Origin of the sequence: Pseudomonas sp. THAF187a (genome assembly GCF_009363395.1) — a bacterium.
In the GTDB taxonomy this organism is placed as follows: Bacteria; Pseudomonadota; Gammaproteobacteria; order Pseudomonadales; family Pseudomonadaceae; genus Aquipseudomonas; species Aquipseudomonas khazarica.
Genome location: NZ_CP045349.1, coordinates 4,255,526 through 4,364,898, shown reverse-complemented (window position 1 = coordinate 4,364,898; position 109,373 = coordinate 4,255,526). Strand labels below are relative to the sequence as shown.

Below are 109,373 nucleotides of genomic sequence, written 5' to 3'. Positions count from 1 at the left end.
GATCAGCTCGCGGCGCAGCTCGTTGCGCAGTTGCAGGGCTTCCTGGTCCGAGCCGGTCAGGTTGTTGTCATCCTGCATGTAGTAGTTCTGCACTTCGACCTGGCTGTTGCTCAGCAGCAGGTTGCGCGTACCACGGATTTCATAGTCCAGCGTCAGGGTCAGCTCGTACTCGGCACTGCGGGCGCCGCCGCTGAAGCTGGCCGTGCGACGATTCTCGGACTCTCTGACGAGAACCAGCTTGTAAGGTGCGCCCGGATGGACGTTGACGTCGTTGTTCTCCAGGACTTCGCGCAGCTCCTGCACGGTCTCGCCGTAGGCGTTGCGTGCGCTGACGTCGAGCTCCTTGAGAGCGAACTGGGCATCGCCAGTGCCGCGCAGCTGGAAGCCACATGCGCTGAGCAGGCCGGCCAGGCCGATGATCAGCAGATTCCGTTTCATCATTCTCATATCCCCTTGGCGGATCAGGGCGCCAGCCGAAGTCTGGCGCCGAGCTTAATCAGTTGGCGACGATGTTGACCAGCTTGCCCGGTACCACGATGACCTTGCGGATGCTCAGGCCTTCGGTGAAGCGCAGCACGTTCTCGTTGGCACGTGCGGCAGCCTCGACCTCCTCGCGGCTGGCGCTGGCCGGTACCTCGATCTGTCCGCGCAGCTTGCCGTTGACCTGCACCACCAGGGTCAGGCTGTCCTGCACCAGGGCAGCCTCGTCGACCTGCGGCCACTGGGCATCGATCACCGCATCGCCGTGACCGAGACGCTGCCACAGCTCGTGGCTGATATGCGGGGTGATCGGCGCCAGCAGCAGGGTGACGACCTGCAGGCCTTCCTGCACCAGGGCACGATCCTGCTCGGTCGCGGTGGCGGCCTTTTCCAGCACGTTCATCAAGGTCATCACCTGGGCGACGGCGGTGTTGAACTTGTGGTGCTGGCCGATATCGTTGCTAGCCTGCTTGACCGCCAGGTGAATGGCGCGGCGCACGGCCTTCTGCTCGTCGCTCAGGGCGCTGATATCCAGCGGGCCCGGCAAGCCGGCACTGACGTGGGCCTGGGCCAGGCGCCAGACGCGGCGCAGGAAGCGGTTGGCACCCTCGACACCGGCGTCCGACCACTCGCAGCTCTGGTCGGGCGGCGAGGCGAACATCATGAACAGGCGGCAGGTGTCGGCGCCGTACTGGTCGATCATGTCCTGCGGGTCGACACCGTTGTTCTTCGACTTGGACATCTTCTCGGTGCCGCCGATTTCCACCGGCAGGCCGTCGCTCTTCAGCTTGGCGCCGATGACCTTGGCCTTGGCGTCACGCTCGACCTCGACATCGGCCGGGTTGAACCAGTCCTTGCCGCCGTTCTCCAGGGTGCGGTAGTAGGTCTCGGCGACCACCATGCCCTGGGTCAGCAGGTTCTTGAACGGCTCGTTGGAGCTGACCAGGCCTTCGTCGCGCATCAGCTTGTGGAAGAAGCGCGCGTACAGCAGGTGGAGAATGGCGTGTTCGATACCGCCGATGTACTGATCCACCGGCAGCCAGTGATTGGCCGCGGCCGGGTCGACCATGCCGCCCTCGTAGTTCGGGCTGGCGTAGCGGGCGAAGTACCAGGAGCTTTCCACGAAGGTGTCCATGGTGTCGGTTTCGCGCTTGGCCGGCGCACCGCATTTCGGGCAGGTGCAGCTGTAGAACTCGGGCATCTTCGCCAAAGGCGAACCAGCGCCGTCCGGCACCACGTCTTCGGGCAGCACGACCGGCAGCTGGTCTTCCGGCACCGGTACGTCACCGCAGGCGTCGCAGTGGATGATCGGGATCGGGCAGCCCCAGTAGCGCTGGCGGCTGATGCCCCAGTCGCGCAGGCGGAACTGGGTCTTGCGTGCACCGTGCGCGCTGGCTTCCAGGTCGCCGACGATGGCGTCGAAGGCGGCGCTGAAATCCTTGCCGTCGTACTTGCCGGAGTTGATGGTGGTCAGGCCGGCCTTGTCGCCGTACCAGTCCTGCCAGGTGCTGGCGTCGTAGTCCTTGCCTTCGCCGGCGTACACCTGACGGATCGGCAGGTCGTACTTGTTGGCGAATTCGAAGTCGCGCTCGTCATGTGCCGGCACGGCCATGACCGCGCCTTCGCCATAGCCCCACAGCACGTAGTTGGCGACGAACACCGGCAGCTTGTCGCCGGTCAGCGGGTGGATGACGAACTGGCCGGTGGCCAGGCCCTTCTTCTCCATGGTGGCCATGTCGGCCTCGGCCACGGAGCCGGCCTTGCACTCGGCGATGAAGGCCTGCAGTTCGGCACTGTTCTCGGCGGCGCGCTGCGCCAGCGGGTGCTCGGCGGCCACGGCCACGTAGGTGGCGCCCATCAGGGTGTCGGGGCGGGTCGAGTAGACTTTCAACTGACCAGCGCTGCCGATGCTGTCGACGTCGTAGTCGAAGGCGATGTCGGCACCGAAGCTCTTGCCGATCCAGTTGCGCTGCATGGTCTTGACCTGTTCGGGCCAGCCATCGAGCTCATCCAGGCTGCTCAGCAGCTCTTCGGCGTAAGCGGTGATCTTGAAGTAGTACATCGGGATTTCGCGCTTCTCGATCAGCGCGCCCGAACGCCAGCCACGGCCGTCGATGACCTGCTCGTTGGCCAGCACGGTCTGGTCGACCGGGTCCCAGTTGACGGTGCCGTTCTTGCGGTAGATCACGCCCTTCTCGAACAGGCGGGTGAACAGCCACTGCTCCCAGCGGTAGTAGTCCGGCTTGCAGGTGGTGACTTCGCGCGTCCAGTCGATGGCCAGGCCCAGCGACTTGAGCTGGGACTTCATGTAGGCGATGTTCTCGTAGGTCCATCTGGCCGGTGCCACCTGGTTCTTCATCGCGGCGTTTTCCGCCGGCATGCCGAAGGCGTCCCAGCCCATCGGCTGCAGCACGTTCTTGCCCTGCATGCGCTGGTAGCGGGCGATCACGTCACCGATGGTGTAGTTGCGCACGTGGCCCATGTGTAGCTTGCCGCTGGGGTAAGGGAACATCGACAGGCAGTAGAAGGTGTCCTTGCCGGGTTGTTCGCTGACGACGAAGGAATTCTGCGCGTCCCAGTGGGACTGCGCGGCGGCTTCTATTTCACGGGGCGAGTACTGTTCGTGCATGGCTCTGGCGCTGAAGGAAAGGGACTTTCGGAAAACGTCGTAGCATACATGAGCGCCGTCTATCGAGGGAAACCCAGATTGTCCCGTGCTCGCCGTTTGTCGCGGCACCGCGCCGCTTGCATGGCCTTCGCTAAGCTTTGTTAAAGGCCCGCAATCGGTGGGGCTCGCGAGGTGTTCGATGGCTGATCCACGGCAAACGGAGCGGGGCGCCGGTCTCTATGAACGGTTGCTGCAGCGTCTTGCCCTGGCGCTGGAGGAGGCCGACACGGCCAGTCGTCTGCATGCCGAGCCGATGCGCGAGCTGGAACTCGATGGCCTCAGTCCGGCCGAACTGGAATTGATCCGTGCCTACCTCAACCGCGACCTGCACTGGCTGCGTGGCTGGCATGCGGCGGCCGAGGAACTGGCCCTGATCCAGCGGCAACCCATGCGCAGCGCCAAGTCCGCAGGCGGCAGGCCGCTGGGCAGGCTCAAGCCCATGGCGAAACGCCGTCAGGCACTGTGCTGCGCGCTCTGCGGTGCGCCGGTGAGCTGGCACCGGGGGCAGGATGCGCAGGCATGTCAGGCCTGTGGTTCGAAGCTGTTTCGTAGCGGCAACCCCCGCTAGCAGATGCCTGAGCGCGACCGCGCAAGCGCTGTGCGTCTCACTCGGCATCTCAGTGACCTGCTAGGCTTGGGCGCCCCGGAGGTGCCTGATGCCGATTCGCTACATCCTCAAACAATTGCTGATGCCGCCAGGCGTGCTGCTGCTGGCGATCCTGCTCGCCTGGTGGCTGCGCCGCAGGTTTCCGCGCCTGGCGACGCTGTGTTTCCTGTTCGGCTTTGGCGGGCTCTGGCTGATGAGCCTGCCCGCCGTCATGCAGTGGGGCGCCAGCCTGCTCGAACGTGAGCCTGTGCTGGCCGAGGCGCAGTGGCCAGGCTTGGCGCAGCGCGCCGATGCCATCGTCATCCTGGGCGCCGGGCGCGAGCAGAACGATCCCGGCTGGGGCGGTACCGACCAGCCGGGATTGATGGCGCTGGAGCGCCTGCGTTATGCCGCGCGCCTTGCCCGGGCCTCCGGCTTGCCACTGGCTGCGAGCGGTGGCCTGCACTATGGCCAGCCGCCCAGCGAGGCGGCGTTGATGGCCGATTCGATGGCGCGCGATTACGGCCTGACCATCCGCTGGCTGGAGGAGGGCAGTCGTACCACCTGGGAGAATGCGCTGTTCAGTGCGCAGCTGCTGCAGCCGCAGGGCATCCGCCGGGTCGTGCTGGTGACCCAGGCCTGGCACATGCCACGGGCGCGCTGGTGTTTCGAGCAGGCCGGCTTCGAGGTGATCACTGCGCCCATGGGCTATCTCAGCGCGGGTTACGCCCGGCCAATGGGCGGCTGGTTACCCGAGTCACGCGTGATCTCGCAGAGCAGTCAGCTGCTCAACGAGGCCATCGGCCTGTTCGCCTATCCGCTGGCTCATGGTCGTGACTGAGTGTGCCGGCGCCGGCTTGCCAGCGATCTGGCGAGCACCTCGGCCGCACTGATCGCCGCAAGCGGGCTCCTGCGAGGTGTCTCTACAGCGTTTTGGCCATGCGGCTGGCCAGCAGCGCCCAGCCGAGCAGCAGGGCGCAGAGAATGGCTAGCGGCCAGATGCGCCATTGCAGGTACGGGGTCAGCCCGCGCATCGGCAGGACCTCGCCGTACAGCACGCCGCGCTCGAACTGCGGCAGGCTGAACTGGATGCGGCCCTGCGGGTCGATCACCACGGTCATGCCGTTGTTGGTGGCGCGGATCATCCAGCGCCCGGCCTCCAGCGCCCGCATCTGTGCCATCTGCAGGTGCTGCAGCGGGCCGATGGAGGTGCCGAACCAGGCGTCGTTGCTCACCGTCAGCAGGATGTCGCTGTCCGCCGCCAGTGCCGCCGCGAATTCCGGGTAGACCACCTCGTAGCAGATGAACGGCGCGATGCTGTACCCCTTGGCCAGCAGCGGCGGCTGCTCGGCCGGCCCGCGGGCGAAGTCGGACATGGGCAGGTCGAAGAATGCGATCAGCCCGCGCAGCAGATCCTGCAGCGGCACGTATTCGCCGAACGGCACCAGTTTCTGTTTCAGGTAGGTGCCCTGGGCGTCGCCCAGGCTGGTGATCGCGTTGTAGTAGCGCTGTTCGCCGCGTTCGTTGGACTGGCGCACCGGCACGCCGGTGATCAGCGCGCTCTGGCGATCACGGGCGAAGCGATCCATCACGCCGATGTAGCCCTGGGCCAGGTCCTTGAGGACCGGGATGGCGGTTTCCGGCCAGACCAGCAGGTCCACCTGCTCCGCGCTGAAGCTGAGGTCGCGATACAGCGCCAGCTGTGCATTGAGCTGGGCAGGGTCCCACTTCATGTTCTGCTCGACGTTGCCCTGCACGGCCGCCACGCTGAGGCTGTTGCCGGAGGGGTAGGTCCAGCTGTGCCCCTGCAGTGACAGGCCGGCCACCCAGGGCGCGATGAGCAGCGCCAGGGCGGCGATGTAGCGTGGCTTGTGCGGGCGCAGTCGCTCGAGGTTGACGATCAGGGCGGCGGAGAGCGCGATTAGGAAGGACGCCAGCCACACGCCGCCGACCGGGACCAGGCCGTTCAGCGGGCCGTCGAGCTGGCTGTAGCCTGCGTAGAGCCAGGGGAAACCGGTGAGGAACCAGCCGCGAAACACTTCCTGGAGGACCCACAGTGCGGCGAATGCCAGGGCATCGGCCAGTGGCGCCTCGCTGCGCCGTAGCCAGCGCGCCCAGAGTGCGGCGGTCAGGGCGAAGAACAGGCCCAGGCCGGCGACGAAACCCAGGGTGAGGATGCCGGCCAGGGCAGGCGAGGCGGCGCCGTAGTCATGGATGCTGACGTACACCCAGCTGGTGCCGGAGGCGAACAGGCCGAAGCCGTAGCTCCAGCCGCGCAGCGCCGCCTGCTTCGGGCTCAGCTGGCGCAGCCCCAGGTAGAACAGGGCGATGGACAGCACGGCCAGTGGCCAGAGATCGAAGGGCGCCAGAGCCAGGGTGGTCAGGGCGCCGGCGCCACAGGCGAGCAGGTGGCCGGGCCAGCCCGGACGGGTGATCCATTGCAACATGAGCAGATCCTTGGATGCGGGGTGGCGCAAGGGTAGAGCGGAATCGAGGCGGGGGAAAGCGTTCGCCCTCTCCCGGCGGAGAGGGCGAGGGGTCAGCGACTGACCGGGGTCAGGCGCAGCAGGTGGATGCGCCGGCTGTCGGCGTTGAGCACGCGGAAGCGGAACTCGCCGATCTCGGTCACTTCGTTGCGCTTGGGCAGGTGGCCGAAGGCGTTCATCACCAGGCCGCCGACGGTGTCGTACTCGTCGTCGGAGAACTCGCTGTCGAAGGTTTCGTTGAAACTGTCGATGGGCGTCAGGGCCTTGATCAGGTAATCGCCGGACGGCAGCGGCTTGATGTAGCCGTCCTCTTCGACGTCATGCTCGTCCTCGATGTCGCCGACGATCTGTTCCAGTACGTCCTCGATGGTCACCAGGCCGGCGACGCCGCCGTATTCGTCGATCACCACGGCCATGTGGTTGTGGTTGGCGCGGAACTCGCGCAGCAGCACGTTGAGGCGCTTGGACTCGGGCACGAAGGTGGCCGGGCGCAGCAGGTCCTTGATGTTGAAACTGGGCTGCTCGCCCTGCAGGATCAGCGGCAGCAGGTCCTTGGCCAGCAGGATGCCGATGACGTCGTCGAGGCTTTCGCCGATCACCGGGTAGCGCGAGTGCGCGGCGTCGATGATGGCGGGGAGGAATTCGCGGGGAGTCTGGCTGGCCTTGATGCTGATCATCTGCGAGCGCGGCACCATGATGTCGCGTACCTGCAGGTCGGCGACCTGAATGGCGCCTTCGACGATGGTCAGCGCCTCGCTGTCGAGCAATTTGTTCTGGTGGGCATCGCGCAGGACTTCCAGCAGTTCCTGGCGGTTTCTCGGCTCATGAGCAAAAGCCTGGGTCAGCTTGTTGAACCAGGACTTCTGCTCGTTGCTCGATCGGTCTTCGCTCATGGCGTTTTACTCGGGATCCTTATCAATAGGAGATTCGTCGTCCGCATACGGGTCGGCATGACCCAGTTCGGCGAGCAATTGTCGTTCCAGATCTTCCATCTCGAGGGCTTCATCTTCCTCGATGTGGTCATAGCCCAGCAGGTGCAGGCAGCCGTGGATCACCAGGTGGGCCCAGTGTGCCTCCGGCGTCTTGCCCTGTTCGGCCGCTTCGCGCTCGACCACCGGTACGCAGATCACCAGGTCGCCCAGCAGCGGGATGTCGAGAATGCCTTCCGGCACGTCGGCGGGGAAGGACAATACGTTGGTGGCGTAGTCCTTGTGTCGCCAGGTGTGGTTGAGTTCGCGGCCCTCGGCCTCGTCGACCAGGCGGATGGTCAGCTCGGAGTCGGCCGTGCGCTGGCGCAGCGCCAGTTCGCACCAGCGTCGCAGCAGGGCCGCGTCAGGATGCTGGCCGTCTGTGGCCGGCTGCAGATCCAGCTCAAGCATCCTTGCCCTCGGTCTTGCTCTGCTGGCGGGCATCGTGGCGCTCGTAGGCCTCGACGATGCGCTGCACCAGCGGGTGACGGACCACGTCCTTGGGCAGGAAGTGGGTGAAGCTGATGCCGGGGACGTCGCGCAGCACCTCGATCACGTGCGCCAGGCCGCTCCTGGTGCCGCGCGGCAGGTCGACCTGGGTGATGTCGCCGGTGATCACGGCAGTGGAGCCGAAACCGATACGGGTGAGGAACATCTTCATCTGCTCGACGGTGGTGTTCTGACTTTCGTCGAGAATGATGAAGCTATTGTTGAGCGTGCGCCCGCGCATGTAGGCCAGCGGGGCGATCTCGATCACCTGCTTTTCGATCAGCTTGGCCACGTGGTCGAAGCCGAGCATCTCGTACAGGGCGTCGTACAGCGGGCGCAGGTAGGGGTCGATCTTCTGCGCCAGATCGCCGGGCAGGAAGCCGAGCTTCTCACCGGCCTCCACCGCTGGGCGTACCAGCAGGATGCGCCGCACCTGCTCGCGCTCCAGCGCGTCCACCGCGCAGGCCACGGCCAGGTAAGTCTTGCCGGTACCGGCGGGGCCGATGCCGAAGTTGATGTCGTTGTCGAGGATCGCCTTGACGTAGCGCTGCTGGTTGGCGCCGCGCGGCTTGATCACGCCCTTGCGCGTGCGCAGGGTCACCTGCGGGGTGTTGCTCGGGTTGACCAGCTCCTCGACCCCGGACTCCTGCAGGTACAGGTGCACCAGGTCCGGCGACAGCTCGGTGGCCTTGGTTTCGCGGTACAGCTTGCGCAGCAGGGTTTCGGCGGCCAGGGTCTTGTCGGCGCTGCCGAGCATTTCGAACTGGTTGCCACGGTTGCGGATTTCCAGGCCGAGGCGTTCCTCGATCAGGCGCAGGTGCTCGTCGAACTGGCCGCAGAGATTGGCGAAACGGCGGGCCTCGAAGGGCTCGAGGGTGAAACGATGGGGTTCTAGAGAGGCGTTCAAGGTGATGTCGTGATCGTCACTTGGCTGGGTAGTTGAAGGCAGCATAACGCTGGCTGCCCACAACGCAAAGTGTGGGCGAGCGCGACGTTAGTGGAGGGTCTCGGCGTCCAGCAGGGTGCCACGCAGCGAGTGCGGCAGGGCATCGTCGATGTGTACGTCGACGAACTGGCCGATCAGGCGCGGGTTGCTGGCGCGGAAGTTGACGATGCGATTCTGCTCGGTACGGCCCTGGAGCATGCCCGGGTCCTTCTTCGAGTAGTCGCTGACCAGGATGCGCTGCACGGTACCGACCATGCGCCGGCTGTTCTCGAAGCCGTTCTGGCTGATGCGGTGCTGGAGCAGGGCCAGGCGCTGTTTCTTCACCTCGTCCGGGGTGTCGTCGAGCAGGTCGGCGGCCGGCGTGCCGGGGCGCGAGCTGTAGATGAAGGAGAAGGAGAAGTCGAAGCCGACGTCATCGATCAGCTTCATGGTCTGCTCGAAATCCTTTTCGGTCTCGCCGGGGAAGCCGACGATGAAGTCCGAGCTGATCAGGATGTCCGGCACCGCTGCGCGCAGCTTGCGGATGCGCGACTTGTACTCCAGCGCGGTGTGGTTGCGCTTCATCGCCGCGAGGATGCGGTCGGAGCCGGACTGCACCGGCAGGTGCAGGTATTTGACCAGCTGCGGAATCTCGGCGTGGGCCTGGATGATCGCGTCGGAGAACTCCAGCGGGTGGCTGGTGGTGTAGCGGATGCGCTCGATGCCGTCGAGGGCGGCCACGGCGTGCAGCAGTTCGGCGAAGTCGGCGATGCGACCATCCGGCGTCTCGCCACGGTAGCCGTTGACGTTCTGCCCGAGCAGGGTGACTTCCTTGACGCCCTTGTCGGTGAGCTGGGTGATCTCCAGCAGCACGTCGGCCAGTGGCCGGCTGACTTCCTCGCCACGGGTGTAGGGCACCACGCAGAAGGTGCAGTACTTGCTGCAGCCTTCCATCACCGAGACGAACGCGCTGGGGCCGTCGACGCGCGGCTCGGGCAGGCGGTCGAACTTCTCGATCTCGGGGAAGCTGATGTCCACCTGGGCGGTCTTGGTCACGCGCGCGGCGTCGATCATTTCCGGCAGGCGGTGCAGGGTCTGCGGGCCGAACACCACGTCGACATAGGGCGCGCGGTCGCGAATGGCGGCGCCTTCCTGGCTGGCGACGCAGCCGCCGACACCGATCACCAGGTCCGGGTTGGCCTGCTTCAGTTCGCGCCAGCGGCCGAGCTGGGAGAACACCTTGTCCTGGGCCTTCTCACGGATCGAGCAGGTATTGAGCAGGATCACGTCGGCTTCTTCGGGCTTTTCCGTAACCTCCAGGGCCTGATGCTCGCCCAGCAGGTCGACCATGCGCGAGCTGTCGTACTCGTTCATCTGGCAACCGTGGGTTTCGATATAGAGCTTCTTGGTCATGGCACTGTCTGAGGTGGTTAAAAAATGACCGCGCATTATAGGCGTGTGCCAAGGTCGACGCTACCGCTCAGCGTGTCCTCGAGAAATCCTGGGTTGGCATCAGCTCATTGCCTTGCTGCAGATACAGGCTGTCGATCAGGTCATAGGCTGTGCCGCCGAAGCAGTCTCGACCTTCGCCGAGCAGACGCAAACGGTATTGGTCATTCTCTGTGGCAACACGCAATGTCTGAATGCTGCAGCAGCGTGACGTATCGGCCAGCGGGCTGTCGGTATCTTCCGTCGATGGGCTGAGCTGGCGCAGCAGTTTGCCATGTTGCCACTCCTCCAGCCTGGGGCAGCTGCCTGCTTCTGTTGCGGGTCGAAGTACAAGGCAGCGGTCGACTGCGCTGGCAACGCTGGCCAGAGCGCCGTCTATGGTTTGAGGGCAGGGCTTCGCCTCGTAAGCGCTCAGGTGCTTTTCGTGAGCCGCCTCGCATCGCCGTTGGTTGGTTTCCAAGGCGTGTTGGAGTGTCTCCTCATTTTCCAGGTTCTGCTGAATATCCAGGGTACTGGCGGGATTGTTGATCAGGCGTCCGAGGAGGGTGAGACAGTCTTGTGCACGGCCGGCCTTGAGGTAGGCAAGCGATAGATCGCTGCGCAGCCAGTACCAATTGGCGTCAAGGGTTTCAGGGTGGCAGGCATCCTGCCGTTGTCTGGTCTTTTCCAGGCGAGCGATGGCGCCGTCGTAGTCGCCTCGGGAGAAGAGGTCGTTGACCAGCGGACGACTCAGGGCCTGTGCAGAGCAGTCGGCTGCTGTCGCGCTGACGGGAAGCGCCAGGGCTATGGCGAGCAGTAACAGATGGGCGGTCAGATGGCGTGTCATGTGACTCTTCCTTGATCAGCGTGCCAAGTTATTCCAATGGGTGAACGCGGTGTTGTGCAGCCGCGCTGTGCTATTCTGCGCCCCGTTTTTACTGACTTCGAGTCTCCATGAGCAAGCGTGACCCCATCTACAAGGTGATTTTCCTCAACCAGGGCCAGGTGTACGAGATGTATGCCAAGCAGATCTTTCAGAGCGATCTGTGGGGCTTTCTGGAGGTGGAGGAGTTCGTCTTCGGCGAGCGTAGCCAACTGGTGGTCGACCCCAGCGAGGAGAAGCTCAAGGCGCAGTTCGAGGGCGTGGTGCGCAGCTTCGTGCCGATGCACGCGATCATCCGCATCGACGAGGTGGAGCGCCTGGGCACGGCGAAGATCAGCGAAGCCAAGGGTGGCGGCAACGTGATGCCGTTCCCCATGCCGATGCCGGACAAATAACGGCAAGAAGGCAGCAAGCGGGTTCGGTATAGGCGCGGCTGTTACCTGGGACTTGCCGCCTGCGGCTGCGTTTCTAGGGCAGCGGCGAGAAGGGCGAGCGACCTTCGGCGGTCTGCAGTTCCAGCAGGTAGCTACGGAAGATCTGCCCCAGCACCTGGCTGGCGATTTCCAGCTCGTCGCGACGCATCTGCGCCGATACCAGGTCGGCGCTGTCCATGGCTTCGTCCGAGCCATTGACCGACGCCATCTTCAGGACGATATAGGCCTGCACGTTGTTGGCCGGTACGCCTTCACCACGGAAGAACATGGTGCCCAGGCGCAGTTGCGCTTCGGCGTGGCCCTGCAGCGACGCCCGCTCGAACCAGGTCAGCGCCTGCTTGAGGTCACGCGGGGTGCGCTTGCCATCGTAGTAGTACTCGCCGAGCTCGAAGGCCGCCTGCATATCGCCGCCACGCGCCATCTCCTGGCAGCTCGCCAGGGCATCGGGCATATCGTCGGGGGTGGCGTTCAGGGCGCAACTGCCGGTTGCGGGGATCAGCAGGGAGTTGCCGCCTGCGGATGCAAACAGCGGGAGGAAAAGCAACAGGCAGCCCAGTGACAGGGTGCGGCCGGTGCGGTTCATCTGGATAACGGGACCTCGGCAGTTCAGGGCGGGAGACATGCCCGGTCGACGCGATGCGTGTCGACCGGCGCATTATGGAATAAACCGCCCGCTTGTTACAAAGCCTGTTTCGTCGCACTTCCCGGCAGGCTCAGCAGCAACCAGGCCAGCAGCGGATAGGCCAGTGCGAGCAACACGTGGAACAGGTCCACGCGCAACAGCGGGCCGATCTTGCCCGTGCTGCCCACTCCGATGCCGGCGAGCAGGAACAGGCCCACGACACCGACGGCGGCGAACAGTGCGCGGCGCTGCGGCCATTGCATGGCGCCCGCATAGAGAATCAGCACCAGGGTGAGCAGATTCAGCGCCAGGCGGTAGTCCTCGAGGTAGCCGAGCTGGCGGAACAGCTCGAAGAAGGCGCACAGTCCGAGCAGGATGCGCCCCCAGTTCGCTCGGCTCCAGGCCCAGCCACGGCCCAGCGCCAGTGCCGCAGCGCCCAGCAGTGGCAGGCCGAGGAAGGCGCTGGCCTGGCTCAGCCACAGGTGTGCGCCTTGCCAGCTCGGGTCGAAGCCGTAGCGCACCACGCCGACGCTGGCGGCTGCCGCCGGCAACAGGAAGCCCAGCAGTGCACAGAACAGTGCCGGCTGATCGCCTTCGCCATGACGCCCGCGGGCCCGGCCGATGAGCCAGGCGCACGTGGCGCAGGCGATGGCCAGCAGGGCATCGCTGCAGGTGGTGCTGTACTGCATCAGGCTTTTTTCAGTTCGGCGAAGGCGCGTTCGGCCGCAGCGAAGGTGATCTCCAGTTCCTTGTCGCCATGGGCGATCGAGGTGAAGCCGGCTTCGAAGGCGCTTGGCGCCAGGTACACGCCACCCTCGAGCATGAGGTGGAAGAAGCGGTTGAAGCGCGCGCTGTCGCTGGCCATCACGTCGGCGAAGGTGACGATGTCGTCGGCGCCGCTGAAGTACAGGCCGAACATGGCGCCTGCCTGCGTGGTGACGAACGGAATGCCGGCGGCATCGGCGCGCTCCTGCAGGCCGGTGAGCATGCGCGAGGTGTAGTCGCTCAGCTCGGCGTGGAAGCCCGGGCGGCTGATCAGCTTGAGGGTGGTCAGGCCGGCGGCCATGGCCAGCGGGTTACCCGACAGTGTGCCAGCCTGGTAGACCGGGCCGAGCGGGGCGATGCACTCCATGATCGCGCGCTTGCCGCCGAAGCAGCCGACCGGCATGCCGCCGCCGATGATCTTGCCGAAGGTGGTCAGGTCGGGGTCGACGCCGTAGTGCGCCTGGGCGCCGCCGAGGGCGACGCGGAAGCCGGTCATCACTTCGTCGAAGATCAGCACCACGCCGTGCTTGTCGCACTGCTCGCGCAGGCCCTGGAGGAAGCCCGGCGCCGGCGGTACGCAGTTCATGTTGCCGGCCACCGGCTCGACGATGATGCACGCTACCTCATTGCCGACCTGGGCCAGGCACTCGGCCACGGCGTCGATGTCGTTGAAGGGCAGGGTCAGGGTGTGCTTGGCGAAGGCCGCCGGTACGCCGGCGGAGTTCGGCACGCCCTGGGTCAGGGCGCCGGAGCCGGCCTTGACCAGCAGGCTGTCGGAGTGACCGTGGTAGCAGCCCTCGAACTTGATGATGCTGTCGCGGCCGGTGTAGCCACGGGCCAGGCGGATGGCGCTCATGGTCGCCTCGGTGCCGGAACTGACCATGCGCACCATCTCCATCGACGGCACCAGGCCGCAGACCAGCTCGGCCATCTCGGTCTCGAGCGCGGTCGGTGCGCCGTAGGAGAGGCCGTGGTCGAGCTGGCGACGGACCGAGTCGAGCACCTCAGGGTGGCTGTGGCCGAGGATCATCGGGCCCCAGGAGCCGACGTAGTCGACGTAGCGCTTGTCGTCTTCATCGACCACGTACGCGCCTTCGGCATGCTTGAAGAACAGCGGGGTGCCGCCGACGCTGCGGAAGGCGCGTACCGGCGAATTGACGCCGCCGGGGATGTGCTTCTGGGCGTTGGCGAAGAGGATCTCGGAGCGGGACATGACGGGTTCTCTCTGCAAAAGGGTCAATCGAACAGCGCCGTGAAGGCGCGGGCGCGGTCTTCCACCTCGGAGGCGGAGTCCGCAGCGAACAGGGCGTGGATCACGGCGACCATGCTGGCGCCATGGGCGATCAGGCCGGGGGCGGTGTCCAGGCTCACGCCGCCAATGGCGACGATGGGCCGGTCGAAGCGCGCACGGGCCTGATCCAGCAGCTCCACGGTGGCGGCAGGGGCGCCGGGTTTGGTGTTGGAGTTGAAGAAGCGTCCGAAGGCGATGTAGCTGGCGCCCTCGGCTACGGCGCGCTCGGCCAGCTCCAGTTGGGCATGGCAGGTGCCGCCGAGCACGCAGTCGCCGCCCAGGCGGGCACGGGCCGCGGCCAGCGAACCGTCGCCCTGTCCCAGGTGCAGGCCCACGCCCAGGCGTGCGGCCAGCTCCAGGTCGTCGTTGATGATCAGCGTGGCGCCGTGGCGCTGGCACAGCTCGGCCAGCGCCTGGGCCTCATCGAAACGGCGGGCGTCGTCGCCGGACTTGTCGCGGTACTGCAGCAGGCGCGCGCCACCGCGCAAGGCCGCCTCGGCGTAGGGCAGCAGCTGGCCGCCGGCCAGCAGCGGGGTGTCGGTGATGGCGTAAAGGCCGCGCAAGGTCATGCGCCGAAGTCCAGGGGCAGGCGGCGCGGCACGTACTGGCCGTGACCCGGTTGTTCGGCGTCGCGCAGGGTGCGCCAGGTGTAGTCGAGGGCGCTGCGCACGGCGCTGACCAGTTCCTCGCCCAGGGCCAGGCGGCCTGCGAGCGTGCTGGCCAGGGTGCAGCCGGAACCGTGGTAGCTGCCGGGCAGGCGGGCGCAGGTGAAGGTGTGGCGGCTGCCATCGCGGCTGTACAGGCGGTTGTGCACCTCGGCTTCGTCGCCGTGGCCGCCGGTGATCAGCAGGTGTTCGATGAAGGGCAGCAGCTTGTCGGCGCACGCGTCGGCGCTGCCGTCTGGCAGTTCGGCGAGGATACGGGCTTCCGGCAGGTTCGGTGTGGCGATGGTGGACACGGCGAACAGCCGCTCGCGCATGGCGTAGCCGACGTCGTCCCTGCCCAGCGAACCGCCGCCGCCGGCACGCAGCACCGGGTCGCAGACCAGCGGTACGCCGGGCAGCTGGCTCATCACCTCGAGCACGGTATCGACCATCTCCACCGAACCGAGCATGCCCAGCTTGACCGCCGCGACCGGCAGGTCGGCGATCACGGTGCGGGCCTGGGCCAGCACCCAGTCGCGGTCGAGCACGCGGAAGTCGCTGACATTGACCGTGTCCTGCACGGTCAGCGCGGTTACCGTCGGGGCGGCGTGGCAACCCTGGGCGAGCAGGGCTTCGATGTCGGCCTGCAGGCCGGCACCACCGCTGGGGTCGTGGCCGGACATGCAGAGCACTACGGGGCGGGAGTTTGGCGTTTTCATGGTGCGCGAGCTTATCACTAACCAGGCTCAGGCGGCTGCACGGCATGCCTGGTGTTAGCCTTTCTGATTCTCGTCTGTATTGGCGTTCGCCTGCCTGGAAGTGGCATCATGCGCGGTCCTGCCGCCTTGCCCGATTGCTGCCGATGCCTCTGCGTACCTGCCTGATCATGATGACCGCCCTGGCGGTGATCACCGATAACCTGATCATCCCGTTCTACCCACAGTATTTCGCCGAGCGCTTCGGCAATCCGCCGGAACAGTACGTCGGCCTCTACCTGGCCGTGGTCAGCCTGGTGGTGATGGCGGTGTTTCCGCTCTGGGCGCGCCTGGCCAAGCGCGTGCATCCGGTGCGGATCCTGATCAGCGCGCAGTTCATGGCCGGCAGCCTCACCGCTGCCTGCTACTTCATCGATTCGCTGCCGCTGTTCTGGGTGGTGTCGCTGGTGATGGTGCTGTTCAAGGGCAGCTACCTGCTGATGTACCCCTACGTGATGAGCCTGCAGCAGCAGGACAACCACACGCAGACCATCGGCACGCTGTCGGTGGTGGTGCACTTCGGTGCCATTCTCGGTGCCGCGCTGGGTGGCCTGGTCCTGCAGGTCATGAACATCGGCGACGTGTTCCTGGTGATGGCGGCCGGCGATTTCATCCAGATGGCCATCTGCATGCACCTGGTGCGCGGCTACCTGCCCGCGCCCGGTGAGCAGCCTGCGAGCGACGAAGCGCCGGTGCGCAACACGGCGCGCAGCCTGCCGGCCATCTACCGGCTGTGCGTGGTGATGCTGCTGTTCTACTGCGTGGGTTACATCACCCGACCGTTCTTCGCCGTCTACTGGCAGCAGGTGGCGCACTGGAACAGCGAGATGGCCGCCGGCTTCGTCTATTCGCTGCCGGGAGCGGTGGCCGTGCTGGCACTGTGGTGGGGGCGTCGCGCGACCCGGCAGGGCAACACCCGTGACGGCATCCTCGCCGGCCTGCTGCTGGGCGCTGTCGCCACCTTCATCCAGGGCTTCGCCGACCAGTGGCTGATCCTGCTCGGGCGGGTGCTGTTCGGCTGGGCGCTGTATCAGGTCACGGTGCGCCTCGATGCGCTGCTGTTCGAGCTGAGCTCGCCGGAGCACTACGCGGTGGACTTCAGCAAGATCAACATCTTCCAGTGCCTGGGCAACATGGGCTCGGCCTACGGTGCCGGCCTGCTGGTCAGTCATTACGGCCAGGTCGTGCCGTTCTGGGTGGGGGCGGCCGGCCTGGTGCTGACGGCTGCGCTGTTCCCCTTGCTGGTGCGCAAGCCCGGCACGGCGTGAGACTTCAGTGGCGAATGATAATTTGATGCATATGCGTATCGATGATTAAATTCGCCCCTCTTTATCTCATGTCGCCCGGATTCGTCGCGATGCACGACCTTCACCCCCTGTTCGATGTGACCGTGCGCAGCCTGGCGGGGACCTCGTCGTGCTGAAGCTGCGTGATATCGAAGTCCGCCGTGGCGAGCGGGTGACCCTGGCCTTGGACGAGCTGCATCTCGAGGGTGATCGCTTTACCGTGATCCTCGGCCACAACGGCTCGGGCAAATCCACCCTGATGAACCTGCTGGCGCGTCAGCTGGAGCCGACGCGTGGCAGCCTGCAGCTCGATGATCAGCCCCTGTCGCGTTTCTCCGCCCGTGACTTCGCCCGGCGGGTGGCGTTCCTGCCGCAACACCTGCCGGACGTCGCCGGGCTGACCGTACGCGAGCTGGTGCGCCTGGGACGCTTCCCCTGGCGCGGCCTGCTCGGCCGCTGGCGCGCCGAGGACCATGCGGCGGTCGATCAGGCACTGGCGCAGACCGATGTCGCCCACTACGCCGAGCAGCTGGCCGACGGCCTGTCCGGTGGCGAGCGGCAGCGGGCCTGGATCGCCATGCTGCTGGCCCAGCATTCGCCGCTGCTGCTGCTCGACGAGCCGACCTCGGCGCTGGACCTGGCCCACCAGTACGAGCTGATGGGCCTGCTGCGCCAGCTCAACCGCGACAGCGGTCGTGGCATCGTCGCTATCCTGCATGACATCAACCTCACCGCACGGCATGCCGACCGGGTGATCGCGCTGAAGCAGGGACGCATCTTCTTCGATGGCAGCCCGGACGAGCTGCTCGACGGGCCGCTGCTCAGCCAGCTCTACGACATCGACATCGAACTGATCGAGCAGCCCGGCGGCGCCCGCAAGATTGCCGTGGTGGCCTGAACGTGGCGGCAGTCTCGGCGCCGGCACGCCACGTTCTGACACTGCTCGCGCTGCTGCCGCTGATGCTGGTGCACCTGTGGCTGGCGGCCGAGGTCGCGCCGCTGGAGCTGTGGGCGCTGCTGGGCGCGCCGGCGCAGAGCTTCGCGTTCCTCCAGCTGCAGCTGTCGGCGTTGCCCAGGCTGAGCATGGCGTTGCTGACGGGCGCCGCGCTGGGCCTGTCCGGCAGCCTGTTGCAGCAGATCACGCAGAATCGCCTGGTGTCGCCGATGACCATTGGCGCTTCGTCCGGCGCCTGGCTGGGGCTGGTCCTGGCCACGCTGCTGCTGCCCGCCTTCGCCGCCGAGCAGGGGCAGTGGGCGGCCCTCGGCGGTGCCCTGGTGGCCGTCGGCCTGGTGCTGCTGATCGCCGGTCGCAGCGGTATCGGCGGCCTGCCGCTGGTGCTCGGTGGCATGGCGATGAACCTGCTGCTGGGGGCGCTGGCGGCGGGGCTGGTGCTGATCAACAACCAGTACACCCAGGGCCTGTTCGTCTGGGGCGCGGGTGACCTGGCGCAGATCGACTGGCACTGGGTGCAATGGCTGTGGCCCAAGTTGTTGCTGGCGCTGCCCGTGCTGGTCCTGGCGCCGCGTCCGCTGAGCCTGCTGCAGCTGGGTGGCGACGCCGCCCAGGCGCGCGGTCTGGCGCTGTGGCCGGTGATGCTGGCGCTGTTCCTGGCGGCACTGTGGCTGTGCTCGGTGTCGATCACGGCGGTCGGTCTGATCGGCTTCATCGGCCTGCTCACGCCCAACCTGGCGCGCCTGCTCGGCGCCCGCAGTGCGCGCGACGAACTGCTCTACAGCACCTTGCTCGGCGCCTTGTTGCTGCTCGCCACCGACGTACTGGCGCTGCTGGCCAATCATATCGGCGGCCAACTGGTGCCCAGCGGCGCGGCGGCTGCGCTGATCGGGGCGCCGGTGCTGCTGTGGATGGCCCGTCGGCACCTGGCGGCCGAAGACCCGCATGGCCTGCAGTTGCCGGCCGGGGCCGAGCGCTTCGGCTGGCGCAGCGCGCTGTGGGTGGCGGCGTTCGCCCTGCTGGCGCTGACGCTGGCATTGGGGCTGGCCCGTGGTCTGGACGGCTGGCGTCTGCAGTGGCCGTCGGCGCTGGTCTGGTCGCTGCGCTGGCCGCGTGTGCTGACCGCCGCGTCGGCGGGGGCGGGCCTGGCGATATCCGGCCTGCTGCTGCAGCGCCTGCTGCGCAACCCGCTGGCCAGCCCGGACATCCTCGGTCTGTCGGCCGGCGCCACCCTGGCAGTGATGGTGGCGCTGATGCTGTTCGGCGGCGGTGTGCTCGGCGCCGTGGCCCCGCTGGCGGCCTTCCTCGGCAGCCTGGCGGTGTTGATCGTGCTGATGCTGCTTGGCCGACGGCATCGCTACTCCCCGGCGTTGATGGCGCTGCTGGGCATCTCCCTCGGTGCACTGCTCAATGCCGCGCTGCAGTTCGTGCTGGCCAAGGGCTCGGGGGACTCCTTCGCGCTGCTGGGCTGGCTGGCCGGCTCCACCTACCGCTCCACGCCCGCGCAGGCGCTGTGGCTGAGCGCCGGTGTGCTGTTGCTGGGCGGCCTGGCCGCAGTGTTCCAGCGTGCCTTGACGCTGATCGGGATCGGTGACGGCGTGGCGGCCAGCCGTGGCCTGGACGTGCCGCGCCTGCGCCTGGCGCTGCTGGTCCTGGTGGCGCTGCTCTGCGCGCTGGTCACCAGCCTGCTCGGGCCGGTGGCCTTTCTCGGCCTGTTGGCGCCGCACATCGCCGTACTGCTCGGGGCGCGGCGGGTGCTGCCGCAACTGCTGCTGGCGGCGGCGCTGGGCGCGGTGCTGATGCTGCTGGCGGACTGGGCCGGGCGCACGCTGATCTTCCCGTTGCAGATTCCGGTGGGCATCGTCGCCTCGGTACTGTGCGGCGCTTACTTCGTGTACCTGCTGATTCGCGGGAGGCTGGCATGAGAGCCGGATTGTTCGGTCTGCTGCTGCTCTGGCTGACGCCCCTGTGGGCCCAGGATGCGCCGCGGGTCGCGGCGCTGAGCTGGGAGGCGGCGGAGCACCTGCTGATGCTCGACGTCACGCCGCTGACCGTCGCCGATGCCGGCGACTATCGCACCTGGGTGGTACGGCCGACCCTGCCGGATGGCGTGCCGTCGGCCGGCTCGCGTCTGGAACCGAATCTCGAGTTGCTGGCCGAGCTGCAGCCACAGCTGATCGTCATCGCGCCCCAGCTCGAAGACATCCGTCCGTTGCTCGAACGCATCGCGCCAGTGCAGCTGTACCCGGGCTTCGGCCAGCAGCACGACAACCTGCAGGCGCAGCGCGAAGCATTCCTCGATCTGGCGCGTGCTCTTGGGCGTGAGGCGCTGGCCAAGCGTCGCCTGCAGACGATGGATGCCGAGCTGGTGCAGCTGCGTGAGCGGCTGCAGACACATTTCGCGGGGCAACTGCCGGCAGTGACGGTGATTCGCTTCTCCTCGCCGACAGCCGCCTTCATCAACGGTCCCAATTCCATGCCGCAGCATGCGCTGACGCTGCTCGGCCTGCAGCCGGCGCTGCCGCTGGAGCCCAGCCCCTGGGGCATCACCCAGGTGCCCATCACCACGCTGGGGCATATCGAGCGCGGCGTGGTCCTGCACATCGAGCCCTTCGCCCAGGAGGCGCAACTGTTCGCGTCGCCGCTGTGGCAGGCGATGCCTTTCGTGCGCGGCGGACGCTTCGCCGCGATGCCCTCGACCTGGACCTACGGTGGGGTGTTTTCCCTGCAGTATCTGGCCGAATCCATCAGTGGGGCATTGCTTAAACTGCCTGCCGAATCTGGCAAATAGCCTCGACAGTCCCTAGAGTAGGGCGATTCGAATATAAGTCTGCCCTGCGTGGCGATATCGATCATGGGCTGATGGGAGTCCGATATCGTTCGACAGGTGATAGTGGAGTCGTATGTCCCGGCTGCTCGCGCTCGTCATGAGCCTCGTTTTTTCCTCGCTCGTGGGCGCTGTCACCTTCGACGAACAAGTGCGTGCCCTACCGCTGGGGCAGAGCATGTACGTCTTCGAAGATGTGCGCGGTGATGCCAGCATCGACGACGTTTCCTCGCAGGCGGTGCAGGGCAGCTTTCGCCTGCATGACAAGCCGGTGCTCAATGCCGGTTATTCGCGCTCGGTGTTCTGGTTGCGCTTGGACCTGCAGTACCTGCCCCGGCAGGAGCAGGGCGCACGCAGCTGGCTGCTGGAGCTGGCCTACCCGCCGCTCGATCATCTGGAACTCTACCTGCCCGACGACAGCGGCAGTTTCACCCTGGCCCAGCGCACCGGCGACGCCCTGCCGTTCGACAGCCGGCAGATTCGTCAGAACAACTACCTGTTCGAACTGAGCCTCGAACCGGGGCAGACCAAGCGCATCTACCTGCGCCTGGAGAGCCAGGGCTCGATCCAGGCGCCGCTGACCCTGTGGTCGCCCAACGCCTATCTGGAAGAGCAGCCAGGGCGCATCTACGTGCTCGGCATCATCTACGGCGTGCTGCTGGTGATGCTGGTGTACAACCTGTTCATCTTCCTCAGCGTGCGCGACACCAGCTATCTCTACTACATCCTCTACATCGCCTCGTTCGGCCTGTACCAGATCTCGGTCAACGGTGCCGGCATCGAGTACTTCTGGCCCGACAGCCCCTGGTGGGCGAATGCCGCGACGCCATTTCTGATCGGCTCCGCCGCGCTGTTCGGCTGTCAGTTCGCCCGCAGTTTCCTGCACACCGCCGAGCACAGCCCGTGGGTCGACCGCCTGCTGCTGGTGCTCATGGCCTGTGGTGCCGCAGTCATGATCCTGGCGCTGTGCATCAGCTACGCCACGGCCCTGCGCCTGGCCACCTACCTGGCCCTGCTGTTCACCGTGGTGATCTTCGCTGCCGGCATCCTGGCCTGGCTGCGCGGCATGCGTGTGGCGCGCTACTTCATCTTCGCCTGGACCGCCTTCCTCGTCGGCGGCATCGTCAACACCCTGATGGTGCTGGGCCATGTGCCCAACGTATTTCTCACCATGTACGCCAGCCAGATCGGCTCTGCGCTGGAAGTCGGCCTGTTGTCGCTGGCGCTGGCCGACCGCATCAACGCGATGAAGGAAGAGCGCACGCGCATCCTGCAGGAGGCCGGGCGCAAGCTGGAGGCGCTGAACCAGGAGCTGGCGGACAGCAACCGCTTCAAGGACGAATTCCTCGCCACCGTCACTCATGAGCTGCGTACCCCGATGAATGGCGTGATCGGCTCGCTGGAGCTGATGCAGACGGTGAAGATGGACGTCGAACTGGAGCAGTACCAGAAGACGGCTGCCGCCTCGGCGCGCGACATGATGCGCATGGTCAACGACATCCTCGCCCTCACCGAACTGCAGGCCGGCAAGCTCTACCCCCGGCGCGACGCCTTCAGCCTGCGCGGGCTGCTCGACGGGCTGTGCGCCCAGTACGCCCCCCGCGCCGAGGACAAGGGGCTGAGTTTCACCCTGGAGCTGGATGACAGCCTGCCGGACACCCTCGAAGGGGACGCCGCCAAGCTGGCGCAGGCGCTGGGCTACCTGCTGGACAACGCCATCAAGTTCACCAGCGAGGGCGGTGTGACCCTGGAAGTCGGCCGGGCCGGCAGCATTGGCAGCAACCTGCCGCTCAGCGTGGTGGTCAGCGACAGCGGGATCGGCTTCGCCCATGTCGAGGGGGACCTCTACCAGCGTTTCCACCAACTCGACGGCTCCATGACCCGCAAATATGGCGGACTCGGCATTGGCCTGGCGATCTGCCGGCACCTGGTCGACCTGCTCGGCGGCAGCCTCAGCCACGAGTCGCAACCGGGCGTTGGCAGCCGCTTTCGCCTCAACGTGCCGCTGACCTTGCCCGAGCAGCCTGTCACGCCGGTCGCCCGTTTGCCGCGCCAGTCGAGTGGTACGGTGCAGCGCCAGGCGCAGCAATGCACGGTGCTGATCGTCGAGGACAACGCGATCAACCAGCTGGTGACACGCGGCATGCTGCTCAAGCTCGGCTACCGCGTGCGCACGGCCGACAACGGCGCGGAGGCTTTGACGCTGCTGCGCGAAGAGTCCGTGGATGCCGTGCTGCTGGATTGCCAGATGCCGGTCATGGACGGCTTCGCCACGTGCCGGGCGATCCGTGCCCTGCCTGGCTGCGCCGAGGTACCGGTGCTGGCGATCACCGCGCACAGCCACAGCGGCGATCGCGAACGCTGCCTGGCCGCCGGCATGAGCGACTACCTGGCCAAGCCGGTCAAGTTCGAGGAACTGCGCGTGCTGCTGCACGACTGGGTGTTGTGCCGCCCGGCGGCAGTTTCCGGCGGCTCCGCGCCGCTCTGAGGGACACTCGGGTGCCGTCCTGACCCGCGCCGCCTGGTGAGGCGGGTGCTCCCGCTCCGTTCCTCTCCTCGCGGCAGGCCCTGCTGTCTGCCGGGCTGACGAGCCGCCACTTGCTTCCCGGTTCGTCCGCAGATTTGGCCGGATCACCCCTTTAGACATGGTCTGAATCCTGATTCACTGGGAAAAAGTGAATCAGGATTCAGACCATGGCCTATCGCACCACCGAAGCCCGACTGGACCGCGACCAGGCGCAGCGCCAGCTCATCCTCGCCTGTGCCCAGCAGCGGGTCAGCGCCGGTGGTTTTGCCGCGCTGACCATGCAGGCGCTGGCCGAGGATGTCGGTATCGCCACCGGCAGCCTGTACCGCCATTTCCGCAGCAAGGGCGAGCTGGCCGCGGAAGTCTTCGCCAGCGCCAGCCAGCGTGAGGTCGATGCCCTGGCCGGTGCCCTGCGCGGCACGGGCAGCGCGGCGCAGCGCCTGCGTGGCGGCCTCGAGCAGTTCGCTGCCCGCGCCTGGCACAGCCGGCGCCTGGCCTTTGCCCTGATCGCCGAACCGGTCGACCCGGAAGTCGACGAGCAGCGCCTGCTCTACCGCGAGGCCTATGCCGAGCTGTTCATCGAGCTGCTCGAGGAGGGCGTTCGCGTCGGCGAGTTTCGCGTCGAACGGATCGGCCTGGTGGCAGCCTGCCTGGTTGGCGCCATCGCCGAAGCCCTGGTCGGACCGCTGTCCCCGCCAGCCCGCGCCGCCCGCGAAGCCGGACAACCCACACTGGAGCTGGCGCAGGTCAGCGCCGGCCTTGCCACCTTCTGTCTGCGCGCCGTCGGCGCCGAGGAACCCACGCGATGAAACCCAGCCTGCACGCGGAAACCCACGAGGTGTTCAACCAGGTACCGAGCCTGGACGGCGCCAACCTCTACCGCCTCGACCTGCCGCTGCAGGAGTGGATTCGGCGCTACGACGGCGGCTGGGCGGACGAGCGCCTGAGCGCCTACGGCGCCCTGGCCGGTGGCGCGCTGATGCAGGCAGGCTTCCTCGCCAACGAGAACAAGCCGGTGTTCAAGAGCCATGACCGCTATGGCAACCGCATCGACCTGATCGAGTTCCACCCGGCCTATCACGAGCTGATGCGCACGGCCATCGAGCATGGCCTGCCGTCGCTGCCCTGGACCGATCCCCGGGCTGGCGCCCATGTCGCCCGTGCCGGTCTCACCTATCTGCATAGCCAGGCCGAGGCCGCCAGCGGTTGCCCGCTGACCATGACCTTCGCCGCCGTGCCGGCCATCAGCCTGCAGGCCAACGTCGCCGAGCAGTGGCTGCCGAAGATCCTCGCGACCGAGTACGACCCGCGCAACCTGCCGATGGAGCAGAAGAGCGGCGTCACCATCGGCATGGCCATGACCGAGAAACAGGGCGGCACCGACGTGCGTGCCAACACCACGCGTGCCTATCCCATCGGCCTCGGCGGGCCAGGGCAGGGCTATGAGCTGGTCGGTCACAAGTGGTTCTGCTCGGCGCCGATGTGCGACGCCTTCCTGACCCTGGCCTACACCGACCGTGGCCTGTCCTGCTTCCTCCTGCCGCGCCATCGCCCGGATGGCTCGCGCAACGAGTTCTACGTCCAGCGCCTGAAGAACAAGCTGGGCAACTGGGCCAACGCCTCCAGCGAGGTGGAATACCGTGGCGCCTTCGCCTGGATGCTGGGTGAGGAGGGGCGCGGCGTGCCGACCATCATCGAGATGGTGGCCATGACCCGCTTCGACTGCATGGTCGGCTCCAGCAGCCTGATGCGCCAGGCCCTGACCCATGCGGCGCACCACTGCGCGCATCGCCAGGTCGGCGGCAAGCTGCTCGCCGAGCAGCCGCTGATGCAGAACGTGCTGGCCGACCTGGCGCTGGAAAGCGAGGCGGCGCTGGCGCTGTGCATGCGCATGGGCCGGTCGCTCGACCATCAGCATGACGAGCAGGAGGACAAGTTCGCTCGCCTGGTCACCGCCGTGGGCAAGTACTGGATCTGCAAGCGCTCCCCGGAAATGATCTACGAGGCCAGCGAATGCATGGGCGGTGCCGGCTACGTCGAGGAAACCATCATGCCGCGCCTGTACCGCGAAGCACCGGTCAACTCGATCTGGGAAGGTTCGGGCAACGTGCAATGCCTGGACGTGCTGCGCGCGCTGTCCAAGGAGCCCGGCGTGCTCGACGCGCTGTTCACCGAGCTGGGTGACGGCCATGGTGATGCCCGCCTCAAGGCGCATATCCAGCGCCTGCAGGCGGACTTCCGTGACACCGCCGACATCCAGTACCGCGCACGCCAGCTCACCGAGGACATGGCCGTGGCACTGCAGGCCAAGTTGCTGCTCGAGGCGGGCAACAGCCTGGTGAGCGATGCCTTCATCGCCAGCCGTCTGGAAGGGCGAGGGCGGGTCTACGGGACCTTGCCGCGCGGCGTCGATGTCGAGGCACTGCTGGCGCGCAGCACGCCACACCTGGCCTGAGGTTCAGGCATTGATCGCCTGATGCGCTGTTTTTTGGCGCAACAGGCGAGTAATCTGGCGGCCGATGGTTCTGCGTGCGCACGCGTCACGCGGATGAAAAGGGAACAGGGTGCGGCGACTCTCGCCAAGGCCCTGGCTGCCCCCGCAACTGTAAGCGGCGAACGACACCCCTTGTGCCACTGACGATGGTCGGGAAGGCGGGTGAAGTGGCAAGCCGTGAGCCAGGAGACCTGCCATCGCTCACGGGCGTATTGCCCTTTCTCCCATCCGAATCGTCGCGCGGTGGGCGCGGCCAAGGAACCCCAATGCATATCGAACCCGGTGTCGTCGAAGGCGCCAAGATCCTGCTCAGCTACGCAACCGCCGTCAGCGCTCTCGGCCTCACCGCCAAGCTCGCCCTGGACAGCATCCGCAACAACGGCGGCGTCGCCGCACTGGCACTGCGCAGCCTGCTGACCACTGCGCTGGTGTTCTGCTTCTTCGAGGTCTTCCCGCACCACGCCGTGGGCGTGTCCGAGGTGCACCTGATCCTCGGCTCGACCCTGTTGCTGCTGTTCGGCGCCGGCGCCGCCGCCATCGGCCTGGCCGCCGGCCTGCTGCTGCAAGGGCTGTTTTTCGCGCCCTTCGACCTGCCGCAGTACGGGATGAACGTCACCACGCTGCTGGTACCGCTGTGGGGCATCAGCCTGCTGGCCAAGCGCATCGTCGCGCCGGGCACAGCCTACGTGGACCTTTCCTACAAGCAGGCGCTGGCGCTGTCGACTGCCTACCAGGGTGGCATCGTCGCCTGGGTGGCATTCTGGGCCGTCTATGGCCATGGTTTCTCCGCCGAAAACCTGGCGGCGGTGGGCAGCTTCGGCCTGGCCTACATGAGCGTGATCCTGGTCGAGCCGCTGATCGACCTGGGCGTGCTGGCAGCTGCCAAGACGCTGTCGCGTTTCAGCCAGGGGCCACTGTTCAACGTGCGCCTGCACCAGGCGGCCTGATTCCGCTGATCAGCGGCGGCGCTGCCAGATCATCTGGCCGCTATTGCTCTCGGTGACCAGGTACTGGTCACTGAAGCGGTAGTAGGCCGCCGGGCGATAGTCGGGCGCGCCGCTCAGACGCACCATCAGCAGGCCGTCCTGGCTGCGCCAGTGACCGCTGTACTGCACTTCACCCGGGCTGTCGTAGCTCCACTCGGCGCCACCTGCGGCGGAGCGGCTCCACTGCGTGACGCTGCCGTCCGGGTTCAGCTGCAGCGTCATCACGCTGTTGAACGAGGCGAAGCTGGCGCCACCGCTGTTGACGATCTTTTCATGCACCCAGGTGCCGATCAGCGCCGGGTCGTGAATGACGGCGACGGCAGGCGCCTGCTCGGCCTGCGCCGCTTCGCGCTGGAACAGGGCCTGGCGCTCCAGCACCTGCCCGTTGCGCGGGTCGCGTGCGGCGATCGAGGCGTTGAGCATCGCGTTGGCGTAGGTGGCATTCATGTTCGCCAGCAGCAGGCCGGAGCGTGGATCGCTGATCTCGGCGCGCAGCAACTGGCCGTCGTAGTGGCCCCTGAGGCTCAGGCTCAGGCTGCGGTTCTCCACATATTGCCCCTCCACCTGATCACCCTGCTGGTGCAGGATCAGCTCGGCCGGCTGACCGTCGAGCGTCGTCCGGTAGTGGCCATCGAGTTCGCCGGCACGGGCGCCGAGACACACGGCGACGGCCAGCAGCAGGCAGAGTGCTCGAAGCATGGGGGTGACCTCTGGGCAATTGCTTCAAGCCTAGCTGCTGGCATCGTGCCGCGAGCGTCGTCGCGCTATGTTTTCGTCGGCGTATGCAGGCAAGATAGGGATGTCCGTTCAGTCAGGAAGATGCATCGTGAAAGCCTGCTCAGATGATTTCATCGTTGTTCACACCCCCGAGGAGGCGGTGGACCGTCTCGCCGCCCTGCACCAGGAGGCCACTGGTGCGTTGAGCCAGGCGCTCAAGCGTTATCTCAAGGAGCGCATCCGTCCGGACGCCAGCGAGCACTGCCTGTTCCGCTACCCCGAGCTGCGCCTGACCTACCTGTGCCAGGGCGAGGTGCCGACCACCGTGCGCGCCTACGCCAAGGTGCAGGTGCCGGGAACCTACGCCATCACCGTGACCCAGCCGGCAGCGTTCCGCAAATACCTGCTGGAGCAGCTGCGCCCGCTGATGAACGATTTCACCCTGCGCGTGGAAGTCGGCCGCAGCCAGCAGAACATCCCCTATCCCTACGTGGTCGAGGGCGGCGATGAGCTGGCCGGCAGTGGCGTGACCGCCGCCGAACTGGCGCGGGTGTTCCCCAGCACCGATCTGTCCGCCGCCACCGATGGCACGGCCGACGGCCTGTACGACTGGGAGAACATCGACCCGCTGCCGTTGGCGCTGTTCGATGCGGCGCGCACCGACTTTTCCCTCAAGCGCATCCAGCACTACACCGGCAGTGACTGGCGCCATGTGCAGCCGTGGATCCTGCTGACCAACTATCACCGCTACGTCGATCAGTTCATCCGCCATGGCCTGGACATGCTGGTGGGCAACTCGCGCTTCAGCCGCATGGTGCTGCCGGGCAACGTGGTGATCAGTCGCGGCATGACCGAAGGCGAGATGCAGGCGATCATCGAGAACGTGGTCTGGCACCGCTACCAGATGCCGGCCTATCACCTGCAGGCCGAGGATGGCCACGGCGTGACCCTGGTCAACATCGGCGTCGGCCCGTCCAATGCCAAGAACATCACCGATCACCTCGCCGTGCTGCGTCCGCACTGCTGGCTGATGATCGGCCACTGTGGCGGCCTGCGTCAGTCGCAGACCATCGGCGACTACGTGCTGGCGCACGCCTACATGCGCCGCGACGGCATTCTCGATCGCGTGCTGCCGCCGCATATCCCGCTGCCGGCGCTGGCCGAGGTGCAGCAGGCGCTGCAGGAGGCGGCCAAGCTGGTGACCGGCGAGCAGGGTGACGAGCTGAAGAAGCGCCTGCGCACCGGCACCGTGCTGACCTATGACGACCGCAACTGGGAGCTGCGCTGGGCTCAGGAACGACCGCTGATCAACCTGTCGCGCGCGGTGGCGGTGGACATGGAAAGCGGCACCATCGCCGCGCAAGGCTACCGTCTGCGGGTGCCTTACGGCACGCTGCTGTGCGTATCGGACAAGCCCCTGCACAGCGAGATCAAGCTGCCCGGCGCGGCTGGCGCCTTCTACGAGCGCGCCGTGACCCAGCACCTGCACATCGGCATCGCCGCGCTGGAGCTGATGCGCAGCCAGCTCGACTCGCTGCATTCGCGCAAGCTGCGCAGCTTCGACGAGCCGCCGTTCCGCTGACGAGTACCTGCGTGGCCTGGCGCACAGTCCGGCCACGCAGCGGCGGCGCCGCATCGCGCTTTGCCTTAGACTGACGCGCATCATGGATGAACGAGGCAATACGCATGGAACAGGCGCGTCTGCTGCTCACCGCGTTGTGGGAGCCCTTCAGTTTTCTCAGTCTTTTCCTCTACACCGGCCTGGCCTTGTTGTTCGGCGCGGGCGCCGGCCTGCTGTTGGCATTCAAGCTGCAGCGCCTGGGCTGGCTGGCACGCAACAAGCGCTGGCACCACTGGCTGCTCAAGCTCTATTTCCTGCTGTTGCCGCTGGCCGGTGGCTTCCTCGGTTTTCAGGGCGGGATGCTGTACGGCAGCCAGCAGCAGATCTACCGCCATCTCGACAGTTATGCACCACTGGTGCAGACCTTGGCCGACGAGGTCTGGAGCGACTTCCAGGCTTATGTCGAAACCCAGGACGAGCAGGGCCAGCTGGCGGTACGTGATGTCAGCGTGCAGGCGCTGCTCGATCAACTGGCGATGGACTACCTGCGCAGCGAGCGCCAGGCGGAGGCGGCGCTGCGTGCCGACGCGTCGACCGCCGAGCGGATTGCCCTGGACCTGCTCGACCGTCTGCGCGCCAGCCTGCTGGGCAAGGCCATTGGCGAGCTGGCCGTGGAGAAGACGGCCCGCTACAGCGGGCTCGACGAGAAAGTGCTGACGCAGGTGCTGGATGCGCGTATCGGGCAACTGTTCCAGGCCGACTTCCTGCTCGGCCTTCTCAAGCGGCAGATCGGCCATGTCTTCAAGCCGTTCTACATCGCCCTGCTGATCCAGCTTGGCCTGTTGCTGGTGCTGGTCGCAGCGGAGTGGGGCGTCTCCCGCTGGCTGCGTCAGTTGCCTGCGCGCCAGCCGGTCGAGCCGCTGGCGCAGCTCTGATCTCAGGCTGCGGCGGCCTCGTCGCAGAGCAGCTCCGCGAGCACCGCCCGGTCGATGTTGGCGCCGCTGAGCACCACGGCCACGCGCTGCCCGGCGTTGCGCTCGCGCTCCTGCATCAGCGCGGCCAGGGCGGCGGCACCAGCGCCTTCGGCGAGGTTGTGGGTGTCTTCGTGGTAGCTGCGGATGGCGTCGCGGATCTCGTCGTCGTCGACCCGCACGATGCGCGCTGCGCCGGCACGAATCATGTCCAGCGCCAGTTGCTGCGGCTGGCGACAGGCCATGCCGTCGGCCAGGGTTTCGGCGCGTTCGGTCTGCACCAGACAGCCCTGTTCGAAGCTCTGCGCGTAGGCATCGGCGCCAGTGGCGACCACGCCGACGATCTCGGTGTCGAGGCCGAGCAGGTCGCGGGTGCGGATCATCCCGCAGATGCCCGAGCCGAGGCCGATGGGTACGTAGACCCGACGCAGGTCCGGCACCGCCTCCAGCAATTCCAGGGCGTAGGTGGCGACGCCGCGCACCAGGTCCTCGTGCAGTGACGGCACCCAGTGCAGGCCGTCGCGCTCGGCCAGGCGTGCCGCCTCGGCGCGTGCCTCATCGAAGTCGCGGCCATGCTCGATCACCTCTGCGCCGAGGGCGCGCATCGCGGCGTTCTTCTCGCGGGCATTGCCGTGCGGCACCAGGATGCGGATCGCCAGTCCCGCCGCGCGTGCAGCCAGCGCCAGGCTCTGGCCATGGTTGCCGCGGGTGGCGGTGACCAGGCCACGGACCTGTGGCTCGCGGCGCAGCAGTGCGTCGATGTAGACCAGGCCGCCGCGCACCTTGAAGGCTGCGGTCGGCGCATGGTTCTCGTGCTTGACCCACACCTCGCAACCGCTGCGCTCGCACAGCAGCGGCCAGCTCAGCTGCGGCGTGGGCGTCATGTGACGGTGGACCAGTTGGGCGCTCTGGCGCAGTTGGGTGAGGTCGAACATGGCAGGGGCTCCGGGTGACGTTGACTCGGATGCTAGTGCGGCGCATTGTATGGGTAAATATTTATATTGCATGGCAAGCAATGTGGCTCCCTGATCTGCAAGACAGCGCCTTACCCACCTACCTGGCATTGGTCGAGGCCATCGCCACGGCGATCGGTCGTGGCGAACTCAAGCCTGGCGAACGTCTGCCGCCGCAGCGCCGCCTGGCCTGGACGCTGGGCATCAACCCGAGCACGGTGATGCTCGCTTACCGCGAGGCGGCCCGGCGCCACCTGGTTTCCGGCGAGGTCGGCCGTGGCACCTACGTACTCACTGGTAGCCGCGAGGCCAGCCTGTTCCGTCTCAAGCAGCCGACCGCAGCCGGGGACCTGATCGACCTGTCGACCAACGTCCCGGTGCACGACCCGGACAACCGCGACCTTTCCACCAGCCTCGCGGCGCTGGCGGCCCGTGGCGAGCTGGATATGTTGCAGTCCTATCCCTCGGCGGCACTGGTCGAACGCGCGCACCTGGCGGGCGCCAGCTGGCTGCGACGACGCGGTCTGGAGCTGGCACCCGGTGGCCTGCTGCTGTGTGCCGGTGCCCAGCAGGGGGTGTCGGCCGCTCTGCTGGCACTCTGCGAGGCGGGTGAGCCGATTCTGGTGGAGCGCTACACCGCGCCGGGGATCAAGGCTGCCGCCCGCCAGCTGCGCCTGCCGCTGCACGGTGTGGCGATGGACCGGCATGGCGTCCTGCCCGATGACCTCGATCGCCAGGCGCGTGCCACGGGTGCCCGCGTGGTGGTGCTCACCCCTTGCCTGCAGAATCCCACCGGTGCCAGCCTGGATGGCGAGCGCCGCGCCGCCATCGCTGAGGTGGCCAGGCAGCGTGGGCTGTGGCTCGTCGAGGATGATGTCTACGGCGTGCTGGGCAGTGAGGCGCCCCTGGCGGTGCAACTGCCCGAACGCTGCCTGCTGATCAGCAGCCTGTCCAAGAGCGTGGCGCCGGGCCTGCGTCTGGGCTTCATCGCCGGAGCGCCGCAGTTGCTCGAGCGTATCGATCGCGAAGCCCAGGCCACGCGCTGGGCGGTGGCGCCGCTGAGCCTGGCACTGGCCTGTGAATGGATCGAGAGCGGCCTCGCCGAACAGCGTCTGGCCTGGCAGATCGACGAGATGCAGCAGCGCTGGCGCCTGGCCGCACGTGTGCTGGGGGCGCGCATGCCGCAGGGCAGGGCGGTGGCACCGCACCTGTGGCTGGACGTCGAGCCGCCCGTTGCGCTGGCCGAGGCCTGTCGGCAGAAGGGCGTGGAGGTGGTGCCCGCCGAGGTGTTCGCGGTCGAGGCCAATCCGGGGCACGCCGTACGCGTGAGCCTTGCCGCTGCGCTCAGCCGGGCGCAGCTCAAGCAGGCGCTGGAGGGGATCTCGGCCGCCTGGCCTATCGGCTGAGGGCCATGTGCAGGATCGGGAACGGCCTGCCGCCGCCATCCAGGCGCGAGCGATCCGTGATCACGAATCCCAGGTGCTGATAGAAGCCCACGGCCTGCGGATTCTGCTCGTTGACGTCGACCCGGGTCGCACCCAGCTCGTCGATGGCATGCTGCATCAGGCGTCTGCCCACGCCCTGGCCGTGGCTATGCGGATCGACGAAGAGCATCTCCACCCTGTCATCGGCATGACCGAGGAAGCCGAGTATCCGCCCGGCCTCATCGCGGGCGCAGGTCAGCTCTACGGCGGGGAAATACTGCTCGCGCAGCAGCGGCTTGATCACCTGCAGATCGCTTTCCGGGAGAAAGTGATGGGTGGCACGTACCGCCGCCTCCCAGATCTCCACCAGGGTGGGCAGGTCATCGGGCGTGGGGGTGTCGAGAGTCAGGGGCATGGCGATCGCCGCTCACGGGAAAAACAGGGCGCAGAGCATGCCGGCTCTGCGCCCGTGCTGTCACCGGCTGGCGTCCAGTACCACGCGGTAGCGCGCCTTGCCGCTGCGCAGGTGATCGATGGCGGCGTTCACCTGGCTCATGGGGAAGTGCTCGACCTGCGGCAGGATCTGATGGCGGGCGCAGAACTCGAGCATGCTCGCCATGCTCGATGGCGAGCCCACCGGCGAGCCGGACAGGCTCTTCTGTTGCGGGATCAGGTTGAACACATGCACCGGGATCGCACTCGGCACGATGCCGACGAAGTGCAGGCGGCCCTTGCCGCGCAGGGTGCCGAGCAGGGCGATCCAGTCGAGGTCGGCACTGGCCGTGACCAGGAGAAAGTCCAGGCTGCCGGCAATCGCCTTCATCGCCGCGCTGTCGGTCGAGGCCACGACCTTGTGCGCGCCCAGGCGCTTGGCCTCGTCCTGCTTGTTCAGCGACGAGGTGAAGGCCGTCACTTCGCAGCCCCAGGCATTGAGGAAACGCAGCGCCAGGTGACCGAGGCCACCGATGCCAACGACACCGACGCGATCGGTGGGCTTGATGTCGAACTCCAGCAGCGGGCTGAACACCGTGGAGCCGGCGCAGAACAGCGGCCCGACCAGCGCCGGGTCGAGTCCGGCGGGCAGCGGCACCGCCCAGGCCCAGTGCGCCCGCAGGCGGTCGGCGAAGCCGCCGTGGCTGCCGACGATGGTCGGCTTCACCGAGCGGCAGAGCTGGTGCGAACCCTCCATGCAGGAGCCGCAGTGCATGCAGCTGCCCTTGTACCAGCCGATGCCGACGCGCTGACCCAGCTCGAGGCCGCGAACCTGCTCGCCGAGGCGCACGATGCGGCCGACCACTTCATGGCCGGGGATGAAGGGGTAGCGGGCATTGCCCCATTCGTTGTCGATCATCGACTGGTCGGAATGGCAGATGCCGCAGTACTCCACTGCGACCTCGACTTCTTCGGCGCCGAGTGGCCCGGGGTCGTAGCTCAGGCGCTCCAGCGGCGCCTTTGGGGCGGTGGCGGCCCAGCCGGTGAAGGTGGCGAGTTCGGCGCTGCTGCTCATGGACGGCTCCTGAGTGCTGAAGGTGAATCAGCAGCTTAGTCGCTGTGTCGAGCTGTGGAAGCACCATCAGCGCCGCTTATCGTGGGTTACACTGCACGACCCTGTTCCGCTGAAGCCCGTTGCATGTCGCGCCCTCGTCCCCCTGCCAAGTCTCGTCCTGCTGCGCCACGCCGTGTGGCCAAGGCGCCGCCCGCGCAACCGCGCCTGCTGCTGCTGAACAAGCCGTTCGACGTGCTTACCCAGTTCAACGACGACCAGGGTCGCGCCACGCTGAAGGATTTCGTCGACCTGCCCGGCGTGTATCCGGCCGGACGCCTGGATCGAGACAGCGAGGGCCTGCTGCTGCTGACCAATGACGGTCGCCTGCAGGCGCGCATCGCCGATCCCAGGCACAAGCTGCCGAAGACCTACTGGGTTCAGGTGGAGGGTGAGCCGAGTGACGAGCAGCTGCAGCAGCTGCGTAGCGGCGTGACGCTCAACGATGGCCCGACGCTGCCGGCCGAGGCCCGCCGTCTGGCCGAGCCCGAGCTGTGGCCGCGCAACCCGCCGGTACGCTTTCGCAAGAGCGTGCCGACCACCTGGCTGGAGTTGGTGATTCGCGAGGGGCGCAATCGCCAGGTGCGACGCATGACTGCCGCTGTCGGCCTGCCCACGCTGCGGCTGGTGCGCGTGGCCATCGGCCCCTGGCGTCTGGAAGGGCTGCAGCCTGGCCAGTGGCGCGAGGTCGCGGCCAGGCTGGAGTGACACTCAGGCGTTTTGTCGCAGCGCCCGGGTGCTGGCGAACATGATCTGAGTCAATAACCGGCCTTGATCACGGCGATACCTTTGTTCAGCACTTCACGCCAGGCCTGACGCACATCGGCGTCGCATTCCTTGTCGTGTTCGCTGATGGTCAACAGCAATGCGTCGAGCCACAGGTCGTAGAGTTCGGGGCGGATGTCCAGATGCTGGCGCGAGTGCGACTCGCCGAGGGCGCGCAACTTGGTGTCGGGCATGCCACGGGCGTGCATCACCAGGTTGAGGATGCCCTGGCGCAACAGCTGTTTCTGCGCGGTCATGTCGGTGTCGACGAACTTCTCGCGGATCAGTGGTGAACTCGCAAGGAAATGGCGGTAGAAGCTGTCGAAGAAATCTGGGCTGGCGCAGCAGCGTCCATAGCTTTGCATCACCAGATTGGCGGCGCTCATGTGAACTCCTTGTTAACAACGGGCCGTTTCTGCTGACGGCTTGGGGTCGGTGAGAAATTGTGTGGGGCGGGCGCCGGCGTCAGCCGTGGATGCCGCGCGCGGTCTCGATGATGTAGGTGATGATCGGCTTGGCCAGGAAGGCGAACAGGCACAGTCCCAGGCCGAGGAACAGGATGGCGGTACCCAGGCGGCCGGCCTTGGACTTCTTGGCCAGGTCCCAGATGATGAAGAACATGAACAGGATCAGTCCGCCCACCAGGACGTACATCATCAGCGCTTCGAATTGTTCGGTTTCCATGGAGCCTCGTGATTCGGATGGAAAACGCGGGGCTGGCATTATACGCGCCCTGATCCAGAGCGCGTCGTGATCCTTTACTCCCTGCGACCTTCAGTCGCGCAGGTGTTGCAGCGGCAGCTGAGTGCTGGAAAGAATCTGCTGCAGCACGAAGCTCGAGCGCACGCTGGACACCCCGTCGATGCGGGTCAGCGTGCCTAGCAGCAGCTTCTGATAGTGATCCATGTCCGGCACCACCACCTTGAGCTGGTAGTCGGCATCCATCCCGGTGACCAGGCAGCACTCCAGCACCTCGGGGCACTTGCGGATCTCCTCCTGGAAATGCTCGAAGCGCTCCGGCGTATGCCGGTCCATGCCGATCAGCACGTAGGCGGTCAGGCTCAGGCCGAGTTTCTTGCGATCCAGCAGGGCGACCTGGCCGGTGATGTAGCCATCGTCTTCCAGCTGCTTGACCCGGCGCGAGCAGGGGGAGGGCGACAGGCCGATGCGTTCGGCTAGTTCCTGGTTGGACAGGGCAGCGTTGCGCTGCAATTCGGCGAGAATGTTCAGGTCGTAACGGTCGAGTTTGTCCATTTTTCTACTGGCTCATTATTGGATTGCGATAAATAGTGCTCCTTTAGCTGTAAATTGCGCAATCGATAAGTTTGTAAGCAATCTTAGCAATCTTATTTCGGCGCGATGGGCGTAAGCTTTCTCTCAGTTTCACGGCCCGGACGAAAAGTCCTACCGGCATCGCCCAACCAGGTGAGTCGGCGCCGACGGTCCTACCGGATCGCACCGGCACCCGGGTCCGCACTGCCCAATCAGGCGGGCGACGAAAGCGGCGACAACACCGCCAGCACCGGACAGATTTCCCGAGGGGGCCGCGAGGCCCCTTTTTTATTGCCCGCTGTCTGGCAGGGGCTGGTGGGGGATCAGTGCTTGACCACTTCCTGCGGGTCGGCATGCACCAGCACTTCGGCACGTGGGTAGCGCTCGTGGATGGCCTTCTCCACGGCTTCGCAATGCTCATGCGCCTGCGACAGGCTCATCTCGCCGGGAAGCTCCAGGTGCAGCTGGACGAACCAGCGCGTGCCGGAAACGCGGGTGCGCAGGTCATGCGCGCCGAGTACGCCGGGGACGGCGCATGCCAGTTCGTGCATCTGCGTGCTGACGTCGGCGGGCAGCTCCTCGTCCATCAGCACGGCCACCGCGCCGCGAACGATGCTGATGGCGCTCCAGAAGATGTAGAGGGCGATGCCGATGGCGAAGAGGGCGTCCATCTGCAGCCAGCCGAAGCGGGTCAGGAGCAGGGCGACGAGGATGCTGCCGTTGAGCAGGATGTCGGAGCGGTAGTGCAGGGAGTCGGCGTGGATCGCCGTGGAGCCGGTTTCGCGCACCACCTTGCGCTGGAAGGCCAGCAGGCCGATGGTCAGCGCCAGGGCCAGCAGCATCACGGCGATGCCGGCTCCTTCGGCTTCCAGTGGTTGCGGCGTCTGCAGGCGCTCGAGGCCCTGCATGCCGATGAGGATGGCGCTGACGCCGATGAACAGCGCCTGGCCGAGCCCGGCCAGTGCCTCGGCCTTGCCGTGACCGTAGCGATGGTCCTCGTCGGCAGGACGCAGGGCGAAATGCACGGCGACCAGGTTGATCAGCGAGGCGGCGCTGTCGAGCAGCGAGTCGGTGAGGCCGGCCAGCAGGCTGACCGAGCCACTCAGCCACCAGGCGACGGCCTTGGCCAGCACCAGGGTCAGTGCCACCGCGAGCGCGGCCCGGGTGGCCAGGCGCATCAGCCTGGCATGCTGCGGATCGTGCATGGCCTCAGGCCGCCGGGCGCAGGCCGTAGGCGGCCAGCTGTTCGCTGCTGCCGCTGTGCTGGATCAGGCGCGGGTCGTCCAGCGGCAGCTGGTGGCCGGTGCTGGTTTCGATCAGCGCCTTGAGCGCCAGCGGGTCGACCTGGCCGTCAGCACCGACCAGTTGCTTGAGCTGTTGCGGGTCGACCTGAGCGGTCTGCCCTTCCGGCAGGTAGATGGCGCCGGTGGCGAAGTCCACGGCGAAGGCGATCAGCCCGGGGATGACGTAGAACAGGATGCCGATGGCGTTGGCGCCGGCGATCAGCGGGTCGATCTTGCCCTCGATCTGGCCGCGACGATCCGGGTAGAAGATCGAGCCGCAGGCCGTCAGTTGAGCCAGCAGGGTCGCGGCGACGACGCCAGCGATGACACGGGATTTCGTGCGCATGAGCACCTCCAGAAAAAGTGGCGCAACTATAGCAGTTCGCCATTGCAAAACCGCGACGTGCACGCGGTTGCCAATGAGACCGGTCAGGGCGCCGGCGGTTCGCCATGCCGAGCTGCTCTATAATCGCCGGCTCGCTGTGGAGATATGATGAACACCCTGCCTATCGACGTCCTGTTACCTGCCTTGCGCGCGGCCCTGAGCGAACGCCACGAAGTGGTGCTGGAGGCCCCGCCCGGCGCTGGCAAGACCACCCGCGTACCCCTGGTCCTGCTCGATGCACCCTGGTTGGCCGGGCAGACCATCGTCATGCTCGAACCGCGTCGCCTGGCCGCGCGGGCGGCTGCCGAGCGTCTGGCCAGCGAGCTGGGCGAGCGCGTTGGGGAGACGGTGGGTTATCGCATCCGCCTGGACAGCAAGGTGGGGCCGAACACCCGTATCGAGGTGGTCACCGAAGGTATTCTCGCCCGGCGTCTGCAGGACGATCCGGCGCTGGAAGGCGTCGGCCTGGTGATCTTCGACGAGTTCCACGAACGCAGCCTGGATGCCGATCTGGCTCTGGCGCTGACGCTCAACGGACGCGCTATGTTCCGTGCGCAAGACACCGGCGAGGCGCCGCTCAAGGTGCTGCTGATGTCCGCCACGCTGGAGGGCGAGCGCCTGGCCAGCCTGCTGGGCGATGCCCCGGTGCTGCGCAGCGAGGGCCGCATGTTCCCGGTGGATATCCGCTGGGGGGCGCCGTTCCAGGCTGGCGAGTGGATCGAACCCCGGGTGCTGCAGACCGTCCAGCAGGCGCTGGCCGACGAGCCCGGCAGCCTGCTGGTGTTCCTGCCCGGGCAGGCGGAGATTCGCCGGGTGGCCGAGCAACTGGGCGAGGTCCTGGCGGGGCGCGACGACATCCTGCTCTGCCCGCTGCATGGCGAGCTGGACCTCGACGCCCAGCGCGCGGCCATCGACCCGGCGCCTGCCGGCAAGCGCAAGGTGGTGCTGGCCACCAACATCGCCGAAACCAGCCTGACCATCGACGGTGTGCGCGTGGTGGTGGACGCCGGTCTGGCGCGCGTCCCGCGCTTCGACCCCGCCAGCGGCATGACCCGCCTCGACACACAGCGCATTTCCCGCGCCTCCGCCACCCAGCGAGCGGGGCGCGCAGGGCGCTTGCAGCCCGGCGTGTGCTACCGGCTGTGGTCGCAGAGCCAGCACGAACAGCTCAGCGCCTATTCCACGGCGGAAATCCTCCAGGCCGATCTCGCCGGCCTGGCCCTGCAACTGCTGCGCTGGGGCGTGACGCCACAGGAGCTGAGCTGGCTCGACATGCCGCCACAGGCCACCTATGCCCAGGCGCTCGATCTGCTGGGACGGCTCGGCGCCCTGGATGCGCGCGGCGCCTTGAATGCCCACGGGCAGGCCATGGCCGAGTTGCCCAGCCACCCGCGAATCGCCCATCTGCTGCTGCGTGGCCAGGCCTTGGGGCTGGGCGCATTGGCCTGTGACCTGGCGGCGCTGCTGGCGGAACGCGACATCCTGCGTGGTGGCGGCGCCGACCTGCACAGCCGCCTGGCCCTGCTCGGCGGGGAAGGCCGCGTCGCACGTAACGCACAGGGCGCCGTGCAGCGCGCCCGGCAACTGGCCCGGCAGTTCCGCGGGCAGCTCAAGGGGAAGCCGGTGACGCAGGCGGTGAGCGACCCCGATCAGCCGCGCTGGCTTGGCTGCCTGCTGGCGTTCGCCTACCCCGATCGCATCGCCCAGCAGCGGCGTGCCGGTGGCGCCGACTACCGTCTGGCCAATGGCCGCGCTGCGCAGTTCGGCGAGGCCGATGCCCTGATGAAGCACGAATGGCTGGCGGTGGCCGACCTCGGCAGCCGCCAGGGGCAGCGCGAGGAACGCATCTACCTGGCGGCCGATCTCGACCCGGCGCTGTTCGCCGGCGAGCTGGCCGAGCAGGTCGAGGAACAGGAGGTGCTCGACTGGGACGAGCGCGAAGGTGCGCTGCGTGCCGAGCGCCAGCGCAAGGTCGGCGAGCTGGTGCTGGAGCGCCAGGCCCTGGCCTCGCTCGATGAGTCGGCGCGCTGCCGGGCGCTGGTCGGCCTGGTGCGGCGCAAGGGCCTGGAGCTGCTGCCCTGGACGCCCGAGCTGCGCCAATGGCAGGCGCGCGTGGCGCTGCTGCGCGAGCTGGACCTGCAGGCGCAGGGGCAGAGCGAATGGCCGGACCTGGCCGATGCGGCTCTGCTGGCCAGTCTCGATCAGTGGCTGACGCCGTTCCTGGGCAAGGTCAACCGACTCAGCCACTTCGCCAGCCTCGACCTGCCGGCGATCCTGCAGACGCTGCTGCCCTGGCCGCTGCCGCAGCGCCTCGACGAGCTGGCCCCGCGCGCGCTGAGCGTGCCGTCCGGTTCGCGCATCGCCATCGATTACACGGAAAACCCGCCGGTACTCGCGGTGCGCCTGCAGGAGCTGTTCGGCCTGGCGGCCACGCCGCGCATCGCAGGCGGTCGCCTGGGCCTCAAGTTGCACCTGCTGTCGCCGGCGCGCCGGCCGGTACAGGTGACCCAGGACCTGGCCAGCTTCTGGGCCAATACCTACCTGGACGTGAAGAAGGACCTGAAGGGGCGCTATCCGAAACACTACTGGCCGGACGACCCGCTGATCGCCGAGCCCACGGCGCGCGCCAAGCCACGCAAGTAGGGGCGCGTCGCTCAGCCGCCTTCGTTGCGCAGCCGGGCCGCGAGGCACACCTCCAGGCCATCGGCGTGGGCGATGAACTGCAGGCTGCAGCCGCAGCGTTCGGCGATGGCCTTGACGATGGACAGGCCCAGGCCGCTGCCGTCGCTGTCGGCGCTGCGCCAGAAGCGCTCGGTGACGCGTTGCAGGCGCTCGGGGGTGATGCCCGGGCCCTGGTCGCGGATGCTGAAGCGCACGCGACCCTGGCCGTCGCGTGCGATGTGCAGGTCTACCTGGGTGCCTGGCCTCGTGTGCCGGCGGGCGTTCTCCAGCAGGTTGCGCAAGGCAGCGATGGCCAGGGCCGGGGGCATGGCCAGGCACTGCTCGGACAGGTCGTCGGCAACACTCAGTTCTATGGCCGCGCCCGGCTTGTGCGTCGCATCGGCGATGGCCTGCTGCGCGATTTCCAGCGGGCGGCATGGCAGGCCTTCATCGAAGGGCAGGTTGCCTTCGACCCGTGCGAGCATCAGTAGCTGTTCGAGTATGCGCTGCAGATGGTCGGCGCCTTGTTCGGCCATGGCGATGGCGATCCGTGCCGGCTCACCCTCGGTCATGGCCGCGACCTGCAGGTGGGTTTTCACCGCGGTCAGCGGGCTGCGCAGTTCGTGGGCGGCATCGTCGGTCAGGCGCCGCTCGCGCTCCAGGGTGGCGCCGATGCGCTGGAACAGCTGGTTCTGTGCCTCCACCAGCGGCGCCAGTTCGGCGGGCAGGTCGGTCAATGGCAGCGGTTCGCTGGCGTTGGCGCTGCGTCCGGCGAGCGCCGCCCGGATTCGCTCCAGCGGCGCCAGGCCCCGCCCCAGGCCGACCCAGAGCAGGGCGAGGCTGCCGAGCAGGGCGACCGCCACTGGCACCGCAGCGGCCAGCAGGATCGAGCGTTGCAGCGTGGCCCGTTCATCCAGGCGGTCGGCGGTGGTGATGCGCAGGTCATCCTGGATCAGGGTGAAGCTGCGCCACAGCTGGTCACCGATGACCTGATCGTGGAAGCCCTGCTGGCTGGCATCGAGCATGTTCTCCGGCGTCGAGTGGCTGCGTGCCAGCACCTCGCCGCGCAGCGAGCTGATCTGGCAGGCCAGGCCATTGGGAATGCCCAGCTGCTCCGCACTCAGGCGGGTGCTGCCGTCCTGGCTGGTGCGCGCCTGCGGTAACTGCACCAGCAGGCCGGCGACCATGCGGGCCGAGGCGGCCAGGCGTTCGTCGAGCGACTGCAGCAACTGGCTGCGCAGGTCGTAGAGCATCCAGGTGGCGGCCAGTGACCAGAGCAGCACAAAGGCGGCACCGAGGCCGAGGGTCAGACGCAGGCGCAGGCTCATCGGGGCTGCTCCTCGTGGCCGGCGGTGCCGAGCCGGTAGCCCAGGCCGCGCACGGTCTCGACGATGCCGTTGCCGAGCTTGCGGCGCAGGTGATGGATGTGCACGTTGAGGGCATTGCTCTCGACGTCATCGTCCAGGCCGTACACCGAGTCCTTGAGGTGCTCGCTGCTGAGAATCCGCCCCGGGTTCTGCAGCAGCGCCTGCAACAGCGCCTGCTCGCGCCGCGACAGGTCGACGGGGACGCCGGCGAGGCTGACGGTGCAGCGGGTCGGGTCGTACTGCAGCGGGCCATGCTCGATCAGGTGCGTGGTCCTGCCGGCTGCGCGGCGCAGCAGGGCATGCAGGCGTGCGGCCAGCTCGCGCAGGTCGAAGGGCTTGGTCAGGTAGTCGTCGGCACCCGCCTGCAGGCCGGCGACACGCTCGGCCACGGCGTCGCGCGCGGTGAGGACCAGCACCGGCAGGGCCAGGCCGTCACGGCGCAGGCGGCGCAGCAGGTTCAGGCCGTCTTCGTCGGGCAGGCCGAGATCGAGGATCAGCAGGTCGAAGTGACTGTGCTGCAACAGGCTTTGCGTCGCCGCCGCGCTGGCCGTGTGGGCGACGGTGAAGCCCTGTGCCTGCAGGCCTGCGATCAGGCCACTGGCGATCAGCGAGTTGTCTTCGGTGAGGAGCACGTGCATGTTCGAAAGGGTGCGAGAAGGGCGAGTCGACAGTATCGCTCATCCCGATTAAGACAGGATTATCGGCGCTGCCCCGGGCACTGTTAATCGCCTGTTAATTGCCCTCTGGCATGCTCGACGCATCCTGGATTTCAAGGTGCCCGCATGCGTGTCGTCATCCTCCTGCTGAGCCTGTTCTGCGCCTCCGTGTTCGCCGCACTGCCGTTCGACGGCCCGCGCGCGGACGAGGAATTCCTGCCTGTCGATCAGGCGTTCGTGTTCGATGTGCAGCAGCAGGACGGGGACGCGACGACACTGAGCTGGGACATCGCGCCAGGCTATTACCTGTATCGGCAGCGCCTGAAGTTCATCGGTCTGGCGGACGCGCATGCCCCTGAACTGCCCGTGGGGCTGGCGCATGAGGACGAGTACTTCGGCGCCTCGCAGATCTACCGTGACCGTCTGCAACTGAGCCTGCCGGCCGAGGCCCGTGGGCGTATCGAGGTGCAGTGGCAGGGCTGTGCCGATGCCGGCCTGTGCTACCCGCCGCAGAGCCGCACCCTCGACCTTGGCGGTGGCGGCGCCATCAACGTCGCCCAGGCCGACGACCTGGCCCTGCTCGACGGCCTGCAGCAGCAGGCGCTGTGGCTGAGCATGGCGGTGTTCTTCGGCCTCGGCCTGTTGCTGGCGTTCACCCCCTGTTCATTGCCGATGCTGCCGATTCTGGCCGGCATCGTGGTGGGCAGCCGGGCTTCGCCGGCGCGTGGTTTCGCCCTGGCAGGCAGCTATGCGCTGAGCATGGCGCTGGTCTACGCCCTGCTTGGCGTCGTCGCCGCGCTGCTCGGGGCGAACCTGCAGAGCCTGTTGCAACAGCCCTGGCTGATCGCCTCGTTCGCGGCGCTGTTCGTGGTGCTGGCGTTGCCGATGTTCGGCTTCTTCGAGCTGCAGCTGCCTGCCGCGCTGCGTGACCGCCTGGAGCGGGCCGGGCGTGGACGCGAGGGCGGCAGCCTGCTTGGCGCCGGGTTGCTCGGGGTGCTTTCCGGGCTGCTGGTCGGGCCGTGCATGACCGCGCCACTGGCGGCTGCACTGCTGTTCATCGGGCAGAGCGGCGATCTGCTGCAGGGCGGCCTGGTGCTGTTCGCCCTCGGCCTGGGTATCGGTACGCCGCTGGTGTTGCTGGTGACGCTCGGCCAGCGTTTCCTGCCCCGTCCCGGGCCCTGGATGGAGCGGGTCAAGGCGGTGTTCGGGTTTCTTTTCCTGGGCACCGCGCTGTACCTGCTGCAACCGCTGCTGGGCGAATCCACCTGGCTGGCGCTGAGTGGTGCCTGGCTGGTGCTGGCGGCCAGCAGCCTGTTGCACCTGGCGGGGCAACTGCAGCGGCAGCGTGCGCTGGCCCACGCCGGCGCCGCGCTGCTGGGCCTGTGGGGCGTGGCGATGGTGCTCGGGGCAGCGGGTGGTGGGCATGACCCGATGCGACCGCTTGGGGTGTTCAGCGCCGTGGCGGCGCCGCAGACCGAGGCGCGCAGCGCGGGTTTTGTCGATGTGCGCGAGCCCGAGCATCTGCAGCGCGAACTGGAGGCGGCGAAGGCCAGTGGGCAGTGGGTGCTGGTGGACTACTACGCCGACTGGTGCGTGTCGTGCAAGGTCATGGAGCGCGAGGTCTTCGGCAATGCCGAGGTTCAGGCGCGCCTGGCGCAGGCGCGTAAACTGCGACTGGACGTCACCGCGCCGGGCGCCGCGAGCAATCAGCTGCTCGGCCGCTATCGCGTGCTGGGGCCGCCGACGTTGCTGCTGATCGGCCCGGACGGCGCGGAGCGACGCCAGCAGCGCATCACCGGCGAGGTCGATGCCCGGCAGTTCATCCAGGTATGGGACAGTGCGATGGAGCGTGGCTGATGTTGACGATGGATGTAGGACCGCTGGCGCTCGGCGTCGGCCATGTGTTGCTGCTGGTCAGCCTGCTGCTGGCCACGCTGGTCGGCTGGTGGCTGGGGCGCAAGCGCCAGGTCAACCCGGAGGCGCTGATCTTCCGTTTGCTGCTGGCGGCCCTGCTGGGCGCACGCCTGGCGTTCGTCGCCCTGTATGCCGGGCACTACCGGGATGCGCCCTGGCGGGTGCTCGATATCCGCGACGGCGGCTTCATCGCCTGGGGCGGTCTGCTGGCCGCCGCCCTGCTCGGAGGGTGGTACCTGTGGCGCCGGCCCGAGCTGCGCACCGCGCTGGGCGCCGGCATGGCCACCGGGCTGCTGGTGTGGGGCATGGGCAGCCTGGTGCTGCATACCCTGGAGCGTGGCACCCGTCTGCCGGACCTGGCCCTGCGCGATGTCCAGGGCCGCTCGGTGATGCTGCGCGAGCATCTGGGGCAGCCAATGGTGATCAATCTCTGGGCCACCTGGTGCCCGCCCTGCCGCCGCGAGATGCCGGTGCTGGCCGAAGCGCAGCGCCTGTATCCGCGGGTGACCTTCGTGTTCGCCAACCAGGGCGAGGGTGCTGGCGAGGTCCGCACCTTTCTCGCCAGCCAGACGCTGCAACTGGACAACGTGCTGCTCGACAGCGGCGGGCGTCTGGGGCAACTGGTCGGTTCGCGAGCGTTGCCCACCACCCTGTTCTACGACGCCGAGGGCCGCCAGGTCGGCAGCCATCTCGGCGAACTGTCCAGCGCCAGCCTGGCGCGGGCACTGGAAACCCTGAAAACGGACGAATGATCATGCAACCAATCAAGTCTCTAGTTCTGCTCGCCACGCTGCTGGCGCCGTTGGCGCAGGCCGCCGAGCTGCCTGCCGCGATCAAGGCTGTCGAAGGCCGTGGGGCCAAGGTGGTCGGCACCTTCGAGGCCCCCGGCGGGCTGCAGGGTTATGCCGCCCGCTACAACGGCCAGGGGCTGGCGCTGTACCTGACGCCGGATGGCGAGCACGTGCTGATCGGCACGCTGCTCGATGCCAAGGGCGCCGACCTGACGGCGGAGCCGCTGGAACGCCTGGTCTACAAGCCGCTGGGCGAGGAAATGTGGCAGCGCTTGCAGAGCAGCACCTGGATCGCCGATGGCGACGACAAGGCCAGCCGGGTGGTCTACGTGTTCTCCGACCCCAACTGCCCGTACTGCAACCTGTTCTGGCGCCAGGCGCGGCCCTGGGTCGAGGCCGGGCGGGTGCAGTTGCGCCATGTCATGGTCGGCATGCTGCGTGCCGATAGTCCGGGCAAGGCTGCGGCGCTGCTCGCGGCGCAGGATCCGCGTCAGGCGCTCGGCGAGCATGAGGCGGCCGGGCGCGAGAGCAAGCTGCAGGCAGTGGCGAAGATTCCCGGCACGATCGCGGCCCAGCTCGACGCCAACCTGGCGCTGATGGGCGAGATGGGCGGCGAGGCGACGCCGGCCATCTACTACCTCGACGAGCGGGGCCGCCTGCAGCAGCACAAGGGGGCGCCACGCCCGGACAGCCTGGAAGCCATCATGGGCTCGGCGAAACCCTGAGGCGCGGGCGCAGTGGCCGCGGTCAGCGGCACAGCAGGCCACCCAGCTCGCTCGGCACGCGGCCGGTCCAGCGCTTGAACGAGCGGCGGAAGTTGGTGATGTCGTTGAAGCCCAGGCGCTGCGCCACCTCGTCGTTGCTGCAGCCCTTGACCTGGTAGAGGTACAGCGCCAGCTCGCAGCGGGCCCGGTCGAGCCGCTCCTGGAAATGACTGCCGTGCTTGCTCAGCTTGCGTTTGAGGGTCGCCGGGCTGGTGGCGAAGGCCTCGGCCACTCGCTCCAGGCTCAGCGGCTGGTGGATACGGGCGCTGAGGTGGGCGTGCAGCTCGTCGAGCAGGCTGCCCTGCCAGCCCCATTGCGCGAGCTGCTGGTCGCACTGCTGGCGGGCGATGTGCGCGCCGGTGGCACCGGCGTGCGGCCAGGGGCGCAGCAGGTATTCGCGAGGCAGGCTCATGACTGTCGATGGGCGATCAAAGCTCAGCTCGTCGCTGAGATGCACCCAGTACTGCTCGACATGGCGTGGTTCGGCGTAGGCGAACTGCAGGCGCCAGGGCAGGCGTTCGTGTTGCTGGCGGCGGGCCAGGGCGACCACCGCGGTCATGCTCGCCTCCAGCAGAAAGGGCAGCTGCTCGGCGGCGCCGCAGCTGTCGCGCCAGTACAGGTGCAGGTACTGCTCGTCGAGGTGCAGCACCGGCGTCAGCAGGGGCGAGAGCAGGGCACGGTAGCGGCCGAGGTCCTGCAGCGCCTGCAGCAGGTTGTCGGCCTGCTCCAGCAACTGGCTGGCGGCGCCATAGTGGCCGGGCCACAGGCGCTGGCCGAACAGGAAGCTGCTGTCCGGCGCGTCCAGCAGGCGCCTGGCGTTGGCGATCAGGCGCAGGAACTGCGCGGGGCTGACCCGTGCCCGGCCGGTGACGATGTCCTCGTAGAACAGCTCGCAGCCCCGCAGCAGGTGATGGGTGTCGATGCCCCGCGAACGTGCCAGGTCGATCAGCACGGCGGGCAGGTCATGAGCGGCGATGAAGCGACTGTCGCACTCGTAGCCCATGGCGCTCACGCACTGTGTGCCAGACGCGGCTTGGCCCGCGCCAGCGTCAGGTTGAGGCGCTTGAGCAGTTGCTCCTCGTCATCGTCGAGGGCCATGACCGCGGCCACGGTGGCCCGCAGTTGCAGGCGTTCGCCATGGCGCTGGCTGCGATGGGCGAGGCTGGCGATGCTCTGGCGCAACTCGGCGGCGATGCTCAGTGCCTGCTGTTCGCCGGTGTTCGGCAGCACGGCGACGAAACGGTCGCCGGCCAGGCGGCAGAGCATGTCCTGCTGGCGCAGGTTGAACAGCAGCAACTGGGCCACCACCTGCAGCACCTGGTCGCCTTCGGCCTGGCCGTAGCGCTGGTTGACCAGGCTGAAGTCGTCGAGGTCGATGGCCACCAGCGACAGCGGCTGATGCTCCGCGCGCGCCTGTTGCAGCGCCTGCTGCAGATGCTGGCGCAGGTACTGGGCGCCGGACAGCGGGGTGAGCTTGTCGAACAGGCGATGGTCGCGCTGCAGGTGTTCGCGCTTGCGCATCTGTGCGCTGATGGCGCGCTGTTCCTGCTGCAGGTGGTACATGCCGAGTGTCAGCAGCAGCATGCCGAGCGGCATCGGCGCGGTCTCCAGCCAGTTGTCCCAGACCGTCTCCTGCGGCAGGCGGATGAACTCGTCGAGGCTGTCCATCCACATCGAGAAGGCGATGCAGCACAGGCCCAGCGACAGCAGGCGGGTGACCCAGCCGGCCGGGCGGCCACTCAGCAGCATGATCAGCCAGCCGCAGAGGATCAGGCAGGTGCCGCCTTCGCCGGCCACGTCCATCCAGTTGATCTCGGCCCAGGACTTGATCTCGCCCGCACCGAGGTAGAGCAGCAGCCCGGCGTTGGCCGCCAGCAGCAGGCCGGCCAGGGTCAGGCCATGCAGTTTCAGCAATGCTTTCATGGTCGATTCTCCCGGCAATGTCCGTCCGTGGCCGAGCATGCCGGAGGCAGGTCTCATTTCGATGACAGTCATTTGTCCCTCGCGCTGCAGGGCAGGCCGTCCGGGCCTGCGTTCCGGGTGCAGTAGCGCTCGGCCGGGGGAGCCAGGTCGGGCTCGTGCAGGGTCTTGTGGCCGCTGGCGTCGCGCTGGATGTCGAAGGCGTCGTAGAGCCGGTCGTCGGCGCTGTAGGCCCTGACGCTGAGGCGGTTCTGCGCCACGCTGATGGTCTGGTACAGCTGGGTGTCCTCGGCGCTGCGGTCCGGCTGGCTGTGGGCGCGATCGTTGAGGCCGTACATCTTCGAGCCGGTCACCGAGACCATGTACACCGGGCCGATGGCCTGTTGGTTGCGCAGGGCCTGGCGCGTGGCGGCACGGCCGGCGACATGGGTCAGGCGGCTGTAGCAGTGGTCGTGGCCCTGCAGCACCAGATCGACGCCATGGCGTTCGAACAGGGGCTGCCAGGCGGCCTTGAGTGGTTCGCTGTCCTCGGGGCGGGCGCAGGTGTAGATCGGTTGGTGCATGACCACGATGTTCCAGCGCGCCTGGCTGCTCTGCAGTGCGTTCTCCAGCAAGCGGGTCTGGGCCTCCAGGGTGCCGAGGTCGAGTGCCGAGGTGCCGTCCAGCACCACGAAGCGTACGCCCTGGTAGTCGCTGACGTAGCTGGTCTCGGTCACGCCCTCGGCGCCGTTGCGTGGCAGGGCGAACTGGGCGGGGAAGTGCGCGCCGAGCGTGCGACTCTCGCTGCCGTCGGGCAGCAGGTCGTCGAGGTATTCGTGATTGCCGACGGCGACCAGTTGCGGGATGGCGGCGTAGGCCCAAGCGCCCGCCTGGTTCCACTCACCCCATTCGTCGTCATGGGCGAGGTCGTCGCGCGAGGCCACCAGGTCACCGGCATGCACCACCAGCGCCGGGCGCGCGACGCTGCGCAGGGCCTGGCGAATGCTGCGCGAGGCGACCTCGAGGATGCCGTTCTGGGTATCGCCCAGGTAGATGAAGCTGAAGGGAGCGAAGCTCCGGCTGGCGGTGCGGAACTGATGCCACTCGCTCCAGCCCGCGCTGCCTTGCACCCGGTAGGCATAGGCGGTATCCGGGCTCAGGCCGTCCAGGCGCACCTGATGGTAGAGGGACGGGCCGTTCTCGGCGTCCAGGCGGCGACTGCTGCCACTGAGCTGGCGGGCCTTGGCCACCACCTGCGGGCCGGCCAGGGCCGGACCGAACTCCAGCACGGCTCTGTCCTGGCGCAGGTCGGTACGAAAGCTCACGGCCATCTGCGTGGCGGCGTCGGCGCCGGGCGTCAGCACGATGCGGTCCGCCAGGTTGCCGGCGGCATAGGGTTGGCCTGGCGAGCGTGGCAGCGGCGGCTCGGCATGGGTCAGGGGGCTGCTCAGGGCAGTGGCCAGCAGCGTGGCCAGCAGCAGGGGGCGATGCATGTGCGGTTTCCTTGGCTGATCCGGAAGTGCGTTCGGCGCCAAGGAAACAAAGGCGCATGACGGTTCGGTTACCGCGCCGGGGGTCGATTCGGCTCAGGTGAAAGGTGCCGTGCAGGGCGATTTTTTCAGCCTGGATTAAGCCGGTGCGGGGTCGTGGGCGCAGTGGCGCCGCTGTCCACCCGGCGCTGGCCGCTCCGATTCCCGCGCAGAGCCTCGGGCAACGCGGCATGGCCGGGTCATTTCAGCTCAGAACCCCCGTGAAACCGCCACGAAACAGGCTGTCAGGGCCTGCTCCGGCAGGGGCTGTCACGCAAGTGCCACAAAGCATTCCTAGCTTTCGCTGCCATCGCCTGGTGTCGCCAGGGGCCATTGAAACGAGGGATTCAAGGTGGCAAAGCCATTTCGTCATATCCGCACTGCGGGATTCAACGTCAGCCTGCTGGCCATCGCCATCAGTGCCGCACCGGTCTGGGCCGAGGAGGCGGTCGAGCGCGTCGAGGTGATCGGCCAGGCGGTGAGCATCGACAAGGCGCTGCAGGAACAGAAGAGCGCCGACAGCATCAAGAGCGTGGTGCATGCTGACGGCGTCGGCCAGTTGCCCGACGACAACGCGGCCGAGGCCCTGCAACGTATTCCGGGGCTGTCGGTGGAGCGCGACCAGGGCGAGGGGCGTTTCGTCAGCGTGCGCGGCATCGCCCCGGACCTCAACAGCGTGACCATCAACGGCACCCTGGTGCCGGCCCCGGAGGGCGACCGCCGTGCGGTGGCGCTGGACGTGCTGCCGGCGGAGCTGGTGCAGTCGCTGTCGGTGGTCAAGAGCCTGACGCCGGACATGGACGCCAACTCCCTGGGCGGCACCATCGAGGTGGAGAGCCTCTCGGCCTTCGACCACGACGGCCTGTTCTACACCCTCTCCGGCGAGGCCAGCCACGATACCAACGTGGACAAGACCAGCCCCAAGTTCTCCGGCGCCATCAGCGATCGCTTCAGCCTAGGTGAGGGCACCGACAACTTTGGCGTGGCCGCGGCATTCAGCTGGCAGAAGCGCAAGTTCGGCTCGGAGAACGTGGAGACCGGCGGCGCCTGGGATTTCGACGATGGTGCGCGGCTGGAGGAGGTCGAGCAGCGTGACTACCAGATCACCCGCGAGCGCACCGGCTTCGGCCTGAACTTCGACTATCAGCCGGACGACTATTCCAACTATTACCTGCGCACCCTGTACAGCAAGTTCAAGGACACCGAGACGCGCAATGCCGCCGGCATCGAGTTCGACGATGCGCAGCTGTCCGGTGAGCGCGGCGATGGCGAAGGCTGGCGCGAGCTGAAGTCGCGTGAAGACACCCAGGAAATCCAGTCCTACGTGTTCGGTGGCGAGCGCATGATCGACCTGTGGACCATCAGCGGCCAGGCCGGCTACAGCCAGTCCACCGAGAAGGACCCGGGCGGCATCGCCGGCGCCAAGTTCGTCGGCGACTTCACCGGCATCGGTTTCGATGGCACGCGCAAGCCGCACCTCGTTGCCGGCGACGCGTTCTACGATCCGACCGCCTTCGAACTCGACGAGGTGGAGTGGGAGAAGGTCAGCGGCAAGGACAAGGAAAAGAACATCCGCCTCGACCTGGCCCGTGACTACGACCTGGCCGGCAACGCCGCGCAGGTGAAGTTCGGCGGCAAGCTCAGCCGGCGCGACAAGACCAGCGATACCGAGGTCTGGGTCTACGACGATTTCACCGGCGTCGGGCTCGACGGCTTGCAGAGCGGCAGCGTCGACTACTCGCTGGGTCGCTTCGGCAACGGCATCAGCGCCGGCGCCATCAAGAACCTGATCGGCGGGCTGGATCGCAGCCAGTTCTACGACGAGGAGAACTCGCGCATCAACGACTTCGACATGCGCGAGGACATCAACGCGGCCTACCTGATGAACACCCTGGATGTGGACGACTGGCGCTTCATCGCCGGCCTGCGCTACGAGGGCACCGAGTTCGAGGCCAAGGGCACCGGCCTGCGCGATGGCGTGTACGAGGACAGCCAGAGCCGCAACCGCTACGACCACTGGCTGCCGGGCCTGCATGCGCGCTACCAGCTGTCGCCGTCCACCGCGATCCGCGCCGCCTGGACCAACAGCGTGGTGCGCCCGACCTTCGGCCAGCTGGCGCCGGGCTTCGCCATCGACGGCGCGGACGCCTCCTTCGGCAACCCCGATCTCAAGCCGCTGGAGTCGATGAACCTCGACCTCGGCATCGAGCATTACATGGGCCGTGCCGGTGTGGTCTCGGGCTTCCTGTTCTACAAGGACATCGACAACTTCATCTACAACACCGACCTGGCCGGCAACGGCGAGTGGATCGGCTTCGACGAGGCGCTGACCTTCGACAACGGCAGCAGCGCCAAGCTGTATGGCGTCGAGCTGGCCTACTCGCAGAAGTTCGACTGGCTGCCGGCGCCGTGGAACGGCCTGCTGCTGGGCGCCAACCTGACCCTCAGCCAGTCCGACGCGAGCATCGAAGGCCAGGGCGCCAAGCGCTCCATCGACCTGCCCAACCAGTCCGACACCGTCGGCAACTTCATGCTCGGCTGGGAGGACGAGCGCTTCAACCTGCGCCTGGCCGCCAACTACAAGTCCAGCTACCTGTACGAGATCGGTGCGGTGGAGGACAAGCGCCACGACCTGTACGTCGACGACCAGGTGTTCGTCGACATCAAGGCCGGCTACTTCATCACTCCCGAACTGCAACTGACGCTCGAGGCGCAGAACATCACCGACGAGTCCTACTACGTCTACACCGGCAGCCGCCGCTACAACGCCCAGTACGAGGAGTACGGCCCGACCTACAAGATCGGCCTGACCCTGACCCATTTCTGAGCGCTGCGTGTTTCAGGGTGGACAACGCGTTCTCGTCCACCGAAAGGCGCTCGCCACATCGACATCTTCAATGGCCTGGCCCGTCGCCACTCGGCGGCAGCGGGCCGGGCCACCGTTACCAGGAACTCTTCATGCGTTTTTCCAACCTGTCCCTGCTGGGGCTCTGCATCACCCTGGCCGCTTGCCAGAGCCATGGCCCGCAAGAGGACGTCTCGGCCGTGCCGAACGTCGTGCTCAGCGATGCGCTGATCGCCAGCGAAAACACCCAGTGGCTGGCGCCGCTGCCCTTTCTGCCGGGGGCCGAGCGCCTGCAGGTCGGCGCCCGCAGCCTGCAGGTCGTCGACGCCGACGGCCAGGTGCTGAGCGAGCTGGCGGGGCGTTTCGCTACCCTCGACCAGCGTGCCGACGAGCGTGGCGTGCTGGTTGCCACGCTCGACAAGCGGCGTCAGCAGGCCCTGCTGGCGCGCCTCGACGACGCGCAGCAGTGGAGCGCGCCGCACTATCTGCCGAAGACCCGCTTCGCCATCGAAGGGCTGTGCCTGTATCGCGACGAAGCGCGCAACGACTTCCTCTTCCTGGTCGGCGAGGAGGGTATCGGCGAACAGTGGCTGGTGGCCGAGCACGGCCGGCCGCTGGCGCAGGCACAGCGGGTGCGGGCGCTGAGCCTGCCGCCGCAGAGCAGCTTCTGCCAGGTCGATGACAGCTCCGCCAGCCTCTACGTCAACGAGGAAGGCGTGGGCCTGTGGCGCTACGCCGCCGCTGCCGAGGCGCCGCTGCTGCGTGAGCCGGTGGAGCTGGTCGCGCCCTTCGGCGAGCTGCAGGACGCCGGCGGCATGGCGGTGCTGCCCGATGCCTTGCTGCTGCTGGATCCGGCCGCCGCCAACCTCCACCTGTTCCAGCGCCACGCCGCACAGTGGCAGCGTGCCGCTGTGCTGAACCTGGCCGGGCTGGACGAGCCGGAGCAGGTCAGTGCCCGGCGCACGGCGCAGGGGCTCGAGCTGCTGCTGGTGGCCGACGATGGCGCCCGTCGCGCCGCGCTGAACTGGCAGCCCGAGAGCGCTGAAGCGCCGCCGGTGGTGCCGGTGGTTACCCCCCTGGTGCAGAGCGAGGTCGCGCCGAGCCTGGGCGATGCGGCGGACGACCCGGCGATCTGGGTCAATCACGCACAGCCCGAGCGCAGCCGCGTGCTGGGCACCGACAAGCAGGGCGGTCTGCTGGTCTATGACCTGGCCGGCAGGCAACTGCAGGACCTGCGCGTCGGCCGGCTGAACAACGTCGACGTGCGCAACGGCTTCCAGCTGGGCGCGCGCCGGGTCGACCTGGCGGTGGCCAGCAACCGCGATCACAACAGCCTGCAGCTGTTCGCCATCGACCCCGCCAGCGGTGAACTCGGCGAGATTGGCCAGATCCCCACGCCACTGCGGGAGATTTATGGCCTGTGTCTGTTCAAGGATCGCCAGGAGACCATTCACGCCATCGTCAACGACAAGGACGGCAGCTTCCTGCAGTACCGCCTGAGCGGCGCCGGCGGCAAGGCCAGCGGTCAACTGGTGCGCCGCTTCCGCACCGCGACCCAGCCGGAAGGCTGCGTGGCGGACGACCGCAACGAGCGCCTGTACATCGGCGAGGAGGACGTGGCGGTGTGGACGCTCGATGCCCGTGCCGACGCCCCGGCCGAGCTGGAGCGGGTCATCGCCGTGGGCGGCCTGCTCGAAGACGACATCGAGGGCTTGGCCCTCTATCAGGGGCGGCAGCGTGACTACCTGCTGATCTCCAGCCAGGGCAACGACAGCTATGTGGTGGTCGAGGCGCAGGCGCCCTACAGGCTGCGTGGCAGCCTGCGCATCGGCCTGAACGCCGAACGCGGCATCGACGGGGCTTCGGAGACCGATGGCCTGGAGGTGACTTCAGCCAACCTCGGCGGCCCCTGGAGCGCTGGCCTGCTGGTGGTGCAGGACGGCCGCAAGCGCATGCCCGAGGGTAACCAGAACTACAAGTACGTGCCCTGGACGGCGATCGCCGCCGCGCTGGGCCTGGAATGAGACGGCTGGCGTCACGCCTGTCATCCCGGTGTAACGCCAGTGTCTTGAAATGTGAGCCATGGGGCTCGAGCCATTGAAGGAAAGCATGATGCAAAACCAAGCCCATCTCGAACACATGACCGTCTGGGGGCTGGTCAGCGAGGCCAGTCTCGTCGTGCAGGCGGTGATGCTCTGCCTGGTGCTGGCCTCGCTGATCAGCTGGTACCTGATCGTCCAGCGTGGCGGCGTGCTGCGCCGCACCGAGGCGCTGGCGAAAGACTTCCTCAAGCGCTTTCGCAGCGATGAAACAGGCGCCCTGTACCGCGCAGGCGTGCAGCAGGAGCTGCCCGCCGATGCCGCCCTGCAGCGTATCTTCCTGGCGGGTTATCAGAGCTTCAGCCAGCTGCAGGCGCATGCCGGCAACAGCACGGAGACCGTGCTCGACGGCGTCGAGCGCAGCCTGGCGGTGGCGATTGCCGAACAGGAAGAACGCCTGGAGAAGGGCCTGCCGTTCCTCGCCACGGTGGGGTCGGTGAGCCCCTACATCGGTCTGTTCGGCACCGTGTGGGGGATCATGAATTCCTTCCTCGGCCTGTCCCAGGTGCAGCAGGCCACGCTGTCGACGGTGGCGCCGGGCATTGCCGAAGCGCTGATCGCCACGGCCATCGGCCTGTTCGCGGCGATCCCGGCGGTGATGGCCTACAACCGCTTCTCGGCGCGCAGCCAGACCCTGATCGCGCGTTACTACGCCTTCGCCAACGAGCTGCAGGGCCGTCTGCACCGTCGCCTCAATGGCGTTGGTGCGGGCATGGCCGCTGCCGCTTGAGGAGGATGACGCGATGCTGGTTCGACCGACGCACAAGCATGGCCTGAAGGCCGAAATGAACGTGGTGCCCTATATCGACGTGATGCTGGTGCTGCTGGTGATCTTCATGGTGACCGCACCGATGCTGGTGCAGGGCGTGCAGATCGAACTGCCCAAGGTGGCGGCCGAAGCGCTGCCGGCACCGGGCGAGCAGCGCATCGTCACCCTGTCGGTGAAGGACGACGGCAGCTTCTACTGGAACCTGGGCAGCGAAGTGGATATCGAGTCGCAGACCGACAGTGCGCCGAGCAAGGAGGCGATGCGCGAGAAGATCGCCGCCATCGTCGCCGCCAACCCGCAGACTCAGGTCTACGTGCGCGCCGACCAGCATGCCGACTATGCGTCGGTGATCGCCGGCATCGCCGAGTTGCAGCGTGGCGGTGTCAGCCGCCTGGGCCTGATCACCGAGGCGCCCTGACATGAGCAGCATGACCCTGGAAATGCCCGCGCCGCGTCTGGCCTGGCCGGCCTGGCGCGAGCATGGCCTCGCCATTGGCGTCGCCATCGCCCTGCATGCCGGCCTGGCCTATGTGCTGCTGCACCTGGCTCACCAGGCGCCGCTGTCGACACCGCTTGCCACGGTACTCACCACCGAGCTGATCAGCCTGCCGGCCCCTGTGGTTCAACCGCCGGCGCCCGTCGTCGCCGAACCGGCAGTGGCGCCGCCGCCGGCGCAAGCGCCGGTCGAGGCGCCAGCACCCGAACAGGCGGACCTGGCCTTCAAGAGGGCCGAGCAGGCGCGTGAGGAACAGGCGCTGCGCTTGCAGCGTGAACGTCAGCAGCGGCGTGCCGAGGCGCAGCGCCAGGAGCGTCTGGCGCGCGAAGAGGCGGCGCGTCAGGCGCAGCTGGAAGCGCAGCAGTTGGCCGAGGCCCGCCGGCTCGAAGCCGAGCGCGTGGCGGCGGCGAATGCCGCAGCCGCTGCGGCGCGTGCCGAGGCGCAGGCGGCCAGCCGCCAGTACCTGCCCATCGCCAAGCAGGCGCCGGACTATCCGGCCAAGGCGCTGGAACGCAAGATCGAGGGCGAATGCACGGTGGCCTATACGGTGAACGCTGCCGGGCGCGTGGAAGACCCGCAGGTGATCGGCAATTGCCATCCGTTCTTCGTCAAACCGTCACTGGCCGCGGCCAGGACCTTTCGCTACCAACCGCGCGTGGTCAACGGCCAGGCGGTGGCGGTGGCCAACGTGAAGAACACCTTCAGCTACCGCATCGAATAGGGGCCGGGCGACTCAGGGCAGTTGCAGGTCTTCGCCCCTGGCCTGCAGGCGCTGGTAGGCATGGTCGAGCGCGTCGCGCAGCTGTACGGCATTCGCCGCGTGGCGGGAGACGATCAGCTTGAGCTGCAGGCGCTGCACCTCGACGAACGGCAGCTCGCCGATGCCGAGGCTGCGCCGGGCCTGCTCCACCGGCATCTGGTAGTCGAGCAGGAGGTCACCACGTCGGCGCAGCAGCATCTCCAGCGCCGCGGTGTGCCGCGAGGTGCGATGCAGGGTGATGTGCCGCGCCGGGTCTTGCAGCCACTGGTTGATGCCCTGCCAGTAGCTGTAGCCGGTGATCAGGATCACGCCACGGCCCTGCAGGTCGTCGGGCAACCTGGGCGGCGCGGTGCCCGGTCGGTAGTACAGGTTGAGGGCGATCTGCCCGAGCAGGTAACGGCTCTCCAGGGTGTGTTCGGCCAGTTCGGGCTTGCCCGGGGCGCCGAACCAGAGCGCGATGCTGCCGTCGATCAGGCCGTTGTACAGGCGTGCGCCGGGGTAGGAGCGGAACTCCGCCTGGTAGCCGGCCTCGTCGAGCAGGCGCGCGGTCAGTTCGAGGCCGACGCCACTGGGGTGGCCCTGGTCGTCGGTGTAGGAGTAGGGAGGGAATTCGTAGTAGCCGACATGAATGCGTCGCTCGCTGCCGGCCGCACAGGCGACCGGCAACCACAGCAGGGCGATGAGTATCAGGCAGAAGCGTCTTGGCATCGAGGTGTCGCGGCTGTTTGCCGTCTTGTCATTCTTGGGGCGGTGCCGGTCGAGCATGGACAACAGGCGGTGGCGTTGTCCAGCCCTGTCGTGCCTATTCCTGGCTGGGGATGAAGAAACGTCCGATCACCGGCAGGTGGTCGGAGATGGCCAGCGTGTCGTCCTGGCGCACCTGGCTGGCCAGCGGCGTCAGGCGCGGGCTGTAGAACAGGTAGTCGAGGGTGCGATCCGGGCCGCTGGCGGCAGGGTCGTTGGGATAATGGGTGTACCACTGCGCCTGGTCCGCGCCGCTGGCCTGCAGCAGGCTGGGGATCATCGGGTAGCGCCTGGCCAGGTCCTGCAGCTCGCTGTCGGCGGCATACCAGCTGCGCTGGTCGTCGGGCAGGTGCTCGAACTGACCAGGCGGCAGCAGGTTGAGGTCGCCGCCCAGGACCCACGGCTGGCCGGCCTGCTGCAGTTGGCGCAACAGGCCATCGGTCATCTCGACCTGGCGTTGCATGGTGTCCTCGCCCTGGGCGAAGGCATCGAAATGGGTGTTGATCGCCGCCAGCTCGCCGCCACCGCGGATCGGCAGGTAGCTGACCAGCAGGGCGCGCTTGAGCTGGAAGGGGCGGCTCAGCAGGTTGCTGGCGAGCATCGGCAGTTGCAGGCGCTCGGCGCGGGCGATCTGGAAGCGGCTGAGGGTGCCCAGCTTCATGCCGACGCTGCCGAGAATGCGCGGGTGCGGCACGAAGGCGGATTTCCAGTAGAACGCCTGGCTGCTGCACGGGTAGAGGTCTGCCAGGCGCGCCTGCAGCAGGGCCAGCTGGTCCTGGTAGTCGGTGGCCTTGGCGTTGTCGTGCAGCTCCTGCAGCAGCACGACGTCCGGTTGCTCATCGCGCAGGATGCGCACCACCTCGTCCAGCGTCCGCACCAGGTCGGCGCTGCTCGGGCGCTCGTCCGGGCCGTCGCCGCCGGGCAGGTCGTACCAGAACACGTGGCGCTTGCCGGCCAGGTACTGCACGTTCCAGGTCATGACCTTCAGCGCCTGCCCTGGCTGCAGCTGTGCCACCTGGCCCGTGCAGGACACGTCCGCCTCCTCGCGCGCCGCGGGGTTCCAGGCCAGGACATGGACCAGCGCCAGCAGAATGACGGGCAGCAGGGCGACGAGCAACAGCAGGCGAAGCGGGCGGGGCAGAGACATGGCGGCATGAGCGACTATGCTGGAAGGAGGCGAGGATACCCGAGTGCACCGGATCGGCCCAGGCATTGCTGGGCGATTGTCGAGTATCTGCCGAGTTCGCACGGTCGTTCGGCCCCAGGGACAGATGGCATGAGCTGCAGTAGCATGCGAAAGACTGTTGTGTGGGTCGCCCTGGCGAAGGGCGGCAGTTGATATCGGTGAGCGTGGATTCCGGGAGCCGCACATGTATCGCAAGGTGTTCGCCAACAAGGTTTTCGACCGCAAGGTGGTGCTGATCACCGGCGGTTGCGCCGGCATCGGCCGCGCCCTGGCCGTGCGCCTGGCGCAGGCTGGCGCGCGCCTGGTGATTCTCGACCTGCACCAGGCGGCGCTGGATGGCCTGGTGCAGCACCTGGCCGACCATCACAACGCCGAGGCGCTGGGCCTGGTGTGTGACGTCGCCGATGCCGATGCGGTGCAGCGTGCCGTGGCCCTGGCCTGCGAGCGCTTCGGTGGCATCGACGTGCTGGTCAACAATGCCGGCATCACCCACCGCAGCACGTTCGCCGAGACCAGCCTGGACGTGTTCCAGCGGGTCATGGCGGTGAACTACTTCGGCGCGTTGCACTGTACCCAGGCCGCGCTGCCCAGCCTGATCGCCCGGCGCGGGCAGATCATCGTGCTCAGCTCGCTGTCGGGCATCGCGCCGTTGCTCTATCGCAGTGCCTACAACGCCAGCAAGCATGCCCTGCACGGCCTGTTCGAGACCCTACGCTTCGAACTCAAGGGTTCGGGAGTCAACGTCATGCTGGTATGCCCGGGCTTCACCGCGACCGACCTGCGCAAGAACGCGCTGGTCGGTGACGGCTCGGTGGCAGCGCAGCCACCGCTGGCAATGGGCAAGGTCGCTTCGCCGCAGGATGTCGCCGAGGCCATTTATCACGGTGCGCTCAAGCGCCGGCGGCTGTTGGTACTGTCCAACGTCGACTGGCGGGCGCGGGTGCTGGCGCGTTTCTTCCCGCGGCTGTTCGAGCGTGTGCTGTTGCCACGGCTTTCCGGCTTGAAGCCGCGAAGCTAGGAGGTGTCCGATGCGTGCCTGGCTGCTGCTCATCCTGCTGCTGGCCTCTGTGGTGTGCCGGGCCGAAGAGCCCCGTCCGCTGCAGGTGATGACCGATCTCTGGCCGCCGTTTCGCATGCTCAAGGAGGATGGGCAGCTGCAGGGGCTGGATATCGATCTGCTCGACGAACTCTCACGTCGCACCGGACTGCGCTTCGAGGTGCATCGCGCGCCCTGGGCGAGGGGGCTGGCGGCGCTCGAACAGGGCACGGCGGACATGATGACCGGCCTGGCCAGAACGCCGGAGCGCGAACGCTACATCCAGTACCTGGATGCGCCTTACTACGCCTGCTCGCCGCGCTTCTACGCCAGCCCGGCGCTGGCCATGCGCCTCAGGGACTATGCGGCGCTGCACGAGCTGCGCATCGGCTACGTGCTGGAGTCGGTGTACTTTCAGCCATTCGACGATGACCAGGGGCTGAAGAAGGTCGGGGTCAGCAATGAAAGCCAGTTGCTGGGGATGCTGACCCGTGGCCGTATCGACGCGCTGGTCGGTACCGACTGCCAGGTCGACTATGCGCTGCTCGACCCCAGGTTGGCCGGCCGCATCGTCAAGGCGGCCTATCAGCCCGAGGCGCGTACCGAACTCTACATCGGCTTCTCGCGCAAGCGCCTGGAGCGCATGCCGCAGCTGGCGGCTGCGCTCGAGAGCCTGTTGCGCGAGGGGTGGGTCGCCAATGCCGCCCTGCGCTATCAGCCGGTGGTCGCGCACCAGTAGCGGGGCATGCCGTCAGCCATGCTCGTGCTGCGCGCCGCTCGCCAGCATCAGCGCCATGTCCCAGAAGGCCGCCTCGATCTTGTGGCCGTCGAGATCCCTGATGAAGCAACCGTAGTACGGCTCGCCATAGTCCGGGCGTGGCCCGGGCTGGCCTTCGTCGCGACCACCGGCCTCCAGCGCCGCCTGATGAAAGGCGTGCACCGAGGCCTTGTCCGGGGCGACGAAGCCGAAGTGGCTGCCGTTGCCGAGCGTGGCCGGCTGGCCGTTGATCGGTGTCTGCACCCAGAACTCCGGGTATTCGCGCCCGAAGGCCACTGCCCCCGGATGGCGCATGATCTCGCGGCAGCCCAGGGTCGCCAGCACCTTGGCGTAGAAGGCGCTGGCGGCGTCGAAGTCGTTGGTACCGATGGAAATGTGGGACAGGATGCTCGGGTTGCTGTCGCTCATGGCGTGCTCCTCTTGGGCAAAGCAGCAAGCCTAGTCGTTGTTCTGCGATGCTGCCGGTTGCCTGGGTTCGAGCAGCATGAACAGGCGGAACAGCACCACGATGGCGAACAGCTGGAGGAAGCCGTTGCCTGCCTGGTGCAGCACCCAGAGCAGGGTGTCGGCCTGGCTCGGCTGCGTCCACCAGTCGAGCAGCCACAGCGGGAGCAGGACGTTGGCCAGGCAGGCGAATACCGGCCAGAAGCGCCCCTCGGTCATGCTGAAGCTGCTCTGCAGGGCGCGCAGTGGCGGCTCCTGGCGCAGCACCAGGATCAGCTCGGAGAAGGCCAGGCGCATCATGATCCAGATGCCCGGCACGATGAACAGCGACAGGCCGAGCATGATCGCCAGCGTGCTCAGGCCGGTCATCAGGGCGAAGCTCGGCCAGAGCTGCAGGCCGGCGGCGAACAGCTGGGCGTTGCCCGGCGTCTGCCCGTTGCTGCGTGCATGCAGGAAGAGGATCAGCGGCGCGGCATACAGCGGATAGAAGAGGATGCCAAGCAGCACCCCGTAGGCCGGGTTGGCGTCTTCGCCGAGCTGCGCGGCCAGCACGGCCTGGGCGATGGCCTCGAGCACCAGCAGGGGCAGGGTCAGCCGGGCGATGGCCGCCAGGTTGTGGCTGGAGAAGAACCAGGCATCGCGGAGGACGGAAAGTGGATTCATCGGCAGGCTACCAGATGTAGGGGGCTGTTGAGGTTGCATCGCGAGCCGCGTTCGGCCACGTCACGCCGGCGCTTGGCCGCAGAGGATTCAAGGGTACTCCAGTTGCGCATTGGGCAACGCGGCGAGCAGACGCGGCAGCTCGCTGCCTGGCACCTCCAGGGTCAGCTCGGGCGGGCCGGGCGAGTACAGCAGAAAGTCGCAGGCGAGCACGGCGCGGTCGATCAGCAGGGTGATGCCAGCGTCGTGGCCGAACGGGCAGGCACACATCGGCACGCAGCCGGTGAGCGCGGTCAGTTCCTCGTCGCTGGCGATACGCGGGCGGCTGCCGAGCAGCGCCTTGAGCCGTGCCCAGTCGGCACGCGCCCCTTCGACGCTGACCAGCATGGCATGCCGCTGACTGGCAACGCGCAGGAACAGGCTCTTGCTCTCCACCCCGCGCAGCGCGAAACGCCGGCGCACGGCGTGGGCGGTGGGGTAGTCGAGAACGGCTTCGTGCTCGACCAGGCGATGAGCAATGTCCAGGCGTCGCAGCAGGTCGAGGTTGCGTTGGCAGAGGCTTTCTAGCGGTGTCATGCGTCAAGGATAGGGGCAGGAGCGGTGCTCCGGCCAGTCCCCGGCGCGTCGGACGGTCGGCTCTGGCATACTGGCGCCTTCGTTGCCCGTACGAGGACTCCCGGTGAAGAAGATCGCCGTATTCGCCGATGTGCAGAACCTCTATTACACGGTGCGCCAGGTGTACGGCTGCCATTTCGACTACAGCGTGCTGTGGGCCGAGGTCAGCCGCCGTGGCGTGATCGTCGAGGCCTATGCCTATGCCATCGACCGTGGCGATGCCAAGCAGCAGCAGTTTCAGCAGATCCTGCGCAAGCTCGGTTTCACCGTGAAGCTCAAGCCCTACATCCAGCGCAGCGATGGCTCGGCCAAGGGCGACTGGGACGTGGGCATCACCATCGATGTGCTCGACGCCGCCTCGCGGGTCGACGAAGTGGTCCTGGCCTCGGGGGACGGCGACTTCGACCTGCTGCTCGAACGCGTACGCAGCCAGGGCGTCGCTGCCATCGCCTTCGGCGTCCCGGGGCTGACCGCGCAATCGCTGATCCGAGCGGCCAGCCTGTACGTGCCCGTCGAGGGCGATCTGTTGTTGCGCAATCACTGAGGTCTCACGTTGGAATCCATTGCTGTCATCGACTTCGAAACCACCGGGGTTTCACCTGCCCAGGCGCGTGCCACCGAGATCGGCGTGGCGATCATCGAGGACGGGCGCATCGTCGACCGCTATCAGAGCCTGATGAACAGCGGCGCCTGGGTGCCGCCCTTCATCGAGCAGCTCACCGGCATCAGCAATGCCATGCTGCGCCAGGCGCCGCCTTCCGAGCAGGTGATGAACGAGGTGGCCGACTTCATCGGCGAGCGGCCGCTGCTGGCGCACAACGCGGCCTTCGACCAGAAGTTCTGGGATGCCGAACTGGCCCGCGTGAGCCGGCGACGCGCGCAGCCGTTCGCCTGTTCGCTGCTGCTCTCGCGGCGCCTGCTGCCGGAAGCGCCAAGCCACAAGCTGGGCAACCTCAACAGCTGGGCCGGCCTGCCGGATACCGGACGTGCCCACCGGGCCCTGGCCGATGCCGAGATGGCCGCCAACCTGACCCTGCACCTGTTCGACCTGCTGCGTGACCGGCATGGCCGGCACCAGGCCGATCATGCCTTCCTCTGCCAGCTGCAGAGCCTGTCGGCAGCCAAGGTGCGCACGCTGCTGGCGACTGCCAGCTGAGCTTGCCTCGTATCTGCAGGAGCGGCTTCAGCCGCGAGCGCTTGTCGCGGCTAAAGCCCCTCCCACGGAGGCCCAGGCTTCATTGCTGAGTGCTACGCCGAAGGCTGAAGCCGCCCTTGCGGGGTGGTAGCCCGGATGCAATCCGGGGCGACGGCGGCCATGCCGCGGATTTCATCCGGGCTACGTGAGGTCATGCGCTATGCCTCCATGCGTGCCGTCACGGCGAGCAGACGCCCTTGCCACTGCCTGCGGCGCGGCTGGGCGCTGCAGCGGCGAGCTTTTTCATGGCGGAGAGCGCTCCACGGGTGGGGGACAGGGTAAACTGCGCGCCTGTTCCCATTGCCTCGCTGGTTGCCCCATGACCTTCGCCTCCCTCGGTTTGATCGAGCCGCTGCTGCGTACCCTCACCGAACTCGACTACCAGACCCCGACGCCGGTGCAGAGCCAGGCCATTCCCGCCGTGCTCAAGGGGCGCGACCTGATGGCGGCGGCGCAGACCGGCACCGGCAAGACCGCCGGCTTCGCCCTGCCGTTGCTGCAGCGCCTGACCCTGGAGGGCCCGCAGGTGGCCAGCAACTCGGTACGCGCACTGGTGCTGACGCCGACCCGCGAGCTGGCCGAGCAGGTGCTGCAGAGCTTCCAGGCCTACGGCCAGCATCTGCCGCTGAGCAGCTATGCGGTGTACGGCGGGGTCAGCATCAACCCGCAGATGATGAAGCTGCGCAAGGGCGTCGATGTGCTGGTGGCCACGCCGGGGCGACTGCTCGACCTGTACCGGCAGAACGCGCTGAAATTCACCCAGTTGCAGACCCTGGTGCTGGATGAGGCCGACCGCATGCTCGACCTCGGCTTCGCCCGCGAGCTGGACGAGCTGTTCAGTGCGCTGCCGAAGAAGCGCCAGACCCTGCTGTTCTCCGCCACCTTCTCCGACGCCATCCGGCAGATGGCCGGCGAGTTGCTGCGCGACCCGCTGTCGGTGGAGGTCAGCCCGCGCAACGCCGCGGCCAAGAGCGTCAAGCAGTGGCTGATCCCGGTGGACAAGAAGCGCAAGAGCGAGCTGTTCCTGCACCTGCTCGAGCAGAAGCGCTGGGGCCAGGTGCTGGTGTTCGCCAAGACCCGCAAGGGGGTCGATCAGCTGGAGCAGGAGCTGCTGGCCATGGGCGTGGCGGCCGACTCGATCCATGGCGACAAGCCGCAACCGAGCCGCCTGCGCGCACTGGAGCGCTTCAAGGCCGGCGAGGTGCAGATTCTGGTGGCCACCGACGTGGCTGCACGGGGCCTGGATATCGATGACCTGCCGCTGGTGGTCAACCTCGACCTGCCGATCAATGCCGAGGATTACGTGCACCGCATCGGCCGTACCGGCCGCGCCGGCAGCAGCGGCGAAGCCATTTCCCTGGTCTGTGCCGACGAGGTGGAGCTGCTCGCCGCCATCGAACGGCTGATCCGCCAGGTGCTGCCGCGTCGCGAGGAGGCGGATTTCATCCCCGACCACCGGGTGCCGCAGACCACCATCGATGGCCAGGTGCTGAAAAAGCCGAAGAAGCCCAAGCAGAAGCTGATCCCGGGTGCGGGCGGCGCGGCCAAGAGCGGCGGCAAGGGCAATATCCACCTCGGCCGCTGGTTCGAGGAAGAAGACGCCAAGCCGAAGGCCAAGGCCGTGCGCAAGGTGCCGAGCTTCGGCAGCAAGCCCAAAGGCGGCAAGAAGTAGCGCTCGACGTAGCCCGGACGAAATCCGCGAGACGCGCTCGCGGCTGAAGCGCAATGGCGCTCAGATGTTCTGGCCGATGCGCCAGAGCACGCCGCTGGGGTCGAAGAGCATGAACTCGCGGATGCCCCAGGGCTGGTCCTGAGGCGCAATCAGCCGCGTGTCGAAACGGGTGTCCAGGCGCGCGGCCTGGATCTGCTGCCACCAGGCATCGACGTCCTCCACCAGCAGGTGCATGACGAAGTTCTCCGCCTGCTCCTTCACGTAGAAGTTCTGCAGCAGGAAGGCACAGTGGTCGCCATGGCTGAAGTAGGCCATCTGCTCGTCCGACCAGGCCAGCCGAAAGCCCAGGGCCTGGTAGAAGTCCAGGCTGAGGGCGAAGTCCCGTGCCGGGACGAAGGTCTTCAGTTCGACGCTGCGTAGCATGCCAGTCTCTTCGCGTGGGTGAGGGGCGGGCGAGGCGAAGCCTGTGCACCGCTGGCGGGCCAGGCCTGGCTGCATTCTACCCGGGCTGGGCAGGGCTGGCTTGCGCCTGGGCCGCCACGGCCGCTGCGGTCATGTCGTAGATCACCAGGCACACATGCTCCACCGGCTGTCCGGCCAACGGCAGCACGGTGACGTTCTGGTACATGAAGTCGGCCTGGCCGGTGATCGGCTGGTAGCTCTTGAAACGCATCAGGTAGGGGCGTTGCTGCCACAGGCTGAAGGCGCGGGTGCCGAGCTGCACCACGCTTTCCACCTTGCGTTCCAGCCAGGCGCGGTCGATGTCGGGGAACAGCTCGAACAGCGAGCGCCCCTGCACCTGGTCCGGCCCCAGCCCGGAGTGGTTCTCCATGAAGGCGTTCCACACCTCCACATGGTACTGGCGGTCGAGCACCACCACGCCGACGTCGATGCACTGCACGATGTCGAGCAGCCAGTGAACTTCCTTGATATCGATCTGCGCAGGCATCGCTTCACTCCATCAGGTAGCCGATCTTGCCGGTCAGGCGTTTGATCGAGTCTTCGGTGAACAACAGCAGCAGGTCGAAATGGATGGCATGGCCCTCCAGGCTGTAGCTGATTTCCACGGCCAGGGTCTTGCGCCAGCGCTGGCGGTTGATCTGGATGAGCTGGTCGAGGCTGGCGTGCTGGCCGAGCAGTTGCGGATGGCCCTGGGAGAAGCGCAGGTCGAGCTGTTCGGCGATGCCGGCGAGGCAGGCACCGGTCAGGATGCTGGCCAGGTCCAGCAGCATCTCCGAGGTCTGCGCCTCGTTCTCCGGCTGCCAGCCGAGCAGGCGCGCCATGTCGTCCACTTCCGAATCATGGAACAGCAGCAGCGCCTCGCCGGCGATCGCTTCGCCGATGAAGCCCTGGCAGATGGCGCTGAAGCGTTCGCCGCGCTGGGCGTCGAGCAGGGTCATGTGCAGTTCGCTGACCTCGAAGATGTTCACCTGCGGCACTGGCAGCTGCACGAACACCCCGAGCACCTTGGCCAGCAGGGCGGCGGCGCGGCCCATGGCGACGTTGCTCACCTCGCGCAGGGCGTCGCGGAAGCTGACTTTCAGCTCCGACAGGGCCGCCGCCTGGGCCTGCGCCGTCGCACTGCCCCGAGGGTCGAACAGGCCCAGCTCGATCAGCGTCTGGCGCAGGATCGCGGGGTCGGCGGGCTTCTTGATGAAGGCCAGGGCGCCCAGCTCGCGGACGCGGCGCAGCGCCTCTTCCTGCACGTCGCCGGACACCACGATGACCTGGCTGGTCAGGCCTTCGGCCCGCAGCGCCGCCAGCGTCTGGTAGCCATCGAGCACGGGCATGGTCAGGTCGAGCAGCATGACCTGCCCCTGGCCCTGACGGATCAGCGCCAGGGCTTCCTCGCCATTGGCGGCCTGGCTGAGGGTGACCGGCCATTCCGCCGGCAGGGCGCGGATCAGCTGCTTGCGCGCCATGTTGGAGTCGTCGCAGACCAGCAAAGGGATCACGGCGGGGGATTACCTGTGTGGGGAGCGCTGACACTCAGCATAGACGCATGCCGTTGCGCATGCCCCGGCATTGCCAGCTTGACGGGCGAATTCGTTCGCCGACGTGCGTAGAGCGGGTGCAACCCGCCGCCCGGACAGGGCAGGCGTGCTCCCGCCACTAGGGTTTCAGCCAGTTCAGCAGGCCGTGCGCGGCCACCCGGCCGCTGGCGAAGCAGGCAGTGAGCAGGTAGCCGCCGGTGGGGGCTTCCCAGTCGAGCATTTCACCGGCGCAGAACACGCCGGGCATGGCCTTGAGCATCAGGCCGGCGTCCAGTGCCTCGAACGGCACGCCACCGGCGCTGCTGATCGCCTCGTCCAGCGGTCGGGTGCGCAGCAGGGTGATCGGCAGCGCCTTGATCCACGGCGCCAGCGCAGCGGGCTCTGCGAAGGCTGCGGCGGGCGCCAGCTCACGCAGCAGCGCGGCCTTGACGCCGTCCAGCCCGGCCTGGCGGTGCAGGTGCTTGGCCATGGAATGCTTGCCGCGGGGCTTGCCCAGCGCCTGTTGCAGCCTGGCCAGGGGCATCTGCGGCAGCAGGTCGAGGTGGACCACGGCCTGGCCGTCGGTTTCGATGGCGCGGCGGATCGCGGCGGAGAAGGCATACACCAGGCTGCCCTCGATGCCACCGGCGGTGAGCACGAACTCACCGATGCGCGCGTCTTCGCCAGTCAGGCCGAGGGCTACGTTCTTCAGCGGCGCGCCGGCGAAGCGGGTCCGCAGGTGCTCGCTCCAGGCCGCGACCTCGAAACCGCAATTGCTCGGCTTGAGTGCCGCCACCTCGATGCCACGCGCCTGCAGCAGGCGGGTCCAGGCGCCGTCGGAACCCAGGCGTGCCCAGCTGCCGCCGCCGAGGGCGAGCAGGCAGGCAGCGGCGGCCAGCGCGCGCTCGCCATCCGCTCCGGCGATGCGCAGGCTGCCATCATCGTTCCAGCCCAGCCAGCGGCTGCGCGTATGGATGCTCACGCCCAGGTCGCGCAGGCGGCGCAGCCAGGCGCGCAGCAGCGGCGCCGCCTTCATGTCGCTGGGGAACACGCGGCCGGAGGTGCCGACGAAGGTGTCGATGCCCAGGCCGTGAATCCACTCGCGCAGGGCGTCGGCGTCGAAGTCGGCGAGCAGCGTCGCGACCTCGGCCTGGCGCTCGCCGTAACGGCCGATGAAGGCGTCCCTGGGCTCGGAATGGGTGATGTTCATGCCACCCACTCCAGCCAGGAGGAACTTGCGTCCCACCGAGGGCATGGCGTCGAACAGCTCCACGCGCACGCCGCCCTGGGCCAGCACTTCGGCGGCCATCAGCCCGGCAGGGCCGCCGCCGATGATGGCGACGTGGTGAGCGGTAGGGGCAATGGCGGTGGTCATGGCACAAGGACGATCGGCAGGTGGCTGCGCATTCTACCCGAGAGCTCCCCGGCCTTGTCATTTGCCCAGGCTTAGGGCAGGTTCTGCTCGAACCTTTTCGGCTGGAGTCCGTTATGTCCCATATCTGCCCCGACATCGATCCCGATGGCCTGATCGAATATTCGGTGGTCTACACCGACCGCTCGCTGAACCACATGTCGCAGTCGTTCCAGGGCGTGATGCGCGACATCTCCAGCACCCTGAAGCAGGTCTACAACGCACATGCGGTGGCGGTGGTGCCCGGCAGTGGCACCTTCGGCATGGAGGCCGTGGCACGGCAGCTGGCGACGGAGCAGAAGTGCCTGGTGCTGCGCAACGGTTGGTTCAGCTACCGCTGGACGCAGATCTTCGACATGGGCCGCATTCCCGCCGAGGCGCTGGTGCTCAAGGCGCGCCCGGTTGCCGACGGCCCGCAGGCCGCCTTCGCCCCGGCGCCGCTGGACGAGGTGCTGGCGACCATCGCCGCGGATAAACCGCAGGTGGTGTTCGCTCCGCACGTGGAAACCTCCTCGGGGATGATCCTGCCGGACGACTACCTGCGCGCGGTGAGTGATGCCGTGCACGCCGTCGGCGGCCTGTTCGTGCTCGACTGCATCGCCTCCGGCACCCTCTGGGTGGACATGCAGGCCTGTGGCATCGACGTGCTGATCAGCGCCCCGCAGAAGGGCTGGAGCGCGTCGCCGTGCTGCGCCCTGGTGATGCTCAGCGAGGCCGCCCAGGCGCGCGTCGAGGCCACCCAGAGCACGAGTTTCGCCTGTGACCTGAAGAAGTGGCTGCAGATCATGCAGGCCTACGAGCAGGGCGGTCACGCCTACCACGCCACCATGCCCAGCGACGCCCTGGCGCGCTTCCGTGATGCCATGCTGGAGGCCAAGGCCATCGGTTTCGCCAGCGTGCGCGAGCAGCAACAGGCACTCGGTGACCGCGTGCGCGCCATGCTCGCCGGGCGTGGTTTCAAGAGTGTCGCGGCCAAGGGCTTCGAGGCGCCCGGCGTGGTGGTCTGCTACACCGACGATGCGCAGATCAAGAACGGCGCCAAGTTCGCTGCCGTCGGCCTGCAGATCGCCGCGGGCGTGCCACTGCAATGCGATGAGCCGGCGGACTTCCAGACCTTCCGCCTGGGCCTGTTCGGGCTGGACAAGCTGGGCAACGTCGAGCGCAGCGTGGCAACCCTGGAACAGGCGCTGGACAAGGTGCTGGCGCCCTGAAGCACGCTCAGGAGCGTTTCACCGCCTGCAGCGTGTAGCTCATCGGCAGGCGCTCCGGCCGCGTCTGCAGGCGCCACTCACCGTCAGCGCCGCGCACCATCTGCCCTGGCAGCGCCTCCCAGGGCACACTGTCGTGCTCTTGCAGTGCGCTCAGCAGCATGCCGTGGCGCAGCAGGGCCGAGATGATCTCGCCCAGGCCGTGGTTCCACTCGTGGGTCACGGTCGCCGTCAGCGGCGCCGTGGTCTGCACATAGGTCTGCGCGTCGTCCCAGACCAGCGGCTCACGGTGTTCGAAGTACGGATGGACGATGCGCAACTCACCTTCGCAGGTCTCGTCGAGGCTCAGCAGAACGGGGTGCGCCTCGCGCAGGAAGAGTCGCCCACCCGGCTTGAGCAGCGCGGCCACGTTGGCGGCCCAGTCGTCGATGCGTGGCAGCCAGTTGAGCGCGCCGATGCCCGTGTAGACCAGGTCGTAGCGCTGCTCGCCGAGCACCTGCGCGGCGTCGTAGACCGGGGCCTCGACGAAGCGGATAGGCTGGTTGCAGGCGCTGGCCAGCTGCCGTGCCTGCGCCAGCGACGCATCGGAAAAATCCAGGCCGGTAAGCTCGGCGCCCAGGCGCGCCAGTGACAGGGTGTCGGTGCCGATGTGGCATTGCAGGTGAACCGCCTGCAGCCCGCTGATATCGCCGAGGCGAGGACGGTCGAAGCGCACCACGTCGGACAGGTGCTCGGCCGTGTCGATGAACTGCTGCGCCTGGTACTCGGGGGAGGCCGCATGCAGGGCGGCGCGGCCGTTCCAGTTGGCCTTGTTCAGCGCGAATGAATCATCCATGAGGTGTTCTCCTTGAGGGCAACGGCGGATTATGCCGATGCCATGGCCGAATCGATAGCGCTGTTCGCGTTTGTCGCTCAGCCCAGCCCGCGCGCGGCCCACACGTGCGCCGCGCTGTGGTGGAGGACGCCATGGCGGCGGGCGAGGGCGGGCAGGTCCTTCGAGTAGCCGCCGCCGATCACCCCCAGCACCGGGATGTCACGGCCCAGGCAATGATCCAGCACGGCTTCGTCACGGGCCGCCAGGCCGGCGTCGGTGAGGTGCAGGTAGCCCAGGGCGTCGTCCTTGTGCACGTCGACACCGGCGTCGTAGAGCACCAGGTCCGGCTGGTAGATCGGCAGCAGGTAGTTGAGCGTGTCGTCGACCACCTTGAGGTAGTCGGCGTCGCCCATGCCGCGTGGCAGGGGGATGTCCCAGTCGCTGCGTGCCTTGCGTGCCGGGAAGTTCTGCTCGCAGTGCAGGGACACGGTGATCGCCTCCGGCTCGTCTTCCAGCAGGCGCGCGGTGCCGTCGCCCTGATGCACGTCGCAGTCGAAGATCAGCACCCGCTGCACGCGTCCTGCCGCGAGCAGGTAGCGGGCGATCACCGCCAGGTCGTTGAAGATGCAGAAGCCCGAGGGGAAGTCGTAGTGCGCGTGGTGCGTGCCTCCGGCCAGGTGGCAGGCCAGGCCATGCCGCAGTGCCAGTTCGGCGGTCAGCAGCGAGCCGCCCACGGCGCGCACGGTACGCCGCGCCAGGGCGTCGCTCCAGGGCAGGCCGAGGCGGCGCTGATCCTCCGGCGCCAGCTCGCCGGCCATGTAGCGGGCGATGTAGTCCGGGCAGTGCACCAGGGCCAGGATCTCCGCCGGGCACAGCTCGGGGCGCAGCAGTTCGGCATCCGTGGTCAGGCCGCTGGCGACCAGGTGATCGCGCAGCAGGCGGAATTTCTCCATGGGGAAGCGGTGCCCGGCCGGGAAGGGCGGGCTGTAGTCCTCGTGGTAGACCAGCGGCAGCGGCATAGGCTCAGTGCTCATCGAATCGATGGCATATGGTCGCAGCCAATCGAGGCGATCGCCATGCCCCTGTTTGACAGCGGCTGCGGAGGACCGCTGCCAGGGCGTGGATGATTCGGCGGCGGCTTATTTCCCCGGCCACACGCGCATCACGCGATACGGCGGTTTGCCGCTATCGCTGCCCCCGCTGAAGGCCGGGGTTCTGTACAGCTGATTGACCGAGATGTACAGCCAGCCGTCGTGACCTACATGCACGCTGTCCGGCCAGTCCAGTCGCGCGTCGCGCACCAGTGGCTCGAGTGTGCCATCGCTATCGAGCCGGTCGATGCCATTGTCGTTGAGGTTGGTGAAGAAGTGCCGGCCCTTGGCGTCGGTAGCGGCGCCATCGGAAACGGGCTTGGCTCCGACTCGCTGGATGGCCGCCGCGATCTGCTCGTCGCTGGCGCCGTCACGCAGCAGCTCGCTGGGCAGCGAGTACCAGGTCTTGCCGTTCATGGCGCCGAAGTACAGGGTGGCGTGGTCGGCCGACAGGGTGATTGGGTTGACCGCCACGTTGGCGGGCTTGCCCTGGAACTGGATCGGCACGCCGCCGATGACCATCCTGGCGTCGGGCTCGGCCTGCAACGCAGCATGGCCGCTGAAGCGCCGCGCCTTGCCGCTGCTGATTTCGACGGCGATCAGGCCGGGGTTGGCGATGTCCGCCAGGTAGATCCAGCCAGCGTCGTCGTCGACGGCCAGGTCCTGGATGAAGCTGCCTTTGGGGGCGACATCGGCGGGCAGTTCGATGCGATACAGCTCGCTGCCCGTGGCGACATCGAAGCCCCACAGACGTGTCTTGCCCAGGTTCAGGCCCATGTCCGTTATCCACAGGCGGTTCTTGCCATCGATGGCGATGCCCAGCGGCGTATCGATCTGCGCATCGTTGGCAGCGGCGGTACCGCGTTGCAGCGTGCTGCTGGGCCAGGGCTTGTAGCTGTCGCGGCCGGTGATTTCGATCAGTTGAGCGGCAGCCGGCGCGCCCAGGGGATGGACCGTGGCAAACACCCGGTCGTCCGCGCTGGGGGCGACGTTGCCGGGGCGGATCGGCAGTTCGGCGACCACTTCCAGGTCGCCGACCTGGGCGGCAAGGGCCGAGTTGGCGAAGGCTATGGAAAGCGCCAGCAGGGAGGCGCTGGCGGCCCGGCGGATGGGGCGAGAAAGAGAGGTCATTACAGGTTTCCTGTTGTGCGCTGGGACAGGCGAATGCGCTACACGAGCGTTATCCGTCGTTGCGGCTGCCCCGCTGATCGATGGCGACGAATGTTCGCCCTGAAGCCGGCAGGCAGTGAGGATCAGTCTGGCTTTATCGGCAAAGGCGAAAAAGACGGGCTGCGTTGAACCTCTTTCAATCTGCGCGAGAAAGTCGTCACGCCACGCAGAACCGCATCACCACGACATGCAGCACGTGCGGCGGCCGCAGGGCGAGGGACTGCGCTGGAGACTGTCCGCGACGCCGCCACCCGGCGATCGTGCCGGCGGCATTTCTCCATGGGCAGACAATGCCTGGCGCGAAGGGTGTGATCCAGGCGGCATACAATGAGTGTCCAGCGAGTCGACGCTATCTGCTCGCCGCCAATCGAGAAACTGTCATGCCCCTGATCGAAACCGCTACCGAACGCCTGCTGCTGCGCGCCTGGCGCGACAGTGACCTGCCGGCGCTGGCCGCACTCAATGCCGATGCCGAGGTGATGCGCCATTTCCCTTCGCCGCTGGATGCCGAGCAGAGCGCCCAGATGCTGGCGCGCATGCGCGAGCACCTCGATGAGCATGGGTTCGGCTTCTGGGCGCTGCAGCGGCGTGACAGCGGGGAGCTGATCGGGGTTACCGGCCTGGCGCGGGTCAGCTTCGCCGCGCCGTTCGTGCCGGCCGTCGAGATCGGCTGGCGCCTGGCGCGGGCGCACTGGCGCCAGGGCTATGCCCGCGAGGCGGCCTGTGCCGCGCTGGCCGTGGCCTTCGAACAGCTGGGGCTGGACCAGGTGGTGAGCTTTACCGTGCCGGCCAATCTGCCGTCGCAGGCGGTGATGCGCTCGATCGGCATGCAGCGTGACGAGGCCGGGGACTTCCTCCATCCGAAGCTGCCGGATGGCCACCCGCTGCAGCCCCATGTGCTCTATCGCATCCGCCGTGCGCAGTGGGAGGCGCAGCGATGAACGATGTGCTCGCCTATCACCAGCTCAGCAAGCATGCCCCGGAGCGTTTCGCACCCGGTCCGGGACAGCTGGACTGGGCCACCCAGCCGGCGCCGTTTCGCCGCTATGACGGTGCCCGGCTGATCGCGCTGTACCACCGTCCGCTGGAGGAGAGCCCGGCGTACGACCTGGCATTCGCCGGCGTGCAGGCGCCGCCCGCGCCGCTGGATCGCGCCAGCGTCTCGCAGCTGCTGTACGACAGCCTGGCCATTTCCGCCTGGAAGGAGGCCGGCGGCAATCGCTGGGCGCTGCGGGTCAACCCGTCGTCCGGCAACCTGCACCCGACCGAGGCCTACTTGCTGCTGCCGGCCGGTGCCGTCGATGCGCACGCTGTGCTGGCGCACTACGCGCCCGACCAGCACGCGCTGGAGGTGCGCAGCGAGCTGCCAGCGGCGGTTGCCGAGCAACTGGCCAGCAGCCTGCCGGCCGGCGGCTTTCTCCTCGGCCTGAGCAGCATCGCCTGGCGCGAGGCCTGGAAGTATGGCGAGCGCGCCTATCGCTACTGCCAGCATGATCTCGGCCATGCCCTGGCGGCGCTGGCCATCGCCGCCAGCGTGCAGGGCTGGCAGGTGCGCCTGCTGCATGGCGTGGCCGAAGCGCGCCTGGATGCGCTGCTGGGGCTGGATGACGAAGGCTTTCACGAGGCCGAGCACGGCGATTGCCTGTTGTGGATCGGCCCGGCGCAGACGCGGGAGTTCGCCCTGCCCGAGGCCTTGCTGAGCGCGCTGGCGCACCTGCAGCGTTGTGGCACGCCCAACCGCCTGTCACGCGACTACCGCCACTGGCCCGAATTGCAGCGGGTGCAGGGACTCTGCCGGGCACCGGCGCGTCCGCGCGCCTCGTGGAGTTCGGCGCCGGCCAGTGTGCATGGCGAGAATCCGGGGTTGCCTCTGCGGCCGATCCTGCACCGTCGGCGCAGTGCGCAGAGCATGGATGGGCGTAGCGGCATCCAGGCCGGGTTGCTGCTGGCCTGGCTGCGCCGCCTGATGCCTGCGCAATCGCCGGTGCCGTTCGCCGTGACCGGCGAGCCGAGCGAGGTCGACCTGCTGCTGTTCGTCCATCGCGTGCAGGGGCTGGCCCCCGGTCTGTACTGGCTGGATCGCAGCGGCAGCGGGGTGCAGCCGCTGCGCCAGGACTACCTGTGGCAGCGGGTCGATGACGAACTGCCGCTGTACCGCCTGCTCGAAGGCGACGCCCGTGGCCTGGCGGGCTTTCTCAGTTGCGGCCAGGACATCGCCGCCGACGGCTGCGTGGCCTTGGCCATGCTGGCGCGGGTGGAGCGCGCCGTTGCCAATGGCAACTGGCGTTATCCCAGGCTCTACTGGGAATGTGGTCTGATCGGCCAGTTGCTCTATCTGGAGGCCGAGGCGGCGGGGCTTTCCGGGACGGGGATTGGCTGCTATTTCGACGACGCTCTTCGCGAATTGCTCGGAGATACCGACAACGGCTGGCAAAGCCTTTACCATTTCACCCTCGGCCGCGCCGTGTGGGATGAACGCCTGACGTCCCTGCCGGCCTATTCTCAACCGCGACTAGCAGACCATTGAAAAACCTGGGCAAGACAAGGCAGAAACGGCTGAAAAGCGCAGTTTGGTTGGACTGAACGAGCATTTTCTGGGTGTTTTCAACGCCGTATTGCCAACGCAGGTAGTTTTGCAATGGTCCGTAACCCCCCTGCATGAGGAGACACTCCATGACCCAGGTGCTCGACGATCTGGTCGCGCTGCTCAGCCTGGAGCAGATCGAGGAAAACCTGTTCCGTGGCCGCAGCCAGGATCTGGGATTCCGCCAGCTGTTCGGTGGCCAGGTGCTCGGCCAGTGCATTTCCGCTGCCAGCCAGACGGTCGAGGAAGCGCGCCACGTGCATTCCATGCACGGCTATTTCCTGCGCCCCGGGGATGCCAGCCTGCCGGTGGTCTACCAGGTCGAACGCACCCGTGACGGCGGCAGTTTCAGCACCCGGCGCGTGGTGGCGGTGCAGAAGGGCAAGCCGATCTTCTTCTGCAGTGCCTCCTTCCAGTACGACGAGGAAGGCTTTCACCACCAGAGCCAGATGCCCGATGTGCCGGGCCCGGAAGACCTGAAGTCGGAGACCGAACTGGCGCGCATGGTGGCCTCGATGATTCCCGAGCGCCTGCGTGAACGGGCGATCAGCGACAAGCCCATCGAGATTCGCCCGGTCACCCTGATCAACCCCTTTGCCCCGCAGCCCTGCGAACCGGTCAAGTACGTGTGGTTCCGCGCCGCTGGCGAATTGCCGGCCGACCCGCAGTTGCACAAGTACCTGCTGTCCTACGCCAGCGACTTCAACCTGCTCACCACGTCCATGCAGCCCCACGGCGTGTCGGTGTTCCAGAAGTTCATGCAGGTGGCCAGCCTCGACCACTCGCTGTGGTTCCATCGCGACCTGCGCATGGACGACTGGCTGCTGTACGCCATGGACAGCCCCTGGGCCGGCAATGCGCGCGGTTTCTCCCGCGCCAGCATCTACAACCGCCAGGGCGAGCTGGTGGCCTCGGCCGCGCAGGAAGGCCTGACCCGTGTGCGCGAGGACTGGAAATGAGCCGGGAGATCCGCTCGTGAAGGCGCTGCGCGAGGCCCGCTACTGGGTATTCGACATGGACGGCACCCTGACCCTGGCGGTGCATGATTTCCCGGCGATCAAGCGGGCGCTGGGCATTCCCGAGGAGGACGACATCCTCCATCACCTGGCGGCCCTGCCGGCGGACGAGGCGGCGGCCAAGCATGCCTGGCTGCTCGAGCACGAGCGTGAGCTGGCCGTGGCGTCACGACCGGCGCCGGGTGCCATCGAACTGGTGCGTGAGTTGAGCGAGCGGGGTTGCCAGCTGGGCATCCTCACCCGCAATGCCCATGAGCTGGCCTTGCTGACGCTGCAGGCCATCGGTCTCGATGACTGCTTTGCCAGGGCGGACATTCTCGGCCGTGACGAAGCCCCGCCCAAGCCGCACCCGGGTGGCCTGCTGCACCTGGCGCAGCGCTGGGCCGTGGCCGCGCAGGAACTGGTGATGGTGGGGGATTACCGCTTCGACCTGGAGTGCGCCCAGGCTGCAGGTGCTCGCGGTGTGCTGGTCAACCTGCCGGACAACCCCTGGCCGGAGCTGACCGAGCTGCATGCGCAGGATTGCGCGCAGCTGCTGGCGCAGTTGCGCTGAGCCCCAAGCGCTTCGGCAAAAAAACGCCCCCGCAAAGACTGCGGGGGCGGCGCGTTGGATAAGGTCGTCCTTGATGCGGGTGACGCGCGATCAATCTTGTGCGGCGGGGCTCCAGCCACCACCCAGGGCCTTGTACAGCTCCACTTCGCTGCTCAGCTGGGCCAGGCGGTCACCGATCAGCTGCTGGCGCACGGCGAACAGCTGGCGCTGGGCGTCGAGCAGGGTCAGGTAGCTGTCCACACCGGTGCGGTAGCGACGTTCGGCCAGCTCGTAGTAGGTCTCGGTGGTTTCCAGCAGGGCGCGCTGGGCGTCCAGTTGCTGGCGGTAGGTGGTCCGCGCCGCCAGGCGGTCGGCGACCTCCTGGAAGGCCACCTGGATGGCTTTCTCGTACTGCGCGACGCTGATGTCGCTCTGCAGCTCGGCGTAGTCGAGGTTGGCGCGCAGACGGCCGGCGTTGAAGATCGGCAGGCTGATCTGCGGCTGGAACAGCCAGGTGCCCGAACCACCGTCGAACAGGCCGGACAGCTGGCTGCTGGCCGTGCCGGCGTTGGCGGTCAGGCTGATGCTCGGGAAGAACGCCGCACGCGCTGCGCCGATGTTGGCATTGGCAGCCTTGAGCTGGTACTCGGCCTGCAGCAGGTCGGGTCGACGTTGCAGCAGGTCGGCAGGCAGGCCCGCAGGCACCTGCTCCAGCAGATCGGCGTCCAGCGCCAGCCCTTGTGGCAGCTCCTCAGGCAGACCGGTGCCGAGCAGCTGGGTCAGGGCGTTGCGGTCCTGGGCGACCAGGCGCTGGTATTGCGCCAGGCTGACACGGGCGCTGTCCACCGCGCTGCGTGCCTGGCTCAGGGCCAGGGCGTCGGCGACACCGACGTCGAAGCTGCGCTGCGTCAGGCGGTAGCTGTCTTCGTAGGTCTTCAGGGTGTCCTGGGTCAGTTGCAGCAGGGCCTGGTCGGCCTGCCACTGCAGGTAGGCGGTGGCGACGCTGGCGACCAGGCTGATCTGCGTGCTGCGCGCGGCCTGCTCGGTGGCCAGGTACTGCTGCAGGGCCTGCTCGCTGAGGCTGCGGATACGCCCGAAGAAGTCCAGTTCCCAGGCATTGACGCCCAGTGTCGCGCTGTACTGCCCGGAGGTGCGGGCCTCGCCGGTCTGGCTCAGGTCACCCGGCAGGCGCTGGCGCGTGCCGCTGCCGTCGGCGGACACCGAGGGCAGCAGGTCGGCGCGCTGGATGCGATACAGCGCGCGGTAGGCTTCGACGTTCAGCGCCGCGACACGCAGGTCACGATTGTTCTCCAGTGCCAGTTGCACCAGCCGCTGCAGGGCCGGGTCACGGAAGAACTCGCGCCACTGCAGGTCGGCGGCGGCGCGGCTGCCTTCGCTGGCCGCGCTGCCGTAGGCCTCGCCCTGCGGCCAGTCGGCCGCGACCGGGGCGTCCGGGCGCTCATAGTCGGGAATCAGGCTGCAGCCACTGAGCAGGGCAGTGGCGACGGCCAGGGACAACAGGGACTGCCTCATTGCAGTACCTCCTTCTCGTTGTTATCGGCCGGCTGCTTTTTCTTCTCGAACAGCGAGCAGACCACGACGTAGAACAGCGGAATCCAGAAGATCGCCAGTACCAGGGCGCTGATCATCCCGCCGATCACCCCGGTACCGATGGCGTGCTTGCTGCCGGCACCGGCGCCACTGGCGATGGCCAGCGGCAGACAGCCGAGGATGAACGCCAGCGAGGTCATCACGATCGGGCGCAGACGCATCCGGCAGGCTTCGATGGCCGCCTCGGCGAGGCCCATGCCCTGCTCGTACTGTGCCTTGGCGAACTCGACGATGAGGATCGCGTTACGCGCCGACAGACCGATGGTGGTGAGCAGGCCGACCTTGAAGAACACGTCGTTGGACAGGTCGCGCAGCTCGGTGAACAGCAGCGCACCGATGATTCCCAGCGGCACCACCAGCATCACCGAGAACGGGATCGACCAGCTCTCGTACAGCGCGGCCAGGCAGAGGAACACCACGATCGCCGAAATCACGAACAGCGCGGTGGTCTGCGAACCGGCCAGGCGCTCCTCGTAGGACAGGCCGGTCCAGGCGAAGCCGACACCCTCCGGCAGTTGCGAGGCGATCTCCTCGACCGCAGCCATGGCGTCACCGGTGCTGTAGCCGGGGGCCGGCGCACCGAGGATCTCCACTGCGGAAACACCGTTGTAGCGCGCCAGCTTGGGCGGACCGTAGGTCCACTCGCCACTGGCGAACGCGCTGAACGGCACCATCTGTCCCTGATCGTTGCGCACGTACCACTTCTTCAGGTCTTCCGGGCTCATGCGCGACTCGGCGGTGCCCTGCAGGTACACCTTCTTCACGCGACCGCGGTCGATGAAGTCGTTGACGTAGCTGGCGCCCCAGGCAATCGACAGGGTGCTGTTGATGTCCGCCAGCGACAGACCCAGCGCGCTGGCGCGTTCGTCGTCGATCAGCAGCTGGTACTGCGGCTCGTCACGCAGGCCGTTGGCCCGCACGCTGCTGAGCACCGGATGCTTGCTGGCCAGCTGGATGAACTTGTCGCGGGCCTGGTTGAGCACTTCGTGACCGACGCCCGCCTGGTCCTGAAGGAACAGGTTGAAGCCGGTGGCGTTACCCATCTCCATCACCGCCGGAGGGGCGAAGGCGAACACCAGGGCATCGCGGAAGCTGAAGAAGTGCATCTGCGCGCGATGCGCCAGGGCGGCGACGCCATTCTCCGCGCCGGGACGTTCGCCCCAGGGCTTGAGCATGATGAAGGCCATACCCGAGCTCTGACCACGGCCAGCGAAGTTGAAGCCGGTCACGGTGAACACCGATTTGACCACGGCGTCTTCGTCCTCGAGCAGGTACTTGCGCATGTCATCGACCACCACCTGGGTGCGCTCGGCACTGGAACCGGCCGGGGTCTGCACCTGGGCGAACAGCACGCCCTGGTCTTCTTCCGGAAGGAAGGCGGTGGGGATGCGCGAGAACATCCACGCCATGATGGCGACGATCACCAGATACAGCAGCAGGTACGGCAGCTTGCGCTTGAGCATCGCCGCCACGCCGCGCTGGTAGGTCTCGGTGCCGCGCTCGAAGGTGCGGTTGAACCAGCCGAAGAAGCCGCCCTTGGCCTCGTGGTGATCACCGTCGATGGGCTTGAGCAGGGTGGCGCACAGCGCCGGGGTGAAGATCAGCGCCACCAGCACCGACAGGGTCATGGCCGAGACGATGGTGATGGAGAACTGCCGGTAGATCACCCCGGTGGAGCCGCCGAAGAAGGCCATCGGCAGGAACACCGCCGACAGCACCAGGGCAATACCGACCAGCGCGCCCTGGATCTGCCCCATGGATTTGCGCGTGGCTTCCCTGGGGGACAGGCCGTCCTCGCGCATCACCCGCTCGACGTTCTCCACCACCACGATGGCGTCGTCCACCAGCAGGCCGATGGCCAGGACCATGGCGAACATGGTCAGGGTGTTGATCGAGAAGCCGAATGCCGCCAGCACGCCGAAGGTGCCCAGCAGGACCACCGGCACCGCCATGGTCGGGATGATCGTCGCCCGCAGGTTCTGCAGGAACAGGAACATCACCAGGAACACCAGCACGATGGCTTCGAACAGGGTCTGCACGACCCCCTCGATGGAGGCCGAGATCACCGGCGTGGTGTCGTAGGGGAACACCACTTCCATGCCGGCCGGGAAGAACGGCTTGAGGTTGTCGATGGTCTCGCGCACTGCCTTGGCGGTATCCAGGGCGTTGGCGCCGGTGGCCAGGCGAATGGCCAGACCGGAGGCCGGCTTGCCGTTGAACTGGGCGTTGATGGCGTAGTTCTCGCCGCCCAGCTCGACCTTGGCCACGTCACCCAGGCGTACCTGGGAACCGTCGCGCTCGACCTTGAGAAGGATCTTGCGGAACTCGTCCGGGGTCTGCAGACGGGTCTTGCCGATGATGGTGGCGTTCAGCTGAGTTCCGGGAGCCGCTGGCAGGCCGCCGAGCTGGCCGGAGGAAATCTGCACGTTCTGCGCCTGGATGGCGCTGCGCACGTCGGTCGGTGTCAGCTGGAAGCTGTTGAGCTTGGCCGGGTCGAGCCAGATACGCATGGCGTACTGGGCACCGAACACCTGGAAGTCGCCGACGCCCTTGGTCCGCGAGATCGGGTCCTGCAGGTTGGAAACGATGTAGTTCGACAGGTCTTCGCGGGTCATGCTGTCGTTGTTCGAAACCACCCCGATGACCATCAGGAAGTTACGTACCGACTTGGTCACCCGGATACCTTGCTGCTGCACTTCCTGTGGCAGCATCGGCGTGGCCAGCTGCAGCTTGTTCTGCACCTGAACCTGGGCGATGTCCGGGTCGACCCCCTGTTCGAAGGTCACGATGATTTCCATGCTGCCGTCGGAGTTGCTCGACGAGCTGACATAGCGCAAACCATCCAGGCCGTTGAGCTGCTGCTCGATGACCTGCACCACGGTGTCCTGCACGGTCTGCGCCGAGGCACCCGGGTAGCTGACGGCGATCGACACCGCAGGCGGCGCGATGCTCGGGTACTGGTTGATCGGCAGCTTGAGGATGGACAGGCCACCGGCGAGCATGATCACCAGGGCGATCACCCAGGCGAAGATGGGCCGGTCGATGAAGAATTTGGACATTCAGTAGTTCTCCGTTCAGCCCTGGCCGTTGCCTGGCTTGGCATCGTCTGCCTTCTGCTCGGTCTTGACGTTGCCCGCCGGCACGGCCTTGACCTCGACGCCAGGCTGCACGAACTGCAGGCCCTCGGTGATCAGACGGTCGCCTTCGTCGAGGCCATCCTCGACCAACCAGGCGCTGCCGACGGTGCGGCTGGCCTTGAGTACGCGCTGCTCGACCTTGTTCTCGGCGTTGACCACCAGGGCGGTCGGTTCGCCGCGCTGGTTACGGGTGATGCCTTGCTGCGGAGCGAGAATCGCCTGCTGCTTGACGCCCGCCAGCAGTTCGGCGTGCACGAACATGCCCGGCAGCAGCAGATGGTCGGGGTTGGGGAACACCGCACGCAGGGTCACCGAGCCGGTGCCTTCGTCGACGGCCACTTCGGAAAACTCCAGGGTGCCTTCGTGGGCGTAGTGGCTGCCGTCTTCCAGTACCAGCTGCACCTTAGCCGAGTTGTCGCCGGCTTTCTGCAGGCGGCCCTCGGCGAGGTCGGCGCGCAGGGCGAGCAGGTCCTTGCTCGACTGGGTGACGTCGACGTAGATCGGGTCGAGTTGCTGGATGGTGGCCATGGCCATGGTCTGGCCGCTGGTGACCAGCGCGCCTTCGGTCACGCCGGAACGGCCGATGCGGCCGCTGATCGGTGCCAGTACCTTGGTGTAGCGCAGGTCGATGCGTGCCTGTTCCAGCGCGGCGTCGGCCTGCAGGCCGGCGGCGCGAGCCTCGTCATAGGCCTGCTGGCTGACGGCCTTGTCGGCGACCAGCAGCTTGTAGCGATCGGCCAGCGACTTGGCGGAAATCTGCGTGGCCTGGGCGCTCTTGTACGCGGCCTCGTACATGGCCGGGTCGATCTGGTACAGCTGCTGGCCGGCCTTGACTTCACTGCCTTCGGTGAACAGGCGTTTCTGGATGATGCCGTTGACCTGCGGGCGGACTTCGGCGATGCGATAGGCCGAGGTGCGGCCCGGCACTTCGGTGGTCAGCGCAAATGGTTGGGGTTGCAGGGTAACCACACCGACCTGAGGGGCTTGCTGAGCTTGTGGTGCGCTGTCTTCCTGACAGCCGGTGAGGCTGAGCAGAGCCAAAGCGACGGCGGAAACCAAGGCGGCGAAGGCTGGCTTCGTGTGCATCTGAAGAAACCTCGTTTTAATTGAAATCAGTACCCGGAGGGCAAAGAGGGGCGAAGGCAAGGGGGTAGGCCGAGAATATACTTACATACGTGAATGTTTGTAAATGCCTAAACCTGCCTGCATACTCTCGTTTGTCCTCCCTGAGTCGGGGGTAATGGCAACAGAAATGCAGGTAGACAGATGGCCAGAAGAACCAAAGAGGAAGCGCAGGCGACACGCGTCCAGATACTCGACGCGGCCGAGCGGGTGTTCCATGCCCAGGGCGTTTCCCGTGCGTCCCTGGCGGAGGTGGCCAAGGAGGCTGGAGTCAGTCGTGGCGCCATCTACTGGCACTTCGAGAACAAGATAGACCTGTTTCAGGCCATGCTCGAGCGCCTGCGTCTACCGCTCGAGGAATTGGCTCGCGCCACCGAGAGCGAGGACGAACCGGACCCCCTCGGATGCATGCGCGAACTGCTGATAAAGGCCCTTACCCGCCTGGCCGAGGATGAGCAGACACGCCGTGCCCATGACATCCTGCGTTACAAATGCGAGTACACCGGAGAGCTGGTCGACCTGCGCGAACGCCTGCAGGCGCTCAGCATCGAATGCGACCAGCGCATCGCCAAGGCCCTGAGCAATGCCGTGAACAAGGGCCAGCTACCGGAGGACCTAGACTGCGAACGTGCGGCCGTTTGCCTGCATGCCTATATGGAAGGCATCGAGGCCAACTGGCTGCTGGTCCCCAACTTCGACCTGGTCGTGCAGGCCCCTGCGCTGATCGACACGCTGATGCACATGCTGCTCAGCCCGGCCCTGCGGCGCAGCTGAGGCTCAGCTCGCCTGGCGGTATGCGGGCAGGTCCGGCAGCTTGTGTGGTGCGCGCAGCCGGGCTTCCAGCTTGGCGACGAACTGGCGTGCTTCCTCTTCACTGCGAAAACTCACGCAATGCTGGTCCAGGCGTACCTGCCAGAGGCAGGCGCCGCCTTGAGCGTGCGGTTGAACGAGAATGTTCATGCTGACCATCTCCTGAGCTGAGGCTTGTGGCAGGAGAGGTCATGCTAGTCCCATCACATGACTGTTTGCTGACGTGGATCAAGGCTTGGCCGTGCCCGGCTGAATAACCGCTGCCCGGTCGCGCCAGGCGCACCGGGGCGGTTGTCTGGCGTCGCTCAGAAACCTTCGAGGACGATCTTGCCCCTGGCCTTGCCACTCTCCAGCAGGGCATGGGCGCGGCGCAGGTTGGCGGCGTCGATGCGGCCGAAGTGCTCGCCCAGGGTGGTGCGCAGCACGCCACTGTCGACCAGGCTGGACACGCGCTCCAGCAGGCGGTGCTGCTCGATCATGTCCTCGGTCTGGTACAGCGAGCGGGTGAACATCAGCTCCCAGTGCAGCGACAGGCTCTTGCGCTTGAGCTTCATCACGTCCAGCGGCTGCACGGGGTCGTCGATCAGCGCCAGGCGGCCCTGGGGCTCCAGCGCCTCGATCAGTTGCTCGTAGTGCTGCTCGGTCTGGGTCAGGCTGGCGACATGGGTCACCTGGCCGACGCCGATGCGCGCCAGTTCCTCGCTCAGCGGCTTGCTGTGGTCGATCACGTGGTGGGCACCCAGTTCGCGCACCCAGGCCTGGGTCTGCGCGCGCGATGCGGTGCCGATCACGGTCAGGCCGGTCAGGCGGCGAGCCAGCTGGGTGAGGATCGAGCCGACGCCTCCGGCGGCACCGACGATCAGCAGGGTCTGGTTCTGGTTGGCCGAGCCTTCGCTGATCTGCAGGCGTTCGAACAGCAGTTCCCAGGCGGTGATCGCGGTCAGCGGCAGGGCCGCCGCGTCGGCGAAGGACAGGCTGCTGGGCATATGACCGACGATGCGCTCGTCGACCACATGCAGCTCGCTGTTGGCGCCGGCCCGGTCGATGGCGCCGGCGTAGAACACCCGGTCGCCCGGCTGGAACAGGCTGACCTCGCTGCCCACGGCCTTGACCACGCCGCTGGCGTCCCAGCCGAGCACCCTGGCGGCGCCGTCCGCTGGCGTGACGCCCTGACGGATCTTGGTGTCGACCGGGTTGACCGAAATGGCGCGGACCTCGACCAGCAGGTCGCGCGGGCCGGGTACCGGCTCGGCCAGTTGCACGTCCTGCAGGGCTTCGGGGTGTTCGGCGGGGAGGGGTTGGTAGTAGGCGACGGCTTTCATGAGGGGCCTCTCGGTGGTTCAGGCAAGACGCTGCAGGGGCAGCAGCTCGATGCTGGCGAGCCGTGCAGCGAAGGTCTGGGTGAAATGCTGGAAGTGCGGCGCATTGCGGTGCAGCTCGAGGGCGGCGTCATCGCGCCATTGTTCGAGCATCACGAACTGCTGCGGGTTGGCCGGGTTTGCGTGCAGTTCATAGCGCTGGCAGCCGGCTTCGGCGTTGCTGGCGACGGCCAGCGCCTGCAGGCCGGCGGCTACGGCCTCGGCGTGGCCCGGCAGGCTGTTGATCGTGGCGATGAGGGTGACTGGGGTGGGCATCGGGGCGCTCCGTTGGCGGTACAGGTGCATGCTCGTTTATTGGTGTGGCGAGAAAAAGAAGCTGCTAGTAGAGTCTCTTTCATTATTTTTTTGAAAGTTGGGCTGCCATGCTGCGTCTCGATGATCTGCACCTGTTCGTTCGCACTGCCGAGACCGGCAGCCTGTCCGCCGCCGCCCGTGTGCTGGACGTATCGCCGGCGGTCGCCAGCGCCGCGCTGAAACGCCTGGAGCAGCAACTGCAGGTGCGCCTGCTGGCGCGCTCCACACGCAGCCTGCGCCTGACGCCCGAGGGCGAGCTGTACCTGGTGCATGCGCGCCTGGCGCTGCAGAGCCTGGAGGAGGGACGCCAGCAGCTGGCCGGCAGCCAGGAGGGCATTCGCGGTGTGCTGCAGCTGTCGGCTCCGTCCGACCTCGGGCGCAACACGTTGCTGCCCTGGCTCGACGAGTTCCAGGGCGAGCACCCGCAGCTGCAACTGCGTCTGCTGCTGGCCGACCGCGTGGCCGACCTGTTTCGCGAGCCCGTGGACATCGCCCTGCGCTATGGCGCGCCGGAAGACTCCAGCCTGGTGGCGCTGCCCGTGGCCCCCGACAACCGCCGGGTGCTCTGCGCCTCACCGGCCTATCTGGCCCGTCACGGGGCGCCACGGACGGTGGAGGAGCTGCATCAGCACAACTGCCTGCTGTACATGCTGCACGGCCGTGTGCACGACCGCTGGCGCTTTCACGACGGCAAGCGCGAAAGCGTCCTGCACGTCAGCGGCGACCGGGTCTGCGACGATGCCGATGTCACCCGCCGCTGGGCCATTGCCGGGCAGGGCGTGGTGTACAAGTCCTGGCTGGACGTCGCCGAGGATGTGCGCGAGGGCCGGCTGCAGGTGTTGCTGCCAGGCTGGCTCGGCGAGGCGACGCCGCTGTATCTCGTGTGTGCCCATCGCGCACAGCTGAGCAAGGCCGTGCACCTGCTGCGCGAGTTCGTGCAGTTGCGTTGCCGGCGGTTGCTGGACGCAGCGCCCTGGCAAGCGTGTTGAGGACGCGCGCGATAGTCGCGGCGGCCTCTGCTAGACTCCCGCAGCAAATGCCTGCGGCAACGCACCGCAGTGTCGTGCTGACATCCTCTGTTTAGAGTCGCGCCCCATGAAACTGGCTCGCAAAGACCGCTCACTGACCGCCTGGGTGCTGTACTTCAGCATTCTGTTCGGTGCGTTCGTCTGCGCGATCAGTCACGGTCAGATGGCCGGCATGCAGCTCAGTGGCCTGGATGGCCAGTACTGCTCCTTCGATGGCAACTTCGGTGCGGGCGCCGACCTCGACGGCTCCGGCATCGTCCCGCCGAACCCCGCGACCGGCACGGGCTGTGCGCTGGGCAGCCTGTTCACGGCGATCATTCTCGCCGCCTTCTTCGGCTTGCTGGGGCTGCTCGCCAGCGACCGCGCAAGGCCGCTGCTGACACTGCACATCCCCCGCACCATCCGCTACCTCTGGCCATCGGCCAACCCCCGCGCCTCACCCCTTTCCTGATCCGCGCCACTCCTGCGTTGCATGCGCTGCGGCCTTGTCTGGCCGGCGCTGTCGTTCTGGTTTTCAGGAAAACAACAGGCTATGTCCAAGTCGTTCTCCCGCGCATCGAGCGCGGTATTGTTGTGCACGTGTTCCCCCATGCTGTGGGCCGAGCAGGCCGTCACGCTCCCCGACACCGAGGTCCGTGCCGCCGCCGCGCCCGCCTCGGCGCTTTCCCTCGACGTAACGGCCGAGAGTGCCTCGCGTCTCGGCCTCACACCGCGGGAGACGCCGGCTTCGGTCAGCGTGGTGACCCGCGAGCAGATCGAGCGGCGCGGCGCCGAGAACACGCAGCAGATGCTCATGGGCGTGCCGGGTGTGGTTGCCGCGGCTCCACCTGGCTTCGCGGGGGCGGTTTCCTGGCGTGGCTTCAGCGGAAGCCAGGTGACGCAGATGTTCAATGGCATCACCGTGCAGTACGACGCGATTGCCGCGCGTCCCGTGGATGGCTGGATCTATGAGCGTGTCGAGGCCGTGGGTGGTGCGTCCGGCTTTCTCAATGGCGCTGGCGCGGTGGGTGGCTCGCTCAACTACGTGACCAAGCTGGCCAGCCGTGACGAAGCCTTCAGCGAGGGGCGAATCCGCTATGGCTCGTTCGACAGCAACGAACTGGCCTACGGCTTCAATCAGCCGTTGGGCGACTACAACCACGTGCGTCTGGATGTCAGCCGCAGCGCCAGCAACGGCTATGTCGACCGGGAACAGCGCGAGGCCTGGACCAGTGCGTTCTCGCTGCTGACGGATTTCACCGAGCAGCTGTCTCACACCCTGGCGCTGGAATACCAGGAAGAGAAAGTCGACAGCCCGTACTGGGGCAGCCCGGTGCTGAAGGGGCGCACGGGCGATCTCAAGGTGGACGAGAGTCGGCGTTTCGAGAACTACAACGTGGAGGACGGGCGCTACGAGCAACGCGTGCGCTGGTTGCGCTCCATGACCGAGTACCGCTTCAGCGACGCGACCCGCGTGCTCAATACGCTGTACCACTACAACGCCCGGCGTGAGTACCGCAACCTCGAGACTTACGCCTATACCGATGCCAGCAACAGCCAGGTGCAGCGCAGCAATGCCCTGCTGCAACGTCATGATCAGGAGCTCAACGGCAACCGCCTGGAACTGCGCCATCAGCACGGGCTGTTCGGGCTGTCGAGCGAATGGGCGGTGGGTGTCGACTACAGCCACAATGTGCAGACGCGCTACCCCCGCTCGGTGTCCGGCCCCTTCGGCGTGGTCGATGCCGAGCACTTCACTCCGGGGAATTTCTTCGACCTGCCGGGGATGAGCCCCGGTTATGCCCGGCAGCGCACCAATCAGGTCGATACCTGGACACTGTTCGTCGAGAACCGCCTGCAACTGACGGAGCGCCTGTCGCTGCTCACCGGGCTGCGTCACGACCGCATCGATCTGGAAGTCACCAACCACCAGGCCGCCACGGCGAGCAACCCGGCGTTCTTCTCCCGCGAATACGAGCCGACCACCGGGCGAGTGGGCTTGATCTACGCGCTCACCCCGGCGGCCAACGTCTACGTGCAATACAGCACGGCGGCCGACCCGCCCGCTGGCATCCTGACCACGGCGAGCCTCAGCCAGGTGCAGGATTTCGACCTGACCAAAGGGCGGCAGCTGGAGGTGGGCAGCAAGTTCGACTTTCTCGCCGGACGAGGGTCGGCAACGCTGGCGGCCTACCGGATCGAGCGGGAGAACCTGGCCACGCGCGACCCCGCGAACCCCGGGCAGACACTGGCGGTCGGCAAGCAATCGACCCTCGGGCTGGAAATCGCCGCGGCGCTGCGGGTCACCCCGCGCCTGCTGGCCGAGGCCAACCTGGCCTGGCTCGATGCCCAGTACGACGCGTTCAACGAGAACGTCGCCGGTCAGTCGGTATCACGCAAGGGCAATACGCCGACCAACGTGCCGGACCAGGTGGCCAACCTGTGGCTGACCTATGACCTGGCGCCACGCTGGCAGGTCGGCGTCGACAGCCGCCACGTCGCCTCCGTGTATGCCGATGCGGCGAACCAGTTGAAGGCGCCTGCCTATACCTTGTTCGGCGCCTTCGTCAGCTATCGGGTCGACGCCGACAGCCGTCTGACGCTGCGCGCGCGCAACCTCACCGATGAGGTGTACGCCAGCTGGGCCAGCAGCGACATGCTGTTCCTCGGGGCGCCGCGCTCGTTCGAGCTGGCCTTGCAGTCGCGGTTCTGACGAGAGCAGCCATGAAACGCTACTTCTACCTGTGGCATCGCTGGCTGGGCATCGGTCTGTGCCTGCTGATGGCGCTGTGGTTCGTCTCCGGGCTGGTGATGATGTACGTGGGCTATCCCAAGCTGACCCCGCGCGAGCACCTGGCGCAGCTGCCGGCGTTGTCCGCCGAGGACTGCTGCGTGCCCCTGGCGCAGGTGCTGGCAGCCGCCGATGAACGGCAGGCACCGGCGGCCGTGCGCCTGACCACCGTCGCTGGCCAGCCCCGTTACCTGCTGCGCTATGGCCAGCGCGTGCTGGCTGTCGATGCGCGCAGCGGCCAGCGCCTGGCGGGCGTCGACGAACAGGCTGCACGGGCTGCGGCGCGGCAGTTCGCCCCCGGACGTGGCGCCTCCTACCAGGGGCTGGTGGACGAGGACGCCTGGACCCACTCCCGTGCGCTGGATGCGGACCGTCCATTGCATCGTGTCGAACTGGACGATGGCACGTTGCTCTACGTTTCCAGCCACAGCGGTGAGGTGGTGCGTGATGCGACGGCCAGCGAACGCAGCTGGAACTGGCTGGGTGCCTGGCTGCACTGGCTGTATCCGCTGCGTGGCGGGACGCTGGATCGCTGGTGGGGCGACATCGTCATCTACCTGTCGCTGGCAGCCACGCTGATGACCCTGCTGGGCATCGTCGTGGGCCTGCTGCGCTGGCGTTTCGCCAAGCCCTATCGCAGTGGCGCACGCAGCCCCTATCGGGGGCTGGCCCGCTGGCACCATATCGGCGGCCTGGCATTCGGCGCGCTGGTGTTGACCTGGATATTCAGTGGCCTGATGTCCATGAACCCCTGGCGCCTGTTCACGACGCCCACGCCGCTCGACATGGCCGCTTACCAGGGCGCGGAGCTGCGTGCCGAGGCGTTCCCGCTACCTGCGCAGCAGGCCATCGTGCGCCTGCGCGAAGCGGGGCTGAGCGCACGTGAGCTGCACTGGCGTCTGGTCGGTGGGCGCGCCTATCTGCAGGGTGTCGATGCCAGTGGCGCCACGGCGCTGCTGCCGGCGGAGGGCGACGGCACGCTGCTGCACGGCCTGACGGACGTGGAACTGCTGCGCGCCGCGCAGGCGATTCGCCCGCAGGAGCGGTTGCAGGTCGAGCGCCTGAACGCCTACGACTTCTACTACTACGCCCGCGCTGAGCACAGCATGCTCGGTCATCTGGAGCGACCGTTGCCGGTCCTGCGGGTACGTTTCGACGACCCGGCACAGACCTGGCTGCACCTCGATCCGCGCACGGGATCGGTAGTGGGCCGGCTCGACGCAGGTCAGCGCACGTCGCGCTGGTTGTTCGCCCTGTTGCACAGCTGGGACTGGTTGCCGCTGTTGCAGAACCGGCCGCTGTGGGATGGCTGGATGTGGCTGGCGAGCCTGGGCGGCCTGCTCATCTGTCTCAGCGGCACGCTGCTGGGCTGGCGTCGCCTGCGTCGTCGTCCGCGACCGTCGCCGAGCAGGGCTCGGCCTGCGCGCAGCGCTGGCCGCCGTGACACGTTGTACCCTTGACCCATGATTCGATTTCAAACCCGGAGGTAATACCATGACCCTGAAGAAAACCCTGCTCGGCCTGACGCTGTTGCTGCCGGCGCTATTCGCTCAAGCTCACGAGTACGAGGTCGGCCAACTGCATATCGACCACCCCTGGTCGCGCGAAATGCCGCCGGTGGCACCGACCGCCGCAGCGTACTTCGTGGTGCACAACAAGGGCAGCGAAGCCGACCGCCTGATCCGCGTCAGCACCCCGGTCGCCGGCAAGGCCGAGCTGCATGAACACCTGCATGCCGATGGCGTGATGAAGATGCAGCAGGTGCAGGACGTGGCCATCCCCGCCGGTGGCGAGGTGAAGTTCGAGCCCATGGGCTACCACGTCATGCTGTTCAACCTGCAGCAGCAGGCCAAGGACGGTGAACGCTTCCCGCTGACCCTGACCTTCGAGAAGGCCGGCGATGTCGAAGTCGAAGTCGCGGTGCAGAAGGATGCACCGGCCGCCCATGACCACGCTGCGGGTCATGGCGAAGGCGAACACCAGCACTGATGCTGTTCACGGCACGCAGACGAAACCTCGCCGCCCGGCTCGGGCTGCTGGCGTTCGTCCTCATCGTTCTGGCGCCCGTGGCGTCGCAACTGCGTGCCGAGCCGGCCGACTGGCGCTGGCTGAACGAACTCGCCTGTCATGACGGAGCCGGCAGCGCGCCGGCGACCGTCGAGGCTCATCGGCCCGTCCTGCAGGCCGATGCCTGTGGCTACTGTTCGCTGTTCTCGCACTGCCCGGTGCTGGCCGATGGCGCCTGGCCGCTGCTCGGGCGATTGCCGCTGGCGCAACCGGCCACCGTCAAGTGGCCGGCTCCGCCACGGGCCAGTGCGCACTTCCCTGATGCGTTGTCACGCGCGCCGCCGATGCCGATCTGAGGTCATCCATTGGCTATCGAGACCCTTGCCGGGTCTCTTCGCAAACCGACTTTCAGGTATCCGCATGTCCGCTTCCTTCGTTCCGGGCGCCGTCTCCGTGCGCGTTCGTTTTCCCCTGTCCGCCCTGGCCATCGCCTGTGGCCTGTGTTCCATCGCTGCCGCTCATGCCGAGGAGGCTGTGCATGAACTGCCGCCCAGCGTGATCACGGCGATCCAGCAAAGCTCGCCTCTCACCGTCGTGGCCGATCCCAAGGACCCGCGCCAGCCGGTGCCGGCCAGCGATGCCGCCGACTATCTCAAGACCATTCCCGGTTTCTCCGCCATCCGCAGCGGCGGCAGCAACAGTGATCCGGTGCTGCGCGGGCTGTTCGGTTCGCGTCTGCTGCTGCTCACCGACGGTGGGCAGATGATCGGAGCCTGTCCGGGGCGGATGGATGCACCCAGTTCCTACATCGCCCCGGAAACCTTCGACCTGCTGACCGTGACCAAGGGCCCGCAGACCGTGATCTGGGGCCCCGGTGCATCGGCGGGCGTGGTGCGTTTCGACCGTGAGCCGGAGCGTTTCGGCGAGCTGGGCGCGCGCCTGCATGCCAGCGTGCTGGCCGGCTCCAACGGTCGTTTCGACCAGGCGCTCGACGGCGCCGTTGGTGGCGCACAGGGCTACCTGCGGTTCACCGGCAACCGCTCGCATTCGGACGATTACGACAACGGCAATGGCGACACCATCCCCTCGCGCTGGGACAAGTGGAACGGCGATGTGGCACTGGGCTGGACGCCGGATGACGACAGCCTGATCGAACTCACTGCCGGGCGTGGCGATGGCGAGGCGCGCTACGCCGGGCGTGGCATGGATGGCACCCAGTTCAAGCGCGAAAGCCTCGGCCTGCGTATCGAACGCAGCAACCTCGGTGACGTGCTGGACAAGGTGGAGGCCAAGGTCTACTACAACTATGCCGACCACATCATGGACAACTTTCGCCTGCGCGTGCCGGACCCGAGCAGCATGATGGCCATGCCGATGGCCTCGCAGGTCGATCGCCGCACCCTCGGTGCGCGCCTGGCCGCCACCTGGCGCTGGGACGAGCTCGAGCTGATCACCGGCGTCGACGCCCAGCGCAGCGAGCACCGCGCGCGTCGTTCCAGCTACAGCATGATGAGCGGCTACACCGATACCGATCGCTACCCGTGGAACAAGGATGCGCTGATGCACAACTACGGCGTGTTCGCGGAAGCCACCTGGAGCCTGGCCGAGCGTGATCGGCTGATCTCCGGCGCCCGCCTCGACCGCGCCTCGGCGAAGGATTTCCGCCAGCGCTTCAGCAGCATGATGGGCATGAGCACGGCCAACCCGACGGCGGGGGAGACCCGGGCCGACACCCTGCCCAGCGGTTTCGTGCGTTACGAGCATGACCTGGCCGGTTCACCGACCACCGTCTATGCCGGCATCGGCCACGTGCAGCGGTTCCCCGATTACTGGGAACTGTTCTCCGCCGGGCTCAATGGTCCGGCCGGTGCGGACAACGCCTTCGATGGCATCAAGCCGGAGAAGACCACCCAGCTGGATGTCGGCATCCAGTACCAGAGCGACGCGCTGCAAGCCTGGGCCTCGGCCTATGCCGGGCAGGTTCGCGACTACATCCTGTTCGACTACCGGGGCATGAACACCCGTGCCGACAACGTCGATGCACGCATCATGGGTGGCGAGCTGGGCGTGGCCTACAGCTTCGCGAGCAACTGGAAGGCTGACGCGACCCTGGCCTATGCCTGGGGCAAGAACAGCGGTGACGACGAGGCGCTTCCGCAGATGCCGCCGCTGGAGGCGCGCCTGGGACTGAGCTACCAGCGCGACGACTGGAGCGTCGGCGCACTGTGGCGCGTGGTCGATGGCCAGGGGCGCATCGCCGAGGGGCGGGGCAATGTGGTGGGGCAGGACCTCGACGAGAGCGCCGGCTTCGGCGTGTTCTCGCTCAACGGCGCCTATCGCCTGACCTCCGAGGTCAAGCTCAGTGCCGGCGTCGACAACCTGTTCGACAAGCGCTACGCCGAGCACCTCAACCTGGCTGGCAACGCCGGATTCGGCTTCCCCGGCGACACCCGTATCGACGAGCCGGGGCGTACCTTCTGGGCCAAGGTCGATTACGACTTCTGAGTTGCTCGTACGGCGGCGGCCGGATGGGGTTACCCTCGCTGCCTGGCCGCCGTATCCTGCCACTTTGTCCTGCCGTGGATAGGCTGCATGAGTGGCGCACGAGACGCTTTCCCTTTGCCGGAGGACCTGCGGGTCTTTCTCACCGTCATTCGCAAGAAGAGCTTCGCGGCTGCGGCCGAGGAGCTCGGCTTGTCGCCCGCATACGTCAGCAAGCGCATCCAGATCCTCGAAACCACCCTCGGCACCCGCCTGCTGCATCGCACCACCCGGCGCGTTGCGCTGACCGAGGATGGCGAGCGTACCCAGCGCTGGGCGCTGCGTATCCTCGCCGATGTGGACGAGTTGTTCGATGAGCTGTCCGTGGCCCGGCAGACGCCGCGAGGGCTGTTGCGCATCAGCAGCAGCCTCGGCTTTGGCCGCAGTCACCTGGCGCCGGCGCTGGCGCGACTGGTCGAGCTCTACCCCGAGTTGAACGTTCGCCTCGAACTGTTCGACCGGGTGGTGGACATCGTCGCCGAGGGCATCGACCTGGAGATCCTCGTCGGTGACGACCTGCCGGGACAGTGCATCGGACGACGCCTGGCGGACAACGGCCGCGTGTTGTGCGCCTCTCCGGCGTACCTGCAGCGCCAGGGCTGTCCGCAGGAACTGGAGGATCTGCAGTCCCACGACTGTCTGGTGATCAAGGAGCGCGACTATCCATTCGGCATCTGGCACCTGGAGCGGCATGGGCAGGCGCATTCGGTGCGGGTCGACGGGCCGCTGTCCTCCAACAGTGGTGAGGTGGTGCTGGCCTGGGCCCTGGCCGATCGCGGCATCATGCTGCGCTCGCAGTGGGAAGTGCAGCCGCTGCTGGCCAGTGGCGCACTGGTGCAGGTGTTGCCGGAGTACCGTCAGAGCGCCAATGTCTGGGCCGTGTATCCGACCCGCTTGGCCCATTCGGCCAGGTTGCGTGCCTGCGTGGAGTTTCTCGAGCAGTACCTGGCTGCACTGCCGGTATTTGGCCACGATTCATGAAGGGCGCCGCCACGCTTTGCACCTTAGTGGCCCGAGCCGTGCGGCCTAGCATGTAGGCTCCCCAGTTCAGTTAAGGAGACTCGCCTCATGTTCGCGTCCTTCGAGACAGGCCAGTGCCAGGTCAATGGCATACGCATCCACTATCGCAAAGGGGGCAGCGGGCAGGCGTTGTTGCTGCTGCATGGTCATCCCCAGACTCACGCGATGTGGCACAAGGTAGCCGAACCGCTGGCCAGGCACTTCACGGTGGTGGCAGCGGACCTGCGTGGCTATGGCGACAGTGCGAAGCCGGCCGGTGGCGAACGGCACGAAGCCTACAGCAAGCGGCAGATGGCGCTGGACATGCTGGAGCTGATGAAGGCGCTCGGTTTCTCTCGCTTCGATGTCCTGGCACATGATCGCGGCGCACGCGTCGCTCATCGCCTGGCACAGGATCATCCCGAGGCGGTGAAGCATCTGATCACGCTGGATATCGCCCCGACGCTGGCGATGTACGAACAGACCAGCGAGGCGTTCGCGCGTGCCTACTGGCACTGGTTCTTCCTGATCCGCCCGGCGCCGTTGCCGGAAACCCTGATCGAAGCCAACCCGGAACTGTACCTGCGCAGCGTGATGGGCGCGCGTAGCGCCGGGATGAAACCCTTCACCGACGAGGCGCTGGCCGAGTATCTGCGTTGCCTGAGCCTGCCGGGGACTGCCCATGGTCTGTGCGAGGACTACCGCGCCAGTGCTGGCATCGACCTGGAACATGATCGCGCCGATGTGCAGGCCGGGCGCAAGCTGAGTGTGCCGCTGCTGGCCTTGTGGGGCGCGGAAGGCACCGTTGGCCGCTGCTTCGACCCGTTGCAGGAGTGGCGCCGGGTCGCGGCGGACGTCCATGGCAAGGCGCTGCCCTGCGGGCACTACATCGCCGAAGAAGTGCCGCAGGTGCTGCTCGAGGAAGTGCTGGCGTTTCTCTATTCCTGACCTGCCCCCCTACGACGCGAGCGTCGTAGGGTCCTGCCCCTGGCTTGCGCTCAGGCCAGCCAGGGATTTGCCTGCAGATGATCGCGTTCGAACTGACGAATCCGTTCGGCGCGCTGCAGGGTGCTGCCAATGGCGTCCAGGCCCAGCAGCAAGGCCTGCTTGCGCAGCGGGTCGATGTCGAACGCGAGGGCTCGGCCATCGCCGAGCGCGATGGTCTGGCTGGCCAGGTCGATGTCGAGGTGGTTGTACTCGGCCTGGCTGACCCGGCGGCTCAGTTCGTTCACCTGCGGCACCGGCAGGCTGATGGTCAGCACGCCGTTGCGCTGGCAGTTGTCATGGAAGATGCCGGCGAAGCTGCTGCCGATCAGGGCGCGAATCCCCAGTTGCCTGAGCCCCCACACGGCATGCTCGCGGCTGGAGCCGCAGCCGAAGTTCGGCCCCACGACCAGGAAGCAGGCGCCTTGCCACTGCGGATGGTTGAGGATGAATGCCGGATTGGGGCGGCCATCGGCAAGGAAACGCAGGTCGAAGAACAGACCGCGATCCAGGCCGCTGCGGTCGATGCCCTTGAGGAACTGCTTGGGCATGATCACGTCGGTGTCGATGTTGGCTGCTGGCAGCGCAGCGGCCTTGCCGCTGACGAGAGTGAAGGCTTGCATGCGAACCTCGCAGGTCAGAGTGAACGGATATCGGTCAGGTGTCCGGCAATCGCAGCGGCTGCGACCATGGCCGGACTCATCAGGTGGGTGCGGGCTCCCGCTCCCTGGCGTCCCTCGAAATTGCGGTTGGTGCTGGACGCACAGCGTGCGCCTGCTGGCAGCACGTCGTCGTTCATCGCCAGGCACATGGAGCAGCCGGATTGCCGCCACTCGAAGCCGGCTTCGATGAATTGCCTGGCCAGGCCTTCGGCTTCGGCCTGCTCGCGTACGGCGGTGGAGCCAGGAACGATCATCGCGCGTACATGGCTGGCGACCTGGCGCCTGCCGATCACCTCGGCGACCTGGCGCAGGTCCTCGATGCGCGCGTTGGTGCAGGAGCCGATGAACGCATGGTCGATGCGGATGCCCTGCAGCGCCTGCCCGGCTTGCAGTCCCATGTAATCGAGGGCGCGCTGCATGTCCTGGCGCAGGATGGGGTCCGTCTGCTCGCTTGGCGCCGGTATGCGGCCGTCGATGGCGAGTGCCTGATCCGGGCTGGTGCCCCAGGTGACCATGGGCTGCAGCTGCGATGCGTCGATGTGGACTTCACGGTCGAACTGCGCGCCGGGGTCGCTCTGCAACTGGCGCCAGTGGCTCAGTGCCTGTTGCCAGCGTTCGCCCTTGGGGGCCATCGGCCTGTTCGCCAGATAGTCGAAGACCTTCTGGTCCGGTGCCATGAACGCGCCGCGCGCCCCTGCTTCGACGGCCATGTTGCACACTGTCATGCGTGCCTCGACGCTCAGGGCATCGATGGCCTCGCCGCAGAACTCCACGGCATAGCCGGTGGCGCCGGAGGCGCCGATTCGCGCGATCAGCGCCATGATGATGTCCTTGGAGACCACACCGGGTCGCAGTTTGCCGTCGACGCGGACGCGCATGCTCCGCAGGCGTTTGTAGACCAGGGTCTGCGAGGCCAGCAGATGTTCGATCTGCGACGTGCCGATGCCGAAGCCGAAAGCACCGAGGGCGCCGTAGGTGGTGGTGTGGCTGTCGCCGGCGGCGACCACCATGCCGGGCAGGATGAAGCCCTGCTCGGGGGCCACCACATGTTCGATGCCCTGGCGGCGGTCGAGCAGGTCGAACAGTTCGATGGCGAAGTCGCGGCAGTTCTCCGCCAGATAGGCAACCTGGCGCGCGCCACCGGCGTCGGCGATCTCGCTCGTGCGGCTGGCAGCGGTCGGGTTGACGTGATCGACCACGGCCAGGTGCGCGCCGGGGCGCCAGACGGGCCGGCCCGATTCGCGCAGCCCGCTGAATGCCTGCGGGCTGGTGTACTCGTTGAGCACCTGGCGGTCGATGTACAGCAGCACATGCCCGGCATCATCCAGGGTACAGACGGTGTGGGAGTCGATGTGTTTGTCGTACAGGGTTCTTGGCTGGCTCATGGTCACGGCTCGTGTTGTGGAAGAAGGGGCGAGCGCCCAGGCCAAGAATTGGCCGAGGGGCGTTCGTCATCAACCGCCTCGCCGTGGAGCCAGCCTCCACGAATCGTGTGCACAGCCCGCTGCGCGCTAATACAGCCTTAAGGTTCAGGCGTGATAGTGCCTCCCCGCAGCAAACAACTTTCCACTGCTTCGAGGACGACACGATGAACCAGATGTTTCTGCTTTCCCTGCTGCTGGCCGCCCCGGCAAGCTTCGCCGCCACGCAATGCACCAACGTTGACCAGGCGCAGTGGCAGGACCAGGACAAGTTCCAGAGCGAGCTGAAGGCCGAGGGCTACCAGATCAAGAAATTCAAGGTCACCAGCGGCAACTGCTACGAGATCTATGGCTTCGACAAGGCCGGCAAGAAGGTCGAAATCTACTTCGACCCGGTCAGCGGCAAGCCGGTCAAGAGCAACGTGGAAGGCTGATGAACCGCGCGACCGTACGCCTGTGGGACCCGGTGGTGCGCCTGTTCCACTGGTCCCTGGCCGGCGCGTTCCTGGCCAACTACTTCTTCACCGAGGAAGGCGAGAACTGGCACCGCTGGTTCGGTTACTACGCCGTGGCCTGGCTGGTGATCCGCCTGGTGTGGGGCTTCGTCGGTACGCCGGCGGCGCGCTGGGCGGATTTCTGGCCAACCCCTGCGCGTCTGGGCGAGCACCTGCGGGCGCTGCTGTCCGGGCGAGCGTATCACCGCCTGGGGCATTCGCCGCTGGGGGCGCTGGTGATGATCTTGATGATGGCGCTGATGCTCGGCCTGGGTGTGACCGGCTTTCTGATGGAAGAGGTCGACTACTTCTGGGGCGCCGACCTGCCGCTGGAAATCCACGAATTCTGTGCCAATGCCCTGATGGCACTGGTTGGATTGCATGTCGCCGCCGCGCTGTTCGAGAGCTACCGGTTGCGCGACAACCTGCCGTTGTCGATGGTGACCGGCAGGCGCCGCAAGCTGGACGAGCACTGAGTCTATGGTCGCGGCTGAAGCCCCTCCCACGGTTGTGGGAGGCGCTTCAGCGGCGACGCTCTTGCTCAGGCCAGGCGCGCGTCGAGGCTGTTCTGCGCCAGGCGCCGGGCCTGCGCTTCGGTCATGCCCAGGTGTTCATGCAGGGCGGCGAAGTTCTCGCCGACATAGCCGCCGAAATAGGCGGGATCATCCGAGTTGACCGTCACCTTCACGCCGCGCTCGAGCATCTCGAGGATGTTGTGCTGGCTCATGTGCTCGAACACGCACAGCTTGATGTTGGACAGCGGGCAGACGGTCAGCGGGATCTGCTCGTCGATGATGCGCTGCATCAGGCGTTCGTCCTCGATGGCGCGTACGCCGTGGTCGATTCGCTTGATCTTGAGCAGGTCCAGCGCCTCCCAGATGTACTCGGGCGGCCCTTCCTCGCCGGCATGTGCCACCGCATGCAGGCCCTCGCTGCGTGCCTTGGCGAACACCCGCTCGAACAGGCGCGGCGGGAAGCCCTTTTCCGAACTGTCGAGGCCGACACCGATGAAGGCGTCGCGGAACGGCATCGCCTGTTCCAGAGTCTTGAACGCTTCGTCCTCGGGCAGGTGGCGCAGGAAACTGAGGATCAGGCCGTGGCTGATGCCCAGTTGCTGCTCGCCGTCGCGCAGCGCCTGCTGGATGCCGCGCAACACCACTTCGAAGGGAATGCCCCGGTCGGTGTGGGTCTGCGGATCGAAGAAGGGTTCGACATGGATGACGTTCTGCGCCTTGCAGCGTTGCAGGTAGGCCCAGGTCAGGTCGTAGAAGTCCTGCTCGGTACGCAGGACGTTGGCGCCGGCGTAATACAGATCGAGAAACTCCTGCAGGTTGTTGAACGCGTAGGCCGCACGCAGGGCCTCGACATCGCTCCAGGGCAGGGCGATCTGGTTGCGTTCGGCCAGGGCGAACAGCAGTTCCGGCTCCAGCGAGCCCTCCAGGTGCAGGTGCAGTTCGGCCTTGGGCAGGGCATTGAGCCATTCGGGCATGGTCGGATCTCGTGGTCAGGCTTGAGGTAGGCGTAAAGTTTAACCGCAGGGACAGGAATTTGCTGTGTGGAGGGCCGGGCGGCGATCCGCTTTAGCTGCGACAGACCGACCGCTTGCTGTCGCGGCTAAAGCCCCTCCCACAGGCCTAATGCTGTTCATTTAAGGTTGCACAGGTTTGGCTCCCCTCTCCCATTTATGGGAGAGGGGCTGGGGGAGAGGGCTGAGAATTCCACAGAACTGCCAGTTTCCCCCTCTCCCTAACCCTCTCCCCCAAGGGGGGGGCGAGGGGACTTATCGCGTCCGACCACTTCTTATGTGAACAGCATTACCTCCCACAGGCCCTCCATACGTAGGGTGGACATCGCTCTGCATGTCCACCGATGCGCAGGTTCCGCTGCCGCAACGGTGGATGAGAAGAACGTCATCCACCCAACGATGTAACCAGCCCTATGCCTCTTCCCGCCGGTAGGCATAGGTATCGGCGAAGCGCGACAGCAGGTATTCGGCGCTGGTCACCGGTGAATACCTGGGCGGGTTGTCCGCGCTGGAGCAGTTCGGCAGGCAGTCGATCAGTGTGTCGGGATGCGGTTCGGCGAAGAACGGCATGGAGTAGCGGTCCACTCCCAGCGGGCTGATCACGCGATGTGGCGTGGAGGTGTAACGGTCGTTGCTCCAGCGCGCCATCATGTCGCCGATGTTGACCACGAAGCTGCCGGCGATCGGCGGGGCGTCGATCCACTCGCCATCGCGTGCGCGGACCTGCAGGCCGCCGGCATCGTCCTGGTAGAGCAGGGTGATGCAGCCGTAGTCGGTGTGCGCGCCGGCACCTTGCTGATCGGCACTGGTGGCGGTGTGGCGCGGTGGGTAGTGGATCATGCGCAGTACGCTGATCGGCTCGTGGAAGCGCGCATCGAAGAAGTCCCGGTCGATGTCCAGGGCCATGGCCATGGCGCGCAGCAGGGTTCTGGCCAGGTCCTGCATGTCCTCGTAGTGCTGTTCCAGCAGTGCGGCCCAGCCCGGCAGATCCGGGTGACGGTTCGGCCCGCGCAGCGGTTTGCCGGCCAGCACCTCGGGGTGGTCGGCAGGCATGTGGAAGCCCATGTCGAAGGTTTCCTTCAGGTCGCTCGGCTGGTTCGGGTCGAGCTGTTCCGTGGCGATCGCGCCGTAGCCACGGTGATGAGCGGTCTGGGTGATGTCGATCCTGAGTTTCTCTTCGGCAGGCAGGGCAAAGAAGGTCTTCGCCGCGCTCAGCAGGGCGTCGATGCGCGCGCCGCCGATGGGGTGGCCGACGATGTAGAAGAAGCCCCGGTCGCGGCAGGCGCGGTCGATGGCCTCGGCCACGGCGGGCCAGGCGGAGGCGTCGTCGCTGTACAGGGGGGCGATATCGATGATGGGCAGGCTGTTCATAAAGGCTCCGGGGAGTTGCTGCGAGTCTTCTCGTACCCAGGGCAGCGAAAAAGGACCTCGTACGAGATCCCCTGGATGCGGTTCTGCAGAAGATCGGCAGGGACGGCATCGGTGATGGTCGAGTCGTCGTGGCTGAGGTGTCTGCCTCGGCCGCGATGCCTGCGGCGGGTGCCGCAGGCCGTGGCGAGTGCTTACTTGGGCAGTTCGGCCTTCACGTTTTCCACGTAGTAGTTCATCGACGCCAGCTCGGCGTTGCTCGCACTCACGCCTTCGGCGATGCGCACCGCGCCGCTCTGGTCCTTGATCGGGCCGGTGAAGGGGTGGAACGCGCCGCTGCGGATGTCGGCGATGATCTGCTCGGCTTCGCTCTTCACGTCGGCCGGCACCAGGTCACTGATAGGAAGCTCGATGGTGTCCTCGGCCAGGCCGCCCCAGAAGTCCTGGGGCTGCCAGGTGCCGTCGATCACCGCCTGGGCGGATTTCACGTAGTGCGGGCCCCAGTCGTTGACGATGGAGGTGAGCACGGCCTTGGGTCCGAAGTGAGCCATGTCCGAGGCGTAGCCCACGGAGTAGACCCCACGGCGCTCGGCGGTCTGGATCGGCGCCGGGCTGTCGGTGTGCTGGAACAGCACGTCCACGCCCTGATCGATCAGCGCGTTGGCGGCATCGGATTCCTTGCCCGGATCGAACCAGGTGTTGACCCACACCACCTTGATCTCGGTGCCCGGGTTGTACTTGTCCAGGGCCAGCTGAATGGCGTTGATGTCGCGGATCACCTCGGGAATCGGGAAGGAGGCGATATAGCCGACCTTCTTGGTCTTGGTCATCTTCGCCGCGAGGAAGCCGCCGACGTAGCGGCCTTCATAGGAACGCGACAGATAGGTGCCGACGTTCTTGTCCTGCTTGTAGCCGGTGGCATGTTCGAAGGTCACCTTGGGGAATTGCTTGGCCACCTTGATCGTCGGGTTCATGTAGCCGAAGGAGGTGGTGAAGATCAGGTCGAAGCCACCCTTGGCCATGTTGCGAATCACGCGCTCGGCGTCGGCGCCTTCCGGTACGTTCTCGACGAAGCTGGTGGTGACCTTGTCGCCGAGTTCCTTGATCAGCATCTGCCGGCCCTGCTCGTGCTGATAGGTCCAGCCATGGTCGCCGATAGGGCCGATGTAGACGAAGCCGACCTTCAGTGGATCGGCGGCGGAGGCACTGAGCATGGCGCCAAAGCCGAGGGCGGCGACGAGGGTGCGCAGCAGCGGTTTCTTGCTCTTCTCGAACATGGTGGGTGGAGCTCCAGTCTTGGTATTGGGATGGCCGTTGGTTGGCTGATCCCATGACTGCAAAAAGCTGACCAACAGGACAAATAGCGGAGGTGGTGGCGTTTCCCCTGCGCGCCTGGCCCGACGCCGGAGCCGTATTGGTGCGTGGCAGGCGTGCATGTCGTGTTGTGGTGCGTCGCGCCAGCCTCGCATGGCGGACACGATGGTCGTGGCTAACGCCCCTCCCACAGGGTGGCGCTGTTCTTGTGGGAGGGGCCGCGTGGGAAGGGTTTCAGCCGCGACTGGCCCCATGGCCTGAGGGCCGGGTATCGCTGGCTGCGGCCCCGCCTGTGAAGACGACGTCAGCCGGCGATCAGCTCGCGCGCCGCCTGGCGGTGGTCGGCGATCAGTTGTGCCACGTCCAGGCCTTCGATCTGCCCGTCGACAACCCGCCAGGTGCCGCCGATCATCATCCGGTCGGCGCGGTCGGCGCCGCACAGCAGCAGGGCGGAGAGCGGGTCATGGCTGCCGGAGAAGCGCAGCTCGTCGAGCTTGAACAGCGCCAGGTCGGCCTGCTTGCCCACTGCCAGTTCGCCGATGTCGCTGCGTCCCAGCAGTTGCGCCGAACCCTTGCTGGCCCAGCCGAGCACGCGCTGCGGGGTGATCTGCTCGGCCCCGTAGCGCAGGCGCTGGATATACAGCGCCTGGCGCGCTTCGAGGATCATGTTCGAGGCATCGTTGGAGGCCGAGCCGTCGACGCCCAGGCCCAGCGGCGCGCCAGCGGCCTCCAGTTCCACGCTGGGGCAGATGCCCGAGGCCAGGCGCATGTTGGAGCTGGGGCAATGGCAGATACCGGTACCGGCGGCGCCGAGGCGGGCGATCTCGTCCGGGTTGAAGTGGATGCCATGGGCCAGCCAGGTGCGCGGGCCGAGCCAGCCGACGCTGTCCAGGTAGTCCACGGTGCGCAGGCCGAAGCGCTGCAGGCAGAAGTCTTCCTCGTCGAGGGTTTCCGCCAGGTGGGTGTGCAGGCGCACGTCCAGCTCATCGGCGAGCTGGGCACTCTGGCGCATGATGTCCTGGGTCACCGAGAAGGGCGAGCAGGGCGCCAGGGCGATCTGGATCTGCGCGCCATCGCCGCGCTCGTGGTACTGGCCGATCAGGCGCTGGCTGTCCGCCAGGATCACCTCGCCCTGCTGCACCGTCTGCTGCGGCGGCAGGCCGCCATCGGCCTCGCCCAGGCTCATCGAGCCACGGGTGAGCATGGCGCGCATGCCCAGCTCGCGCACGGCTTCGACCTGCACGTCGATGGCGTTCTCCAGGCCACCGGGGAACAGGTAGTGGTGATCGGCCGCCGTGCTGCAGCCCGACAGCAGCAGTTCGGCCAGGGCCACCTTGCTGGCCAGGGCGAGCTTCTCCGGGGTGAGGCGTGCCCACACCGGGTAGAGCGTCTTCAGCCAGGGAAACAGCGGCTGGTTGACCACCGGCGCCCAGGCGCGCGTGAGGGTCTGGTAGAAGTGATGGTGGGTGTTGACCAGGCCGGGCAGCACGACGTGCTCGCGCGCATCGAACACCTGCTGGCAGGGTGCTGCGGGCTGCTGGCCGGCGCCGAGCAGTTCGACGATGCGACCGTTTTCGACCACCAGGCCGCCACTGGCGTCCAGGTCGTTGGCGGTGAAGATGGCGAGGGGAGTCTTGATCCAGATACGGGTAGCAGCCATTGAGTGGCTCCTCTGAGGTTGATTTCAGGTAAGCCAGCTCAGTGTTGACCCTGTCTGCTGATCCAGGTGCGTCGCGCGCGACGTGCGGCGACGATAGCTGACTTTCGGGTCAGCATGCAATGCGTCCCGCCTGTCAGCGGCGCAACGGGCAGGTGGTGGCCAGGCGCTGCTGGAGCTCGCCGCGCAGGTGCTGCAACTCCTCGATGCGCTGCTCGATCAACGCCAGCTTGTCCTGCAGCAGCCGGGTGACGGCCTGGTCCGGGTCACTGGCCTGCCACAGCTCGCCGATGTGGCTGCCGATCTCGCCGAGGCTGAATCCCAGGCGCTGGGCCGTGCGGATATAGGTGACCAGCTGCGCCGTCTCGGCCGGGTAGTCGCGGTAACCGTTGTCATTGCGGCGTGCGGCGATCAGCCCGCGCTGTTCGTAGAAACGCAGCGTGTCACGGCTCACTTCGCAGGCTGCGGCCAATTCTCCGATACGCATGCTCGGCACTCGGTGGGGGTTGACCTTGGAGCATACTCCAGGCTTTAGCCTGAGTGCTCCCTGAATGATTGGAGCATTACCCATGTGGACGCCCGAAAACTATCGCCGGCTGGTACGCGCCGGTGGCTGGTACGACCTGCTGGTGACCGCCGCCTTCGTCACGCCCTGGAGCTTCATGGCCCTGCACGGCCTGCTGCAGACCCTGCATCAGGGGCTTGGCCTGCCTGGCGCGCTGCCGCCGTTCGAGCCGATGCACCTGTTGCTGGCCAACCTCATGGGCTCGATCGTCTGCGTCTGGTCGGTGCTGCGCATCCGTGACCCGCAGGCGGTATTCGGCCGCTACGACGGGGCGGGGCGCGTGCTGTTCTCCACCTGGCAGATCTACGCGCTGATGCACGGCGCTACACCATTGATCGCGATCTTCCTGTTCTTCGAGCTGGCCTGGGCGGTCGCACAGCTGTGGCCGGTCAGGTCGCAGCAGGCCTGATGCGGCGGCTTGTCGATTACCCGCCATGGGGCGCGGTGTGGCTGTGAGCGCATCGCGGCTGAAGCCGCTCCTACAGACATGCGCTGTTTGTGTAGGAGCGGCTTCAGCCGCGATTCATCGGTTTCAATGCCCAGCTCCCGGGGCCGGAGCGACGATACCGTTGCTACCGCAGGAGCCTGGACGCGGTACGAATGGAGCGCGGCAGGGTGGGCAAGCCTGATGCGGCGGCTTGTCGATTACCCGCCATGGGGCGCGGTGTGGCTGTGAGTGCATCGCGGCTGAAGCCGCTCCTACAGAGGCATGCGCTGTTCGTGTAGGAGCGGCTTCAGCCGCGATCGATGATTGCTGCTATACAGAGTCGGTCAAGCTCAGGAGGCAAGGGAATGCTTCTTTCCGGTAAACCGCATGCGGATGCACTGCGCCGTGGGCGATTCTCCGAACCGGCTCGCATCTACTTGCTGACGAGTGTGCTGCTGGGGCGCGAAGCCCTGTTCAAGGACCTTACCCTTGGGCGGCTGCTGGTCGCTGAACTACGTGAGGCTCATGAACTCGGTCTGGTGCATTCACTAGCCTGGGTCGTGATGCCTGATCACCTGCACTGGCTGGTGCAACTCGAGCGCACGCCACTGAATGAGCTGATGCGTCGGGTTAAAGGCCGCAGCGCGCGGCAGATCAATCAGCGTCTGTCGCGAAACGGTGCGCTGTGGCAGCACGGTTTCCATGATCGGGCTCTGCGGCAAGAAGAGGATGTGCGGGCGGTCGCGCGTTATGTGATTGCCAATCCCATTCGGGCCGGATTGGTGAGGCGGGTGGCTGATTACCCGCTCTGGGACGCGGTGTGGCTGTGAGCGCATCGCGGCTGAAGCCGCTCCTACAGAGGCATGTGTTGTTCGTGCAGGAGCGGCTTCAGCCGCGATTCATCGGTTTCAATGCCCAGCTCCTGGGGCCGGAGCGACGATACCGCTGCTACCGCAGGAGCCTGGACGCGGTACGAATGGAGCGCGGCAGGGTGGGCAAGCCTGATTAGGCGGATTGTCGATTACCCGCTCTGGGACGCGGTGTGGCTGTGAGCGCATCGCGGCTGAAGCCGCTCCTACAGAGGCATGCGCTGTTCGTGCTGGAGCGGCTTCAGCCGCGATTCATCGGTTTCAATGCCCTGGCTGCCAGGGCTGGCCCAGCGATACCGGTGCGTACAGCCGGGTCTTGATCGCATCGCGCGAGAGCAGCACCAGCACCACGATGGTGGCGACGTAGGGCAGCATGGCCAGCAGGTTGGAGGGGATCGACAGGCCGATGCCCTGTGCCACCAGGTGGAGGATGCTGGCCAGGCCGAACAGGTAGGCGCCGAGCAGTACGCGCAGGACCCGCCAGCTGGCGAACACCACCAGCGCCAGGGCGATCCAGCCACGGCCGGCGGTCATGTTCTCCGCCCACATCGGCGTGTAGGCCAACGACAGGTAGCCGCCCGCCAGGCCAGCCATGGCGCCGCCGAACAGCACCGCCAGGGTGCGCACGCGCAGCACCGGCAGGCCCATGGCACTGGCGGCGTCCGGTTTTTCGCCGACAGCCTGGATGATCAGACCGATGCGGCTTTTCAGCAGCACCCAGGTGACCAGGGCGAAGAGGGCGAACGACAGGTAGATCAGCACGTCCTGGGCGAACAGCATGCGCCCGACCAGCGGAATGTCCGCCAGCAGCGGGATGACGATGGGCTCGAAACCGGACAGCGGCTTGCCGACCCAGGCGGCGCCGACGAAGGTGGACAGGCCGACGCCGAAGATGGTCAGCGCCAGGCCGGTGGCCACCTGGTTGGCGTTGAAGCCCAGCGCCACGGCGGCGAACAGCAGTGACAGCAGCATACCGGCGGCGATCGCCAGCAGCACGCCCAGCCACAGGCTGCCGGTGCTCAGCGCGACGATGAAACCGATCACCGCGCCGAACAGCATCATGCCTTCCTGGCCGAGGTTGAGCACGCCGCTCTTCTCGCACACCAGCTCGCCGAGGGCCACCAGCAGCAGCGGCGTGCCGGTGCGCACCATGGCGTAGAAGATATTGGTCAACAGATCGAGATCCATGGGGATTTCCTTTGCGTATAACTTTTGTCGGAGCGAGGGGGACGCCCAGTTCTTGCTCGCGATCAGTGTCGCCTGGGATCGCGAGCAAGCTCGCTCCTACAGGTATTGTCAGGCCATGGCCTCGGCGTTGTTTTTTGCGTCGCGCTTCGCCCATTTCCACTTCAGCCGTGGTCGGTAGAGGATCAACACGTCGCAGGCCAGCAGGTAGAACAGCATCATCCCCTGGAACAGCTGGGTGATCGCCTGCGGTAGGTTGAGGTTCATCTGCGCGTTCTCGCCGCCCAGGTAGAGCAGCGCCATCAGCAGGCTGGCGACGACGATGCCGAGTGGGTTGAGGCGGCCGAGAAAGGCCACGGTGATCGCCGCATAGCCGTAGCCGGGGGAAACCTGCGGTACCAGTTGGCCAATGGGGCCGGCCACTTCACCGACGCCAGCCACACCGGCCAGCGCGCCACTGACCAGCAGGGCGAACCACACCAGGCGTTTCTCGCGAAAGCCGACGAAGCCGGCGGCACGGCTGTCGAGGCCGAGCACCTTGATCTGGAAGCCGAGAAAACTCCTGTGCAGCAGCACCCACACCGCCACCAGGGCCAGCAGCGCCAGGTACAGGCCGCCGTGCAGGCGACCGTCCTCGCTGAGCAGCGGCAGGCGGCTGGCATCGCCGAACATGGCCGACTCGGGAAAGTTGAACCCGGCCGGGTCCTTCAGCGGGCCGTGGACGAAGAACAGCAGCAGGTTCAACGCGATGTAGTTGAGCATGATGCTGGTGAGGATCTCGTTGGCGTTGAACTGCGTGCGCAGCCACGCGGTGAGCCCGGCCCAGGCCGCGCCGGCGCAGGTGCCGGCGAGCACCACCCAGGCCAGGGCCCAGCGGCTGTCCCAGTCGATCAGTTGCAGGGCCATGGCGCTGCCGGCCAGTGCGCCCATCAGCAGTTGGCCTTCGGCGCCGATGTTCCAGATGCGCGCCTGATAGGCCACGGCCAGGCCGAGGGCGCAGAGCAGGATCGGCAGCGCCTTGACCAGCAGCTCGGACACGCCATACCAGTCGCTGAGCGGGGCGATCAGCAGGGTGTGCAGGGTCTCCAGCGGGTCATGCCCGAGCAGGGTGAACAGCAGCACGCCGCTGAGCAGGGTCAGCACGGCGGCGAGCAGGGGCGACAGCCAGAGCATGAGGCGCGACGCCTGGCCGCGGGGTTCCAGGGATAACAGCATGACGGCTCCGTCAGCAGGCCGCGGCAGCGGCGGGTTGATCGAATTCACCGGCCATCCAGCGGCCGACTTCCACGGTACTGACCTGCGCGGTTTCGCTCAGCGGCGACAGGCGCCCGCTGCACAGCGCACCGATGCGGTCGCTGATCTGGAACAGCTCGTCGAGGTCTTCGGAGATCACCAGGATCGCCGCGCCGGCATCGCGCAGGGCGATCAGCGCGCGATGGATGGCGGCGGCCGCGCCGACGTCCACGCCCCAGGTCGGGTGCGCGGCGATCAGCAGCCTGGGCTGTTGCAGGATTTCCCGGCCAAGGATGAACTTCTGCAGGTTGCCGCCGGACAGGCTGCGCGCGGCCGTGTCGGCATCCGGGGTCTTCACCGCGAAGCGGCGGATGATCTCTTCGGTCAGTGCACGCACCTTGCCCCGCTGCACCAGGCCGGCCTTGACCAGACCCTGGCCGAAGGCGGTGAGCAGCGCGTTGTCGACCAGGCTCATCTCCGGCACCGCGCCGTGGCCGAGGCGTTCGGCGGGGACGAAGGCCTGGCCCAGCTGGCGCCGTGCGTCCGGGTACAGGTTGGCCACAGGCGCCGCATCGAGGCTGATGCGTTCGCGCTCGGCACGGGGCAGGCGGCTTTCACCGCTGAGCAGGGCAAGCAGCTCATCCTGGCCATTGCCAGCCACCCCGGCGATACCGACGATCTCGCCGCAGCGTACCTCCAGGCGAATGTTCTGCAGCGAGCAGCCGAACGGGTCGGGGTTGTGCCAGCTGAGGTCATCCACGCGCAGACGTGGCAGGCCGCCGCTGACTTTCGGGTAGCTGCTCTCCAGGCCCTCGGCATCGCCGACCATCAGCCGCGCCAGTTGCAGATCGCTGCACTCGGCCGGCACGCAATGACCGGATACGCGCCCACCGCGCAGTACCGTGGCGCTCTGGCACAGCGCGCGCACCTCGCCGAGCTTGTGGCTGATGAAGAGGATGCTGCAGCCTTCGGCGGCCAGGCGGCGCAAGGTGACGAACAGCTCGTCGGCCTCCTGTGGGGTGAGCACCGACGTCGGCTCATCGAGGATCAGCAGCTTGATGTCCTGCATCAGGCAGCGGACGATTTCCACCCGCTGGCGCTCGCCAATGGACAGGCTGTGTACCAGGCGCGTCGGTTCCAGCGCCATGCCGTAGCGCTGCGATACCTCGCGAATCCTTGGCTCCAGCTGCTTCGGCGTACCGGCGCCCGCGCCCATCGCCAGGGCGATGTTCTCGGCCACGCTCAGGGTCTCGAACAGCGAGAAGTGCTGGAACACCATGCCGATGCCCAGGCGGCGCGCCATGGCCGGGTCGCGCATGGTCAAGGCTTCACCCTGCCAGCGGATCTCGCCGCTGCTGGGCTGGGTGACGCCGTAGATGATCTTCATCAGGGTGCTCTTGCCGGCACCATTCTCGCCGAGCAGGGCGCGTATCTCGCCGGGGGCGATGCTCAGGTCGACGCGGTCGTTGGCCAGGCAGCCGGGGTACTGCTTGCTGATGGACGTCAGCTGCAGGCGCGGGAAATCGGGTGAGGCGGACATGGAAAGCGCTCATGGAAGTAACTGAGCGGGGCTAAAGCAAAAACTTGGCCAGAGAGTCAGAAAAGCCTGGCAGGGGGCTTGCCGCCTGGAGTGGCGGATGCCCATGCCCGGCATTGGTGCGCGCCGATCCACCGTGGGCATCCCGCGCACTGTATTTGCGCGTACCTCGGCGGGCGTCACGATGACCTGTCACGAATCCGTGGGACGGGCCTTGGCCGCGACTGCGACTTGCTGGCAGTCTGGGTGCATGTCCGGCATCTACCCTCGCTCAGGAGACTGGCGCCTGTACATGAAGGCCAGGGCCCTGTTCGAGGGGGTGTTTGCCGCGTTCTCCGGTTGCGCCGCGTTCAAGCTGCTGGTCAGCGAGATCAGGGCGTAGGGT

Annotated in this window: 104 protein-coding genes and 1 riboswitch (1 of these 105 cut by a window edge); of the genes, 49 read left to right on the top strand and 55 right to left on the bottom strand. The window is 67.0% G+C overall.

The annotated features are described in order from the left end of the window. On the bottom strand, positions 1–441 hold the 5' portion of the coding sequence (gene lptE, locus FIV02_RS20275) for an LPS assembly lipoprotein LptE (RefSeq protein WP_152489633.1). 171 nt of this gene lie to the left of the window's left edge; 441 of the gene's 612 nt are visible here — the first part of the coding sequence; its start codon is at positions 439–441; the stop codon falls past the left edge of the window. Positions 442–496: 55 nt separating this feature from the next. Next, positions 497–3,109 (bottom strand): leucine--tRNA ligase, encoded by a 2,613-nt coding sequence (gene leuS / locus FIV02_RS20270; RefSeq protein ID WP_152489632.1) that lies wholly within the window; start codon positions 3,107–3,109, stop codon positions 497–499. Positions 3,110–3,287: 178 nt separating this feature from the next. On the opposite strand from leuS, the gene FIV02_RS20265 reads away from it, so the two are divergent. Both FIV02_RS20265 and FIV02_RS20260 read left to right on the top strand, forming a co-directional pair. Then, entirely contained in the window at positions 3,288–3,716 is a 429-nt protein-coding gene (locus FIV02_RS20265) for a hypothetical protein (RefSeq protein ID WP_152489631.1), read from the top strand. An 88-nt stretch (positions 3,717–3,804) separates the two neighbouring features. Beyond that, positions 3,805–4,575, top strand: a complete 771-nt coding sequence (locus FIV02_RS20260) for a YdcF family protein (RefSeq protein WP_152489630.1) — start codon at positions 3,805–3,807, stop codon at positions 4,573–4,575. Positions 4,576–4,657: 82 nt separating this feature from the next. On the opposite strand, the gene lnt is transcribed toward FIV02_RS20260, so the two are convergent. From lnt to FIV02_RS20230, 6 genes are all read right to left on the bottom strand, one after another. Further along, positions 4,658–6,181 carry an apolipoprotein N-acyltransferase gene (gene lnt, locus FIV02_RS20255; RefSeq protein ID WP_152489629.1) on the bottom strand — a complete coding sequence of 508 codons (1,524 nt, stop codon included), beginning with the start codon at positions 6,179–6,181 and terminating at the stop codon, positions 4,658–4,660. Between the two features lie 92 nt (positions 6,182–6,273). Next, on the bottom strand, positions 6,274–7,113 hold the full coding sequence (locus tag FIV02_RS20250; RefSeq protein WP_047584688.1) for an HlyC/CorC family transporter: 840 nt from the start codon (positions 7,111–7,113) through the stop codon (positions 6,274–6,276). Between the two features lie 6 nt (positions 7,114–7,119). Beyond that, a complete protein-coding gene (gene ybeY, locus FIV02_RS20245; protein WP_152489628.1) occupies positions 7,120–7,599 on the bottom strand; it encodes an rRNA maturation RNase YbeY in 480 nt (159 codons plus the stop codon). Further along, entirely contained in the window at positions 7,592–8,584 is a 993-nt protein-coding gene (locus tag FIV02_RS20240; protein WP_047584692.1) for a PhoH family protein, read from the bottom strand. Before FIV02_RS20240 ends, ybeY begins: the two co-directional genes overlap by 8 nt. Positions 8,585–8,671: 87 nt before the next feature. Further along, a complete protein-coding gene (gene miaB, locus FIV02_RS20235) occupies positions 8,672–10,015 on the bottom strand; it encodes a tRNA (N6-isopentenyl adenosine(37)-C2)-methylthiotransferase MiaB (protein ID WP_047584694.1) in 1,344 nt (447 codons plus the stop codon). 67 nt (positions 10,016–10,082) lie between these two features. After that, positions 10,083–10,877, bottom strand: a complete 795-nt coding sequence (locus tag FIV02_RS20230; protein WP_152489627.1) for a hypothetical protein — start codon at positions 10,875–10,877, stop codon at positions 10,083–10,085. 107 nt (positions 10,878–10,984) lie between these two features. Here FIV02_RS20230 and FIV02_RS20225 point away from each other — a divergent pair, with 107 nt between their 5' ends. Continuing rightward, complete coding sequence (locus tag FIV02_RS20225; RefSeq protein WP_004424773.1) at positions 10,985–11,308, top strand: DUF1820 family protein; 324 nt, start codon at positions 10,985–10,987, stop codon at positions 11,306–11,308. Between the two features lie 73 nt (positions 11,309–11,381). On the opposite strand, the gene FIV02_RS20220 is transcribed toward FIV02_RS20225, so the two are convergent. From FIV02_RS20220 to FIV02_RS20200, 5 genes are all read right to left on the bottom strand, one after another. After that, positions 11,382–11,930 (bottom strand): tetratricopeptide repeat protein, encoded by a 549-nt coding sequence (locus tag FIV02_RS20220; RefSeq protein WP_037051613.1) that lies wholly within the window; start codon positions 11,928–11,930, stop codon positions 11,382–11,384. Positions 11,931–12,025: 95 nt separating this feature from the next. Then, positions 12,026–12,658 (bottom strand): hypothetical protein, encoded by a 633-nt coding sequence (locus FIV02_RS20215; RefSeq protein ID WP_152489626.1) that lies wholly within the window; start codon positions 12,656–12,658, stop codon positions 12,026–12,028. After that, a complete protein-coding gene (gene hemL / locus FIV02_RS20210; RefSeq protein WP_152489625.1) occupies positions 12,658–13,947 on the bottom strand; it encodes a glutamate-1-semialdehyde 2,1-aminomutase in 1,290 nt (429 codons plus the stop codon). The genes FIV02_RS20215 and hemL overlap by 1 nt, the downstream gene beginning before the upstream one ends. 23 nt (positions 13,948–13,970) lie before the next feature. Next, positions 13,971–14,594: a thiamine phosphate synthase gene (gene thiE / locus FIV02_RS20205; RefSeq protein ID WP_152489624.1), complete on the bottom strand. Its 624-nt coding sequence runs from the start codon at positions 14,592–14,594 to the stop codon at positions 13,971–13,973. Further along, entirely contained in the window at positions 14,591–15,388 is a 798-nt protein-coding gene (locus FIV02_RS20200) for a hydroxymethylpyrimidine/phosphomethylpyrimidine kinase (protein ID WP_172979184.1), read from the bottom strand. The genes thiE and FIV02_RS20200 overlap by 4 nt, the downstream gene beginning before the upstream one ends. Positions 15,389–15,531: 143 nt before the next feature. On the opposite strand from FIV02_RS20200, the gene FIV02_RS20195 reads away from it, so the two are divergent. The 8 genes from FIV02_RS20195 to FIV02_RS20160 all read left to right on the top strand — a co-directional run bounded on the left by FIV02_RS20195 (position 15,532) and on the right by FIV02_RS20160 (position 26,457). Further along, positions 15,532–16,692, top strand: coding sequence for an MFS transporter (locus FIV02_RS20195; RefSeq protein WP_037051786.1), 1,161 nt, complete (start codon positions 15,532–15,534; stop codon positions 16,690–16,692). Positions 16,693–16,840: 148 nt separating this feature from the next. Beyond that, positions 16,841–17,608, top strand: coding sequence for an ABC transporter ATP-binding protein (locus FIV02_RS20190; RefSeq protein ID WP_047584710.1), 768 nt, complete (start codon positions 16,841–16,843; stop codon positions 17,606–17,608). A 2-nt stretch (positions 17,609–17,610) separates the two neighbouring features. Beyond that, positions 17,611–19,587 carry a Fe(3+)-hydroxamate ABC transporter permease FhuB gene (gene fhuB, locus FIV02_RS20185; RefSeq protein WP_037051626.1) on the top strand — a complete coding sequence of 659 codons (1,977 nt, stop codon included), beginning with the start codon at positions 17,611–17,613 and terminating at the stop codon, positions 19,585–19,587. Beyond that, a complete protein-coding gene (locus FIV02_RS20180; protein ID WP_152489622.1) occupies positions 19,584–20,453 on the top strand; it encodes an ABC transporter substrate-binding protein in 870 nt (289 codons plus the stop codon). Before fhuB ends, FIV02_RS20180 begins: the two co-directional genes overlap by 4 nt. Positions 20,454–20,589: 136 nt before the next feature. Then, entirely contained in the window at positions 20,590–22,977 is a 2,388-nt protein-coding gene (locus tag FIV02_RS20175) for a hybrid sensor histidine kinase/response regulator (RefSeq protein ID WP_172979183.1), read from the top strand. Positions 22,978–23,183: 206 nt separating this feature from the next. After that, complete coding sequence (locus FIV02_RS20170) at positions 23,184–23,825, top strand: TetR/AcrR family transcriptional regulator (protein ID WP_152489620.1); 642 nt, start codon at positions 23,184–23,186, stop codon at positions 23,823–23,825. Further along, positions 23,822–25,471 (top strand): acyl-CoA dehydrogenase family protein, encoded by a 1,650-nt coding sequence (locus FIV02_RS20165; protein WP_152489619.1) that lies wholly within the window; start codon positions 23,822–23,824, stop codon positions 25,469–25,471. Before FIV02_RS20170 ends, FIV02_RS20165 begins: the two co-directional genes overlap by 4 nt. Before the next feature lie 48 nt (positions 25,472–25,519). Continuing rightward, positions 25,520–25,724, top strand: a riboswitch (cobalamin riboswitch). A gap of 52 nt (positions 25,725–25,776) precedes the next feature. Further along, complete coding sequence (locus FIV02_RS20160) at positions 25,777–26,457, top strand: energy-coupling factor ABC transporter permease (RefSeq protein WP_047591527.1); 681 nt, start codon at positions 25,777–25,779, stop codon at positions 26,455–26,457. A 9-nt stretch (positions 26,458–26,466) separates the two neighbouring features. Here FIV02_RS20160 and FIV02_RS20155 read toward each other — a convergent pair whose 3' ends face one another. Continuing rightward, a complete protein-coding gene (locus tag FIV02_RS20155; protein WP_152489618.1) occupies positions 26,467–27,195 on the bottom strand; it encodes a hypothetical protein in 729 nt (242 codons plus the stop codon). A 127-nt stretch (positions 27,196–27,322) separates the two neighbouring features. On the opposite strand from FIV02_RS20155, the gene amn reads away from it, so the two are divergent. Next, entirely contained in the window at positions 27,323–28,795 is a 1,473-nt protein-coding gene (gene amn / locus FIV02_RS20150; protein ID WP_047591523.1) for an AMP nucleosidase, read from the top strand. Between the two features lie 104 nt (positions 28,796–28,899). Next, positions 28,900–29,709 carry a hypothetical protein gene (locus FIV02_RS20145; protein WP_152489617.1) on the top strand — a complete coding sequence of 270 codons (810 nt, stop codon included), beginning with the start codon at positions 28,900–28,902 and terminating at the stop codon, positions 29,707–29,709. 2 nt (positions 29,710–29,711) lie between these two features. Here FIV02_RS20145 and FIV02_RS20140 read toward each other — a convergent pair whose 3' ends face one another. Continuing rightward, a complete protein-coding gene (locus FIV02_RS20140) occupies positions 29,712–30,680 on the bottom strand; it encodes a threonine dehydratase (RefSeq protein WP_152489616.1) in 969 nt (322 codons plus the stop codon). An 80-nt stretch (positions 30,681–30,760) separates the two neighbouring features. Between FIV02_RS20140 and FIV02_RS20135 the strand changes: the two genes are divergently transcribed. After that, positions 30,761–32,104, top strand: a complete 1,344-nt coding sequence (locus FIV02_RS20135; RefSeq protein ID WP_152489615.1) for a PLP-dependent aminotransferase family protein — start codon at positions 30,761–30,763, stop codon at positions 32,102–32,104. Here FIV02_RS20135 and FIV02_RS20130 read toward each other — a convergent pair. Both FIV02_RS20130 and FIV02_RS20125 read right to left on the bottom strand, forming a co-directional pair. Then, the gene (locus tag FIV02_RS20130; RefSeq protein WP_152489614.1) at positions 32,094–32,537 is read right to left on the bottom strand and encodes an acetyltransferase; all 444 of its coding nucleotides are present in this window, start codon (positions 32,535–32,537) and stop codon (positions 32,094–32,096) included. The genes FIV02_RS20135 and FIV02_RS20130 overlap by 11 nt on opposite strands. 60 nt (positions 32,538–32,597) lie before the next feature. Further along, positions 32,598–33,629: an NAD(P)-dependent alcohol dehydrogenase gene (locus tag FIV02_RS20125; RefSeq protein ID WP_037051661.1), complete on the bottom strand. Its 1,032-nt coding sequence runs from the start codon at positions 33,627–33,629 to the stop codon at positions 32,598–32,600. Positions 33,630–33,803: 174 nt separating this feature from the next. On the opposite strand from FIV02_RS20125, the gene FIV02_RS20120 reads away from it, so the two are divergent. Then, positions 33,804–34,373, top strand: coding sequence for a pseudouridine synthase (locus FIV02_RS20120; protein ID WP_152490148.1), 570 nt, complete (start codon positions 33,804–33,806; stop codon positions 34,371–34,373). 50 nt (positions 34,374–34,423) lie between these two features. On the opposite strand, the gene FIV02_RS20115 is transcribed toward FIV02_RS20120, so the two are convergent. The 5 genes from FIV02_RS20115 to FIV02_RS20095 form a co-directional block, all read right to left on the bottom strand. Beyond that, positions 34,424–34,816: a globin gene (locus FIV02_RS20115; RefSeq protein ID WP_037051667.1), complete on the bottom strand. Its 393-nt coding sequence runs from the start codon at positions 34,814–34,816 to the stop codon at positions 34,424–34,426. A gap of 79 nt (positions 34,817–34,895) precedes the next feature. Then, positions 34,896–35,114, bottom strand: coding sequence for a DUF2788 domain-containing protein (locus tag FIV02_RS20110; protein ID WP_037051671.1), 219 nt, complete (start codon positions 35,112–35,114; stop codon positions 34,896–34,898). Positions 35,115–35,204: 90 nt separating this feature from the next. Further along, complete coding sequence (locus FIV02_RS20105) at positions 35,205–35,684, bottom strand: Lrp/AsnC family transcriptional regulator (RefSeq protein ID WP_037051675.1); 480 nt, start codon at positions 35,682–35,684, stop codon at positions 35,205–35,207. A 341-nt stretch (positions 35,685–36,025) separates the two neighbouring features. Next, a complete protein-coding gene (locus FIV02_RS20100; RefSeq protein WP_037051678.1) occupies positions 36,026–36,907 on the bottom strand; it encodes a cation diffusion facilitator family transporter in 882 nt (293 codons plus the stop codon). Between the two features lie 4 nt (positions 36,908–36,911). Continuing rightward, on the bottom strand, positions 36,912–37,331 hold the full coding sequence (locus FIV02_RS20095; protein ID WP_152489613.1) for a polyribonucleotide nucleotidyltransferase: 420 nt from the start codon (positions 37,329–37,331) through the stop codon (positions 36,912–36,914). Positions 37,332–37,478: 147 nt separating this feature from the next. Here FIV02_RS20095 and hrpB point away from each other — a divergent pair, with 147 nt between their 5' ends. Beyond that, the gene (hrpB, locus tag FIV02_RS20090; protein WP_152489612.1) at positions 37,479–40,013 is read left to right on the top strand and encodes an ATP-dependent helicase HrpB; all 2,535 of its coding nucleotides are present in this window, start codon (positions 37,479–37,481) and stop codon (positions 40,011–40,013) included. Positions 40,014–40,024: 11 nt separating this feature from the next. On the opposite strand, the gene FIV02_RS20085 is transcribed toward hrpB, so the two are convergent. Then, positions 40,025–41,359 (bottom strand): ATP-binding protein, encoded by a 1,335-nt coding sequence (locus tag FIV02_RS20085; protein ID WP_152489611.1) that lies wholly within the window; start codon positions 41,357–41,359, stop codon positions 40,025–40,027. Then, positions 41,356–42,036, bottom strand: a complete 681-nt coding sequence (locus tag FIV02_RS20080) for a response regulator transcription factor (protein ID WP_047592179.1) — start codon at positions 42,034–42,036, stop codon at positions 41,356–41,358. The genes FIV02_RS20085 and FIV02_RS20080 overlap by 4 nt, the downstream gene beginning before the upstream one ends. A gap of 144 nt (positions 42,037–42,180) precedes the next feature. Here FIV02_RS20080 and dsbD point away from each other — a divergent pair, with 144 nt between their 5' ends. Genes dsbD through dsbG form a run of 3 tightly spaced genes read left to right on the top strand, consistent with a single transcriptional unit; the run spans position 42,181 to position 45,484 of the window. Next, on the top strand, positions 42,181–43,911 hold the full coding sequence (gene dsbD, locus FIV02_RS20075) for a protein-disulfide reductase DsbD (protein WP_152489610.1): 1,731 nt from the start codon (positions 42,181–42,183) through the stop codon (positions 43,909–43,911). Beyond that, the gene (locus FIV02_RS20070) at positions 43,911–44,720 is read left to right on the top strand and encodes a TlpA disulfide reductase family protein (protein WP_152489609.1); all 810 of its coding nucleotides are present in this window, start codon (positions 43,911–43,913) and stop codon (positions 44,718–44,720) included. The genes dsbD and FIV02_RS20070 overlap by 1 nt, the downstream gene beginning before the upstream one ends. Before the next feature lie 2 nt (positions 44,721–44,722). Beyond that, complete coding sequence (dsbG, locus tag FIV02_RS20065; protein WP_152489608.1) at positions 44,723–45,484, top strand: thiol:disulfide interchange protein DsbG; 762 nt, start codon at positions 44,723–44,725, stop codon at positions 45,482–45,484. A 22-nt stretch (positions 45,485–45,506) separates the two neighbouring features. Here dsbG and FIV02_RS20060 read toward each other — a convergent pair whose 3' ends face one another. The 3 genes from FIV02_RS20060 to FIV02_RS20050 all read right to left on the bottom strand — a co-directional run bounded on the left by FIV02_RS20060 (position 45,507) and on the right by FIV02_RS20050 (position 48,915). After that, positions 45,507–46,526 carry an AraC family transcriptional regulator ligand-binding domain-containing protein gene (locus tag FIV02_RS20060; RefSeq protein ID WP_152490147.1) on the bottom strand — a complete coding sequence of 340 codons (1,020 nt, stop codon included), beginning with the start codon at positions 46,524–46,526 and terminating at the stop codon, positions 45,507–45,509. 5 nt (positions 46,527–46,531) lie between these two features. Continuing rightward, positions 46,532–47,446, bottom strand: coding sequence for a GGDEF domain-containing protein (locus FIV02_RS20055; protein ID WP_037051692.1), 915 nt, complete (start codon positions 47,444–47,446; stop codon positions 46,532–46,534). 68 nt (positions 47,447–47,514) lie between these two features. Beyond that, entirely contained in the window at positions 47,515–48,915 is a 1,401-nt protein-coding gene (locus FIV02_RS20050; protein WP_152489607.1) for a metallophosphoesterase family protein, read from the bottom strand. Positions 48,916–49,303: 388 nt separating this feature from the next. On the opposite strand from FIV02_RS20050, the gene FIV02_RS20045 reads away from it, so the two are divergent. From FIV02_RS20045 to FIV02_RS20025, 5 genes are all read left to right on the top strand, one after another. Then, the gene (locus tag FIV02_RS20045) at positions 49,304–51,778 is read left to right on the top strand and encodes a TonB-dependent receptor (protein ID WP_152489606.1); all 2,475 of its coding nucleotides are present in this window, start codon (positions 49,304–49,306) and stop codon (positions 51,776–51,778) included. A gap of 131 nt (positions 51,779–51,909) precedes the next feature. Then, positions 51,910–53,820: a phytase gene (locus FIV02_RS20040; RefSeq protein ID WP_152489605.1), complete on the top strand. Its 1,911-nt coding sequence runs from the start codon at positions 51,910–51,912 to the stop codon at positions 53,818–53,820. A gap of 88 nt (positions 53,821–53,908) precedes the next feature. Next, on the top strand, positions 53,909–54,625 hold the full coding sequence (gene tolQ, locus FIV02_RS20035) for a protein TolQ (protein ID WP_037051699.1): 717 nt from the start codon (positions 53,909–53,911) through the stop codon (positions 54,623–54,625). Between the two features lie 13 nt (positions 54,626–54,638). Then, positions 54,639–55,082 (top strand): protein TolR, encoded by a 444-nt coding sequence (gene tolR, locus FIV02_RS20030; RefSeq protein WP_047591128.1) that lies wholly within the window; start codon positions 54,639–54,641, stop codon positions 55,080–55,082. 1 nt (position 55,083) lies between these two features. Further along, positions 55,084–55,881: an energy transducer TonB gene (locus tag FIV02_RS20025; protein ID WP_152489604.1), complete on the top strand. Its 798-nt coding sequence runs from the start codon at positions 55,084–55,086 to the stop codon at positions 55,879–55,881. A gap of 12 nt (positions 55,882–55,893) precedes the next feature. On the opposite strand, the gene FIV02_RS20020 is transcribed toward FIV02_RS20025, so the two are convergent. Then, positions 55,894–56,628: an ABC transporter substrate-binding protein gene (locus FIV02_RS20020; RefSeq protein ID WP_152489603.1), complete on the bottom strand. Its 735-nt coding sequence runs from the start codon at positions 56,626–56,628 to the stop codon at positions 55,894–55,896. 94 nt (positions 56,629–56,722) lie between these two features. Next, positions 56,723–57,811 (bottom strand): endonuclease/exonuclease/phosphatase family protein, encoded by a 1,089-nt coding sequence (locus FIV02_RS20015; protein ID WP_152489602.1) that lies wholly within the window; start codon positions 57,809–57,811, stop codon positions 56,723–56,725. Between the two features lie 223 nt (positions 57,812–58,034). Here FIV02_RS20015 and FIV02_RS20010 point away from each other — a divergent pair, with 223 nt between their 5' ends. After that, a complete protein-coding gene (locus tag FIV02_RS20010; RefSeq protein ID WP_037051716.1) occupies positions 58,035–58,868 on the top strand; it encodes an SDR family oxidoreductase in 834 nt (277 codons plus the stop codon). A 10-nt stretch (positions 58,869–58,878) separates the two neighbouring features. Next, the gene (locus tag FIV02_RS20005; RefSeq protein WP_152489601.1) at positions 58,879–59,625 is read left to right on the top strand and encodes an ABC transporter substrate-binding protein; all 747 of its coding nucleotides are present in this window, start codon (positions 58,879–58,881) and stop codon (positions 59,623–59,625) included. Between the two features lie 12 nt (positions 59,626–59,637). On the opposite strand, the gene FIV02_RS20000 is transcribed toward FIV02_RS20005, so the two are convergent. The 3 genes from FIV02_RS20000 to FIV02_RS19990 all read right to left on the bottom strand — a co-directional run bounded on the left by FIV02_RS20000 (position 59,638) and on the right by FIV02_RS19990 (position 61,344). Continuing rightward, complete coding sequence (locus FIV02_RS20000) at positions 59,638–60,072, bottom strand: VOC family protein (RefSeq protein ID WP_047588400.1); 435 nt, start codon at positions 60,070–60,072, stop codon at positions 59,638–59,640. 30 nt (positions 60,073–60,102) lie between these two features. After that, entirely contained in the window at positions 60,103–60,771 is a 669-nt protein-coding gene (locus FIV02_RS19995) for a YciC family protein (RefSeq protein ID WP_150606575.1), read from the bottom strand. Between the two features lie 87 nt (positions 60,772–60,858). Further along, positions 60,859–61,344: a YbaK/EbsC family protein gene (locus FIV02_RS19990; RefSeq protein ID WP_152489600.1), complete on the bottom strand. Its 486-nt coding sequence runs from the start codon at positions 61,342–61,344 to the stop codon at positions 60,859–60,861. A gap of 103 nt (positions 61,345–61,447) precedes the next feature. Here FIV02_RS19990 and FIV02_RS19985 point away from each other — a divergent pair, with 103 nt between their 5' ends. The 3 genes from FIV02_RS19985 (at position 61,448) to FIV02_RS19975 (ending at position 64,250) form a co-directional block, all read left to right on the top strand. Beyond that, positions 61,448–61,927, top strand: a complete 480-nt coding sequence (locus FIV02_RS19985) for an NYN domain-containing protein (RefSeq protein WP_152489599.1) — start codon at positions 61,448–61,450, stop codon at positions 61,925–61,927. A gap of 9 nt (positions 61,928–61,936) precedes the next feature. Beyond that, a complete protein-coding gene (locus FIV02_RS19980; protein WP_152489598.1) occupies positions 61,937–62,539 on the top strand; it encodes a PolC-type DNA polymerase III in 603 nt (200 codons plus the stop codon). A 358-nt stretch (positions 62,540–62,897) separates the two neighbouring features. Next, positions 62,898–64,250 (top strand): DEAD/DEAH box helicase, encoded by a 1,353-nt coding sequence (locus FIV02_RS19975; protein ID WP_037051738.1) that lies wholly within the window; start codon positions 62,898–62,900, stop codon positions 64,248–64,250. A 60-nt stretch (positions 64,251–64,310) separates the two neighbouring features. Here the strand turns inward: FIV02_RS19975 and FIV02_RS19970 are convergent, their stop codons facing one another. The 4 genes from FIV02_RS19970 to FIV02_RS19955 all read right to left on the bottom strand — a co-directional run bounded on the left by FIV02_RS19970 (position 64,311) and on the right by FIV02_RS19955 (position 67,598). Beyond that, entirely contained in the window at positions 64,311–64,673 is a 363-nt protein-coding gene (locus FIV02_RS19970; protein ID WP_037051740.1) for a VOC family protein, read from the bottom strand. A 76-nt stretch (positions 64,674–64,749) separates the two neighbouring features. Beyond that, complete coding sequence (locus tag FIV02_RS19965) at positions 64,750–65,199, bottom strand: PAS domain-containing protein (protein WP_037051742.1); 450 nt, start codon at positions 65,197–65,199, stop codon at positions 64,750–64,752. Positions 65,200–65,203: 4 nt separating this feature from the next. Further along, entirely contained in the window at positions 65,204–66,205 is a 1,002-nt protein-coding gene (locus FIV02_RS19960; RefSeq protein WP_047588407.1) for a response regulator, read from the bottom strand. A gap of 157 nt (positions 66,206–66,362) precedes the next feature. Then, on the bottom strand, positions 66,363–67,598 hold the full coding sequence (locus FIV02_RS19955) for a TIGR03862 family flavoprotein (RefSeq protein WP_152489597.1): 1,236 nt from the start codon (positions 67,596–67,598) through the stop codon (positions 66,363–66,365). Positions 67,599–67,711: 113 nt separating this feature from the next. Here FIV02_RS19955 and FIV02_RS19950 point away from each other — a divergent pair, with 113 nt between their 5' ends. Next, positions 67,712–68,845 (top strand): aminotransferase class V-fold PLP-dependent enzyme, encoded by a 1,134-nt coding sequence (locus FIV02_RS19950; RefSeq protein ID WP_152489596.1) that lies wholly within the window; start codon positions 67,712–67,714, stop codon positions 68,843–68,845. A 7-nt stretch (positions 68,846–68,852) separates the two neighbouring features. On the opposite strand, the gene FIV02_RS19945 is transcribed toward FIV02_RS19950, so the two are convergent. The 3 genes from FIV02_RS19945 to FIV02_RS19935 form a co-directional block, all read right to left on the bottom strand. After that, positions 68,853–69,677, bottom strand: a complete 825-nt coding sequence (locus FIV02_RS19945; protein WP_152489595.1) for a bifunctional 2-polyprenyl-6-hydroxyphenol methylase/3-demethylubiquinol 3-O-methyltransferase UbiG — start codon at positions 69,675–69,677, stop codon at positions 68,853–68,855. A gap of 77 nt (positions 69,678–69,754) precedes the next feature. Continuing rightward, on the bottom strand, positions 69,755–70,675 hold the full coding sequence (locus FIV02_RS19940; RefSeq protein ID WP_152490146.1) for a histone deacetylase: 921 nt from the start codon (positions 70,673–70,675) through the stop codon (positions 69,755–69,757). Positions 70,676–70,795: 120 nt separating this feature from the next. Further along, positions 70,796–71,878: an L-dopachrome tautomerase-related protein gene (locus FIV02_RS19935; RefSeq protein WP_152489594.1), complete on the bottom strand. Its 1,083-nt coding sequence runs from the start codon at positions 71,876–71,878 to the stop codon at positions 70,796–70,798. A 419-nt stretch (positions 71,879–72,297) separates the two neighbouring features. Here FIV02_RS19935 and FIV02_RS19930 point away from each other — a divergent pair, with 419 nt between their 5' ends. The 4 genes from FIV02_RS19930 (at position 72,298) to FIV02_RS19915 (ending at position 76,070) form a co-directional block, all read left to right on the top strand. Further along, on the top strand, positions 72,298–72,858 hold the full coding sequence (locus FIV02_RS19930) for a GNAT family N-acetyltransferase (RefSeq protein ID WP_037051754.1): 561 nt from the start codon (positions 72,298–72,300) through the stop codon (positions 72,856–72,858). Then, positions 72,855–74,444, top strand: a complete 1,590-nt coding sequence (locus tag FIV02_RS19925) for a SagB/ThcOx family dehydrogenase (protein ID WP_152489593.1) — start codon at positions 72,855–72,857, stop codon at positions 74,442–74,444. The genes FIV02_RS19930 and FIV02_RS19925 overlap by 4 nt, the downstream gene beginning before the upstream one ends. A gap of 146 nt (positions 74,445–74,590) precedes the next feature. Next, on the top strand, positions 74,591–75,460 hold the full coding sequence (tesB, locus tag FIV02_RS19920) for an acyl-CoA thioesterase II (protein ID WP_047591382.1): 870 nt from the start codon (positions 74,591–74,593) through the stop codon (positions 75,458–75,460). Positions 75,461–75,476: 16 nt separating this feature from the next. Then, the gene (locus FIV02_RS19915) at positions 75,477–76,070 is read left to right on the top strand and encodes an HAD family hydrolase (protein WP_037051763.1); all 594 of its coding nucleotides are present in this window, start codon (positions 75,477–75,479) and stop codon (positions 76,068–76,070) included. A gap of 90 nt (positions 76,071–76,160) precedes the next feature. On the opposite strand, the gene adeC is transcribed toward FIV02_RS19915, so the two are convergent. The 3 genes from adeC to FIV02_RS19900 are packed head-to-tail and all read right to left on the bottom strand — an operon-like array spanning position 76,161 to position 81,883. Then, a complete protein-coding gene (gene adeC, locus FIV02_RS19910) occupies positions 76,161–77,582 on the bottom strand; it encodes an AdeC/AdeK/OprM family multidrug efflux complex outer membrane factor (protein ID WP_037051767.1) in 1,422 nt (473 codons plus the stop codon). After that, on the bottom strand, positions 77,579–80,719 hold the full coding sequence (locus FIV02_RS19905; protein WP_152489592.1) for an efflux RND transporter permease subunit: 3,141 nt from the start codon (positions 80,717–80,719) through the stop codon (positions 77,579–77,581). The genes adeC and FIV02_RS19905 overlap by 4 nt, the downstream gene beginning before the upstream one ends. A gap of 15 nt (positions 80,720–80,734) precedes the next feature. Continuing rightward, positions 80,735–81,883, bottom strand: coding sequence for an efflux RND transporter periplasmic adaptor subunit (locus FIV02_RS19900; RefSeq protein WP_152489591.1), 1,149 nt, complete (start codon positions 81,881–81,883; stop codon positions 80,735–80,737). Between the two features lie 180 nt (positions 81,884–82,063). Between FIV02_RS19900 and FIV02_RS19895 the strand changes: the two genes are divergently transcribed. Then, positions 82,064–82,693, top strand: a complete 630-nt coding sequence (locus FIV02_RS19895) for a TetR family transcriptional regulator (RefSeq protein WP_037051049.1) — start codon at positions 82,064–82,066, stop codon at positions 82,691–82,693. 3 nt (positions 82,694–82,696) lie between these two features. Here the strand turns inward: FIV02_RS19895 and FIV02_RS19890 are convergent, their stop codons facing one another. The 3 genes from FIV02_RS19890 to FIV02_RS19880 form a co-directional block, all read right to left on the bottom strand. Then, complete coding sequence (locus FIV02_RS19890) at positions 82,697–82,879, bottom strand: hypothetical protein (protein WP_037051060.1); 183 nt, start codon at positions 82,877–82,879, stop codon at positions 82,697–82,699. Between the two features lie 155 nt (positions 82,880–83,034). Next, positions 83,035–84,051, bottom strand: a complete 1,017-nt coding sequence (locus FIV02_RS19885) for a zinc-binding alcohol dehydrogenase family protein (protein WP_152489590.1) — start codon at positions 84,049–84,051, stop codon at positions 83,035–83,037. A gap of 18 nt (positions 84,052–84,069) precedes the next feature. Then, positions 84,070–84,363 carry a putative quinol monooxygenase gene (locus FIV02_RS19880; RefSeq protein WP_152489589.1) on the bottom strand — a complete coding sequence of 98 codons (294 nt, stop codon included), beginning with the start codon at positions 84,361–84,363 and terminating at the stop codon, positions 84,070–84,072. A gap of 107 nt (positions 84,364–84,470) precedes the next feature. Between FIV02_RS19880 and FIV02_RS19875 the strand changes: the two genes are divergently transcribed. The 9 genes from FIV02_RS19875 to FIV02_RS19835 all read left to right on the top strand — a co-directional run bounded on the left by FIV02_RS19875 (position 84,471) and on the right by FIV02_RS19835 (position 94,695). Further along, on the top strand, positions 84,471–85,391 hold the full coding sequence (locus FIV02_RS19875; RefSeq protein ID WP_037051043.1) for a LysR family transcriptional regulator: 921 nt from the start codon (positions 84,471–84,473) through the stop codon (positions 85,389–85,391). Between the two features lie 106 nt (positions 85,392–85,497). Continuing rightward, positions 85,498–85,881, top strand: a complete 384-nt coding sequence (locus FIV02_RS19870) for a DUF2946 domain-containing protein (RefSeq protein ID WP_037051042.1) — start codon at positions 85,498–85,500, stop codon at positions 85,879–85,881. Between the two features lie 81 nt (positions 85,882–85,962). Further along, the gene (locus FIV02_RS19865) at positions 85,963–88,122 is read left to right on the top strand and encodes a TonB-dependent siderophore receptor (protein WP_152489588.1); all 2,160 of its coding nucleotides are present in this window, start codon (positions 85,963–85,965) and stop codon (positions 88,120–88,122) included. Positions 88,123–88,133: 11 nt separating this feature from the next. Further along, positions 88,134–89,660 carry a PepSY domain-containing protein gene (locus FIV02_RS19860; RefSeq protein ID WP_152489587.1) on the top strand — a complete coding sequence of 509 codons (1,527 nt, stop codon included), beginning with the start codon at positions 88,134–88,136 and terminating at the stop codon, positions 89,658–89,660. A 34-nt stretch (positions 89,661–89,694) separates the two neighbouring features. After that, on the top strand, positions 89,695–90,189 hold the full coding sequence (locus tag FIV02_RS19855) for a copper chaperone PCu(A)C (protein WP_037051032.1): 495 nt from the start codon (positions 89,695–89,697) through the stop codon (positions 90,187–90,189). After that, on the top strand, positions 90,189–90,563 hold the full coding sequence (locus FIV02_RS19850; protein ID WP_152489586.1) for a DUF2946 domain-containing protein: 375 nt from the start codon (positions 90,189–90,191) through the stop codon (positions 90,561–90,563). Before FIV02_RS19855 ends, FIV02_RS19850 begins: the two co-directional genes overlap by 1 nt. 64 nt (positions 90,564–90,627) lie before the next feature. Then, positions 90,628–92,712 carry a TonB-dependent copper receptor gene (locus FIV02_RS19845; protein WP_152489585.1) on the top strand — a complete coding sequence of 695 codons (2,085 nt, stop codon included), beginning with the start codon at positions 90,628–90,630 and terminating at the stop codon, positions 92,710–92,712. An 87-nt stretch (positions 92,713–92,799) separates the two neighbouring features. Beyond that, on the top strand, positions 92,800–93,729 hold the full coding sequence (locus tag FIV02_RS19840) for a LysR substrate-binding domain-containing protein (protein ID WP_051800567.1): 930 nt from the start codon (positions 92,800–92,802) through the stop codon (positions 93,727–93,729). An 87-nt stretch (positions 93,730–93,816) separates the two neighbouring features. Next, positions 93,817–94,695, top strand: a complete 879-nt coding sequence (locus FIV02_RS19835; RefSeq protein WP_152489584.1) for an alpha/beta fold hydrolase — start codon at positions 93,817–93,819, stop codon at positions 94,693–94,695. A 50-nt stretch (positions 94,696–94,745) separates the two neighbouring features. On the opposite strand, the gene leuD is transcribed toward FIV02_RS19835, so the two are convergent. After that, entirely contained in the window at positions 94,746–95,354 is a 609-nt protein-coding gene (leuD, locus tag FIV02_RS19830) for a 3-isopropylmalate dehydratase small subunit (RefSeq protein ID WP_152489583.1), read from the bottom strand. A 14-nt stretch (positions 95,355–95,368) separates the two neighbouring features. Further along, the gene (gene leuC, locus FIV02_RS19825; protein WP_047589377.1) at positions 95,369–96,778 is read right to left on the bottom strand and encodes a 3-isopropylmalate dehydratase large subunit; all 1,410 of its coding nucleotides are present in this window, start codon (positions 96,776–96,778) and stop codon (positions 95,369–95,371) included. A gap of 203 nt (positions 96,779–96,981) precedes the next feature. On the opposite strand from leuC, the gene FIV02_RS19820 reads away from it, so the two are divergent. Beyond that, positions 96,982–97,248: a PepSY domain-containing protein gene (locus FIV02_RS19820; RefSeq protein WP_037051020.1), complete on the top strand. Its 267-nt coding sequence runs from the start codon at positions 96,982–96,984 to the stop codon at positions 97,246–97,248. Then, complete coding sequence (locus FIV02_RS19815; RefSeq protein WP_152489582.1) at positions 97,248–97,784, top strand: cytochrome b/b6 domain-containing protein; 537 nt, start codon at positions 97,248–97,250, stop codon at positions 97,782–97,784. The genes FIV02_RS19820 and FIV02_RS19815 overlap by 1 nt, the downstream gene beginning before the upstream one ends. Before the next feature lie 65 nt (positions 97,785–97,849). Here the strand turns inward: FIV02_RS19815 and FIV02_RS19810 are convergent, their stop codons facing one another. From FIV02_RS19810 to FIV02_RS19790, 5 genes are all read right to left on the bottom strand, one after another. Next, positions 97,850–98,797, bottom strand: coding sequence for an adenosine deaminase (locus tag FIV02_RS19810; protein ID WP_152489581.1), 948 nt, complete (start codon positions 98,795–98,797; stop codon positions 97,850–97,852). 447 nt (positions 98,798–99,244) lie between these two features. Continuing rightward, entirely contained in the window at positions 99,245–100,204 is a 960-nt protein-coding gene (locus tag FIV02_RS19805) for a 2-oxoglutarate and iron-dependent oxygenase domain-containing protein (protein WP_152489580.1), read from the bottom strand. Positions 100,205–100,395: 191 nt separating this feature from the next. After that, the gene (locus FIV02_RS19800; RefSeq protein ID WP_047584278.1) at positions 100,396–101,478 is read right to left on the bottom strand and encodes a BMP family ABC transporter substrate-binding protein; all 1,083 of its coding nucleotides are present in this window, start codon (positions 101,476–101,478) and stop codon (positions 100,396–100,398) included. 341 nt (positions 101,479–101,819) lie between these two features. Beyond that, entirely contained in the window at positions 101,820–103,175 is a 1,356-nt protein-coding gene (locus FIV02_RS19795; RefSeq protein ID WP_047584279.1) for an 8-oxoguanine deaminase, read from the bottom strand. Between the two features lie 133 nt (positions 103,176–103,308). Next, positions 103,309–103,659 carry a MerR family transcriptional regulator gene (locus tag FIV02_RS19790; RefSeq protein WP_037051010.1) on the bottom strand — a complete coding sequence of 117 codons (351 nt, stop codon included), beginning with the start codon at positions 103,657–103,659 and terminating at the stop codon, positions 103,309–103,311. 82 nt (positions 103,660–103,741) lie between these two features. Here FIV02_RS19790 and FIV02_RS19785 point away from each other — a divergent pair, with 82 nt between their 5' ends. After that, positions 103,742–104,146: a hypothetical protein gene (locus FIV02_RS19785; RefSeq protein ID WP_037051009.1), complete on the top strand. Its 405-nt coding sequence runs from the start codon at positions 103,742–103,744 to the stop codon at positions 104,144–104,146. 383 nt (positions 104,147–104,529) lie between these two features. Further along, complete coding sequence (locus FIV02_RS19780; protein WP_152489579.1) at positions 104,530–104,994, top strand: transposase; 465 nt, start codon at positions 104,530–104,532, stop codon at positions 104,992–104,994. A gap of 300 nt (positions 104,995–105,294) precedes the next feature. Here FIV02_RS19780 and FIV02_RS19775 read toward each other — a convergent pair whose 3' ends face one another. The 3 genes from FIV02_RS19775 to FIV02_RS19765 form a co-directional block, all read right to left on the bottom strand. Next, positions 105,295–106,221: an ABC transporter permease gene (locus tag FIV02_RS19775; protein WP_152489578.1), complete on the bottom strand. Its 927-nt coding sequence runs from the start codon at positions 106,219–106,221 to the stop codon at positions 105,295–105,297. A gap of 108 nt (positions 106,222–106,329) precedes the next feature. Further along, positions 106,330–107,433, bottom strand: a complete 1,104-nt coding sequence (locus FIV02_RS19770; protein ID WP_152489577.1) for an ABC transporter permease — start codon at positions 107,431–107,433, stop codon at positions 106,330–106,332. A gap of 10 nt (positions 107,434–107,443) precedes the next feature. After that, positions 107,444–108,991, bottom strand: a complete 1,548-nt coding sequence (locus FIV02_RS19765) for an ABC transporter ATP-binding protein (RefSeq protein WP_152489576.1) — start codon at positions 108,989–108,991, stop codon at positions 107,444–107,446. Between the two features lie 247 nt (positions 108,992–109,238). Here FIV02_RS19765 and FIV02_RS25055 point away from each other — a divergent pair, with 247 nt between their 5' ends. Further along, a complete protein-coding gene (locus tag FIV02_RS25055) occupies positions 109,239–109,370 on the top strand; it encodes a hypothetical protein (protein ID WP_256663002.1) in 132 nt (43 codons plus the stop codon). The last annotated feature ends 3 nt before the right edge of the window (positions 109,371–109,373 follow it).

What these genes read in the sequence shown, in the direction of transcription:
- FIV02_RS20010 (WP_037051716.1), top strand. Translation starts at nt 58,035, where the DNA reads ATGTATCGCAAGGTGTTCGCCAACAAGGTTTTCGACCGCAAGGTGGTG.
- FIV02_RS19990 (WP_152489600.1), bottom strand. Translation starts at nt 61,344, where the DNA reads ATGACACCGCTAGAAAGCCTCTGCCAACGCAACCTCGACCTGCTGCGA.
- FIV02_RS19945 (WP_152489595.1), bottom strand. Translation starts at nt 69,677, where the DNA reads ATGGATGATTCATTCGCGCTGAACAAGGCCAACTGGAACGGCCGCGCC.
- FIV02_RS20230 (WP_152489627.1), bottom strand. Translation starts at nt 10,877, where the DNA reads ATGACACGCCATCTGACCGCCCATCTGTTACTGCTCGCCATAGCCCTG.
- FIV02_RS20145 (WP_152489617.1), top strand. Translation starts at nt 28,900, where the DNA reads ATGGAACAGGCGCGTCTGCTGCTCACCGCGTTGTGGGAGCCCTTCAGT.
- FIV02_RS19995 (WP_150606575.1), bottom strand. Translation starts at nt 60,771, where the DNA reads ATGAATCCACTTTCCGTCCTCCGCGATGCCTGGTTCTTCTCCAGCCAC.
- FIV02_RS19805 (WP_152489580.1), bottom strand. Translation starts at nt 100,204, where the DNA reads ATGAACAGCCTGCCCATCATCGATATCGCCCCCCTGTACAGCGACGAC.
- FIV02_RS19955 (WP_152489597.1), bottom strand. Translation starts at nt 67,598, where the DNA reads ATGACCACCGCCATTGCCCCTACCGCTCACCACGTCGCCATCATCGGC.
- leuS (WP_152489632.1), bottom strand. Translation starts at nt 3,109, where the DNA reads ATGCACGAACAGTACTCGCCCCGTGAAATAGAAGCCGCCGCGCAGTCC.
- FIV02_RS20060 (WP_152490147.1), bottom strand. Translation starts at nt 46,526, where the DNA reads ATGGGCTACGAGTGCGACAGTCGCTTCATCGCCGCTCATGACCTGCCC.
- FIV02_RS20250 (WP_047584688.1), bottom strand. Translation starts at nt 7,113, where the DNA reads ATGAGCGAAGACCGATCGAGCAACGAGCAGAAGTCCTGGTTCAACAAG.
- FIV02_RS20005 (WP_152489601.1), top strand. Translation starts at nt 58,879, where the DNA reads ATGCGTGCCTGGCTGCTGCTCATCCTGCTGCTGGCCTCTGTGGTGTGC.
- FIV02_RS20015 (WP_152489602.1), bottom strand. Translation starts at nt 57,811, where the DNA reads ATGTCTCTGCCCCGCCCGCTTCGCCTGCTGTTGCTCGTCGCCCTGCTG.
- FIV02_RS20105 (WP_037051675.1), bottom strand. Translation starts at nt 35,684, where the DNA reads ATGGACAAACTCGACCGTTACGACCTGAACATTCTCGCCGAATTGCAG.
- FIV02_RS20225 (WP_004424773.1), top strand. Translation starts at nt 10,985, where the DNA reads ATGAGCAAGCGTGACCCCATCTACAAGGTGATTTTCCTCAACCAGGGC.
- FIV02_RS19865 (WP_152489588.1), top strand. Translation starts at nt 85,963, where the DNA reads ATGTCCAAGTCGTTCTCCCGCGCATCGAGCGCGGTATTGTTGTGCACG.
- leuD (WP_152489583.1), bottom strand. Translation starts at nt 95,354, where the DNA reads ATGCAAGCCTTCACTCTCGTCAGCGGCAAGGCCGCTGCGCTGCCAGCA.
- FIV02_RS20265 (WP_152489631.1), top strand. Translation starts at nt 3,288, where the DNA reads ATGGCTGATCCACGGCAAACGGAGCGGGGCGCCGGTCTCTATGAACGG.
- FIV02_RS20070 (WP_152489609.1), top strand. Translation starts at nt 43,911, where the DNA reads ATGTTGACGATGGATGTAGGACCGCTGGCGCTCGGCGTCGGCCATGTG.
- dsbG (WP_152489608.1), top strand. Translation starts at nt 44,723, where the DNA reads ATGCAACCAATCAAGTCTCTAGTTCTGCTCGCCACGCTGCTGGCGCCG.
- lnt (WP_152489629.1), bottom strand. Translation starts at nt 6,181, where the DNA reads ATGTTGCAATGGATCACCCGTCCGGGCTGGCCCGGCCACCTGCTCGCC.
- FIV02_RS19820 (WP_037051020.1), top strand. Translation starts at nt 96,982, where the DNA reads ATGAACCAGATGTTTCTGCTTTCCCTGCTGCTGGCCGCCCCGGCAAGC.
- FIV02_RS19870 (WP_037051042.1), top strand. Translation starts at nt 85,498, where the DNA reads ATGAAACTGGCTCGCAAAGACCGCTCACTGACCGCCTGGGTGCTGTAC.
- FIV02_RS19855 (WP_037051032.1), top strand. Translation starts at nt 89,695, where the DNA reads ATGACCCTGAAGAAAACCCTGCTCGGCCTGACGCTGTTGCTGCCGGCG.
- dsbD (WP_152489610.1), top strand. Translation starts at nt 42,181, where the DNA reads ATGCGTGTCGTCATCCTCCTGCTGAGCCTGTTCTGCGCCTCCGTGTTC.
- FIV02_RS20195 (WP_037051786.1), top strand. Translation starts at nt 15,532, where the DNA reads ATGCCTCTGCGTACCTGCCTGATCATGATGACCGCCCTGGCGGTGATC.
- FIV02_RS19835 (WP_152489584.1), top strand. Translation starts at nt 93,817, where the DNA reads ATGTTCGCGTCCTTCGAGACAGGCCAGTGCCAGGTCAATGGCATACGC.
- FIV02_RS19860 (WP_152489587.1), top strand. Translation starts at nt 88,134, where the DNA reads ATGAAACGCTACTTCTACCTGTGGCATCGCTGGCTGGGCATCGGTCTG.
- leuC (WP_047589377.1), bottom strand. Translation starts at nt 96,778, where the DNA reads ATGAGCCAGCCAAGAACCCTGTACGACAAACACATCGACTCCCACACC.
- FIV02_RS20095 (WP_152489613.1), bottom strand. Translation starts at nt 37,331, where the DNA reads ATGCGCACGAAATCCCGTGTCATCGCTGGCGTCGTCGCCGCGACCCTG.
- tolQ (WP_037051699.1), top strand. Translation starts at nt 53,909, where the DNA reads ATGCAAAACCAAGCCCATCTCGAACACATGACCGTCTGGGGGCTGGTC.
- FIV02_RS19890 (WP_037051060.1), bottom strand. Translation starts at nt 82,879, where the DNA reads ATGAACATTCTCGTTCAACCGCACGCTCAAGGCGGCGCCTGCCTCTGG.
- FIV02_RS20220 (WP_037051613.1), bottom strand. Translation starts at nt 11,930, where the DNA reads ATGAACCGCACCGGCCGCACCCTGTCACTGGGCTGCCTGTTGCTTTTC.
- FIV02_RS20100 (WP_037051678.1), bottom strand. Translation starts at nt 36,907, where the DNA reads ATGCACGATCCGCAGCATGCCAGGCTGATGCGCCTGGCCACCCGGGCC.
- ybeY (WP_152489628.1), bottom strand. Translation starts at nt 7,599, where the DNA reads ATGCTTGAGCTGGATCTGCAGCCGGCCACAGACGGCCAGCATCCTGAC.
- FIV02_RS19925 (WP_152489593.1), top strand. Translation starts at nt 72,855, where the DNA reads ATGAACGATGTGCTCGCCTATCACCAGCTCAGCAAGCATGCCCCGGAG.
- FIV02_RS19885 (WP_152489590.1), bottom strand. Translation starts at nt 84,051, where the DNA reads ATGAAAGCCGTCGCCTACTACCAACCCCTCCCCGCCGAACACCCCGAA.
- FIV02_RS20260 (WP_152489630.1), top strand. Translation starts at nt 3,805, where the DNA reads ATGCCGATTCGCTACATCCTCAAACAATTGCTGATGCCGCCAGGCGTG.
- FIV02_RS19950 (WP_152489596.1), top strand. Translation starts at nt 67,712, where the DNA reads ATGTCCCATATCTGCCCCGACATCGATCCCGATGGCCTGATCGAATAT.
- FIV02_RS20055 (WP_037051692.1), bottom strand. Translation starts at nt 47,446, where the DNA reads ATGAAAGCATTGCTGAAACTGCATGGCCTGACCCTGGCCGGCCTGCTG.
- FIV02_RS19815 (WP_152489582.1), top strand. Translation starts at nt 97,248, where the DNA reads ATGAACCGCGCGACCGTACGCCTGTGGGACCCGGTGGTGCGCCTGTTC.
- FIV02_RS19810 (WP_152489581.1), bottom strand. Translation starts at nt 98,797, where the DNA reads ATGCCCGAATGGCTCAATGCCCTGCCCAAGGCCGAACTGCACCTGCAC.
- FIV02_RS20125 (WP_037051661.1), bottom strand. Translation starts at nt 33,629, where the DNA reads ATGAGCAGCAGCGCCGAACTCGCCACCTTCACCGGCTGGGCCGCCACC.
- FIV02_RS20170 (WP_152489620.1), top strand. Translation starts at nt 23,184, where the DNA reads ATGGCCTATCGCACCACCGAAGCCCGACTGGACCGCGACCAGGCGCAG.
- FIV02_RS20215 (WP_152489626.1), bottom strand. Translation starts at nt 12,658, where the DNA reads ATGCAGTACAGCACCACCTGCAGCGATGCCCTGCTGGCCATCGCCTGC.
- FIV02_RS20110 (WP_037051671.1), bottom strand. Translation starts at nt 35,114, where the DNA reads ATGGAAACCGAACAATTCGAAGCGCTGATGATGTACGTCCTGGTGGGC.
- FIV02_RS19895 (WP_037051049.1), top strand. Translation starts at nt 82,064, where the DNA reads ATGGCCAGAAGAACCAAAGAGGAAGCGCAGGCGACACGCGTCCAGATA.
- FIV02_RS20180 (WP_152489622.1), top strand. Translation starts at nt 19,584, where the DNA reads ATGAGAGCCGGATTGTTCGGTCTGCTGCTGCTCTGGCTGACGCCCCTG.
- hemL (WP_152489625.1), bottom strand. Translation starts at nt 13,947, where the DNA reads ATGTCCCGCTCCGAGATCCTCTTCGCCAACGCCCAGAAGCACATCCCC.
- FIV02_RS20200 (WP_172979184.1), bottom strand. Translation starts at nt 15,388, where the DNA reads ATGAAAACGCCAAACTCCCGCCCCGTAGTGCTCTGCATGTCCGGCCAC.
- FIV02_RS19790 (WP_037051010.1), bottom strand. Translation starts at nt 103,659, where the DNA reads ATGCGTATCGGAGAATTGGCCGCAGCCTGCGAAGTGAGCCGTGACACG.
- FIV02_RS20135 (WP_152489615.1), top strand. Translation starts at nt 30,761, where the DNA reads ATGTGGCTCCCTGATCTGCAAGACAGCGCCTTACCCACCTACCTGGCA.
- FIV02_RS25055 (WP_256663002.1), top strand. Translation starts at nt 109,239, where the DNA reads ATGTCCGGCATCTACCCTCGCTCAGGAGACTGGCGCCTGTACATGAAG.
- FIV02_RS19975 (WP_037051738.1), top strand. Translation starts at nt 62,898, where the DNA reads ATGACCTTCGCCTCCCTCGGTTTGATCGAGCCGCTGCTGCGTACCCTC.
- FIV02_RS19780 (WP_152489579.1), top strand. Translation starts at nt 104,530, where the DNA reads ATGCTTCTTTCCGGTAAACCGCATGCGGATGCACTGCGCCGTGGGCGA.
- FIV02_RS19775 (WP_152489578.1), bottom strand. Translation starts at nt 106,221, where the DNA reads ATGGATCTCGATCTGTTGACCAATATCTTCTACGCCATGGTGCGCACC.
- FIV02_RS20115 (WP_037051667.1), bottom strand. Translation starts at nt 34,816, where the DNA reads ATGAGCGCCGCCAATCTGGTGATGCAAAGCTATGGACGCTGCTGCGCC.
- FIV02_RS19965 (WP_037051742.1), bottom strand. Translation starts at nt 65,199, where the DNA reads ATGCCTGCGCAGATCGATATCAAGGAAGTTCACTGGCTGCTCGACATC.
- FIV02_RS19875 (WP_037051043.1), top strand. Translation starts at nt 84,471, where the DNA reads ATGCTGCGTCTCGATGATCTGCACCTGTTCGTTCGCACTGCCGAGACC.
- FIV02_RS20165 (WP_152489619.1), top strand. Translation starts at nt 23,822, where the DNA reads ATGAAACCCAGCCTGCACGCGGAAACCCACGAGGTGTTCAACCAGGTA.
- FIV02_RS19970 (WP_037051740.1), bottom strand. Translation starts at nt 64,673, where the DNA reads ATGCTACGCAGCGTCGAACTGAAGACCTTCGTCCCGGCACGGGACTTC.
- FIV02_RS19795 (WP_047584279.1), bottom strand. Translation starts at nt 103,175, where the DNA reads ATGGCTGCTACCCGTATCTGGATCAAGACTCCCCTCGCCATCTTCACC.
- FIV02_RS20085 (WP_152489611.1), bottom strand. Translation starts at nt 41,359, where the DNA reads ATGAGCCTGCGCCTGCGTCTGACCCTCGGCCTCGGTGCCGCCTTTGTG.
- FIV02_RS19845 (WP_152489585.1), top strand. Translation starts at nt 90,628, where the DNA reads ATGTCCGCTTCCTTCGTTCCGGGCGCCGTCTCCGTGCGCGTTCGTTTT.
- tolR (WP_047591128.1), top strand. Translation starts at nt 54,639, where the DNA reads ATGCTGGTTCGACCGACGCACAAGCATGGCCTGAAGGCCGAAATGAAC.
- FIV02_RS20130 (WP_152489614.1), bottom strand. Translation starts at nt 32,537, where the DNA reads ATGCCCCTGACTCTCGACACCCCCACGCCCGATGACCTGCCCACCCTG.
- FIV02_RS20140 (WP_152489616.1), bottom strand. Translation starts at nt 30,680, where the DNA reads ATGTTCGACCTCACCCAACTGCGCCAGAGCGCCCAACTGGTCCACCGT.
- FIV02_RS20050 (WP_152489607.1), bottom strand. Translation starts at nt 48,915, where the DNA reads ATGCATCGCCCCCTGCTGCTGGCCACGCTGCTGGCCACTGCCCTGAGC.
- FIV02_RS19765 (WP_152489576.1), bottom strand. Translation starts at nt 108,991, where the DNA reads ATGTCCGCCTCACCCGATTTCCCGCGCCTGCAGCTGACGTCCATCAGC.
- FIV02_RS20000 (WP_047588400.1), bottom strand. Translation starts at nt 60,072, where the DNA reads ATGAGCGACAGCAACCCGAGCATCCTGTCCCACATTTCCATCGGTACC.
- FIV02_RS19850 (WP_152489586.1), top strand. Translation starts at nt 90,189, where the DNA reads ATGCTGTTCACGGCACGCAGACGAAACCTCGCCGCCCGGCTCGGGCTG.
- FIV02_RS19785 (WP_037051009.1), top strand. Translation starts at nt 103,742, where the DNA reads ATGTGGACGCCCGAAAACTATCGCCGGCTGGTACGCGCCGGTGGCTGG.
- FIV02_RS19840 (WP_051800567.1), top strand. Translation starts at nt 92,800, where the DNA reads ATGAGTGGCGCACGAGACGCTTTCCCTTTGCCGGAGGACCTGCGGGTC.
- FIV02_RS19880 (WP_152489589.1), bottom strand. Translation starts at nt 84,363, where the DNA reads ATGCCCACCCCAGTCACCCTCATCGCCACGATCAACAGCCTGCCGGGC.
- FIV02_RS19800 (WP_047584278.1), bottom strand. Translation starts at nt 101,478, where the DNA reads ATGTTCGAGAAGAGCAAGAAACCGCTGCTGCGCACCCTCGTCGCCGCC.
- miaB (WP_047584694.1), bottom strand. Translation starts at nt 10,015, where the DNA reads ATGACCAAGAAGCTCTATATCGAAACCCACGGTTGCCAGATGAACGAG.
- FIV02_RS20025 (WP_152489604.1), top strand. Translation starts at nt 55,084, where the DNA reads ATGAGCAGCATGACCCTGGAAATGCCCGCGCCGCGTCTGGCCTGGCCG.
- FIV02_RS20175 (WP_172979183.1), top strand. Translation starts at nt 20,590, where the DNA reads ATGAGCCTCGTTTTTTCCTCGCTCGTGGGCGCTGTCACCTTCGACGAA.
- FIV02_RS20160 (WP_047591527.1), top strand. Translation starts at nt 25,777, where the DNA reads ATGCATATCGAACCCGGTGTCGTCGAAGGCGCCAAGATCCTGCTCAGC.
- FIV02_RS19905 (WP_152489592.1), bottom strand. Translation starts at nt 80,719, where the DNA reads ATGTCCAAATTCTTCATCGACCGGCCCATCTTCGCCTGGGTGATCGCC.
- thiE (WP_152489624.1), bottom strand. Translation starts at nt 14,594, where the DNA reads ATGACCTTGCGCGGCCTTTACGCCATCACCGACACCCCGCTGCTGGCC.
- FIV02_RS19930 (WP_037051754.1), top strand. Translation starts at nt 72,298, where the DNA reads ATGCCCCTGATCGAAACCGCTACCGAACGCCTGCTGCTGCGCGCCTGG.
- FIV02_RS20020 (WP_152489603.1), bottom strand. Translation starts at nt 56,628, where the DNA reads ATGCCAAGACGCTTCTGCCTGATACTCATCGCCCTGCTGTGGTTGCCG.
- FIV02_RS19900 (WP_152489591.1), bottom strand. Translation starts at nt 81,883, where the DNA reads ATGCACACGAAGCCAGCCTTCGCCGCCTTGGTTTCCGCCGTCGCTTTG.
- adeC (WP_037051767.1), bottom strand. Translation starts at nt 77,582, where the DNA reads ATGAGGCAGTCCCTGTTGTCCCTGGCCGTCGCCACTGCCCTGCTCAGT.
- FIV02_RS20155 (WP_152489618.1), bottom strand. Translation starts at nt 27,195, where the DNA reads ATGCTTCGAGCACTCTGCCTGCTGCTGGCCGTCGCCGTGTGTCTCGGC.
- FIV02_RS20080 (WP_047592179.1), bottom strand. Translation starts at nt 42,036, where the DNA reads ATGCACGTGCTCCTCACCGAAGACAACTCGCTGATCGCCAGTGGCCTG.
- FIV02_RS19935 (WP_152489594.1), bottom strand. Translation starts at nt 71,878, where the DNA reads ATGACCTCTCTTTCTCGCCCCATCCGCCGGGCCGCCAGCGCCTCCCTG.
- FIV02_RS19770 (WP_152489577.1), bottom strand. Translation starts at nt 107,433, where the DNA reads ATGCTGTTATCCCTGGAACCCCGCGGCCAGGCGTCGCGCCTCATGCTC.
- FIV02_RS20040 (WP_152489605.1), top strand. Translation starts at nt 51,910, where the DNA reads ATGCGTTTTTCCAACCTGTCCCTGCTGGGGCTCTGCATCACCCTGGCC.
- tesB (WP_047591382.1), top strand. Translation starts at nt 74,591, where the DNA reads ATGACCCAGGTGCTCGACGATCTGGTCGCGCTGCTCAGCCTGGAGCAG.
- FIV02_RS19940 (WP_152490146.1), bottom strand. Translation starts at nt 70,675, where the DNA reads ATGCCGCTGCCGCTGGTCTACCACGAGGACTACAGCCCGCCCTTCCCG.
- hrpB (WP_152489612.1), top strand. Translation starts at nt 37,479, where the DNA reads ATGAACACCCTGCCTATCGACGTCCTGTTACCTGCCTTGCGCGCGGCC.